At 39.8% G+C, this 115,343-nt stretch carries 99 protein-coding genes and 1 other RNA gene (2 of these 100 running past the window's edge); 46 read left to right on the top strand and 54 right to left on the bottom strand.

Going from position 1 to position 115,343, the window contains the following annotated elements; translation table 11 throughout:
* The 4 genes from AAH582_RS03965 to AAH582_RS03950 all read right to left on the bottom strand — a co-directional run.
* Positions 1-2,178, bottom strand: partial view of an outer membrane beta-barrel protein gene (locus tag AAH582_RS03965; protein WP_343321264.1) — the 5' portion only. 546 nt of this gene lie to the left of the window's left edge; only the first 2,178 of its 2,724 coding nucleotides appear in the window; it begins with the start codon at positions 2,176-2,178; its stop codon lies off the left edge, out of view.
* A gap of 188 nt (positions 2,179-2,366) precedes the next feature.
* Complete coding sequence (locus AAH582_RS03960; protein WP_046674061.1) at positions 2,367-2,720, bottom strand: hypothetical protein; 354 nt, start codon at positions 2,718-2,720, stop codon at positions 2,367-2,369.
* On the bottom strand, positions 2,713-3,264 hold the full coding sequence (locus tag AAH582_RS03955) for an RNA polymerase sigma factor (protein WP_046674062.1): 552 nt from the start codon (positions 3,262-3,264) through the stop codon (positions 2,713-2,715). The genes AAH582_RS03960 and AAH582_RS03955 overlap by 8 nt, the downstream gene beginning before the upstream one ends.
* Before the next feature lie 7 nt (positions 3,265-3,271).
* On the bottom strand, positions 3,272-3,586 hold the full coding sequence (locus tag AAH582_RS03950) for a hypothetical protein (RefSeq protein WP_156167638.1): 315 nt from the start codon (positions 3,584-3,586) through the stop codon (positions 3,272-3,274).
* A 107-nt stretch (positions 3,587-3,693) separates the two neighbouring features.
* Here AAH582_RS03950 and AAH582_RS03945 point away from each other — a divergent pair, with 107 nt between their 5' ends.
* The 16 genes from AAH582_RS03945 to AAH582_RS03870 all read left to right on the top strand — a co-directional run bounded on the left by AAH582_RS03945 (position 3,694) and on the right by AAH582_RS03870 (position 21,595).
* A complete protein-coding gene (locus tag AAH582_RS03945) occupies positions 3,694-5,064 on the top strand; it encodes a dipeptidase (RefSeq protein WP_046674064.1) in 1,371 nt (456 codons plus the stop codon).
* Between the two features lie 61 nt (positions 5,065-5,125).
* Positions 5,126-6,028, top strand: coding sequence for a LysR family transcriptional regulator (locus AAH582_RS03940; protein ID WP_070562282.1), 903 nt, complete (start codon positions 5,126-5,128; stop codon positions 6,026-6,028).
* An 80-nt stretch (positions 6,029-6,108) separates the two neighbouring features.
* Positions 6,109-7,089: a c-type cytochrome gene (locus AAH582_RS03935; RefSeq protein ID WP_070562279.1), complete on the top strand. Its 981-nt coding sequence runs from the start codon at positions 6,109-6,111 to the stop codon at positions 7,087-7,089.
* A 31-nt stretch (positions 7,090-7,120) separates the two neighbouring features.
* Entirely contained in the window at positions 7,121-7,591 is a 471-nt protein-coding gene (locus AAH582_RS03930) for a DsrE family protein (protein WP_070562276.1), read from the top strand.
* Positions 7,592-7,595: 4 nt separating this feature from the next.
* The gene (locus tag AAH582_RS03925) at positions 7,596-8,510 is read left to right on the top strand and encodes a molybdate ABC transporter substrate-binding protein (RefSeq protein ID WP_343321263.1); all 915 of its coding nucleotides are present in this window, start codon (positions 7,596-7,598) and stop codon (positions 8,508-8,510) included.
* 66 nt (positions 8,511-8,576) lie between these two features.
* Complete coding sequence (locus tag AAH582_RS03920; protein WP_286710145.1) at positions 8,577-9,368, top strand: lysophospholipid acyltransferase family protein; 792 nt, start codon at positions 8,577-8,579, stop codon at positions 9,366-9,368.
* The gene (locus AAH582_RS03915; RefSeq protein ID WP_070562268.1) at positions 9,350-10,108 is read left to right on the top strand and encodes an ABC transporter ATP-binding protein; all 759 of its coding nucleotides are present in this window, start codon (positions 9,350-9,352) and stop codon (positions 10,106-10,108) included. Before AAH582_RS03920 ends, AAH582_RS03915 begins: the two co-directional genes overlap by 19 nt.
* A gap of 122 nt (positions 10,109-10,230) precedes the next feature.
* Positions 10,231-10,452: a DUF2795 domain-containing protein gene (locus AAH582_RS03910; protein WP_028072584.1), complete on the top strand. Its 222-nt coding sequence runs from the start codon at positions 10,231-10,233 to the stop codon at positions 10,450-10,452.
* A gap of 151 nt (positions 10,453-10,603) precedes the next feature.
* Positions 10,604-11,071 carry a hypothetical protein gene (locus tag AAH582_RS03905; RefSeq protein ID WP_146752998.1) on the top strand — a complete coding sequence of 156 codons (468 nt, stop codon included), beginning with the start codon at positions 10,604-10,606 and terminating at the stop codon, positions 11,069-11,071.
* 361 nt (positions 11,072-11,432) lie between these two features.
* Positions 11,433-12,422, top strand: coding sequence for an anthranilate phosphoribosyltransferase (trpD, locus tag AAH582_RS03900; RefSeq protein WP_070562080.1), 990 nt, complete (start codon positions 11,433-11,435; stop codon positions 12,420-12,422).
* 1 nt (position 12,423) lies between these two features.
* Positions 12,424-13,050, top strand: a complete 627-nt coding sequence (locus AAH582_RS03895) for a phosphoribosylanthranilate isomerase (protein ID WP_112373782.1) — start codon at positions 12,424-12,426, stop codon at positions 13,048-13,050.
* A complete protein-coding gene (trpB, locus tag AAH582_RS03890; RefSeq protein ID WP_070562076.1) occupies positions 13,047-14,231 on the top strand; it encodes a tryptophan synthase subunit beta in 1,185 nt (394 codons plus the stop codon). The genes AAH582_RS03895 and trpB overlap by 4 nt, the downstream gene beginning before the upstream one ends.
* A gap of 3 nt (positions 14,232-14,234) precedes the next feature.
* Complete coding sequence (gene trpA / locus AAH582_RS03885) at positions 14,235-14,996, top strand: tryptophan synthase subunit alpha (RefSeq protein ID WP_343321262.1); 762 nt, start codon at positions 14,235-14,237, stop codon at positions 14,994-14,996.
* Positions 14,997-15,180: 184 nt separating this feature from the next.
* Entirely contained in the window at positions 15,181-17,646 is a 2,466-nt protein-coding gene (locus AAH582_RS03880) for a phosphocholine-specific phospholipase C (RefSeq protein WP_343321261.1), read from the top strand.
* Positions 17,647-18,147: 501 nt separating this feature from the next.
* A complete protein-coding gene (locus tag AAH582_RS03875; RefSeq protein ID WP_343321260.1) occupies positions 18,148-18,747 on the top strand; it encodes an HYC_CC_PP family protein in 600 nt (199 codons plus the stop codon).
* A 262-nt stretch (positions 18,748-19,009) separates the two neighbouring features.
* Positions 19,010-21,595: a TonB-dependent receptor domain-containing protein gene (locus AAH582_RS03870; protein WP_343321259.1), complete on the top strand. Its 2,586-nt coding sequence runs from the start codon at positions 19,010-19,012 to the stop codon at positions 21,593-21,595.
* A gap of 54 nt (positions 21,596-21,649) precedes the next feature.
* On the opposite strand, the gene AAH582_RS03865 is transcribed toward AAH582_RS03870, so the two are convergent.
* Both AAH582_RS03865 and AAH582_RS03860 read right to left on the bottom strand, forming a co-directional pair.
* Positions 21,650-22,228 carry a Maf family protein gene (locus tag AAH582_RS03865; protein WP_046674078.1) on the bottom strand — a complete coding sequence of 193 codons (579 nt, stop codon included), beginning with the start codon at positions 22,226-22,228 and terminating at the stop codon, positions 21,650-21,652.
* A gap of 2 nt (positions 22,229-22,230) precedes the next feature.
* A complete protein-coding gene (locus tag AAH582_RS03860; RefSeq protein WP_343321258.1) occupies positions 22,231-22,749 on the bottom strand; it encodes a KdsC family phosphatase in 519 nt (172 codons plus the stop codon).
* Positions 22,750-23,677: 928 nt separating this feature from the next.
* Here AAH582_RS03860 and AAH582_RS03855 point away from each other — a divergent pair.
* The 7 genes from AAH582_RS03855 to AAH582_RS03825 all read left to right on the top strand — a co-directional run bounded on the left by AAH582_RS03855 (position 23,678) and on the right by AAH582_RS03825 (position 32,923).
* Complete coding sequence (locus AAH582_RS03855) at positions 23,678-27,103, top strand: response regulator (RefSeq protein ID WP_343321257.1); 3,426 nt, start codon at positions 23,678-23,680, stop codon at positions 27,101-27,103.
* Positions 27,091-27,930, top strand: coding sequence for a CheR family methyltransferase (locus AAH582_RS03850; RefSeq protein WP_231585263.1), 840 nt, complete (start codon positions 27,091-27,093; stop codon positions 27,928-27,930). The genes AAH582_RS03855 and AAH582_RS03850 overlap by 13 nt, the downstream gene beginning before the upstream one ends.
* 2 nt (positions 27,931-27,932) lie before the next feature.
* The gene (locus AAH582_RS03845) at positions 27,933-28,493 is read left to right on the top strand and encodes a chemotaxis protein CheB (RefSeq protein ID WP_343321256.1); all 561 of its coding nucleotides are present in this window, start codon (positions 27,933-27,935) and stop codon (positions 28,491-28,493) included.
* 22 nt (positions 28,494-28,515) lie between these two features.
* Entirely contained in the window at positions 28,516-30,117 is a 1,602-nt protein-coding gene (locus AAH582_RS03840; protein ID WP_046674082.1) for a response regulator, read from the top strand.
* A 177-nt stretch (positions 30,118-30,294) separates the two neighbouring features.
* A complete protein-coding gene (locus tag AAH582_RS03835) occupies positions 30,295-30,828 on the top strand; it encodes a plastocyanin/azurin family copper-binding protein (RefSeq protein ID WP_046674083.1) in 534 nt (177 codons plus the stop codon).
* A gap of 216 nt (positions 30,829-31,044) precedes the next feature.
* The gene (gene lpdA / locus AAH582_RS03830; RefSeq protein WP_046674084.1) at positions 31,045-32,451 is read left to right on the top strand and encodes a dihydrolipoyl dehydrogenase; all 1,407 of its coding nucleotides are present in this window, start codon (positions 31,045-31,047) and stop codon (positions 32,449-32,451) included.
* 67 nt (positions 32,452-32,518) lie between these two features.
* Complete coding sequence (locus AAH582_RS03825) at positions 32,519-32,923, top strand: acyl-CoA thioesterase (protein ID WP_046674085.1); 405 nt, start codon at positions 32,519-32,521, stop codon at positions 32,921-32,923.
* Between the two features lie 168 nt (positions 32,924-33,091).
* Here AAH582_RS03825 and AAH582_RS03820 read toward each other — a convergent pair whose 3' ends face one another.
* Positions 33,092-33,391 (bottom strand): DUF3817 domain-containing protein, encoded by a 300-nt coding sequence (locus tag AAH582_RS03820; RefSeq protein ID WP_046674086.1) that lies wholly within the window; start codon positions 33,389-33,391, stop codon positions 33,092-33,094.
* Positions 33,392-33,636: 245 nt separating this feature from the next.
* Here AAH582_RS03820 and lpdA (AAH582_RS03815) point away from each other — a divergent pair, with 245 nt between their 5' ends.
* Positions 33,637-35,025: a dihydrolipoyl dehydrogenase gene (gene lpdA, locus AAH582_RS03815; protein WP_343321255.1), complete on the top strand. Its 1,389-nt coding sequence runs from the start codon at positions 33,637-33,639 to the stop codon at positions 35,023-35,025.
* 82 nt (positions 35,026-35,107) lie between these two features.
* Here the strand turns inward: lpdA (AAH582_RS03815) and AAH582_RS03810 are convergent, their stop codons facing one another.
* The 4 genes from AAH582_RS03810 to AAH582_RS03795 form a co-directional block, all read right to left on the bottom strand.
* Positions 35,108-36,112: a LacI family DNA-binding transcriptional regulator gene (locus tag AAH582_RS03810; RefSeq protein WP_053003671.1), complete on the bottom strand. Its 1,005-nt coding sequence runs from the start codon at positions 36,110-36,112 to the stop codon at positions 35,108-35,110.
* 127 nt (positions 36,113-36,239) lie between these two features.
* Positions 36,240-36,770: an HAD family hydrolase gene (locus AAH582_RS03805; RefSeq protein WP_343321254.1), complete on the bottom strand. Its 531-nt coding sequence runs from the start codon at positions 36,768-36,770 to the stop codon at positions 36,240-36,242.
* A gap of 77 nt (positions 36,771-36,847) precedes the next feature.
* Positions 36,848-37,327 carry a hypothetical protein gene (locus AAH582_RS03800; RefSeq protein ID WP_343321253.1) on the bottom strand — a complete coding sequence of 160 codons (480 nt, stop codon included), beginning with the start codon at positions 37,325-37,327 and terminating at the stop codon, positions 36,848-36,850.
* A 65-nt stretch (positions 37,328-37,392) separates the two neighbouring features.
* On the bottom strand, positions 37,393-38,043 hold the full coding sequence (locus AAH582_RS03795; RefSeq protein WP_197084035.1) for an ABC transporter ATP-binding protein: 651 nt from the start codon (positions 38,041-38,043) through the stop codon (positions 37,393-37,395).
* A 172-nt stretch (positions 38,044-38,215) separates the two neighbouring features.
* Here AAH582_RS03795 and sucC point away from each other — a divergent pair, with 172 nt between their 5' ends.
* The 3 genes from sucC to AAH582_RS03780 all read left to right on the top strand — a co-directional run bounded on the left by sucC (position 38,216) and on the right by AAH582_RS03780 (position 41,945).
* Positions 38,216-39,409, top strand: a complete 1,194-nt coding sequence (gene sucC / locus AAH582_RS03790) for an ADP-forming succinate--CoA ligase subunit beta (RefSeq protein WP_046674091.1) — start codon at positions 38,216-38,218, stop codon at positions 39,407-39,409.
* A 321-nt stretch (positions 39,410-39,730) separates the two neighbouring features.
* A complete protein-coding gene (gene asnS / locus AAH582_RS03785) occupies positions 39,731-41,176 on the top strand; it encodes an asparagine--tRNA ligase (RefSeq protein ID WP_343321252.1) in 1,446 nt (481 codons plus the stop codon).
* Between the two features lie 148 nt (positions 41,177-41,324).
* Positions 41,325-41,945 (top strand): L-threonylcarbamoyladenylate synthase, encoded by a 621-nt coding sequence (locus AAH582_RS03780; protein WP_046674093.1) that lies wholly within the window; start codon positions 41,325-41,327, stop codon positions 41,943-41,945.
* Positions 41,946-42,651: 706 nt separating this feature from the next.
* On the opposite strand, the gene AAH582_RS03775 is transcribed toward AAH582_RS03780, so the two are convergent.
* The 5 genes from AAH582_RS03775 to tilS form a co-directional block, all read right to left on the bottom strand.
* Positions 42,652-42,978, bottom strand: coding sequence for a DUF721 domain-containing protein (locus tag AAH582_RS03775; RefSeq protein WP_310082546.1), 327 nt, complete (start codon positions 42,976-42,978; stop codon positions 42,652-42,654).
* Positions 42,971-44,074, bottom strand: coding sequence for a DNA replication/repair protein RecF (recF, locus tag AAH582_RS03770; protein ID WP_046674095.1), 1,104 nt, complete (start codon positions 44,072-44,074; stop codon positions 42,971-42,973). The genes AAH582_RS03775 and recF overlap by 8 nt, the downstream gene beginning before the upstream one ends.
* A gap of 33 nt (positions 44,075-44,107) precedes the next feature.
* On the bottom strand, positions 44,108-44,428 hold the full coding sequence (locus AAH582_RS03765; protein WP_046674096.1) for a DUF4834 family protein: 321 nt from the start codon (positions 44,426-44,428) through the stop codon (positions 44,108-44,110).
* 89 nt (positions 44,429-44,517) lie between these two features.
* Positions 44,518-45,012 carry a hypothetical protein gene (locus AAH582_RS03760; RefSeq protein ID WP_046674097.1) on the bottom strand — a complete coding sequence of 165 codons (495 nt, stop codon included), beginning with the start codon at positions 45,010-45,012 and terminating at the stop codon, positions 44,518-44,520.
* Between the two features lie 189 nt (positions 45,013-45,201).
* A complete protein-coding gene (tilS, locus tag AAH582_RS03755) occupies positions 45,202-46,533 on the bottom strand; it encodes a tRNA lysidine(34) synthetase TilS (protein ID WP_343321251.1) in 1,332 nt (443 codons plus the stop codon).
* A gap of 99 nt (positions 46,534-46,632) precedes the next feature.
* On the opposite strand from tilS, the gene AAH582_RS03750 reads away from it, so the two are divergent.
* Positions 46,633-49,161: an OstA-like protein gene (locus AAH582_RS03750; RefSeq protein WP_343321250.1), complete on the top strand. Its 2,529-nt coding sequence runs from the start codon at positions 46,633-46,635 to the stop codon at positions 49,159-49,161.
* 158 nt (positions 49,162-49,319) lie between these two features.
* On the opposite strand, the gene AAH582_RS03745 is transcribed toward AAH582_RS03750, so the two are convergent.
* The 7 genes from AAH582_RS03745 to AAH582_RS03715 all read right to left on the bottom strand — a co-directional run bounded on the left by AAH582_RS03745 (position 49,320) and on the right by AAH582_RS03715 (position 55,825).
* Positions 49,320-49,895, bottom strand: a complete 576-nt coding sequence (locus tag AAH582_RS03745) for a non-canonical purine NTP diphosphatase (protein WP_343321249.1) — start codon at positions 49,893-49,895, stop codon at positions 49,320-49,322.
* 148 nt (positions 49,896-50,043) lie between these two features.
* Positions 50,044-50,706, bottom strand: a complete 663-nt coding sequence (locus AAH582_RS03740; protein ID WP_046674100.1) for a hypothetical protein — start codon at positions 50,704-50,706, stop codon at positions 50,044-50,046.
* Positions 50,707-50,895: 189 nt separating this feature from the next.
* Positions 50,896-51,876 (bottom strand): deoxyhypusine synthase family protein, encoded by a 981-nt coding sequence (locus tag AAH582_RS03735; protein ID WP_046674101.1) that lies wholly within the window; start codon positions 51,874-51,876, stop codon positions 50,896-50,898.
* 140 nt (positions 51,877-52,016) lie between these two features.
* The gene (locus tag AAH582_RS03730; RefSeq protein ID WP_343321248.1) at positions 52,017-53,102 is read right to left on the bottom strand and encodes an outer membrane beta-barrel family protein; all 1,086 of its coding nucleotides are present in this window, start codon (positions 53,100-53,102) and stop codon (positions 52,017-52,019) included.
* Positions 53,003-54,142, bottom strand: a complete 1,140-nt coding sequence (locus tag AAH582_RS03725) for a hypothetical protein (protein ID WP_343321247.1) — start codon at positions 54,140-54,142, stop codon at positions 53,003-53,005. Before AAH582_RS03725 ends, AAH582_RS03730 begins: the two co-directional genes overlap by 100 nt.
* 120 nt (positions 54,143-54,262) lie before the next feature.
* Positions 54,263-54,571: a hypothetical protein gene (locus AAH582_RS03720; RefSeq protein WP_046674104.1), complete on the bottom strand. Its 309-nt coding sequence runs from the start codon at positions 54,569-54,571 to the stop codon at positions 54,263-54,265.
* A 156-nt stretch (positions 54,572-54,727) separates the two neighbouring features.
* Positions 54,728-55,825 carry a mandelate racemase/muconate lactonizing enzyme family protein gene (locus tag AAH582_RS03715; RefSeq protein ID WP_343321246.1) on the bottom strand — a complete coding sequence of 366 codons (1,098 nt, stop codon included), beginning with the start codon at positions 55,823-55,825 and terminating at the stop codon, positions 54,728-54,730.
* Positions 55,826-56,128: 303 nt separating this feature from the next.
* On the opposite strand from AAH582_RS03715, the gene gltB reads away from it, so the two are divergent.
* Positions 56,129-60,643: a glutamate synthase large subunit gene (gene gltB, locus AAH582_RS03710; protein WP_046674106.1), complete on the top strand. Its 4,515-nt coding sequence runs from the start codon at positions 56,129-56,131 to the stop codon at positions 60,641-60,643.
* Between the two features lie 17 nt (positions 60,644-60,660).
* Positions 60,661-62,121, top strand: a complete 1,461-nt coding sequence (locus AAH582_RS03705) for a glutamate synthase subunit beta (protein ID WP_046674107.1) — start codon at positions 60,661-60,663, stop codon at positions 62,119-62,121.
* A 148-nt stretch (positions 62,122-62,269) separates the two neighbouring features.
* Here the strand turns inward: AAH582_RS03705 and AAH582_RS03700 are convergent, their stop codons facing one another.
* Positions 62,270-63,559 carry an esterase-like activity of phytase family protein gene (locus AAH582_RS03700; protein WP_343321245.1) on the bottom strand — a complete coding sequence of 430 codons (1,290 nt, stop codon included), beginning with the start codon at positions 63,557-63,559 and terminating at the stop codon, positions 62,270-62,272.
* Between the two features lie 347 nt (positions 63,560-63,906).
* Between AAH582_RS03700 and AAH582_RS03695 the strand changes: the two genes are divergently transcribed.
* Positions 63,907-66,948 (top strand): VIT domain-containing protein, encoded by a 3,042-nt coding sequence (locus tag AAH582_RS03695; protein WP_343321244.1) that lies wholly within the window; start codon positions 63,907-63,909, stop codon positions 66,946-66,948.
* A gap of 140 nt (positions 66,949-67,088) precedes the next feature.
* Here AAH582_RS03695 and AAH582_RS03690 read toward each other — a convergent pair whose 3' ends face one another.
* From AAH582_RS03690 to tgt, 3 genes are all read right to left on the bottom strand, one after another.
* Positions 67,089-68,000: a DMT family transporter gene (locus AAH582_RS03690; RefSeq protein ID WP_046674109.1), complete on the bottom strand. Its 912-nt coding sequence runs from the start codon at positions 67,998-68,000 to the stop codon at positions 67,089-67,091.
* Between the two features lie 96 nt (positions 68,001-68,096).
* Positions 68,097-69,173 carry an LptF/LptG family permease gene (locus tag AAH582_RS03685; protein ID WP_046674188.1) on the bottom strand — a complete coding sequence of 359 codons (1,077 nt, stop codon included), beginning with the start codon at positions 69,171-69,173 and terminating at the stop codon, positions 68,097-68,099.
* A 26-nt stretch (positions 69,174-69,199) separates the two neighbouring features.
* Positions 69,200-70,330, bottom strand: coding sequence for a tRNA guanosine(34) transglycosylase Tgt (gene tgt / locus AAH582_RS03680; protein WP_343321243.1), 1,131 nt, complete (start codon positions 70,328-70,330; stop codon positions 69,200-69,202).
* Positions 70,331-70,606: 276 nt separating this feature from the next.
* On the opposite strand from tgt, the gene AAH582_RS03675 reads away from it, so the two are divergent.
* Together AAH582_RS03675 and rsmG are read left to right on the top strand one after the other, a co-directional pair.
* Positions 70,607-71,749 carry a glycosyltransferase gene (locus tag AAH582_RS03675; RefSeq protein WP_343321242.1) on the top strand — a complete coding sequence of 381 codons (1,143 nt, stop codon included), beginning with the start codon at positions 70,607-70,609 and terminating at the stop codon, positions 71,747-71,749.
* A 22-nt stretch (positions 71,750-71,771) separates the two neighbouring features.
* Positions 71,772-72,407, top strand: a complete 636-nt coding sequence (gene rsmG / locus AAH582_RS03670) for a 16S rRNA (guanine(527)-N(7))-methyltransferase RsmG (protein WP_046674112.1) — start codon at positions 71,772-71,774, stop codon at positions 72,405-72,407.
* Here the strand turns inward: rsmG and AAH582_RS03665 are convergent, their stop codons facing one another.
* Complete coding sequence (locus tag AAH582_RS03665) at positions 72,408-72,815, bottom strand: hypothetical protein (RefSeq protein WP_343321241.1); 408 nt, start codon at positions 72,813-72,815, stop codon at positions 72,408-72,410.
* 257 nt (positions 72,816-73,072) lie between these two features.
* Positions 73,073-73,306 (bottom strand): hypothetical protein, encoded by a 234-nt coding sequence (locus tag AAH582_RS03660; protein WP_343321240.1) that lies wholly within the window; start codon positions 73,304-73,306, stop codon positions 73,073-73,075.
* 260 nt (positions 73,307-73,566) lie between these two features.
* On the opposite strand from AAH582_RS03660, the gene dprA reads away from it, so the two are divergent.
* The 5 genes from dprA (at position 73,567) to accD (ending at position 77,970) form a co-directional block, all read left to right on the top strand.
* On the top strand, positions 73,567-74,685 hold the full coding sequence (gene dprA, locus AAH582_RS03655) for a DNA-processing protein DprA (RefSeq protein ID WP_046674115.1): 1,119 nt from the start codon (positions 73,567-73,569) through the stop codon (positions 74,683-74,685).
* A 92-nt stretch (positions 74,686-74,777) separates the two neighbouring features.
* Complete coding sequence (locus AAH582_RS03650) at positions 74,778-76,280, top strand: MFS transporter (protein ID WP_343321239.1); 1,503 nt, start codon at positions 74,778-74,780, stop codon at positions 76,278-76,280.
* Entirely contained in the window at positions 76,273-76,500 is a 228-nt protein-coding gene (locus AAH582_RS03645) for a DUF6814 family protein (protein WP_046674117.1), read from the top strand. The genes AAH582_RS03650 and AAH582_RS03645 overlap by 8 nt, the downstream gene beginning before the upstream one ends.
* Before the next feature lie 307 nt (positions 76,501-76,807).
* An RNA gene (gene ffs / locus AAH582_RS03640) (signal recognition particle sRNA small type) lies at positions 76,808-76,905 on the top strand.
* Between the two features lie 222 nt (positions 76,906-77,127).
* Positions 77,128-77,970: an acetyl-CoA carboxylase, carboxyltransferase subunit beta gene (gene accD / locus AAH582_RS03635; protein ID WP_046674118.1), complete on the top strand. Its 843-nt coding sequence runs from the start codon at positions 77,128-77,130 to the stop codon at positions 77,968-77,970.
* 128 nt (positions 77,971-78,098) lie between these two features.
* On the opposite strand, the gene AAH582_RS03630 is transcribed toward accD, so the two are convergent.
* Entirely contained in the window at positions 78,099-78,434 is a 336-nt protein-coding gene (locus tag AAH582_RS03630) for a hypothetical protein (RefSeq protein ID WP_046674119.1), read from the bottom strand.
* A 189-nt stretch (positions 78,435-78,623) separates the two neighbouring features.
* Here AAH582_RS03630 and AAH582_RS03625 point away from each other — a divergent pair, with 189 nt between their 5' ends.
* Positions 78,624-78,959 carry a MerR family transcriptional regulator gene (locus tag AAH582_RS03625; protein ID WP_046674120.1) on the top strand — a complete coding sequence of 112 codons (336 nt, stop codon included), beginning with the start codon at positions 78,624-78,626 and terminating at the stop codon, positions 78,957-78,959.
* 220 nt (positions 78,960-79,179) lie between these two features.
* On the opposite strand, the gene AAH582_RS03620 is transcribed toward AAH582_RS03625, so the two are convergent.
* A complete protein-coding gene (locus tag AAH582_RS03620) occupies positions 79,180-79,674 on the bottom strand; it encodes a metallophosphoesterase family protein (protein ID WP_046674189.1) in 495 nt (164 codons plus the stop codon).
* 3 nt (positions 79,675-79,677) lie between these two features.
* On the bottom strand, positions 79,678-80,385 hold the full coding sequence (locus AAH582_RS03615; RefSeq protein ID WP_046674121.1) for a tRNA1(Val) (adenine(37)-N6)-methyltransferase: 708 nt from the start codon (positions 80,383-80,385) through the stop codon (positions 79,678-79,680).
* A gap of 97 nt (positions 80,386-80,482) precedes the next feature.
* Here AAH582_RS03615 and AAH582_RS03610 point away from each other — a divergent pair, with 97 nt between their 5' ends.
* Entirely contained in the window at positions 80,483-81,640 is a 1,158-nt protein-coding gene (locus AAH582_RS03610) for a hypothetical protein (protein WP_343321238.1), read from the top strand.
* 207 nt (positions 81,641-81,847) lie between these two features.
* Here AAH582_RS03610 and mutS read toward each other — a convergent pair whose 3' ends face one another.
* Positions 81,848-84,454 (bottom strand): DNA mismatch repair protein MutS, encoded by a 2,607-nt coding sequence (gene mutS, locus AAH582_RS03605; RefSeq protein ID WP_046674190.1) that lies wholly within the window; start codon positions 84,452-84,454, stop codon positions 81,848-81,850.
* Positions 84,455-84,590: 136 nt separating this feature from the next.
* Between mutS and mtgA the strand changes: the two genes are divergently transcribed.
* Entirely contained in the window at positions 84,591-85,355 is a 765-nt protein-coding gene (mtgA, locus tag AAH582_RS03600) for a monofunctional biosynthetic peptidoglycan transglycosylase (protein ID WP_343321237.1), read from the top strand.
* A 112-nt stretch (positions 85,356-85,467) separates the two neighbouring features.
* On the opposite strand, the gene AAH582_RS03595 is transcribed toward mtgA, so the two are convergent.
* The 16 genes from AAH582_RS03595 to AAH582_RS03520 all read right to left on the bottom strand — a co-directional run bounded on the left by AAH582_RS03595 (position 85,468) and on the right by AAH582_RS03520 (position 102,789).
* Positions 85,468-85,923: a hypothetical protein gene (locus AAH582_RS03595; protein WP_046674124.1), complete on the bottom strand. Its 456-nt coding sequence runs from the start codon at positions 85,921-85,923 to the stop codon at positions 85,468-85,470.
* Between the two features lie 208 nt (positions 85,924-86,131).
* Positions 86,132-86,677, bottom strand: coding sequence for a DUF420 domain-containing protein (locus tag AAH582_RS03590; RefSeq protein ID WP_343321236.1), 546 nt, complete (start codon positions 86,675-86,677; stop codon positions 86,132-86,134).
* Positions 86,678-86,687: 10 nt separating this feature from the next.
* On the bottom strand, positions 86,688-87,416 hold the full coding sequence (locus tag AAH582_RS03585; RefSeq protein WP_343321235.1) for an SCO family protein: 729 nt from the start codon (positions 87,414-87,416) through the stop codon (positions 86,688-86,690).
* A 12-nt stretch (positions 87,417-87,428) separates the two neighbouring features.
* Positions 87,429-87,806, bottom strand: coding sequence for a cytochrome C oxidase subunit IV family protein (locus AAH582_RS03580; RefSeq protein WP_046674127.1), 378 nt, complete (start codon positions 87,804-87,806; stop codon positions 87,429-87,431).
* 27 nt (positions 87,807-87,833) lie between these two features.
* Entirely contained in the window at positions 87,834-88,568 is a 735-nt protein-coding gene (locus AAH582_RS03575) for a cytochrome c oxidase subunit 3 (protein ID WP_046674128.1), read from the bottom strand.
* Between the two features lie 9 nt (positions 88,569-88,577).
* Positions 88,578-89,159, bottom strand: coding sequence for a cytochrome c oxidase subunit 3 (locus AAH582_RS03570; RefSeq protein WP_046674129.1), 582 nt, complete (start codon positions 89,157-89,159; stop codon positions 88,578-88,580).
* Entirely contained in the window at positions 89,159-90,064 is a 906-nt protein-coding gene (cyoE, locus tag AAH582_RS03565; protein ID WP_046674130.1) for a heme o synthase, read from the bottom strand. Before cyoE ends, AAH582_RS03570 begins: the two co-directional genes overlap by 1 nt.
* 73 nt (positions 90,065-90,137) lie before the next feature.
* Entirely contained in the window at positions 90,138-91,181 is a 1,044-nt protein-coding gene (locus AAH582_RS03560) for a COX15/CtaA family protein (protein ID WP_343321234.1), read from the bottom strand.
* Between the two features lie 78 nt (positions 91,182-91,259).
* A complete protein-coding gene (locus tag AAH582_RS03555) occupies positions 91,260-93,131 on the bottom strand; it encodes a cytochrome c oxidase subunit I (protein WP_172462307.1) in 1,872 nt (623 codons plus the stop codon).
* A 28-nt stretch (positions 93,132-93,159) separates the two neighbouring features.
* Positions 93,160-94,497, bottom strand: a complete 1,338-nt coding sequence (locus AAH582_RS03550; RefSeq protein ID WP_046674133.1) for a cytochrome c oxidase subunit II — start codon at positions 94,495-94,497, stop codon at positions 93,160-93,162.
* Between the two features lie 43 nt (positions 94,498-94,540).
* Positions 94,541-95,776 carry a hypothetical protein gene (locus AAH582_RS03545; protein ID WP_046674134.1) on the bottom strand — a complete coding sequence of 412 codons (1,236 nt, stop codon included), beginning with the start codon at positions 95,774-95,776 and terminating at the stop codon, positions 94,541-94,543.
* Positions 95,777-95,795: 19 nt separating this feature from the next.
* Positions 95,796-96,434, bottom strand: coding sequence for a c-type cytochrome (locus AAH582_RS03540; protein ID WP_430459042.1), 639 nt, complete (start codon positions 96,432-96,434; stop codon positions 95,796-95,798).
* Positions 96,418-96,954: a DUF3341 domain-containing protein gene (locus AAH582_RS03535; RefSeq protein WP_046674136.1), complete on the bottom strand. Its 537-nt coding sequence runs from the start codon at positions 96,952-96,954 to the stop codon at positions 96,418-96,420. Before AAH582_RS03535 ends, AAH582_RS03540 begins: the two co-directional genes overlap by 17 nt.
* Positions 96,955-96,960: 6 nt before the next feature.
* On the bottom strand, positions 96,961-98,445 hold the full coding sequence (gene nrfD / locus AAH582_RS03530) for an NrfD/PsrC family molybdoenzyme membrane anchor subunit (RefSeq protein ID WP_046674137.1): 1,485 nt from the start codon (positions 98,443-98,445) through the stop codon (positions 96,961-96,963).
* 29 nt (positions 98,446-98,474) lie between these two features.
* Entirely contained in the window at positions 98,475-101,489 is a 3,015-nt protein-coding gene (locus AAH582_RS03525) for a TAT-variant-translocated molybdopterin oxidoreductase (RefSeq protein WP_046674138.1), read from the bottom strand.
* 37 nt (positions 101,490-101,526) lie between these two features.
* Complete coding sequence (locus AAH582_RS03520; RefSeq protein WP_046674139.1) at positions 101,527-102,789, bottom strand: cytochrome c3 family protein; 1,263 nt, start codon at positions 102,787-102,789, stop codon at positions 101,527-101,529.
* A 491-nt stretch (positions 102,790-103,280) separates the two neighbouring features.
* On the opposite strand from AAH582_RS03520, the gene AAH582_RS03515 reads away from it, so the two are divergent.
* Positions 103,281-103,661: a methionine-R-sulfoxide reductase gene (locus tag AAH582_RS03515; protein ID WP_046674140.1), complete on the top strand. Its 381-nt coding sequence runs from the start codon at positions 103,281-103,283 to the stop codon at positions 103,659-103,661.
* Here the strand turns inward: AAH582_RS03515 and AAH582_RS03510 are convergent.
* A complete protein-coding gene (locus AAH582_RS03510) occupies positions 103,651-104,661 on the bottom strand; it encodes a LacI family DNA-binding transcriptional regulator (RefSeq protein ID WP_112373823.1) in 1,011 nt (336 codons plus the stop codon). The genes AAH582_RS03515 and AAH582_RS03510 overlap by 11 nt on opposite strands.
* Positions 104,662-104,808: 147 nt before the next feature.
* On the opposite strand from AAH582_RS03510, the gene AAH582_RS03505 reads away from it, so the two are divergent.
* Both AAH582_RS03505 and AAH582_RS03500 read left to right on the top strand, forming a co-directional pair.
* On the top strand, positions 104,809-107,091 hold the full coding sequence (locus tag AAH582_RS03505; protein WP_343321232.1) for a GH92 family glycosyl hydrolase: 2,283 nt from the start codon (positions 104,809-104,811) through the stop codon (positions 107,089-107,091).
* A gap of 77 nt (positions 107,092-107,168) precedes the next feature.
* Entirely contained in the window at positions 107,169-107,495 is a 327-nt protein-coding gene (locus AAH582_RS03500) for a DUF493 domain-containing protein (RefSeq protein ID WP_046674143.1), read from the top strand.
* 64 nt (positions 107,496-107,559) lie between these two features.
* On the opposite strand, the gene AAH582_RS03495 is transcribed toward AAH582_RS03500, so the two are convergent.
* The 4 genes from AAH582_RS03495 to AAH582_RS03480 form a co-directional block, all read right to left on the bottom strand.
* Positions 107,560-107,748, bottom strand: coding sequence for a hypothetical protein (locus AAH582_RS03495; RefSeq protein ID WP_343321231.1), 189 nt, complete (start codon positions 107,746-107,748; stop codon positions 107,560-107,562).
* A gap of 82 nt (positions 107,749-107,830) precedes the next feature.
* The gene (gene pnp / locus AAH582_RS03490) at positions 107,831-110,014 is read right to left on the bottom strand and encodes a polyribonucleotide nucleotidyltransferase (RefSeq protein ID WP_046674144.1); all 2,184 of its coding nucleotides are present in this window, start codon (positions 110,012-110,014) and stop codon (positions 107,831-107,833) included.
* A 590-nt stretch (positions 110,015-110,604) separates the two neighbouring features.
* Complete coding sequence (gene rpsO, locus AAH582_RS03485; protein WP_046674145.1) at positions 110,605-110,883, bottom strand: 30S ribosomal protein S15; 279 nt, start codon at positions 110,881-110,883, stop codon at positions 110,605-110,607.
* Positions 110,884-110,987: 104 nt separating this feature from the next.
* A complete protein-coding gene (locus tag AAH582_RS03480) occupies positions 110,988-112,199 on the bottom strand; it encodes an acyltransferase family protein (RefSeq protein ID WP_343321230.1) in 1,212 nt (403 codons plus the stop codon).
* Between the two features lie 227 nt (positions 112,200-112,426).
* Here AAH582_RS03480 and AAH582_RS03475 point away from each other — a divergent pair, with 227 nt between their 5' ends.
* On the top strand, positions 112,427-113,593 hold the full coding sequence (locus AAH582_RS03475; RefSeq protein ID WP_046674147.1) for an ROK family protein: 1,167 nt from the start codon (positions 112,427-112,429) through the stop codon (positions 113,591-113,593).
* Positions 113,594-113,642: 49 nt separating this feature from the next.
* A protein-coding gene (locus AAH582_RS03470) for a SusC/RagA family TonB-linked outer membrane protein (RefSeq protein WP_286752303.1) crosses the window boundary here: on the top strand, positions 113,643-115,343 show its 5' portion. It continues 1,524 nt past the right edge of the window; 1,701 of the gene's 3,225 nt are visible here — the first part of the coding sequence; the start codon lies at positions 113,643-113,645; the stop codon falls past the right edge of the window.

The raw sequence follows: 115,343 nt of genomic DNA, 5'->3' as shown, positions 1-115,343 counted from the left end.
CAACTTGAAATAAACTCCAGACCATACGTTTAAAGACGTATTTGTCTTACCATCCACATTATTCCACGTATACGTATTGATTCCTTTTAGTGTATCGATATTCTGCGTAATCGGGTTCTTTTCCGTAGAAATATTACCGCCAACATAGACATAATTTCCGGTCAACACACGGAATGAGTTATAATTCAGATTTAATGAGTTTCTAAACGATGGTTTTAAATTTTCATTTCCCAAATAACGATTAATCTGGTCTGAATTATCCAAGATTGGCTGGATCTGGCTCAATGAAGGCAATTGATTTTTACCGGTATAGTTCATCCATAACCCCTTAGTTTTCGTAAAGGAATAACCAGCACTCACATTTGGATTATAGGTAAAATAACTTCTTGTAATCCCCTCACTTGTATAGTTATTGAACTGTTTCAATTTGTCATTATTGAAATTATTGGCTACTGTGAACTTCAATTTTTCAGTTGTATGAACTATAGCCAATTTGTATCTACTGCTGCTTCTATCAAAATCATAGTTATTACTAAAACCACGGTCCAATTGCGTATAATTCCCCTCTCCATCCCTATTGAAAGACTCCACGATGGAACTGCTATTACTTTGCTCAATTCCTGTTCCCACAACAACATTCCAAATTTTGGATAAGGGCTCGGTATAGGAGATTGAAGCACTTAGCACATCACTTGTATTGTTACGTACCTTACTTTGATCCGTGGTTGAATCTGTTTTTAAGCTATAATTTCTCAGGTCAGAATTTAAATGTCCAGTACCCTTCATCTCATTTCTTTTCCATTGACCATCAAATGTAAAAGAACGTCCTTTTTTCTTGAATTTATGGGTAAAATAGGTACTAAAGTTGAACTCATTGATGCTATTTTTCACCAATTCCCGTGTATTCTCGGCAATGGTTGTATCTGCGTTTTGGCCAAACTGATAAGCTTCACGCTTGTTATCTGACCAAAGATTCTTTCTTGATGCCCCGCCTCGTATGGTTAAGAGATTTAACGAATCTAATTTCAGATCATATTTCAGATTGGCACGATGCTGGTCATTTTCGGAATCTATATTCTTCACCGATTTGTTATTGATCAAACCAGTAGTAATTGTTTCATCATTTCCATCACTGCTCAGTCTTCCATATTTATAGTTAATGTTGACTGTATGTTTATCTTTATCAAATTTATCCGAGAAATTAACGCCCGAATTTATGGCTTTAGGTACACCAATAACTCCTTGTCCAGAAAAAGGATCCGTAAAATTCGACCAGCTCATCGATCCGTCATCACCATAGGACACACCTGAATCACCACCATACTTTTGCGCATCTTGCCAGTTCATGCTGGTGGTACCATTATTACCGAAAAGCCCATAAACTGATATTTTCTGTGATCCCTTAAACTTGTTCAACATCAATTGCCCCATATAATAGTCGTCGGTTCCACCGCCAAGAAGCGCTTTTCCGAACATGCCGTTTTTAGAGCCCTCCTTCAGCTTGACATTGATGGTTTGCTCACGCTGGCCGTCATCCACACCTGTACGTTCTGCCTGTTCGGATTTTTTCTCGTAAACCTGAACTTTATCCACCATATCCGAACGGATATTGCGTGTCACCAGCGTCGGATCGTCGCCAAAAAATTCCTCGCCGTCTACCAATACTTTTTTGACTGTTTTACCTTGTGCAGTAATCTTTCCAGATGCATCAACCGTGATGCCGGGCAAAGCTTTCAACAGGTCTTCAACTTTGGCATTCTTCTCAACTTTAAAACTGCCGGCGTCATATTCTGTCGTATCACCTTTAATGGTGATCGGAATACGGCCCGTAACAATGACTTCTTGTAATAATGTAGCTGTATTTGTGAGGCCAATAGCCAATTTAGAATAATCCACACCAGGCTGAATCTCCGTATAAAAGTCGCCATACTTGGGATAACTCACAATCAGCACATAGGCTCCGGTATCGGGCTTGACTAAAGAAAACAGACCATTTTCATCAGATCTCGTAAAGCCTGTTAATATAGAATCTTTAGCAGTCAACAGCATGACTGTTGCGTCTGATAACTTTAGTTGGTCCTTTACATCACTTATTTTTCCAGCAATCTTGGATTGACCTGAAGCCAGACCAGGAATAGCAAAAATGAAAAATAAGAGCATTTGTAAAACTCTTTTCATAAAATTGTTGGATAGTAAATTAATATCAATATAACATTAGTAGGTAAAACCAATGTTTTGTTACAGTAAATTTAATTTTATTTCTAAAAAAACTAATTTTGTCCCAGAGCTCCGCTATTTGCACGAAATAGGAAGCCCATTTTACAAAAACTCAGCCCCTATACATTTATTCATAAAAAAGACTTTTGCTACACTTGATAATGATTCTTCTGTTGCATATTGATCAACCGCCACAACTGAAGACAAAAGAAACATATCAACAGGGCAAATGATATTTGACAAGCTATTGCACTATAATTTTTAAGATCCGGGGTTATGTCTGCAACTTCAATTTTGGCCATCAGATAATTATTTAACAGAATTCCACAAACAGTCCCAAGGAGAAAAAATGTAATCGCATACTTTTTATTTGACAGGGCTCTTTCTTTATCTTTCTCAAGCGCTGCGATGCTGCCCATGACCCGTTGTTCAAAATCGTCGAATGGCATTTCTATTTTGCTCATTTGCATAACCTTTCTGAATTTTTCCTGCTGCTTATCCATAATACTCTGCTTTTTTAATTAACTGACTCAAGATGATCTGCATATTTTTGCGGGCCCGGTGCAAGATCACTTTTGTATTTGCCAATGTCCAACCCATAATTTCCTGAATTTCATCCATCGACTGTTCTTCTAAATAGAATAAACGTAACGCTACAGACTCCCGGGCGGGCAGAATAGTGAGTGCGTCGTTGATCATTTCTTTTCTTTCATGCGCGATTATTTCATCCAATACCGAATCCTCATGCGACGTGTCGTGATGGGATAGATCAAAATTGACCAGGTCCAGTTTCTTATGCCGAACGGTATTAAAAGCCACATGTACCACAATCCGATAAAACCAGGTACTAAATTTAGATTTCCCTTTAAAGGAAGACAGCGATTGATAGCACTTTATAAATGCATCCTGAACGGCATCTTCTGCCAAATGCTCTTCCTTTACAATAGAAAGAGCGACAGAAAATGCCATATCCTTATACGTTTTTATAAAATAACGATAAGATTCCACATCGCCTGACAGAACTTTTCGAATATAGATTTCATCCATTGGCGGGTTAAATATCGCGTTTTTTATCCAATCGGTTAGCAATTATCATCGCAACACCTGCAGAAATAATCAAAATTGCTACGGCGAGTGAATCGGGTAAATCAGTCTTGATGTAATTGTCCAATATACCGACAATGAAGAGGCCCACTCCGATACCAAGCACCAAAATCCCGGGCTTTTGCCAATCCAAAGACTCCTTTTTCCTACTTTCGCTAGGTAGGTGTACTGTGGCACTTCGATAACGCATAATAAAATAAACACACAGGGTAATACACGTAAATAATCCGACGCCCAAAATGGCTGCTACTGATTGCTTTTCCATAATTATTTGAATTAGTTTTTACATTAGTCACCACCATTCCCGAAAAGGTTACAACAAATTGAGTTAAATGTGTCGATTTGTGTAAATTTGTTTCAAACACAAACAATATGCAAAACATTAAAGAATATGTAGAAGCAAACAAGCAACGTTTTTTAGATGAGTTGTTTGATTTATTGCGTTTACCATCAGTTAGTGCCGATCCTAAATTTAAAGGAGATGTCGAAAAAACTGCTGAATTTGTTGCTCAGAAATTACGTGAAGCCGGAGCCGACAATGTAGAAGTTTGTCCTACTGCTGGTAATCCAATCGTTTATGGAGAAAAAATTATTGATCCGGCACTACCTACTGTATTGACTTATGGTCATTACGACGTACAACCTGCCGACCCATATGAGTTGTGGGATACCCCTCCTTTCGAACCAACCGTCCGTGATGGCAAAATATACGCACGCGGTTCTGCCGATGATAAAGGTCAGTTTTATATGCATGTAAAGGCCTTCGAATACATGATTAAAAATGACGCCTTGGCATGCAATATCAAATTTATGATCGAAGGTGAAGAGGAAGTTGGTTCGGTCAATTTAGGCACATTTGTAAAAGAAAATACAGAGAGACTGAAAGCTGATGTTATTGTTATTTCTGACACCTCCATGATCAGCATGGAGCAACCTTCTTTAGAAACTGGCTTACGCGGTCTTTCTTATGTTGAAGTAGAGGTTACTGGCCCGAACAGAGATTTACACTCGGGTGTCTATGGTGGAGCAGTAGCCAATCCAGCAACGATATTAGCAAAACTGATTGCATCCTTGCATGATGAAAACAATCATATCGCTATCCCAGGATTTTATGATGATGTTGTCGAATTGACTGCCGAAGAACGCAAAGCATTAAATGAAGCACCTTTTGACATTGAAGAATATAAAACAGACCTAGGTATCCAAAATATTTGGGGAGAAAAAGGCTTCACAACATTAGAACGCACCGGTATTCGTCCAACCTTGGAGGTAAATGGTATCTGGGGTGGTTATATCGGTGAAGGCGCCAAAACAGTACTTCCATCAAAAGCGAATGCGAAAATCTCCATGCGTCTTGTGCCAAACCAAAACTCTCACCGTATTACGGAGCTTTTCAAAAAACATTTTGAATCTATTGCACCAGATTATGTGAAAGTAGAGGTAAAACCTCATCATGGTGGTGAGCCTGTCGTGACACCGACCGACAGCATTGCATACAAAGCAGCAGAAAAAGCGCTACATGAAACATTTGGTGTTCAACCGATCCCAACACGGGGTGGCGGATCTATTCCTATCGTTGCTCTTTTTGAGGAAGTATTGGGTTTAAAAACAGTACTTCTAGGCTTCGGTTTGGATAGTGACAACCTGCACTCGCCAAATGAAAAATATGGTATTGAGAATTACCTAATGGGAATTTCAACAATACCTTTATTTCATAAATATTACGCGGAACTAAGCAAATAATTTAGTTTTTCATTAGATAAAGGGTTATTTTTAAATTTTAGAAATAACCCTTTATCGTTTTATGGATTTTGACTTCCGCTTAATTGTATTTTACACTGCTGCTCAGCACCTTAACTTCACCAAAACGGCCGCTGCCCTTTTTATCTCGCAACCAGCAGTAAGCAAAAACATCCAAGAACTAGAAAAGAAACTTGGCGTACCACTCTTCGAAAGAAAGGGTAACAATCTTAATTTAACCGATTCAGGTCAAATTCTTTATAAATATGCCCAACAGATTATCAATCTATACAATCAGGCGGGCCAAGAAATACAGGAATTGCAAGAAGGACGAAAAGGAAATCTGGTGTTGGGAGCCAGCACAACCATCTCCCAATATGTTTTACCCGCTCTACTTGCTGATTTTCTATCCCAATACCCCAACAACCGTATTCAGTCTTTTCAATCCAATAGCCGCAGTATTGAGGAACAGCTTATTGATAAAACATTGGATTTAGGTATCACGGAGGGGTCTACCGACAACCGGGCCCTGAAATACATTCCTTTTATGAAGGATGAACTGGTTCTTGTCACCAATAGCCAAAACCCACTATTAGATCAATTAAAAAATCCAGTATTATCCGATATCACACGCTTACCTTTGGTACTACGCGAGCAGGGCTCGGGTACACGAACAATTATTGAGAACGCACTAAAAGATAACCGCATCAATCTATCCGAAGTACAGATAGAAATGATCTTACCTTCAACAGAGAGTATCAAAGGCTACCTTGCCCGTCGCAACAGCTTTGCTTTTTTGTCAATTCATACGGTGCAAAAAGAAGTGTTAAATAATCTATTGACCATTGTCGATATTCCACAATTGACAATAGAACGTTACTTCTATTTTACCCATTTATATGGAGGACTTGCCGGTACGCCCAACCAGTTTCTGCAATTCTGTCTACGGCAAAACTTCAAGTTATAACCAAATGTTATGTCTCATAAACAAACTTCGTTTTAATTCCAGGTTGGAGCCGCATAGATTTGTACAAATGAATTAGCGGAATGGATTATAAAAAACTTACAAATTACTTAAAGGCACTCAGCTGGATCATCGTCGCATTGGTCATTACTTGTACAACTTTATGTGTGTTTCCACTCAAACATGAGAATCGGAAAAACCGAGCAGATGCTATTGATATACACAACGACTCCCTTATTACACACGTTTCCCAATTTAAGGAAATCTCCTTCAAAGATAGCCCCGAAGGTGAAATGGCCAGTTATGGTGAAAAGCTAATTAAAAACACATACGATTATTTTTATGATGGTGAAGTCAAGATTGGAAACAAGCTGGCCTGTAGCAGCTGCCATCTTAATGGCGGCACAAAGGCTTTTGCTGCTCCTTACGTCGGGCTCACCAATGTCTTTCCAACCTATATTGGACGAGAAAATAAGATTGAATCACTTGAAGAGCGCATCAATGGTTGTTTTGAGCGGAGTATGAATGGTCGAGCTATTCCCGAAAACAGCAAGGAAATGAGGGCTATCGTCACCTATATCAAGAACATCAGCGTGAATACAGTTAATAAAGGTCGGTTGGCAGGCCAAGGATTTATAAAAATGGATATTCCCAACCGTGCGGCGGACCTGAAACATGGTCAAGTGGTCTTTGAGAACAAATGTGCCAGTTGTCATGGACGAGATGGACAGGGGCTGCCTCAAACAGCTGGCAAAGGATATCAATATCCACCCTTATGGGGTAAAGACAGCTACAATGATGGCGCGGGGATGGCACGATTGCTTACCGCGGCCCGTTTTATCAAAGCGAATATGCCTTTAGGCGCAACTTATGATGCACCTCAGTTGAAAGACGACGAAGCCTATGATGTGGCGGCATATATCAATTCTTTCGATAGACCTCAAAAAACAGACAAGCAATTGGACTATCCCAATCTAAGCAAAAAACCCAAAGATAGCCCCTATCCACCTTATGCCGATAACATTAGTATAGAACAACATAAACTCGGACCTTTTAATTTTTAAACATACATACCCCTTTAAATCAATAATAAATATGAAAAAACAATTTACAATCGCTTGTATTTTATTAGCGATAATGACTATTCAAGCGAAAGCACAGGACAATAAATTGTTGCTCGATAACCATCAATACAGCGGTGCCGTTGCGAAGAAAAAAGCGTATAAAGCTATCTATCAACTGGACAGCAATGATCCAAAAACAATTGAAAAAGCAATTCGCAATATTAACAATGTCTTGAAGGACCCGCGATTAAAAGGACGTTTACAAATTGAACTGGTTGCATTTTCTGGCGGTACCGAAGCCTACCTAAAAAAGAACAGCCAATACGAGAAACCCTTGAAAGATCTCGTCGAGAAAGGCGTTATCGTAGCGCAATGCCTGAATACGTTGGAAGAGAAACATATTGCCAAAGAAGAGCTATTTGATTTTATAGGTTATGTTCCTAGCGGAAATGGTGAATTAATCTTACGCGCAAATGAAGGTTGGGTTATCGTTAAACCATAGTATAATGAGAAATTTTCTACTGCTTGGTCTAACAATAGCATTATTGGGTGTCCAGGAAATTAAGGCACAAGAACATCGTTTTGATCCGCCCTGGAATACTCCACCAGAATCGGCGCTAAATTTTACGGTACCCGGAATAGACAATATTCCAGATTTATATGGTGATATCGAGAATCCGCAGCTTACCGTTTTTTTCGCTGGCAATCAATTTATGGTCGTCGATGATCTACTCGCATCATTCAAACAAGAATACCCACAATACGAACGTATTTTTGTTGAAACACTGCCACCAGGCATTTTAGCCAAGCAGATTAAAGGCGGTTCAATTACGATAGGCAATCTACGCATTACGCATAAACCCGATATTTACACGGCGAGTAAACGGGCGATCAACGAAATGGCAGATTATTTTAGCCATACGCAGGTGTATTGCTATAACAATATCTGTTTGATGGTTCCAAAAGGAAATCCCGCTAATATCAGCACATTGAATGATCTGGGGAATGACAAAGTTCGTATCAGCATGCCTAATCCCCAATGGGAAGGAATTGGGGAGCAGATCAAAGCATCCTATAGAAAAGCCGGGGGCGAACAACTCGTCAAAAAAATCATGGAAGATAAGGTCAATGACGGCAGCACTTATCTGACTAAGATCCACCATCGCGAAAGCCCTATGCGTGTGTTGTACGGACAAGCAGACGCTGCTCCGGTATGGTCATCTGAAGTCGTTTACCAAAAACTAATTGGTCATCCTGTCGAAGGAATCATCATTCCTGATGCCCAAAATACGACTGCAACTTACGTTGCCGCAAAGCTTAAAACTGCGCCGCATGCTCAGGCAGCAGATGACTTCTTAAAATTCATGGACTCTGCAACAGCCAAGGATATTTACAAGAAATATGGGTTTACAGTAGACTAAAAAAGAAAATGGATAATTAATTATCCATTTTCTTTCTTTACTTTAGGTCAAAATTAGTCGACTTGTATGATCTTATTGCTCAAAAAACTCCATCGGTATTGGTATTTTATCAGCGTCCTACTTGTTTTTCTTCTGTTTTTCCCTTATATCTATTTCCTGGCACGCCGCCCTGAAAAAAATTATGCTCGGATCGCCCGTATGCGACGCTGGGTATCAGTTGGTGGTTCGGCCTTAGCTGGTGTATTTTTTAAGGTGAGCTATGAATCAAAAATTGATTGGAACCGTTCCATGGTATTGTGTCCCAATCATACTTCGGTCTTGGATATAACAGCCCTCACCTACTTGTGCCCCGCTCCTTTTTCATTTATTGGAAAAGCTTCCCTGCTTAAAAACCCGGTTACACGCATTTTTTTCAAAACAATAGATATCCCGGTCACAAGAAGAAGTAAAGTATCTTCTTTCAAGGCTTTTCAACGTGCCAATGAACTCGTCCGAAGCGGAAGAAGTGTGGTTATCTTCCCAGAAGGAAAAATCGACGATGGTTTCCCCCCACAGATTCACGCATTTAAATCCGGAGCCTTTCGAATTGCTATTCAGAATGACGTTCCCACAGTACCAATTATTATTGAAAATGCCTGGGATATCTTTTTCGATGACGGCTCGAAAAGAGGATCTCGGCCGGGAATAGTTAAAATACATGTATTCAAGCCGATAGAGACTAAAGATTTTAACGATGATAATGCATCGGAACTAGAAAAAGTTGTATATGACAAAATGCATTCCTATTGGATTATGAAGAATAAATCGTATTTTCATAACCTAGAGAACCTCCAAAAAATATGTCAGGAAAGATCTTAATCGAAATCAAGGATATTGCCAGAGAGTACCAAATTGGTGCAGAAACAATTCATGCCTTAAGCTCCGTTACACTCAACATCCATAAAGGAGAATTTGTTGCCTTAATGGGGCCTTCAGGATCAGGCAAGTCCACGTTAATGAACATTCTCGGTTGTTTGGATACCCCTAGCCGGGGAGAATATATCCTCAACGGGATTAATGTGAGTGACATGACTGACGATGAACTCGCCGAAGTAAGAAACAAAGAAATTGGTTTTGTCTTTCAAACGTTTAACCTATTACCAAAGAATACAGCACTTGAAAATGTTGCACTTCCCCTAATTTATGCGGGCTATAATAAAGTTAAACGTGAGGAAAAAGCTACTGCAGCATTGGAAAGTGTCGGCTTAGGACATCGTATGGATCATAGGCCGAACGAGCTCTCAGGAGGACAACGACAACGTGTGGCTGTTGCAAGAGCGTTGATCAACGATCCATCCATTATACTTGCCGATGAGCCAACAGGAAACCTTGATACCAAAACGTCTATTGAAATTATGGGTCTACTGGAAGAAATTCACTCCAAGGGCAATACCATTATCCTAGTGACTCATGAAGAGGATATCGCATTACATGCACACCGTATTGTACGCATGCGAGATGGCTTGATCGAAAATGATTATCCAAATCCTGATATTAAATCCGTGTCCCCAAGACTTAATGCGTTAAACGAAAAGGGAAGTGATTTTGAGAATATCTAAAAATATTATAACGTTAAAAATCAACTACTTACATTAAAACCACAAAAATAACACGTGATTTACTTGCTTAAGTTAAATTAAATCATAGTTTTGCGAAAATAGAGAACTTAAATTGTTTTTATATGTATTGGACATTAGAATTAGCTTCGCATCTAGAAGATGCACCATGGCCAGCAACAAAAGATGAATTAATCGATTACGCTATTCGTTCGGGTGCACCTGTTGAGGTGATTGAAAACTTACAATCTCTTGAGGACGATGGTGAGCCATATGAAAATATCGAAGAAATTTGGCCCGACTATCCAACAAAAGACGATTTCTTCTTCAATGAAGATGAATACTAAAAAATAAAAAACGCCTTTTTAATAAAGGCGTTTTTTATTGAAAACATCCCCCTCTTTTCGGAGACACCTCACTATGGTGTATACCGATTAGCTCCCGAGTTTTTTTATTCCCTAGTTTTAATCCATTTAGATGAAGCTAAGTCTTACAGATATGAAGATAAAATTAAAGCTATTGTTGTTCCTATTGATTAGCTGTATGGTCAGCCAAAGCTTATTTGCTCAGGAACAACAAACATCTAATGAATATATTGTTGTTTTAAAAAGGTTTGTCCAACGTTTACATGATCCTAGTCTAGCTACTGATATTATACTAAGTCAAGATCTAATCACATCAAAAAAACTAAACGAAGACCTGCAAGAATACTTATTGGCAAGCATCGATGAAATCAGGATAAATGTACAGAGCAAGAATATCAACCAACTGGAATATCTTAGCTTTGCTCAAGCGGGAAGAAAAGAAACAAGTGATATCGATCTCGAAGGTATTGATCCACAACAAGTCTACTTTGTCAAATACCTCAAGCGTTTTGTATTTGCTGCCGTTATTCGTGATAGAAAAATAGCTTCTTTTACATTAGTCTCTAAAGGTAACAATAAGGCCCATTTTGTATTCTATTAATTTTCATCTTGTTTTCATCGCCCCCATTTTATCAGATACCTGCTCTTATAACCCTTAAATATCACGCTCAGGCTTACATAAACGCGCGCTTATCAGGTTTTATTTTACAGCATATTTGTGAGCAATATTAAGCCAATGATGCTTTCTTAAAAATTTTTCAATAAAAACACTTGCATTTTATAATTCTATCAACCATATTTGTATTAATAAAAACAACAATGATAACAACTGTCTCAAATAAAGCTTGGTGGTGGCACAACGAATAACGTTGTGGCAAATTCCTATTGCATTATTTGATTAATACGTCAAGATATGATGGGCTTGCCTAAATAAGGTAAGCCCTTTTTTTATTTAAATTACCATGAAAGAAATTTTAGCGCATTTATTTGAATACAAGACATTTTCTCGGCAAGAGGCCTACGAGATTCTAACCAACATTGCCATGGGCAAATATGACAGCCACCAAATTGCTGCATTTATGACCGCTTATGGTATGCGCAGCATTCGCGTTGAAGAGCTTGGAGGGTTTAGGGATGCGATGTATGATTTATGTCTCAAACTGGATTTTGATGGTTATGATTTAATTGACCTTTGCGGTACAGGTGGGGATGGTAAAAATACCTTTAATATCTCGACAATAGCATCTTTTATCACAGCTGGGGCTGGTTACCATGTCGCAAAACACGGTAATATCGGGGTATCTTCGAGCTGTGGTTCTTCCAATGTCATGGAATATTTAGGCTATCAATTCAGCAACGATAAGGCTGAACTACAACGCCAGCTTGATGAAGCCAACATCTGTTTTCTCCATGCACCATTGTTTCACCCTGCAATGAAAACTGTTGCCCCGATACGTCGTGCATTGGGTGTTAAGACTTTCTTTAACATGCTAGGGCCATTGACAAATCCTTCCAATCCTAGATTTCAGTCTGTTGGTGTATTTAGTTTAGAATTAGCAAGACTATATGGTTATTTATACCAAAACACCAACAAACAATATTCCATTATTCATGCTTTGGACGGTTATGACGAGATATCCATGACCGGTGATTTTAAGTTAATCAACAACCAAGGGGAAAATTACTACAACATGGAAGAGCTTGGTTTCACCCCTGTCTCAGCCCAGGAGCTGACAGGAGGTGAAACGATAGCGGATGCCGCCCACACATTCTTATCGATATTGAACAATCAGGGTACAGATGTGCAGAACAATGTTGTTTTGACCAATGCCGCATTTGCGATCAAGACCTTTAACCCCGAAAAATCTTTTGGCGACTGTTTTTATGAAGCAGAAGGTTCATTGATGGGAGGTAAAGCTTTACGAAGTTTCCAAAAACTAATCAAAAAATAAAATGGCGGTCAAAGTAAAAGTTTGTGGTATGAAATATCCCGACAATATAACCGCTGTAGCTTCCTTGGGCATCGATTATATGGGATTTATATTTTATGATCAATCCAAACGTTATGTTGGTCAAAGCTCCTCCGCATACATTAAGGAGCTTGACGGCCTAAGCAAAGTCGGCGTTTTCGTCAATGCTAGCCTCTCAGCAATTCTAGATAAAATAACTGAATTCCAACTAAATGTAATTCAATTGCATGGCGATGAATCTGTCGAATTCTGTCTTGAATTGAAAGAAAAATCAGGGGTTATCATCTTGAAAGCCTTCGGAGTTGATCAAAACTTTGACTGGATACAGCTTGATCCTTACGCTAAAGTTGTGGACTACTTTTTATTTGATACCAAAAGTAGTTCCTATGGTGGTACAGGAGTACAATTTGACTGGTCCCTATTGGACCAATACAAACTTACTACCCCCTATTTTCTCAGCGGTGGTTTAGATCCCGAAAATATCAAAACAGCGCTAGAAAGAAATGATCCACGACTATATGCCCTGGATTTAAATTCAAAATTTGAAGTAGAACCCGGCTTAAAAGATATTGCGCTATTAAGCCACAGTATAAATACAATTAAAAAATGAGTATATATCAAGTCAATGAAAAAGGATATTATGGTCCCTTTGGAGGAGCCTATATCCCTGAGATGCTCTATCCAAATGTGAAAGAGCTACGTGAAGAATATCTCAAAATTATCGAAGAAGAGAGCTTTCAGGAGGAATTTAACCAACTGCTCAGCGATTATGTCGGACGTCCTTCTCCATTATATCATGCCAAGCGTCTATCTGAAAAATATGGAACTACGATTTACTTAAAACGGGAGGATCTTAACCATACCGGAGCGCATAAAATCAACAATACCATTGGCCAAATTCTATTAGCGGAACGCCTGGGCAAAAAGCGCATCATTGCGGAGACAGGCGCAGGACAGCATGGCGTAGCCACAGCGACCGTCTGTGCGCTCAAAGGTATACAATGTGCAGTGTACATGGGAGAAGTTGATATTCAACGTCAAGCTCCAAATGTAGCACGGATGAAAATGATGGGTGCTGAAGTTATTCCGGCAACTTCAGGCTCCAAAACATTAAAGGATGCTACCAATGAGGCTTTGCGAGATTGGATCAACAATCCCGTTGACACCCATTATATCATTGGCTCTGTTGTGGGCCCGCACCCTTATCCCGATATGGTTGCCCGGTTTCAGTCTATTATTTCTGCCGAAACGAAAAAACAGCTCTTGACAAAAACAGGAAGAGAAAATCCAGATATTGTATTGGCCTGTGTCGGTGGAGGCTCCAATGCGGCAGGTATGTTCTATCATTACCTCGATGAAGAATCGGTTCAATTGTATGCCGTAGAGGCCGCTGGCCACGGTGTTGATTCAGGCGAATCCGCTGCTACAACAGCATTAGGAAAAGAGGGAGTTTTACATGGAAGCCGATCTATACTTATGCAAACAGCGGATGGCCAGGTCATCGAACCTTACTCCATATCGGCGGGACTCGATTATCCTGGTATTGGCCCCCAACACGCTTGGTTATTCAAATCCGGTAGAGGTAACTATGTCAGCGTAACTGACGACGAAGCGATGCGTGCAGGTCTTGAGCTTACGCGATTAGAAGGTATCATACCGGCTATTGAGAGTTCTCATGCGCTGGCTTATCTGGAAAAAATACCTTTTAAAGGCGATGAGACTGTCGTTGTCTGTCTTTCTGGACGTGGTGACAAGGATCTAGATAATTATATGAAATACTTTGATTTTTAAGGCATGAATACAATTGAGAAAAAAGAAGGTACCCCCCTTTTATCGATATATTTTACAGCTGGGTATCCAACATTGGACAGCACAATCCATATTGCAAAGAAATTGGAAGATGCCGGCGCGGACTTTCTGGAAATCGGTTTCCCTTATTCCGATCCAGTGGCAGATGGACCTGTCATTCAGCACAGTTCTGAAATTGCCTTGGCAAATGGTATGACTGTAGAAAAGTTATTTAATCAGTTGAATGACCTGCGTAAGCATGTCAGTATCCCCGTATTTTTGATGGGCTACTTTAATCCTGTACTTCAATTTGGTGTGGAAAGATTCTGTGAAGCATGTAAAAATGTAGGCGTTAATGGTGTCATTATACCCGACCTACCCATGGATGAATACGAAGAACTTTACAAAGAGACGTTCGAGAAAAATGGGACCGCCAATATATTCATCGTAACACCGCAGACTTCTGAAGAACGCGTCAGAAAAATAGACAGCCTTTCTAGGAGCTTTATTTATTTACTTTCTTCCAATGCAACGACGGGTAAAACACTTGATGTTGGAGACGATACAGCAGCTTACTTTAAGCGGATACATGATCTCCAATTAAAAAATCCATTGATCGTTGGCTTCGGTATCTCCGATAAACCGACCTTTCAAAAAGCAAGCAAGCATACGGCGGGTGCCATTATAGGTACTGCATTTGTAAAACGGTTAAAAGAACCGGATTATCTCGACCAAATCCCAGCATTTATCTCGTCTATTAAAGCTTAATCTACAAGTTAAAATTTAGCATAGCATTAATTTTTTAATAAGAGTTCGATCTAAAGTCTTTTTTCTTGGATCGAACTCTTATTTTTAAGACGGTTTTTGAAAATGTATTTTTTCAAAGAGAATATCTATGCTGCCTTGATTCACCAAGCAATAGGCGGCCAGTCAAATCTATACTGATATAACCATGGATACGCGAAGAGATTTTTTAAAGAAAGCGGCTATGCTTGCCGGGGGAGCATCTCTCTCCCATGTTATTCCATCCGCTATTGCGAAGGCGATGGCTATTAATCCAGCATTGGGCAGCACCTTTTATGATGCCGAGCACGTCGTTTTATTAATGCAGGAAAACCGTTCATTTGATCATGCCTTTGGAACACTACGTGGTGTAAGAGGCTTCAATGACCCAAGAGCTATCCGTCAACCCAATCGAAATAAAGTATGGTTTCAGACGCAAAAATCCGGAGAAACATTTGCCCCCTTCCGATTGGATATCAAAGATTCAAAAGTTACCTGGATGGGCTGTCTTCCGCACAACTGGACCGATCAAACTGACGCAAGGAATAAGGGTAAAATGAACAGATGGTTGGATGTAAAACATTCTGGATTTAAAGAATTTGCCGATCTACCGTTGACTATGGGACATTATACCCGTGAAGACATTCCTTTTTACTATTCTCTAGCGGACTCTTTCACTATTTGCGATCAGCACTTTTGTTCGAGCATCACCGGCACGAATCCAAACCGGCTTTATTTCTGGACGGCCAATATCCGGGAAAATCTGACAGGAAAAGCCTTAGTTTGGAATGGAGACTCCGAGTTTAGTGGGAAAGCAACATGGACCACTTTTCCCGAACGCCTTTCGGAATTAGGCGTAGACTGGAAAATCTATCAAAATGAAATTTCTTCAAGCAGTGCTGGTTATAGTGGAGAGGCAAACAGCTGGCTCGCCAATTTTGGTTGTAATCCGATGGAGTACTTCCCCCAATATCAGGTCAAATATCATCCCCGCTATCGCCAGCTCCTGACACTAAAAAAAGAAGATCTCGAGCGTAAAATTAGCGAAACACCAGCTGCCGAAGCACTTGAAGATTTAAAGAAAAATCTCAAGCATATTCAAGAAGAATTACAGCGATATACAGCCGAGAACTTTGAAAAGCTCGACGAGCGGACAAAAGATATTCATCGCCGTGCCTTTGTTAACAACAGTGCGCAGCCAGATTATATGGAATTGGAAACAATGCATTATCAAGAAGGGGGGCAACAGCGCGAGTTACAGATCCCTAAAGGAGATGTCCTGTATCAATTCCGAAAAGATGTTGAGGAGGGTAAACTTCCAACCGTATCTTGGTTAGCTCCGCCCCAGCTTTTTTCTGACCACCCCGATTCTCCTTGGTTCGGCGCATGGTATGTCAGCGAAATTATGGACATTCTCACCCAAAATCCAGAAGTTTGGAAAAAGACAATTTTTATACTTACCTATGATGAGAATGATGGGTATTTCGATCACTTTGCACCCTTTACAGCACCAAACCCTGATGATACAGAAAGTGGAAAAGTATCCGAGGGAATAAACCCTGCGTTGGAATTTGTACGCCGCGATGAGCAATATTATCCTGAAAGCGGAAGAGAAAGCAATATCGGTCTTGGCTATCGTGTGCCGATGATTATTGCTTCTCCGTGGACCAGAGGCGGTTGGGTCAATTCACAAGTGTTTGACCATACCTCCAGTTTACAATTCCTGGAGAAGTTTATTAATCACAAAATCAATAAAAATATAAAAGAAACCAACATCAGCAGTTGGCGACGTACCGTATGTGGAGACTTAACTTCAGCATTTAGACCCTATCATGGAGAAACCATGAACAAACCTATTGTGCTGGAACGAGAGCCTTTTATCCAGGAGATTCATCAAGCCAAGTTCAAAGGCCTTCCTATGGGCTTCAAAGCACTTAGCGCAATGGAGATCAAACAAATTGAGCAAGACCCCGGCAGTTCACCCTATTTCCCAAAACAGGAAAAAGGGCTTCGGGATTCATGTATCCTTCCTTATGAACTTTATGTACATGGCGAATACGAACCCAAGGGGGATTACTTGATCACATTTGAGGCGTCAAATAAAATTTTTGGCAAGCATGCTGCGGGCTCACCATTTACAGTTTACCATGCTGCTAGCTACAAAGGAGAAGTTGGAACCTCCAGAAATTATGCGGTTTCTCCAGGAGATTATGTAACAGACCATTGGTCGCTAGATGCCTTCGACAAAAGAATATACCATTTTGAAATCCATGGGCCAAACGGATTTTATCGGGAATTTAAAGGCGACGCGGATAATCCATATGTAAAGATCCGCTGTATGTATGAAAAAAATAAAAATGAATCAGCATTTACTGGCCGTTTGTCTTTCTCCTGTACAAACAATGGGAAGACAACCGAGCAACTTGTTTTTGAGGATATCAGCTATGGAAAAGAAAAAAGGAGTCTGCAACTTAAAGGTGGACAATCTATCACGATACATTTTGATTTGGCTAAGCAAAACTTTTGGTATGATTTTCGCCTCATCTGCACTGGCTTTCTAAATTTTGAAGAACGATATGCGGGTCGTATAGAGGTTGGAAATTCGGGAAAAAGTGACCCCTTATTAAGCCGATAAACAAAGTGAATGGGCTGTCCAAATAGATTGGGCAGCCCCGTGCAATTGTATCCTTGTCCTCATCAGTCAGATAGGCCACACGCTAGGAGCTTGCTTTCAGTTTTCGAATCTTCATTCTACTGATAATGATTTCCACGAAGATTCAAGATTCACCTTGAATGACAAGCAGTTGTTCCCCATAGCAGCAGCAAAGCACATGCAGGTTACTAAAAGGACACTACAAGAAGACTGATTATCCTTTTATTCCTGTATACGACGAGCGAGATGAACAACTAGAACGCGTTACACCTTCAATAGTAGCAAAGCACATGCAGGCTACTAAAACGACACTACAAGAAGACTGATTATCCTTTTATTCCTGTATACGACGAGCGAGATGAACGACTAGAACGCGTTACACCTTCAATAGCAGCAAAGCACATGCAGGCTACTAAAACGAAACTACAAGAAGACTGACTATCCTTTTATTCCTGTATACGACGAGCGAGATGGTAGAATCCCTTGTACAATAATATTGCCCCAATAATCAAAAAGATAGCTAATAGGTACGAGCTGACCGGATTGATAAATAATACATACATAACTCTGGTAATTTTTGGTTTTTCATTTGTTACTACAAGTTATAACATTTATCCAAAATATTACAAAAAAAAATTACATATTTTCTCTATTTTTGCTTCGATGAAGAAAATTGCACTATTAATCGGCCTATTTTTCTATTTGCTCGCAGCAAGTGGTGCCTCAGTGCATCTTCATTTTTGCCAAGGGGAAACACAAAGTGTCTCGTTATCGGAAAGCCATAATATGGCCTGCCCTCTGTGTGCCAAGTCTGCAAAAAAACAGCAGAAACACTGTCATGAAACAGGAAGCTGTAAAGATGTTAAGATCGAAGCACAAAAGGTTGATCATTTTAACCGGGTGACACAAAATATTGATTTTAATACTTTTTCTCCCGCAATAATTACGCTTCATTGGATACTTAATTATTATGATTTCTCTGGGGAGGAAGACGATTTTTCTAAACTAAAGTATGCCGATTTTGCGAGTTACAATAGACAGAGCCCTCCTGTTTTTATTCTCAATCAAAATTTTCGAATTTAATATTACCTCTTTCCACTGAACGCAGTTCATTTTCTTGAATTGATCGAAGTCCACTATAGTTATTATATTTCGCGAGAATAGCAGACTGTTATTCCCAACATGGATCTTTCCGTCGCTTGACACGGAACAAAAACAGTGGGTTTTAAATTATTCAGTAATAGAACTTTAGAACTAAAAAAACATCCGTACCCCTTGCATGTGGTTGCGCGATATCATGAAGGTAAAAATTAAATGCTAGTTGAAGCGAATACTCTTAATTAAAATGATGAATCAAATTTTCAAAAAAATATATATAACGACCATTCTATCCTTATTTTTTCTGGCATTCGTACAGGCACAGACCGACAGTACGCGCACACTTACAGTGGCCGGAAATTGCGCTATGTGTAAAAAACGTATTGAAACCGCAGCGAAAATGCATGGTGTAGAAACGGCCGTTTGGAATGCAGGCGACAACCTATTGCAAATCAAATATAACCCCCAAAAAGTTCAGTTAGAGGCAATCAAGAAAAATATTGCTCAGGTTGGTCATGATGTCGACAACCTGGTGGCCACTGATGAATCCTATGCTAAACTTCATGAGTGTTGTATGTATCCGCGACTGGAAAATGGCAAAGTACCCGAAAAGAAAACGGTGACGACCGATAACCATGATCATCCACATACTGTTACCGGTGTTGTTGTTGAAGAAAATGAAAAGGGAGATCTTAAACCCATCATTGGCGCCAATTTACACTGGGCCAACCTTCCGACCAAAAACACAAGGACAAACGAAAATGGTGTTTTTAAATTGGACCATAAAGAAGGATTCAACAAATTGGTTGTAAGCTATGTTGGAATGAAATCTGACACCATCACCATCAAAGATCTTCATGAAGTCATTATGATCACAGCAAAGGGAAATGTATTGATGGAAGTCGAGGTTAAAGGTACACGACGCTCAAATTACATTGACCGTATGACACCTGCACGGCTTGAAGTTCTTACCGGAAAAGAGTTATTCAAAGCGGCGTGCTGCGATTTAAGCGAGAGCTTCGAAACCAATGCCTCCGTCGATGTCGTCAGTGCTGATGCAGTAACAGGCAGTAAACAGATTCAAATGCTAGGCCTTAGCGGTATTTATACCCAATTAACCGTTGAAAATTTACCTGGGCCACGTGGGCTCGCTTCTCCTTTAGGTTTAAATTCTATTGCAGGGACATGGATTGAATCAATTCAAATCGCAAAGGGTATAGGTTCCGTAGCCAACGGTTTCGAAAACATGGCCGGACAGATCAACGTCGAATTGAAGAAACCTCAAAATTCAGAAAGATTGTTTTTTAATGCCTATGCGAACAACATGGGACGTACAGATGTCAACTTAAATCTTTCACAAAAAATCGGTCAGCATTGGTCCACTGCAGTGCTCCTGCACGACAATTTCATGTACAATAAATCCATGAACTTTAGTCACAATGGATTTAGAGATGTACCCGTTGGCAATCTATTCTCCGGTGTCAACCGTTGGTTTTATGAAAATGGAAAAGGACTTATGGTACAATTTGGGGTAAAATATCTTAATGATGACCGTACAGGCGGGCAGATTGATTTTAACGAAAAGACAGATAAAGGGACGACGAATCGCTATGGTTTAGGGTTTGATATTGAACGCGTAGAAGGCTTTGCCAAAATTGGTTATGTGTTCCCCGAAAATAAGCACCGCAGCATAGGTCTCCAGCTTGCAGGATCAAACTACAATCAAAAAAGCTATTTTGGGCTCAATAACTACGATTCGGAGCAACAAAATGGATATGCTAACCTTTTATTTCAAGATATTATCGGGACAGTCGCTCACAAGTATCGCGTTGGTGCCTCCATTAATTATGACAATTACAATGAGTGGTATTTAAAAGATCAAAACTTCAAAAGGAAAGAAGTGGTTTCGGGAGCATTTGCAGAATATACCTATAGTCCATCAGAAAAATTTGATGCCATTATTGGTCTTCGCCAAGACTACAACTCCCTGTATGGATGGTTTACAACACCACGCATCCATTTACGTTATGCCCCGCTTTCGGGAACAACAGTTCGAGCGAGCTCAGGAAGAGGTCAACGTACTGCAAATATATTTGCGGAGAACACGGCAGTGTTGGCTAGTAGCAGAAAATTGGTTATCCAATCGCCTAATATATACGATAAGGCTTATGGCCTACAACCCGAAGTCTCCTGGAATAGCGGAATAGCGATAGACCAAAGTATGCGGATCTTTGGACGTGAGGCTTCGGCATCAGTTGAATTTTTCCATAACAGCTTCTCTAATCAGGTGGTGGTCGATTACGAAAATCCCCGAGAGATCAATTTTTATAATTTGAGTGGAAAATCTTTCTCCAATAGTTTGCAAACAGAATTTCGCTTGATGCCAGCACCACATTTTGAAACTAGGTTGGCCTATCGCTTACTTGATGTTCAAACTGATTTTGAAAGTGGCAGAAAGACCAAACCGCTATTGGCCAAGCACCGTGGTTTTGTCAACCTAGCTTATAATCACCATTCTGGTTGGAGTGTAGATTATACATTAAATGTCGTTGGACAAAAACGCATTCCATCAACAGCAGAGAATCCCGTTGAATATCAAATGCCTATAGCATCAAAGGCTTATGCGACAATGAATGCGCAGATTAGCAAAACTTTTGGGAAAGAGAAAAACTTCACCGTGTATGTGGGCGGAGAAAATCTGTCTAATTATTTCCAAAATATGCCAATCCTTGCCGCGGATCAACCCTTCGGAAATTATTTTGATACGTCGATGCTATGGGGGCCTTTAACAGGACGCATGTTCTATACCGGTGTTCGTTATTTCATCAAATAACAACTAAGCTAAAAAAATCAAAGAGTAATAAAAAAGCGGCAAAAGCCGCTTTTTTTACATTAATTTTTTCAATTCTTGATAAAGCTTTGCCGTGGGTAATCCGACCACATTATTGTATTCCCCTTCTATCTTTTTTATGGCGATTAAGCCGATCCATTCCTGTATTCCATAAGAACCTGCTTTATCTAGTGGCGAAAACTGAGTAACATAATGATCGATTTCATCCAGCTCTAGTTCGTAAAAATAAACAGTTGTCGTCTCGACAAAAGTGCTCATCTTACCCTCCCATGAGATCGCTACAGCAGTCAGCACCACATGTTTCTGACCAGACAAGTTTGTTAGCGTTTCTCTGGCTTCCTGTTCATCTTTGGGCTTACCTAAGATTTCGCCCTTATCCGATACCACAATAGTATCGGCACAGATAACCAAACAATCTTTTTTATCCGCAAATGCTTCCGCTTTACAAATAGCAATTTGACGAACGACCTCAGCTGCAGACAAATTCGGATCCACATATTCTGCCGTTTCCCGTACGTCGACTTCAAATGTCAGCCCAAGTCCTGCTAACAGTTGTTTTCTTCGTGGAGATTGTGATCCTAATATAATTGTTCTATTTTCTAAATTTTTCAACATCCCTATACACTTTTTACTGTTTCATCCACATGCCAATTGCCTTGTACTTTCATGACCTTTTCGATCAATTCACGTACAACTCCCTTTCCGCCACAAAAACCAGACACATAATGTGAAATTTTCTTGATCTCTTCTACGGCATCTGCCGGAGAAACAGCTATCCCAACGGATTTCATGCAGCTAAGATCAGGGATATCGTCACCGATGTACATCAACTGATTTAATTCAAGCTTGTACTCGCAAGCAAGTTCTTTCATTTTAGATAGCTTGTCAGTGACTTTTGAATACACTTCTTTGATCCCTAAACCTTTCATTCGCTGCTCGACCCCCTTCGAACCTCCACCTGTGATAATAAAAATCGGATAGCCTTTCTTGATCGCCAACTGCATAGCATAGCCATCTTTTATATGAAAGGTACGTAACTGATGACCTTCTTCATTAACTTGCACAGTACCATCAGTCAACACACCATCTACATCCAATACAAATGCTTTTATCGATTTAAATTCAGTCAATACCATAAAAATATTTTTTTGTAAAAGTAAGGGATTTCGAGTAATAATTCGCGTAGCGATACTAATCTAATTGACAAGACTGTCAGATAATTATTCAGATAAGCCAAAATATCATTTGTGTGTCACAACATAGTTGTATTAGCAACTTATTCTCAAAAATATTTGGATGCTACTGTATATTTACCGTATCTTTGTAGAAGATAATTAAAGGTTATCTCGCTATGAAACACTAACAGCAAGCAGTCAGAAGAGTTATTTACTTGAAGCTTGCATAAGATTTAAAAAACAATCATTTTTAGTTTTCACGGCACAACACGGCAACTAATTTAGTTTAGAAGCCCTTAAAGAGTCTTTTCATAATTTAGGTTTATAATTGGTTAGTAACGAACCCTGGTGCCCATCATCAGGGTTTTGTTTTTATAAGTATTTTTTCTTCTTCTATTTTATAGATTCTACTATTTGATGATTGTTACGATATCCGATTATCAATAATCGGAATAACGTTCAGCCTGACGGATCTTCATATCACCTTAAAGCTTTTTACAGTTTTCCATCTATTATTAGACAGTGATTAGTCACTTAATATTCAGTTCATACTGAGTGATCACTGAACAAGCACTGAACAATCACTGAACGAGCACTGAACAAGTACTGTTAGAAAACCAAACTTGATTACTATTTGATTTCAATTTGCCGCAACTAGGAATTAAAAGACAAAAAATGACCTAAGTTACGCTTACGCAACAAAAATTCGATGTTGTGCGCAAATAGATCGTACTGGGGGATTCTTAACTGGTGTATAGGTTTGTTTCTATACTGACTTTTGATTATTTTAGGAATAGCAAGTTTTTTTGTTATTTTACATATATCTTTTTCCCCAGGTAGCATCAAAACACAATACCTACAGAAAAGTAAACGATAAACTCATTCTCACATGGATCGAAAAAATTATAGAAAGCAAATTACCATAGGAGTGATCATTTCTTTTTCGCTTATCTTCCTTTCAGCCCTATATTTTTTCATATCGCTGCATCATAATTTAAATAACGAACGAAGTATTGTTCGAGTTGCCGAAAATAGATTCAATATTATTAATGAAATTAAATCAAGTGTTGATGAAGTAAACGACACCAAACTTGATTATCTGAATAAAAGAGATGCTTCGTTATTTATTCCCTACAAATTGGAATTAAGAAAAACGGATGAACTCCTACGTTCTTTAAGTTTGAGAGATGATTTCTACCATGTACCGCCTAACAGCATCGAAACTATCCGCAAAGACGTTGCGACGTTTTATGATTTTGATCAAGATATTGCGAATACACAAGAAACGCTTTCTAAATCCCATCGTATTCATGAACGAAAGGCCGCTATATTAGCTGAGATCGATCTACTTTCAAGAGATTTATTGGATCAGCGTGCAAGACTCTTAGAAAAATCCAGAAATGATCTGCAACTGGCCCAGTACATTACTTACCTTTTCATCGCCATTGGCTTAAGCGGATTCTTCTATATTCTCGCCAAAATTTCCTCGATCTCTAGATTTCTGAGGTCTACTGTAAGAAGCCAGCAGGAGTCTAATGATCAACTCCAGCTTTTGCAAGACCAAACCAACAATGACAACTGGATTCTGAATGCTATCAATCATATCGACGAACAGTTACGCGGTGATTATACAGACAAGAAAATTGCCGAAATAAGCTTACATGCTATTGCGTCCACGACAAAAGCGTTAGGTGGGACTGTTTATATTTTTGATGATAACTATCAGGAGTATCAGCTTTGCCACAAAATTGGTATTTCCTCAACACAGTATATCAAACGAACGTTTAAGGAAAATGATGGTATTTTAGGCGAAGTGGCAAACAACCATAAGGTTGTTAAAATTAAGGATATTGACCACAAGCACCTTATCTTAGAAACCTCGTTATCAGATCGATTAGAAGCTGAAATTTATATCGTTCCCTTCTCTTATGAAAATCATTGTGTCGGCATCATGGAGATCTGTTGCCCCATAATCAATGCGAAGGACGAGCAGCTGCGATTTAACTTCTTGGATAAAGCAAAAGATAACATTGCCGTTATCATCAAAGTAGCCCAAACGCATGGAAAGCTTGCCGATCTTTATGAGGAACTTCAACAGCAAACCGAGGAATTAGAGGCTCAACAGGAAGAATTGAGAACAACCAATGAGGAATTAATCCATAAAACACATTTGTTGGAGGCTTCTGAGGAAGAGCTTAGAGTACAGCAGGAAGAGCTTATCCAAACCAATAATGAACTGGACGAGAAGGCAAAATTGCTCTTTGCACAAAATGAAGATCTAGAAAAAGCCCGTCAGGCCATCGCTCAAAAAATAGAGGAAGTAGAACTGTCCAGTAAATATAAATCTGAATTTATGGCCAATATGAGCCATGAATTGCGGACTCCACTTAATAGTATTCTCATTCTTGCCAAATTACTTCAGGACAACAAAAAGAAAAACCTCAGTGAGGACCAAATAAAATATGCATCTGTTATCCATAGCGCCGGATCTGATCTCCTCCATTTAATTAACGAATTGTTGGATCTGGCAAAAATTGAATCCGGAAAGGTGGAGGTACAAAAAGAACGTATTAACACGAATTACCTCGTCAATTATATTAAAGATTTTTTTAGTGATACCGCAGCTTCGAAAAATATCCACTTCTTGCTCGATGTCAATGTAAATGCACCGGAGGAATTTATTGGTGATGAACATCGGATACAACAAGTCCTCAAGAATTTATTATCGAATGCGTTCAAATTTACAGGTGAAAAGGGCGAAGTTTCTTTAGGAATAATAGTTGAAGCAGGAAATCTTCACTTTACGGTCAAAGATAATGGGATCGGGATCGCTCCTGAAAAACAGGAGCTTATCTTCGATGCCTTTAAACAGGAAGACGGCTCAACGAGCCGTAAATATGGTGGCACTGGTTTAGGCTTATCGATATGTCGCGAAATTGCCGGATTACTAAAAGGAAAAATAACCTTATCCAGTAAGGTTGGTGAAGGTAGTATCTTCACCTTCAGTATTCCGCTAGAACAGGAAATTCAAATTCCGGAAATGACATCGACCAAAAAAGAAAGTGACCTACCGCTGCAAGTTCCGAATGAATCTCCTATAGTAGAAAAAACGAAGTCGATCGACACCGACGGAAAACACAATAAACTGCTGATTATTGAGGACGATTTTATTTTTGCAGATATTCTCAAAGACTACGCCGAACAAAATGGCTATGACGTATATATCAGCTATGATGGGCAAGATGGTTTACAAAAAGCACAAAATTTACGACCTGCCGCAATTATCTTAGATATTATGTTGCCTAAAATGGATGGGTGGGAAGTGCTTCGTAACCTCAAAAAAATTGATAACACCAAGGAAATTCCCGTGCACATGATGTCGGCAGGAACATTTTTACATGATGAACCAATTTCTGCCGGAGCCATCGGGTTTATGGCTAAACCTGTGTCAGAAGAATCTTTGGCTGAAACATTCTTACAGATAAAAGCATCGACCAGTCATCCATTGAAAAGAATCCTGCTGGTAGAAGATCAGGAAATTCAAAGCGATTTTATCAAACAATCTTTAGAAGAACAGCATATTCAGATATTTCAGGCTTTTAATGCAAAACAGGCCCTCGATCTCTTGGATCAGGAAAAATTATTTGACTGCATCATTATGGACCTGAACCTTCCTGACAAATCAGGCATTGAACTCTTGAATGAAATCAAATCAAATCATCAATTTAAGGATTTACCCATTATCATCAATACGGCAATGGAACTTACTACAGAGCAGACTTCCGAAATTTTGCATCACAGCCAAGCGATGGTCCTTAAGTCTGCTAAATCAAATAATCGTCTGATTGATGAAGTGAATTTATTCTTAAATAAAATTCGCAGCAATAAGCGCGAATACAATATGTTTAATCACTCAGGAGCTTCTGTCATTGCTGAAAACAATTTAGCCTCCAAAACAGTACTGCTAGCAGATGACGATATGCGGAATATTTTTGCGCTTAGCACGGCGTTTGAAAGCTATGACATGAACATTGAAATTGCCAACAATGGTCAGGAAGCATTAGATATTCTGGAAAGAAATGAACAGATTGACCTTGTTTTAATGGATATCATGATGCCTGTGATGGATGGTTATGAAGCAATTGAAAAAATAAGGGCAAATAAGAAATTTGCAAATCTCCCTATTATTGCTGTGACAGCGAAAGCAATGAAAGGGGATCGGGAAAAAACAATTGCTGTTGGAGCAAACGATTATATTAGTAAACCGATTGATGTTGATAAATTGATATCCCTAATGCGCGTATGGCTGAGTTAACCGATAAAACAGTAGCAATGATCAATTTTGAAGAGTTGGAAGAAGTTGTTGATATAGTCAAAAATCTCCATGGTTATGATGTGTCGGGCTATACAAGAGCTTCGCTAAAAAGACGTGTGAATAGGATAATGGAACTTAATAAGCTCAATCTGCAGGAGTTAAAGTCCAATTTGATCAATCAGCCCGGATTCAGCACCTATTTTCTACAGGAAATCACTGTCAATGTGACAGAAATGTTTAGGGATCCGGATTTCTATAAAGCTGTAAAAATCGATGTATTTCCCTACCTCGCAACTTATCCACATATTAAACTTTGGAGTGCAGGTTGTTCTACAGGCGAAGAAGTCTATTCGTTAGCCATCTTATTAGAAGAAGCTAATCTATATCAACGTGCGTTTATTTATGGTACCGATATTAACAGCAAAGTGTTAGAAAAGGCAAAACGCGGCATTTATGCGCTTGCAAAAGTCAAAGAATACTCGGAGAATTTTATTAAAACAGAACCAAAAAACTCCTTGTCGGATTATTATACAGCGATGTACAATGCCGCTACCATTAATAATAGCCTTAAGAAAAATGTTCTTTTCTCCATGCATAGCTTGGTGTCCGATGGCGTTTTTAATGAATTTCAACTGATTACCTGCCGTAATGTATTGATTTATTTTGATACTGAATTGCAAAATAAAGTCCTGGATTTATTCTATCATTCACTATGCCATCTCGGCTTCTTATGTTTGGGGGCGAAAGAATCTTTAATCAACTATAAAGACTCAGCTAAATTTAAGATCGTAAACAAAAAACAGAATATTTACCAAAAAATTGGGTAGTGATGGAAAGAAAAATTCTTTTGTTAGCGGGGTCCGCAGGTGGCTTTAGTGTGATTCTAAATATCTTAAAGTCATTGGAACGACCAATACACATACCCGTTATTGTCATTGTACACAGAAACCCTAAATATGCTTCTAGTATTGAGGACACGCTTTCCAAAGCACTTGTTCAAAAAATAAAAACTGCAGATGATAAGGAAGCGATAGAAAATGGGACAATCTACTTTGCCCCTGCGGGCTATCATCTTCTGGTTGAGCCAGATTACAGCTTTTCTTTGGATATCTCGGAACCTGTTCAGTACTCAAGGCCATCAATTGATGTGACTTTTGAATCCGTAGCCGAAATATATAAAGAAAACTGTACAGCTATTTTGTTCTCTGGAGCGAATCAGGATGGTGCACAAGGATTATTAATGATAAAACGATACGGTGGGAAGACATTTGTACAAGACCCTGCGACTGCTGAAGTTCCCATCATGCCCGAAGCAGCTATTCAGCTCGATGCACAGGAACGCATTTTGAGTATTCAAGAAATAAAAGATTACATCAAGCAGTTGACTTAAAATTGTATTTAGATTTGCTATAATGAAGAAGGTAAATATATTGATTGTCGATGATAAAATTGAAAATATTATCAGTCTAACAGCATTGCTGGAAGATATCGAAAATATAAATATAGTAACGAGCACAGATCCCAACGAAGCCTTAAAAATCTGTTGGAAAGAGGATATCGATTTAGCGCTCGTAGATGTACAAATGCCCGAAATCAACGGTTTTGAATTTGTTTCCTTTCTAAAGAAGAATCCGAAAACAAATCATATTATCCCCATTATGGTGACAGCGATTTCAAAAGAAGACAAATACCTCATTCAGGGACTTAATAGCGGAGCTGTGGATTATTTATATAAACCACTCAACCCCGAAGCAACCATCGCGAAAGTCAAATCTTTTGTTCAGCAATTACTGATACAGCAAGAAATTAAAGAGAAAAACATTGCTTTAGAAGAGTCAAAACAAGCTATTCTTAAAGCAAAGGAAGAGGCCGATCTTGCACGAAAATCCAAGGAAACCTTTTTAGCCAACATGAGCCATGAGATCCGTACTCCAATTAACGGCATTATGGGCATTACACAGATGCTAAAAAACTCTCAGCTCACGCTAGAGCAAGAAAATTGGATCAATAAATTGGATTCTGCCTCTCAAAATCTGTTGACTATTATCAACGACATACTCGACTTATCGAAAGTTGACTCGGGCATGATGAAACTTAATATGGAATCTACCTCTGTACATGATATTACGGATGATCTAAACAATCTCTTCATTGATAAAGCGATCTACAAAGGCCTAGATTTTTCAATTGATGTCGATGAGCGGATCACAAGCTATTTTCTAACAGATCCACTTCGATTAAAACAAATATTGACCAATTTTATATCCAATAGTTTTAAATTCACTGCAGAAGGGTCCGTTGTTTTAAAAATTCAGCTTCTGACAGAAGACAACCATAGTATCTGTTTACGGTTTCAGGTGATAGACACAGGAATTGGCATCGTAGAAGATGCCCTGGAAAAAATATTTATTGCGTTTGAACAGGGAGAGGATAGCATTACCAAAAAATTTGGTGGTACAGGATTGGGATTGGCGATTGTAAAACGTATTGCTGCCCTGCTCAACGGTCGGGTTTTTGCTTCAAGCGAATACGGTAAAGGAAGTATATTTTCCTTTGAATGTACTTTCGACAAAATCAAAGACAAACCCGTCGAGAAAGAAACGCAGATACTTTATACAGAGTTACCCAAGTTCAACTTCCCGATGATTCTGATTGCTGAAGACAATGAATTAAACAGTTTTATGTTGGCAAATATCCTCAAAAGCTGGAACTGTGAGATCACTTTAGCAACCAATGGCCTCATTGCCTTAGAAGAGATCAACAAGAAAAAAATTGATTTGGTATTTATGGATGCACACATGCCACTGATGAGTGGTTTTGAAGCGATTAAGGAAATACGTCGAAATACAAATCCGACAATCGCCAACATGCCAATTATTTCCATTTCAGCGTCGGTGTTACAGGCCGAACAACAGGAAGCACTCGATGCCGGAGCCAATGAAGTTGTCGGCAAGCCATTCGATCCTATCAAATTATATAAAACAATTGATACTTTATTGTCAAAATTGAAATGATAGTTTCAATTTATCAATGAAATCATTAATTTTAAAACATTAACAATATGTTTTGATGTTATTTCTCCTGAACGCGTATCCAAAAAGGAATCAAATTCATAATAACTTCATCACTAAACCGCTGAGGGCAGCGGAAATGCCTCCAGTAAAATAAAAGATAAACAAACAATCATTCAAATGAAAAAACTTTTTATGATACCAGCAGTAGCAGTTGCTTTATCAATTGCTTCTTGTGGTGGAAACAGTGACAAGTCTGAAAAATCAACTAGTACAGAAGCAGCAACTTCAACAGAAAGCCAAGCGACAGAAACAGTGCCTGGTATTGAAAACGTAGCTATTTCCAACAGCTTATCTTTAGAAGGTAACGATCAAATGAAATACGATAAGGATTTATTTCGTGTAAAAGCGGGTGAGCCTGTCGAGTTATCTTTCAAAAATGCAGGTACTATGCCAAAAGAGTCCATGGGACACAACGTCGTTATCCTAAAACCAGGTGTTGACCTTCCAACTTTTGGTGCTGAGGCTGCCGCAGCTGCTGCCGACGAATATATTCCAAAATCAGCGTTATCTTCAATTGTTTCCCATACCAAATTATTGGGACCTGGAGAAACGGATAAAATCACTTTTACACTTGAAAAAGGGGTTTACACGTTTATTTGTAGCTTCCCTGGCCATTATGGTGTCATGCAAGGAAAAATTGTTGCAGAATAACAAATAAGTAAAAAAGGATATTCAAAATATGAATATCCTTTTTTTAGATTTATTTCCCCCCACAAACACCTACTCATTCCTCCAAAAGGTGCACAATTTCGATTCTTTTATCAAAAAAATGTAAAGTAAGGGTCTTTGGTCACAAATCGTAAGTTTTGATTTCCTATCCCATTAATAATCATTAAATTTGTGGTACAAAAAAATAAAACGTAATCAATGCAATACGACGTAATTGTAATCGGAAGTGGTCCAGGCGGATATGTAGGAGCTATCCGTTGTGCCCAATTAGGATTAAAAACAGCTGTTATTGAAAAATATAGCACATTTGGTGGTACTTGTCTTAACGTTGGATGTATTCCTTCAAAAGCGCTTTTGGATTCTTCGGAGCATTACCACAATGCTGCGCACAATTTTGATGCATTCGGCATCAGCTTGAAAGACCTGAAAGTAGACATGGCAAAGATGATTGCTCGTAAAGACGATGTCATTGCCCAAAATACTGCCGGTATCACCTTCTTATTCAAAAAGAATAAAATTGACAGTTTTCAAGGTGTGGGTTCATTTGTGGACAAAAACACCATCAAAATAACGAAAGCAGATGGCTCCACAGAGCAGATCACGGCTAAGAATGTCATTATTGCAACGGGATCGAAACCTACTGCATTGCCTTTCTTACCTGTTGATAAAAAAAGAATCATTACCTCTACCGAAGCACTTAACCTAAAAGAGATACCAAAACACCTTATCGTCATTGGTGGTGGTGTTATCGGTTTGGAATTAGGCTCAGTTTACGCGCGCTTGGGTTCAAAAGTTTCTGTTGTGGAATTTGCAAAATCGATCATCGGTACAATGGATGGTGGCTTAGGAAAAGAACTACAACGTGTTTTGAAAAAATCATTGGGCATGGAGTTCTATTTAGGTCATAAAGTAACTGGAGCTTCTGCGAAAGGTAAAGTTGTAAAAGTAACTGCAGAAGATCCAAAAGGACAAGAAGTAACGCTAGAAGGTGATTATTGTATCGTAGCCGTTGGTCGTACCGCTTATTCTGAAGGGTTAGGATTAGAAAATATCGGCATTACGGTCGAAGAAAGAGGCAAGAAAATCCCCGTTAATGCACATTTGGAAACGGCTGTACAAGGTGTATTTGCCATTGGCGATGTGATCACTGGAGCAATGTTGGCACACAAAGCGGAAGACGAAGGTGTATATGTTGCAGAATATATCGCAGGTCAAAAACCACATATTGATTATAATTTGATCCCAGGTGTTGTGTATACTTGGCCTGAAGTTGCTTCTGTTGGCAAGACGGAAGAACAACTTAAAGAGGCTGGTGTAAAATACAAAGCTGGATCATTCTCTTTCAAAGCTTCTGGTCGTGCAAAAGCATCGGGTGACACCGACGGTTTTGTAAAAGTACTGGCTGACGCCACAACTGATGAAGTATTGGGTGTACATATGATCGGTCCGCGTGCAGCAGATATGATCGGTGAGGCAACCGTAGCTATGGAATACCGTGCATCTGCAGAAGATATCGCACGTATTTGCCACGCACACCCAACCTATACGGAAGCAATCAAAGAGGCGGCGCTAGCAGCGACAGCAAATAGAGCAATACACGCTTAGGCGATAAATATCGAATACATGAGGGGAAAAGGAAACTTTTCCCCTTTGTCTTAACTACCTAAACACAATGAATTTTTACACAAGAAAGTGGGTCAAACCCGAAGACCTAAATCCCAATGGAACATTATTTGGTGGAACATTATTACGATGGATTGATGAAGAGGCAGTCATCTATGCTATCGTTCAATTGGGAAATCCAAAGGTGGTTACGAAATTTATTTCAGAAATAAACTTCGTAAGCTCAGCCAAACAAGGTGACATTCTCGAATTGGGTATTGAAGCGATTAACTTTGGAACGACATCGCTAACGATGCGCTGCGAGGTCCGCAATAAAATATCCAGAAAAACAATTCTATCAATCGATAAATTGGTCTTTGTAAACCTGGATGAAGAAGGTAATCCTGCTCCCCACGGAAGGGATAGCATTACCTATGCGTATATGGGTATTGAGAAGACAGGTAGAGAGGATTAAACATCTCTCTCCTGTTCTTATTAATTGATATCTCCCGCAAAGGAGATGGACACACGTATTCGTCCATTGAATACAAGCGATTCCTCTGATCTATTCGCAATCCAATTCCTTCTCTTACCTCTTCCTGACCCTTTATAAAAATCATGCATTTGAACTTTTATACAAACACTATGACTTCTGTCTTTTTCCTTCGATTTCTTTTTTAAGGTCCAATTCCACCCAAAAGCCAAAAATAGGGATCAAGGATGCCAAGAAATATTTTACCGCCTTTAATATAGGCCACTTGTATTCTACTGTTGACATAATCAGCATAACCACAAAAATAACAACAAAGAAGCCATGAATGGAACCGGCTATTTTGACAGCTTCGGGGATTCCCGCAAAATACTTCAAAGGCATAGCAATAAAAAACAAGCAAATGGTGGAGATTGCTTCCCACAGGGCGATCTGTCTGAATATTCTTAACATAATGATAAACTGTGTATTGTGAACTTCAAAAATAAGACTCTAGAAACGCTTTATTCATTATTTTTCTCCCTTTGACCAGGATGTGACATTAACCCAAGAGCAAGGTCAGTGTTTTATCAGAAACCGCCAATTTTACAATAAATAGTTCAGATTCATCAGAAAAAATGCGTACTTTTGAATGAATATATGCTTCGTATATTTTGGTATTTGAAGCTATAACACTCAACTACAGAATATTTATTTATATGAATTACGACATCATTGTAATCGGTAGTGGTCCAGGCGGGTATGTTGCTGCCATTAGAGCCGCTCAGTTAGGGTTCAAAACAGCGATTATTGAACGCGAATCATTAGGCGGAATCTGTCTAAACTGGGGCTGTATCCCTACAAAAGCATTATTGAAAAGTGCTCAGGTATTTGAATATTTAAACCATGCCGCTGATTACGGCATCAATGTTCAAGGTGGTGAGGCCGATTTTGACGCTATTGTCAAAAGAAGTCGCGGGGTTGCTGAAGGAATGAGTAAAGGTATTCAGTTCTTGATGAAAAAGAATAAAATCGATGTTATCAATGGAACTGCAAAAATTAAAAAAGGTGGTAAAATCGATGTGAAAGGAGCAGACGGTTCTACGAAAGAATATTCGGCAAAACATACCATCCTAGCGACTGGTGCACGTTCACGTGAATTGCCTAATTTACCGCAAGATGGTAAAAAAATCATCGGCTACCGTCAAGCAATGACACTTCCTAAACAACCAAAATCTTTAGTTGTTGTAGGTTCTGGTGCCATCGGTGTTGAATTCGCTTATTTCTACAACGCAATCGGAACAAAAGTAACGATCGTGGAATTTATGGATAGAATTGTTCCTGTTGAAGATGAAGAAATTTCAAAACAATTAGAGAAAAGTTTAAAGAAACAAGGTATTAACATCTTAACGAAATCTGAAGTTCAATCGGTTGACACAACAGGTGAGTTGAGTAAAGTTTCGATCAAAACAGAAAAAGGCATTGAAGTTATCGAAGCAGAGGTTGTATTATCTGCGGTTGGTATCGCTCCAAATATCGAAAATATCGGCTTGGAAGAGGTTGGTGTAAAAACCGATCGCGGCCGTGTTGTTGTGGATGATTTCTACAAAACAAACATCGAAGGTGTATATGCTATCGGTGACATCGTTAAAGGCCAAGCCTTGGCTCACGTTGCATCAGCAGAAGGGATCACTTGTGTTGAAAAAATCAAAGGGCTACATGTTGAACCTATTGACTACAATAATATCCCAGGCTGTACCTATTGCTCCCCAGAAATTGCTTCTGTAGGCTATACCGAAAAAGCGGCAAAAGAAGCCGGCTATGAAATTAAAGTTGGTAAATTCCCATTCTCAGCTTCAGGAAAAGCTTCAGCTGCTGGTGCCAAAGATGGCTTTGTTAAAGTTATCTTTGACGCTAAATATGGTGAGTTTCTAGGCGCACACCTGATCGGAGCCAATGTGACCGAGATGATTGCAGAAGTTGTTGTTGCCCGTAAATTGGAAACAACGGGGCATGAAATGATTAAAACGATCCATCCTCACCCAACAATGAGTGAAGCAATTATGGAAGCTTGTGCTGATGCTTACGGTGAAGTTATTCACTTATAGTATTGAAACAATATAAAACTAAAAAGGGGAAAATCTAACGATTCTCCCCTTTTTAGTTTTATTATCGAATGAGCAACAGCGTTTACATAACCAATCTCGACTTAAAGACAATCTGTTGATCGACAATTTCGGTATTGTCAATGCGATCAAATAAAATTTCAGCCGCTTTACGTGCCTGCATTCCAGGAAATTGTTCAATGCGCCCCATTGGTGGATTTTCCATATATTGCCATAAAGGATAATTTGCATAGCTGATAAAGAAGATATCCTGGTTTAAGACAAGGCCTTTTTGTCTGGCTGCCTTCATCAAATCAAGTGTAACAAAGTCATTAAAAGATATAATGGCAGAAGGTCGCTCCGACATTGCGAATATATGATCCATGGCTTTCTCATTTCCCTCCGTACTTAAATCCGTTTCGATGATATTCTTTTCCAGGATGTCCATTCCATTCCTTTTCATAGCCGATAGATAGGCTACCTTTCTATCTTCACTTGCTGGTAATGTTTTCGGTCCATTCACAAGTGCAATCACTTTATGACCACGTGCGACGAAAGCATCCACAGCTTCATTCATACCCGTAGAAAGATCGCTTTGTACTTTATTGATATTTGGTAAACTTGGCACACAATCAAAGAAAACAATAGGGATACCGGACGCTTCCAATTTTTCAATAAACTCCAAATTGGTCGTTTTTTTACCTATAGACATCAAAATACCATCGACGCGATGGTTTTTAAATGTCTTTAAGATCTGTTCTTCACGATCAGGGTCATCCAATGATTGTCCCATCAGCACAGTATATCGATGCTCGGATGCGACATTTTCAATTTCACTGATAGCGAAAGAAAAAAATGGTTCAGACAAACTCGGTAAGATGACGGCAATCGTAAATGTTTTACGCTGCTTGAAGAATATCGCCGTTTGATTGGGTTCGTAATTCAATTCTTCGGCCATTTTTTTAACCCGCATTGTTGTTACCAATCCAATACTTGGATGATCATTCAATGCTCTAGAAACTGTCGAAGGACTGATTTTGAGCTTCTTGGCAATTTCTTTAATCGTGGCGGGCTTGTTCACTTTATTCATAAATCCAAGGGCTTTACATAAAAATAGGGCTTTTATATCCCTAATCATAATTTTTTCTCAACAATATTGACGATGACTTTAATGACAACTATTGTTGGTAGATTAAACAAAGATACTTACTGTAAGCTTAGTCTACAAATTGAATTGCGGTAGCTTCTACTGCAAACTCATCCGCAAGGAACTCCAAAGGTTCGATCCCCTTAAAAACGAGTTCATCCAAGAAGTAAATTTTTAACGCATTCCCATACTCGCCCCAGTCTACAAATTTCACTTTATTAAGTTGTTCTAGCGGATTTCCTTTCGTTAAGATACAAACCTGTTTATCCGCGGCTTTCAACTGCTTAAACAGCGTATTAATATGATCAAATAAATTTAAGCGTAGCGGCAAAATTGCATTCACATGGAGCCGCTCGAAGTTCTCTTTATACTTCGGATCAAACCCAAAAGCCTGCTGTGCATGTTCGAATAATAAATGTTCACCTTGATGTTCGAGGTGATTTTTCATAAATTGCACCAAATCAGCTTGGGCCGGAACAGTCTCTGTAAATTCTATAAAATTAGCAAAAAGATAATATACTTGAAGTAAGTAATCTTTTTTAGGAAAGATTACATCATCTAATTCAAAGACATAGACCTTTTTATCTTCTGGAAACATCATGATAAGTAAAAGCTTAAAATTAAGGGTTGTGTCGACATCGTTAAAACCTTAATAACACTGGCCACAACAATAAGATTCTATTTGGACACACAGATTAGCGCTAAGTCTTCGCCTGAATCCGAGGCGACAAACAATCCATCCAACGGTCTCTCAAATCTCGTCGAATCCAATAAATTCGTACCCTTTGAAAGGAGTCTATATGGCAAGTCAGCGGGTGGGTTTTCTAGAACGGGAATAGTTTCAAGCAGCTGTTTATCTGGGACAAGAACGGATATCTGATATTCCTCAAATAAAACTTTCGCCGTAGACAATGGTTCCAGCTCAAAACCACCCAAAGGCAACACATAATCAACCTCTTGGTCTAAACTTAATTTGAGTATCTCATGAGCAAAAGTAGGAAGAAGACCTTTTGGAATTTTGGTGTATTTTCCGGATGCTAAAAGCAATTCGGGAATGTCTTCTGAACTGGCATATAATATTTCGAAATCAGCTCCAAGTCTTTTAGCGATACGCATCGCCAAAGGCCTGGTTCCGAAAGTTATGAGTATTTTCTTCATTAAAAATATAGTTATAGCCTAAATTATTTAAGGACAATTTGATATTTTAAGGTATTTTGGATCTGCTAAATGACTAGCCCGTCGCGCATATGGATTGTTCGGTCGGAAATTCGAGCGAGTTCCTCATTATGAGTAACGATAATAAATGTCTGTTGAAATTTATGCCTAAGATCAAAAAACAATTGATGTAAAGCTGCTGCATTCTCTGAGTCAAGATTACCTGAGGGTTCATCTGCTAAAATAATGGAGGGATCATTGATTAAAGCACGCGCCACAGAAACGCGTTGCTGTTCGCCGCCGGACATTTCCGCAGGTTTGTGGTCAATTCGATGCGAAACGCCCAATAATTCAAGTAATTCCTTTGCTTTAGCCTCTGCCTCGGACCGCCCCTTTCCTTGAATAAAAGCCGGAATACATACATTTTCCAAGGCCGTAAATTCAGGCAATAGATGGTGAAATTGAAAAACAAAGCCTATATGCTCATTACGGAACGCACTCAGCTTTTTAGCATTCAATTTTTGAACATCAATTCCATTTATAGACACCGAGCCTTGATCAGGTTTATCCAAGGTGCCAATGATGTGCAATAGTGTACTTTTACCAGCTCCTGAAGCACCGACAATACTGACGATTTCCCCCTTTTCAACGGCGATATCAACACCTTTCAAAATAGGTAGTGATCCATAAGCTTTGTGAATTCCTTTGGCATGTAACATCATAGGGCAAAGATAAATAAATTTACGATACCACGAGTTTGAATAAATAAGCTGTTATTTCTCTATTCCGGCCATTTTATTTTGTCTAAATGTCAAAAAATAGATAAAAGAGCAATTTATCCCTTGTCTTATCCCCCAAAAAATTATATTTTTACGCCAAATATTTTTGCAAATGAACATTCACGAATATCAAGGAAAACAAATACTAAAGAGCTTTGGTGTGCGCGTACAGGAAGGTATCGTAGCAGATACTCCAGAGCAAGCTGTGGAAGCGGCTAAAAAAATGAAAGAAGACTACAATTCGGATTGGGTTGTTGTCAAAGCTCAAATTCACGCTGGTGGCCGTGGTAAAGGTGGTGGTGTCAAGTTAGCTAAGAACTTAGATGAAGTCAAACAAAGAGCAACTGACATCATTGGTATGCAATTAGTAACGCCTCAAACTGGACCTGAAGGTAAAAAAGTAAACAAAGTTTTGGTAGCCCAAGACGTTTACTATCCAGGCGAGAGCGAAACAAAAGAATTCTACATGTCTGTATTATTGGACCGTGCTAAGGGACGTAACATCGTTATGTACTCTACAGAAGGTGGTATGGACATCGAAGAAGTTGCAGAAAAAACACCGCACTTGATTTTCAAAGAAGAAATCGATCCAAAAGTAGGCTTACAAGGATTCCAAGCACGTAAAATTGCTTTCAATCTTGGTCTTTCTGGTGCAGCACACAAAGAAATGGTAAAATTTGTTGCCGCTCTTTACAAAGCATACGATTCTACAGACTCTTCCATGTTTGAGATCAATCCGGTATTGAAAACTTCAGACGACAAGATCTTAGCAGTTGATGCGAAAGTAAATCTTGATGAGAACGCATTGTACCGTCACCCAGATTACGCTGCTATGCGTGACGTAACTGAGGAAGATCCAACGGAAGTTGAAGCTGGTGAATCAAACCTAAACTACGTTAAATTAGATGGTAACGTAGGTTGTATGGTAAATGGTGCTGGTTTAGCAATGGCTACAATGGATATCATCAAATTAGCTGGTGGTGAGCCTGCAAATTTCTTGGACGTAGGTGGTACTGCAAATGCTGAGACGGTAAAAGCTGGTTTCAACATTATTTTAAAAGACCCTAACGTAAAAGCGATCTTAATTAATATCTTCGGTGGTATTGTTCGTTGTGACCGCGTTGCCCAAGGTGTAATTGACGCTTACAGCGAAATCGGTAACATTCCTGTTCCAATCATCGTTCGCCTTCAAGGTACGAATGCTGAAGAAGCGAAAAAATTAATTGATGAGTCCGGTTTACAAGTTTATTCTGCAATCTTATTGAAAGAAGCTGCCGAATTGGTAACGAAAGTATTGAAAGGTTAATTCCTTTAATCATCATAACGAAAACGCGGATTAATGATAGTCCGCGTTTTTTATTTTTCCCTGCTGTTTCCGTTGGCCACAACAATAAAAAGGACGCCTCTTACCGATCCTGATACGCCTTATCAAAGTGAGCTATGCGTCGTTTCCCCTGCTTTCCATTTTCATCCATCTTCATTTCAAAATATATTCCTTTTGCATATTAGTGAACCATCTTCAAGCGAATTAAATCAACATTTATAACCAATAAACCAACAGAATAGCTTATTTTTGTATTGCTTTTCTAACAAAGCATCTTTTACAAGTCAATCTCCAAAAATTAAGATGGAACACACAAGAATAAAGGAACTATTGAATGCCACAGAATTTGGCAAAGAGGTCGTTGTTAAAGGTTGGGTAAGAACTTTCCGTAACAATCAGTTTATAGCAATCAATGACGGTTCGTCAATCAATAATATTCAAGCAGTTGTCGATTTTGAAAATACACCTGAAGATATCTTAAAACGGATCACCACTGGAGCAGCAGTTCGCGTAAAAGGTCAATTGATAGAATCACTCGGTAAAGGGCAAAAAGTTGAGGTTAAAGCTACTGAAGTAAGTATTATTGGCGACTCTGACCCCGAAAAATATCCATTACAACCCAAAAAGCATAGCTTAGAATTTTTACGTGAAATTGCGCATTTACGTTTCCGTACCGGCACATTCAATGCGGTATTCAAAGTACGCAATGCATTGGCATTTGCGGTACACAAGTTTTTTCAGGAAAATGACTTTGTCTATATGCATACACCGATCATCACAGGTTCGGATGCGGAAGGCGCTGGAGAAATGTTTCAGGTTACAACCTTGGATTTAAAAAAACCGCCACGCAAAGAAAATGGAGATATCGATTTCAAAGAAGACTTCTTTGGAAAATCGACGAACCTAACTGTATCGGGCCAATTGGAAGGGGAACTTGGCGCTATGGCCTTTGGAAACATCTATACGTTCGGCCCAACATTTAGAGCGGAAAACTCAAATACAACACGTCACTTAGCCGAATTTTGGATGATCGAACCAGAAATGGCTTTCTATGAATTGGAAGACAATATGGATCTGGCCGAAGCTTTGCTGAAATATGTCATCAAATACGCTTTGGAAACCTGTCCGGAAGAAATCGAGTTCCTAAAAAATCGTTTGCTGGAAGAAGAGAAATCTAAACCAGCTACAGAACGCTCAGAATTAAATCTTGTTGAGAAATTAAACTTCGTATTAACAAACGATTTTGAGCGCGTTACTTATACAGATGCTGTTGAAATATTAAAGCGTAGCAAACCAAACCAAAAGAAACAATTCAAATATTTAATTGATGATTGGGGAGCTGATTTACAATCGGAACACGAACGCTATTTGGTGGAAAAACACTTCAAGAAACCTGTTATCTTAACAGACTATCCACGCGAAATCAAGTCCTTCTATATGAAGCAAAATGAGCCAGATGCGCAAGGAAGAAACACCGTCCGTGCCATGGATATTCTTTTCCCAGGTATTGGTGAAATGGTCGGTGGTTCACAGCGTGAAGAAAATCTTGACCGTTTACTCGATCGCATGGCCGAAGTTGGTATTCCTGCAGAAGAAATGGAGTGGTTCTTGGATACACGACGCTTTGGTTCAGTACCACATTCAGGATTTGGTGTAGGTTTCGAACGCCTCGTTTTGTTCACAACGGGAATGACCAATATTCGCGACGTCATTCCATTCCCACGTACGCCGAAAAACGCAGAATTTTAATATAAAGAACAACAGCCAAAACAAAATATTTTGGCTGTTGTTCTTTTATATATAACGTATCTGAATGCAGATAATAACCATTGCCCTATTGACATCCTACAATAGGGCCTGAGATTAGACCTAATTCAGGTGCTTAACAAAAATAAAAATGCTCATTAAGATATATAACGATAACCCCAATCCCAGGGCAATAGAACAGGCGGTTGATATTCTTCGCCGTGGTGGTGTAATTATCTACCCTACCGATACCGTATACGGTATTGGCTGTGATATCACGCAACAAAAAGCCATAGAACGCGTATGTGAAATTAGGGGGCTAAAACCAGAAAAGGCGAACCTATCATTTATCTGCTATGATTTAACAGATATTTCGCAGTACACAAAGTCCTTCGATACCTCCGTATTCCGTGTATTGAAAAAAGCATTGCCAGGACCTTTTACTTTTATTTTTAACGCAACAACTAAAGTCCCTAAGCTCCTAAGTTCCAAAAAGAAGACCGTGGGTATCCGTGTTCCAGACAATAATATTGTTCGTGAAATTGTCAGACAATTAGGCAACCCTATTGTGACAGCCTCCATTCACGATGAAGATGAAATTATTGAATATTCTACTGATCCAGAATTAATTCACGAAAAATACGAAGATCTAGTTGATGCTGTTATAGATGGCGGTTATGGCGATAATGTCGCATCTACCGTGGTTGACCTTACAGAAGGAACTTTTGATGTTATTCGTGAAGGAAAAGGTGACTTGGAGCAATTCCTATAAAAACCAATTTTCTGGGAATTCCCCATATGAACTAAGTTTCTTAACTAAGTTTCTTAACTAAGTTTCAAAATCTCCTTCAACAACATTGTTGGTAATTTGTGCATAAACTACTCCCGTCAATATACTTATTAACAAAATAAGCTACTTATTAACACAGAAAATGTTAATAAGTAGCTTAATGGCCTATGCACATTAACATAAAATGTGTACAAGTAACCACTTATCAACATGAAACTGTTAATAACACAAAGTGTAAGGTTTCTAAAAAATGACAAAATGTGCAAAACTAAGGGGTTATACACATAAAAATGTGTATAAATAAGCGGTTATCGACAAATTTGTTAAATAGCGTGTTTATAAAAATACTATATTAACAGATCCCTGTGGAAAGTTAAGAACTATATGCTATCCGTCTTTTTATCGCTATGTTGAAAAGGCCATATCTGCGCTTTGTTTCTATAAGTAGTTTTCCTAGAAAAGGAAAAAACAATCCAAAACAATTCACCTTGGACAAATCTAACCTATGCATTTCCGACCGGTTGCTTTTCAAACTGTTTGATAGTTGGGCTCCATACCTCTTCTGCTGTCGCGTCAATGAGAATACTCTTTTAATCCAATACGCTCGAAGTTTGAGAAAAGTTTTAAGGCACTAGCCCAGATGTAGGAAAAAAATCTTAAAAGAGTTGCTCTAACGTGAAAGGAGGTTTTATAAAATCACAACTTCCTCAATAATGACGTGACCCACATATTCATTTACCCGCCCTAGGATTTGTCTGCGCATCAGCGCCAATTCATTCTTAATAACGGCAGACTCCACACGTACAAACAGTTTTTTATCGCGGACATAGAGCTGTTGCGTGCGATTAGCAATAGCTTTCCCGATCAACTGGGGCCACACCGATGCGATCGAGGTCTCATCAAATTTCCTTCGCAGTTTGTATGCCTCCAAAAGACGTTCAACCCCTTCCTTAATTGTCATATCGTCGCTTGAACGAATAAATTCCAGGCTCTTTTTAACTTGCTTCTTATACATTGACTTGTCCTCCTTCAATATCAAATATACGAACGGGACGGTTGATTTCATCAAAGATTCTTTGAATTCGTGTCGAATCCGTATCGGTCAGAAAAATTTGGCCAAAGTCATCTTCCGAAACCATCTGCATCAATTTATGTGTTCGGCGATCGTCAAGCTTATCAAAGATATCATCCAAAAGAAGTAAAGGTTTAAACCCCTTTTTCTGCTGCAAATAAGAATACTGTGCAAGTTTTAGCGCAATTAGAAAAGATTTTTGCTGGCCCTGAGAACCAAACTTCTTTAAAGGCATTCCACCATGGATCGTAAAGATCAGATCATCCTTATGTATTCCCTGAGTCGTACGTTCCAGGATACGGTCACGTTCCAAATTCTTCTCCAAAATAGTAAGAAAAGACTCAGTCATTAAAGGGGACTCATAGTGTAATTGTACCGATTCTGCATCCTCGGTAAGGAACTGATAGTGTCGGTCAAACTCGGGCTGAAACTCTTCCATAAAAGACCTCCTTTTATGGAAAATAATATTTCCTACTTCTTCAAGTTGAAAATTGAGAATTTCGATTAGGCCAAGATCTAATACACTGGTTTGACGCGCTTGTTTAAGGAGGCTATTACGTTGAGCTAAAAACTTATTATAGATAATTAGGGTATCTAGATATTTATTGTCTGTTTGGGAAATCACGTTATCCACAAACTTTCTCCGCTCCTCACTCCCATCTGTTACAATGATACTATCATTTGGGGATATCATGACCAAAGGAAATAATCCGATATGATCAGCCAATCGGGGATAATCCTTCTTATTTTTTTTAAATTGTTTTTTCTGATTTTTTTTTAGGCTGCAAGAAATGAAATCACTAATTGATTCTTTATCAAATTCGCCCTGTACCATAAACCAGTCATTGCCTGATTTAATATGCTGCGAATCAATTGGATTAAAATAACTTTTGCAGAGTGATAAATAGTGAATTGCATCCAAAAGATTGGTTTTACCAACACCATTATTACCTGTAAACGCATTTACCTCGGGAAGAAATTCCAAAGATGATTCCGAGTAATTCTTGAAATTTAGAACAGAAAGTTGCTTCAGCCACATAGCACAAAGATACGCTATTTGGATTGCTAAAAATTATTTTATTTCCTCAAAATCCACAAACTCACCAGCGGTTTCGGTCCCTTTGCGGTCAGGGCTTTCTTTCGGTGGAATATAATCGACATGTACCTTTCCTTCGGGCTGAGATTTTTTACTTTCCTGTTGTCCCTGACCATTAAATTCATAATAAAATGTACCGCCTGATCCTTGACTACCGTATGTTCCACCCTGCTGCTGCGCTTTCTTCATCAACTTCTCAGCCGCTTTACGCATTGCAAATGGTAAAAATAATCTAAATAAGAATCTTATTACAAAGTAAACAGCGAATGTAATAAGTATAAATTTTAAAAATGCCATAGTTAATTCGTTGCTATTTTCTCAAATTTAACCAATAACTCGATAAACTGTTGTCTTTAAAATGTCAGATAAGAATTTATTAACAAATTTTAAGACTTTCCTAATCGCCCTTTTGCTTCCATAATAATTCGGTAGAGCTCTTCCTGGCGCTGTGTTCCCAACACATAGGTTAAACCATCTTTATCCGTTAAAAAAACAGCATTTTTACCACCAGCAAAGAATTTGATCTTTCCTTTTGTGTGCAGATTGTAAACTGGATTATTGAAAAAGAAGGTACTATAAGGTGCCTTTTCAATCTTAGTAATAGAGGCAAGATCAATTTTGACGACCCGGGTAGACCAAAGTCCACTGATGAGAACATGATCTTGAAATACTTCCGTACGAAATAATACCATATACATCATGACGATGGACGTGATGATAATGCCTACTCCTACAATAAAGAACAACTGACTGGATATCAGGTGATCCAAATTCAGATAAAATGCCGTAAAGCAAAAAAGCACGAGCACCAAACGCACGCTTATCCAAACCCGATCACGACCTAAATATTGATTTTCCGAATAGAGTACACCTTGTTTCATTTATTTAAGATTTAGCTATGCATGTGGAGCCTCGCACCATTGTTTTCTAATAGTTGAGCTCCTCAATAACTTCGTTTTTACTGCTATAGATTTTATCACCTCCAGGCCCCATCGTATGAACTATCAACCATATGGCATGCTTCTCTAAACAGAGACCCTTCGCGCTGATTAGCATCAGTCATTTTCCTGCTAATCAATTCCACAAACTAAAGTAAGGACTTTTTTTGTATTGGCGGTAATTTTATAACGATTGTCCATGCGATAATTGGCCACCCAAAGGATATCTCCGTTTCCATTGACAAGGATCGGAATATTTTCCTTTTCGAATAAGCTGATCTTTTTATTGATAAAAAAATCACTGAGCTTCTTACGTCCTTCCATACCTAAAGGATAAAAGCAATCTCCAACTTTCCATGATCGGATCGTGAGTGGAAAAACCAATAAATCATAGTCCAACTTCGCGACATCACGCGATTTAACAATAGCTATATCCGTAGAAATATGGGCATGAAAACAGTATTGTTTCCACTCCACAGTCGACGTTTCGGAGGTGATTAAAGCTTCATCGGGAGATATAAATTCCTTTTCCCGAATAAAAAGTTCGTTTCTATCCAAAAGCATATGGTAACAATCGGATTGGAAAATTCGTCCCGATTCCCTCACCCATGCATATTGGAGATCACTTAGCACCGCCTTTGAAAAATTAAAAGCCGAAAACAACTCATAGAGCAAAGGTAAATTATCCATATAGGGTTCCAGATCTTCTTTCCGAACTCCCCAACCCTCGTCTATAGGGTAAAACAGTTTTTTCCGAATAGGCTCCACAAATTGTTGCAGCAGCTGGTAGGACTCTTTAAAATGATTGATATTCTGCTCGAAAACCGTTTCAAAATCTGGCTGAAGTTTTTTAAAATGTGGGATGATATCAATCCTAATCTTATTACGCGCATATTTTGTTGAAAAGTTGGATTGATCGTCTCGATAGGCAATCCCATACATCTTAACAAAATGTTCAATTTCGCTTGCCTTCAGAAAAAGTAGCGGCCGAATGATGCGTTCCCGGATAGGGAAAATACCCTGGAGACCTTGGAGACCAGTTCCACGTGAAAGGTTCAGGAGTACCGTTTCGATATGATCGTTCAGATGCTGAGCTACTGCAATTCGATCGAACTGCAGTTCATGGCGCAATTTCTCAAACCAAGCATAACGAAGTTCCCTGGCCGCCATCTGAATCGAAATCTGATGCTCCTTAGCGTAAGCTTTCGTATCAAAGTGCTTCACATATATTGGAACACTATTTTCCACTGCAAATTTCCGAACTAAAGCTTCATCCTCCTCAGATTCAGTCCCTCTCAATTGAAAATTGCAATGTGCAATGGCCACGGTATACCCCGCTTTTGTAAATAAATGTGCCATTAACATTGAGTCCTTTCCCCCACTTACCGTAAGCAATATTTTATCATGAGGCATCAACAAATGCTCCTTTTCAATATAGCCCATTAGTCTTTCCAACACATTCATAGAACAAAGTTACGGTATATTTTGTCCGAATGATAAATTCAACTCTTAAAATTTGTGAAATCCAGTAAAGTAGCAATTAAAATCCATATTTTTGCCCTTGTGAAACAATACATTTATACGCTTATTGTATTTATTTTAACTGGCTTGTCGGTACAAGCTCAGAAACAGGATGAACTAAAGCTTCTTTCTTCATCCCATATTATTACTGGGAAAGACGGCAATATTTTGTTTTACCGTCCAGTCTATGAACACGTGGGTTCCACACTATCATCAGATAGTGGCTATTTACATAAAGACAACATTGGCCGACAATTTTTTGAAGCTTTTGGGAATGTAATCATCACGCAGCCCGACGGTACACAGATATTTTCCAATAAATTACATTACGAAGCAGCAATGCAGCTCGCTACGCTTACGGGAGCAGTTCGCATGGTCAGTACCAGCGGGTCTGTACTGACAACCGATCATCTTGTCTATAATATGCGAAGTAAAATCGGCAATTATTACAGCGGCGGGCGCATTCTATCAGGAAGCGATACAATTACCAGCCAGCGCGCTACCTATTTCGAAAATACAGGAGAATCCTATTTCAACCAAAAAGTTGTAGTCCGGTCAACCAATGTAAAAGTCTACACAGATTCCATGAAATATAATGGTAATACGCGCATTACCGATTTCTACGGTCCCACAAATATCAAAGGAAATAAAGGGGAAAACCTATATACTGAAAAAGGCCGATACCATATGGCAACGGGTCAGGCTTATTTCTCTAAGAACAACCTCTATACAGAAGGGACAAAGTTTCTTAAGGGAGACAGCCTTTTCTACGATAGACAAGTAGGCATCGGTAAAGCCGTAAAAAATGTGGTCTTCGTTGACACCCTGGACAAATTTTATGCCTATGGGGGATTTGGTCTGTACAATGGCAGGAACGAATCCATTACAATGACAGACAAACCCCTGATCATTTCAGTTGTCAAAAAAGATTCAACACAACAAGATTCTGCATCTTCTTTGTCTCCTGCCCAACAAAAATCGGAGAAAGAGCTAAAAAAAGAAGCTAAAGAAGTGAGGAAGATTGTAAAAGAACAACACCAAGATGAGCTCAAACCAAAGAAAGGCACATCGGAAGTTGTGCTGGAAGAAAAGGAAAATCCGGGTAAAAACATTAAAGACAACAAAAATCAACCGCTCAAGTCTGATTCACAGGTAGATTCTGTTTTTATGACAGCCGACACCCTCTTCTCGCAAATGATATTTCGCAGAGATTATGTTGCAAGAGATTTTAAACTGAATCGCGAAGGTGGGGCTATTGAGGATGATAACGAGGTCGATTATGGCGATAAAGATTCAACCTCATTACAGATTGACTCTACAGGCACTTCAAAAACCGCAGCGGACGGTCTTCAAAAAAGCATCGATAGCTTGCATAAAAAGGATACTGGCAAACCGGTTATTGAAAAGGGTATAAAGAAAGCACAAGATAGCCTGACAAATAAGAAGCCGAATGTGCCAAAGAAAACAACAGCTATTGTCGGTGACCAAAACAAGATAGAAATTGAAAAAAACCTCAAGGCTGATAGTGTATTGCGTAAAAAAGCGATCATCCCAAAAGGTGGTGAATCCGATAAACTGATGGGAGCAGCGTTAAAAAATGCCCAACAGGGTAAACGGGATTCCCTCGCCCAGGATACAGCTAAAACACGGATTATAAAGGCCTACTATAATGCCCGATTATTTAAATCAGACCTGCAAGCTGTAGCAGATTCTATGTATTATGGCATGCAAGACTCCATGTTCAGACTGATGGGAAAACCAATGATGTGGGCCGAAAACTCACAAATCTCCGGAGACACCATATTCCTACAGGTTAAGAATCAGAAATTGGACAATTCGCTACTCGTCGGTAACGCTTTCATGGTAAACGCAACAAGCGACTCCTTGAAATTTAACCAGATTAAAGGTCGTAAAATTACCAGCTTTTTCACCAATAACCGCATGGAACGCCTATTTGTCGATGGCAACGCAGAAAATATCTTCTACAATATTGATGAAAAGACCAACGTAACCACGGAACTTATCCATGATCGAAGCAGTCGTTTCAAGATCTTGATGGAAGATAATAAGTTGAAGGAATATGTTTCCATTCGGAAGGTAGATGGAAAAGTCTATCCTATTGCTGAAGTCACTGCCGACAAGGAGTTTCTTCCGAATTTCACCTGGCGTCCCGAAGACAGACCTAAATCGAAAAATGATTTATTGAATCGCAAAAGGGATCTATCAAAAACATCCTTTACTGTACCAGCTACACCGGAAAGTGAAGAATCAGGAACAATGAAATCTATCAAAAAAGGCGATAAAACCGCTACCCCGAAAAAAGGGGCCGACAAGAAAGCCGGTGCTAACGAAACGCCCGAGAAAGAAAATGAGGTGGACGCTGCAAACAATAAGACAAGCGCTGTCACCCAAATGGCTAAGCCATCCGAAACAACAGATAAAGTTAACGCTAAAAAAACAAATGTAAAGACCGCAACCGACAAGCTAGCTGCGAAGTCCGACTCGACAAGTCGTAAGTCAACGATAATACCTGCTCAAGATAGTATTCAAACAAAAGTAAAAGCTAAATAACCGCCAATACTGATTCGCACAAAAAAGCAGCGCAAAACAAATTGTTTTGCGCTGCTTTTTTAATTTAAGACTATCTCCTGATCGTATCAGACGCACTCATCCCTTAGCTCAGAGAAATGAAAATTTCTATTTATAACTCAAATGAGGTAGTTATTAACCTATTTCGTTTTTAAATATGTAGCAAGTTTACCAACAGCAATCGCTCGATGGCTAATGCTATTTTTTTCTGCCGCTGTCATTTCTGCAAACGTCCTATCATAGCCATTCGGAATAAAAATGGGATCATAACCAAAGCCATCAATACCTCTACGTTCTTCAATAATTTTCCCCTCGATACTGCCTTCAAAAAAGTGCTGCTGCTCATTCAAATACAATGAAATAACTGTTTTGAATCGCGCTATACGATTGGGGTTATCGCCTAATTTTTGTAGGACAAGATCAATATTCTTTTCCATATCCCTTGATCCCGAATAACGTGCTGAATAGACTCCCGGTTCGCCATTCAATGCGTCTATCTCTAAACCTGAGTCATCACCAAAACAATAAAGACCATACTTATTAACCAAATAGTCTGTTTTCTGTTGTGCATTTTCCTCAAAGGTTACTCCTGTTTCTGGAATATCATCCTGACAGTCAATATCGTTTAAACTCTTAATGATAAAAGCATTTCCTACGATCGCTTGGACTTCTTCCAGCTTATGGGCATTATTGGTTGCAAATACAAGTTCTAGCATCTTCTTCAAATTTAGCTTTTTGTTTGTTCTTTCTCTTTGTTGACAGTGCTCCTCACCTTGTAGTATGTTACTATCTTTCCATGAAGTCACGCCCCCAAAAATAAGCATTAAACCCCAATTTTTATTCAGAACAAGTATCTGATAAAAATCAGGCAACAATAAAGGTCTTAAATTCGTTCCAGAACAGCTTCTTTTTATTCACATCGACAAACATCTCTTCAAAACTGAACGTATTAAAAACCGTTGCAATACGGCCTTTCATATAGGAATTATGTTCAATAAAAGGTAATTTCAGCGAGGCCGGTTCGACACCCAACAAAATAATCTTAGTCGGTTGAAAAAACTGCATAATACGCTTAAAATCATTCGGATTATGGGGATTTGCCAAATTGAGTACCGCAACGGTCTCTTTAGTCAATTTCAAGGCACCAATTGTTTTTTCAAAAGCGTCCAATGCTGCGGGAGAAAAGTAGGGATATTGCTCGTAGCGCAAAATAAAAAGTATCCCCTTTTCTTTATTCCCCTGATAGATAAATTCGCCACCGCGCACTTCAAGATCGTTAACAGCATCAGGAAGCCCCCTTTCAGGTTCAATACCTACAGCTTTTTGTTCTGCTCCTAATCCTACCGCTACATAGGAGGTATCTTGCCTCGCAGATGAGGTGGGTCCAGCAGACTGCACTGGAGTACCGTTCTCCTCCGGCATTGGATGTACAGACAGATCGGCTTGAAAGTCAAAACCGTTTCCAAAGATGGTTTCATCCATTAAGGCCTGAAGTGCAACGGGATTATCTGTTATAAGATTGCTCATCTAGAAAAGAAATATTAGCCAGTAAAGATAAAGAAGAAAAGGGAAAAGAAAAAAAAAGCCGTCTAATAAGTCAAGCCAAACCTTTCGCGAACGGAACATTAGAAACGATAGTGCCAGGTAACAAATATAAAATCTCATAAAAAAGGGGCTATCCAACCTTTGGATAGCCCCTGCTGTATGTCAAAAAGATTAATGACCTAAGATATACGAGAAAATTAATGGCGCAACGATCGTCGCGTCAGATTCTACGATAAATTTAGGTGTATCAATATCTAATTTACCCCAAGTGATTTTCTCGTTTGGAACAGCGCCTGAGTAAGAACCATACGAAGTTGTTGAATCAGAGATCTGACAGAAATAAGCCCAAAAAGGTACTTCTTCCCATTCAAGATCTTGATACATCATCGGAACAACACAAATTGGGAAGTCACCAGAAATACCACCTGCGATTTGGAAAAATCCAACACCTTTACCTGCGGAGTTGTTACGGTACCACTCTGTCAAGTAAATCATGTACTCAATACCAGATTTAACCGTACTCGCTTTCAATTTACCTTTGATCACATTGGAAGCGAAGATATTACCCGTCGTTGAATCTTCCCATCCCGGACATACAATTGGTAAATTTTTCTCAGCAGCAGCAACAATCCAAGAATCTTTTGGGTCGATTTCATAATATTGCTCCAACACACCAGAGTTAACAACCTGATAAAGAAACTCATGTGGTAAGTAACGCTCACCTTTAGCCTCAGCAGCATGCCAAACATCTTCAAGATGTTTCTGCAAACGACGAAAAGCTTCCTCTTCTGGAATACAAGTATCTGTAACACGATTATAGTGATTATCCAATAGCTCTCTTTCTTGCTCAGCTGTCAAATCTCTATAATTCGGAATTCTTTTGTAGTGTGAGTGTGCGACAAGGTTCATCACGTCCTCTTCCAAATTGGCACCAGTACAAGAAATAAAGTGTACTTTATCTTGACGGATCATTTCTGCTAAAGAAACACCCAATTCGGCAGTAGACATTGCACCTCCCAAAGAGATCAACATTTTTCCACCATCCAACAGATGCTCCTCGTAACCTTTTGCAGCGTCTACTAATGCAGCTGCGTTAAAGTGACGGTAATTATGCTCAATAAATTGAGAAATAGGTCCTTTTTGAGTACTCATGATATTTTCTAACTTTTATAAAATAATAAGTACCGCAAAGGTACTGAATATAATCTATTTTCGTCCCAATAGAGATTCAAAACACGTATAGACCAAATTTTTTTAACAAATGTAAAAGGAATGGTATTCCTAAGTTGTGCTTATAAACGTGACACTTCTCCTTCAATCGACGTCTGTTTGATCTTTTGCTTTTTGTAAAGGCCAAATGTATAGTTAAAATTTAGGCCAATAGTTCTTGAATCAACCACTGTTTTAGAATAAATGTTGAATCCCTGTCCCAAAATCTCTCGTTTCAAAACCCGGCTATGGAACAGATCTCGTGCTGTCAGCGCAAGACTGAACGCATTCGAAAATTGCTTGTTGGCCGCCAGATGCATTTCATATAAAGGTTTTATAACGGTCTGCGCATAAAGCACATTAGTCCTGTATGAGTTTGTCCAATTTACAGTCAGCTGATAAGGTAACTTTAACTGCATCATTAAATTAGTCTGAAAGGACCAAATTCCCCGATCGATCAGAAGATCATTCAACGCTGTTGGGAAATTTTTATAATGTATATATTGAAGCTGACCGAAACTATAAAGCATCATATTTTTAGCAATGGCTTTTCCTCCCATATTCATCGAGATAGCAGAACTCTTAACATCGGCAATATTCTGATAGGTTTGCATATAATTTTGCGCACTAAGCTGATGGACCATGGAGATATAATTGTGGTGATTGATCAAAGAAATCCCAATATTCCATTTTTGACCATGACCATATTTAAGATCCATATTATCTGACAATTGAGCGGAAAGCTGCGCATTCCCCTGATAGCTTGTGCTTGGATCGAAAAAGAAAATCGAAGGGTTTAAATCTTGATAATTAGGTCTTGATATTCTTCGTCCATACCCTAGCTGTACCGCTTGATCCATATTTTTAGCCATTCGATAAATTCCAAATACAGTCGGGAATAGATTGAATATTTGATTTCTTCCATGTACATTTTGATTTATGTAGTCAATTTTCGTCTGAAATTGTGTGTATTCAGCACATACACCTAATTTAATCTCCCATTGCGCAAGTTTTAGCTGAAAATCCGTATAAACAGCTTCCAGGTATTCGGTTTGTTTAACCGTATTTTCTAGGCTATCATCGTCGGCCAGTGCGTACTCTTTTTCTCCTTTTTGATAATGCCCATGCGATTGACGTTGAGAACGATTCGCCTGAAAACCTGCCTCCATAGAGAAGGGCCCATCAAGTTTCCGTTGAACGTCCCCCGGAAGCCAAAGAGGTCAACAGAGAAGGGGTTATTTGAGCGCAAAAATTGCTGCTGCTCTTGTTGGTCAGAAAAAAAAGGTATGGTCTTTGTCTTCAAGTCCTGTTTCCGAATACTGCTGTACCGCAAATAATCAACATCGAACTGCAGCACTTTACCCTTATTTTCCCCAGCAAAATCATAGTGAAGATTTATACTATTTCTATGCAGCGGATTTCCCAGGTTACTAGTTGAAGCAGTGGATTGCTCCAATGTTCCATCGGCTGAAAAATCATTTTGATAGACGCCTATCTCCTCATAATTATTGCGAAGATAATTCCAGTTCAATTCAATAGACGAATGCTTGTCGATTCGATAATTCATGCCCAAACGACCATTTAATTCCTGCGTGCTATTCGTCTCTTTATTCAGCTGTCCGATCATATAATGAACATGTTCACGATACGCAAGTTCACGCCTACGGTCAACATCAAAATAATTCGAAGAGCGTGCAACGGAAAAACTGGAGTTTAAGGTCCATTTCTTCATTCCATACTGCAGCCCCACGCCATTATTATACTTCCAAAGCCTTCCTTTTGATGCTCCTAAAAAAACATTTCCTGTTAGACCTTTCAGGACATCCTTTTTGATACGAATATCAATTACTCCACCAGCCCCTTCCGCACTCCATTTTGCTGGTGGAATGGTCATGAGATCAATGCTCTCTAAAGAGCTTGCCGGGATAGATTTTAAATAGGCGATCAAAGAGGTTCCGGTGAGATAGGTCTCCTTGCCGTTGACGGTAATCAACACGCCCGTTTTTCCCTGTAAAGAAAAATTGCCCAATTCGTCTACCTGTATACTCGGAATGGCATTTAAAACAGCCAACGTATTTCCATTCAATAAAACGGGATTGCTGCCCGTTCGAATACGGACCCGATCCAAAAGTTGCTGTTCGAGAGGCCCTGATCCCTCAACAAGCACTGTATCTATCCTCCTTGAATCGGATCCAGTATTTCGCAGCATCGTGCTGTCGGTTAATTGCTGTTTAGTTTTGGGGACTATTTGCGCCGATAACAGACATGGCAATGCCATGGATAACCCTATAAGCATCCTAAACTTCATGATATCTACTAAAATTAGCGCTTAGTCTTCAAAGCTTTGGTCTATAGCCTGGGCTAGTTTATGGATAAATTCAGGTTTTACGTTTTTATCAATGGCATTGATGTTATCCAGCTCAAGGAGAAGCGCCGGTATTTTAGCACCGCGTAAAATTGCAAGCTTTGTATTTATCGCTGGAGTACCTGCAGCCAGTCCATTCTGTTGCAACATTTGGCCCAAACTAAACGCAAATTTGCGATTAAGCTCTTCTAGCATCGTATGACTAACCCCCGACTGATATAATATTCGTATAGGAAGAGATTGTTTGCTCTTTACACTGAAAAATAAGTTCATAGAAGGAACTCAATCAAAAAAAGGTCATTAAAACCTACTTTTTCAGCAACTTAGAGAAAAACAGATATGCCGCTACCAAAAAAATAACGATAATAATTAGGACAACAATCTCTTGCATCCCTATTCCCCAATTCATACTATTCATATTTTTTCAATTTAAATGATCCATTTCTCGCATTGATCTAAAAATGTCTGTTCCATATCTGCTCCGATTCCAATTTGGTCTGAGATATGTATTTTGTATCCGTCATATTGAATCCCCCCAATAACAGGGTCCTCCCGATGGCCAACCATACAAGTGTCCAGATCAAAAAACTTGACATTCGGTGCGGCATAAGCGAAATGTACTTTAGCAGCCAAAGCCAAGCGAGATTCCAACATGCCACCAATCATACAAGTAATACCATATTCCTTTGCGATCTGATTAATTTTCAAAGCTTCCTGTATGCCTCCTGATTTCGAGAATTTAATATTGATATAATCGCAAGCATCCGCTTTGCAGAGACGCTCTGCGTCATGGTGAGAATAAACGGATTCATCCGCCATCACGGGAACAATTGTTTCTGCACGCAATTGCGGTAAATATTCGTCGTCCCATGTACGCATCGGTTGCTCGCAAAATTGTATCTTATAAGGTTCCAACCCCTGTAATGCTTCTAATGCCTCCTCATAAGACCAGCCTTGGTTTGCATCAACACGAATAGGCATTTCGAATCCAACAGCCTTACGTATTTCACGTATACGCGCAATATCTGTTTTTGGATCCTTTCCCAACTTAACTTTCAACATGACCGCACCTTCGCTCTGTAAACGTTTTGCTTTCAACGCCATCTCTTCTGGAGATGCAATTCCCAAGGTGATATCTGTCGTAATCTCTCGCTTCGCTCCCTTTAGAAATTGATAAAGTGGCAGACCAGCATGTTTGGCCGCCAGATCATGCAAGGCCATATCAAAAGCTGATTTGATCGTCTTGTTACCGGCGATATATAAGTCCAGTTCTGCCAAACGCTCTTCGATGGCCAAAGGATCGCGCCCCTTCCAAATCTTTGCAAAATCCCGTGCCAGAATTAAACAAGTATCTTGTGTTTCTCCTACGATCATCGGAAAGGCAGAACATTCGCCCACACCATATACATTAGCATCTGTATATATACGTATAAAAGTATTTTGCGCATAATCCATCGTCCCTGTTGCGATAACAAAAGGTTCCATAGGAATGCTTAGTCGATAAATTTCAATTTCAGTTATTTTCATCTCACTCTTTAGTTAAGCCATGTCGATACAGCATAAAGGATATGCAATACTTTGCCTAATTTATATATATTCTTGCAATCTTGGGATGATTTTTCCAAATCCCACAAAAAATATTGCCAAATGTTGCATTATTCAGCGATGCATCAAACTGAATTGACTGCGGCGAACATCAAATACAATATCGGCAACAAAACATATCAAAAGAAATGATAAAATCAAACTAAATACATTTTCATTAGAATATTTACAATATTTCCGTTTTTTATTCCTATATTAGCAATGTATAATATTTGAAAAGGAAAGATGATTCAACAAAGACCGAAAACGGAGGGCCTCTACGACCCTAATTTTGAGCATGACGCCTGTGGGGTAGGCTTTGTCGCCCATATCAAAGGGAATAAATCACACGCACAAGTAAAAGATGCATTAACCATGTTGGAGAATATGGAGCACCGTGGTGCTTGTGGCTGTGACCCAGAAAGCGGTGATGGAGCGGGTATCATGATCCAGCTTCCCCATGAATTTTTATGGGAAGAATGTATCAACTTGGGTATACAATTGGAAGAGCCAGGTTATTATGGCACAGGTATGGTCTTTCTTCCAAAAGAAGAAGACATGAACAAAATATGTCGGGATTTGATTGAGGAAGCGGCAGCAGAAAGGGGTATGAAATTCCTTGGCTACCGTCCAGTACCAGTCAATCGTGAAGGTATTGGACCAACAGCGCTCAGTGCAGAACCTGAAATAGTCCAATTTTTTGTCAGCAGACCGGACGGCGTTTCAAACACTGAAGAATTTGAACGCAAACTTTTTGTACTACGTCGCCTGATCATTCAAAAAGTTAAACAACAACAAGAATACCCTCTCCCTCTTTACTTTGCATCGCTTTCTTGCAAAACAATTATTTACAAAGGTCAATTAACAACATACCAGGTCGGAACTTATTATCTTGATTTACGCGATCCTCGTGTGGTATCTGCTTTTGGCTTAGTTCACTCGCGCTTTTCCACCAATACTTTTCCTTCATGGTCCCTCGCTCAGCCATTCCGTATGCTGGCACACAATGGCGAGATCAATACATTGACAGGTAACCTGAATTGGTTTTACGCCGGTATGCGCGCTTTATCATCGCCGTATTTCACGGAAGAAGAGATGGAAATCTTACTTCCTATTGTTGACCGTGGTCAGTCAGATTCAGCCTGCCTTGACAATGTAGCCGAGCTGCTTTTACATAGCGGACGTAGTCTCACCCATGTGATGTTGATGTTGGTCCCTGAGGCTTGGGATGGCAATACGCAAATGGATCCTTTAAAACGTGCTTTCTACGAATATCACGCAACCTTGATGGAGCCTTGGGATGGTCCTGCAGCACTCTGCTTCACCGATGGCAAGCATATTGGTGCTACATTAGACCGCAACGGCTTACGCCCGCTACGTTATGCCGTAACCTCAGACGACCGCGTCGTTGTTGCTTCTGAAGCAGGGGCACTTCCGATCGAGGAGTCTACCATCATCAAAAAAGGCCGTCAACAAGCAGGCAAGATTTTCCTTGTCGACATGGAACAAGGCCGTATCCTCACCGATAACGAAGTAAAAGATCAATTGATCAACCAACAGCCTTATAGTGATTGGTTGGACAACTATAAAATTAAGCTAGAAGAACTGGAAGAACCTCGTGTAACCTACACCTATCTTTCCAAAGATTCTGTTTTCAAATATCAAAAGACATTTGGTTTCTCCCGCGAGGATCTAGAAACCATCCTGACCCCAATGGCATTGACAGGATACGAACCAACAGGCTCCATGGGGTCCGATGTTCCGCTAGCCATTCTTTCCGATCAACCACAACATATTTCAAGTTATTTTAAGCAATTTTTTGCCCAAGTAACCAACCCACCGATCGATCCGATTCGCGAACGCTTGGTCATGAGTTTAGCAACATTTATCGGTAACGCAGGCAATATCCTAATCGAAGACAAGAAATTCTGTCACTGTGTAACCTTACCGCATCCGATCCTGACCTCCAAAGAACTGGAGAAATTGCGTTCGATCGATACAGGATTGTTCCAAGCAAAAACCATCCAGTCTTACTTCCGCTCAGATGGTAAACCTGGATCATTGGAAGCCGGTCTGGAACGCTTGTGCCGCTATGCGGATGATGCTGTACGTGATGGTTTTGAAGTACTCATTCTTTCGGATCGTGCGATTGACTCCAAACATGCAGCTATACCTTCATTACTTGCTGTTTCGGCAGTCCATCACCACTTGATCAAAACAGGTAATCGTGGTGCTGTAGGCCTAGTGGTCGAAGCCGGTGATGCTTGGGAAGTACACCATTTTGCCTGCCTATTGGCATTCGGTGCCACAGCGATCAATCCTTATATGGCCTTGGCAAGTATCCGTACCATGAAGGAACAAAACACCTTGGATACCGAACTGACTTGGCCTGAACTATCCAAAAATTACGTCAAAGCCGTTAACAATGGTTTGTTGAAAATTTTCTCCAAAATGGGGATCTCCACATTGCAATCCTACCACGGTGCACAGATCTTTGAGGTACTTGGTATTGACAAGTCTGTTGTCGATAAATTCTTTTGCGGAGCTGTCTCACGTATCGGCGGTATGACCTTGGATGATCTGGCTAAAGAAGCTCTTTCAAAACATTGGCGCGGATTTGAAAAAAGCCGTACTCCACAAAATCTGTTGCCAGAAGGCGGTATTTATCAATGGAAACGTCGTGGTGAAGGCCACCTTTGGAATCCAGACACGATTCACCTATTGCAACAGGCATGTCGCACTGGAGACTATGCGACCTATAAAAAATACGCGCAGAAAATCAATGAGCAGAAAGAACACATGTTTACCCTTCGTGGATTGTTGGACTTTGCAAAACATCGTAACTCCATTCCATTGGAGCAAGTAGAACCTGCTAGTGAAATTCTAAAACGTTTCGCAACCGGCGCGATGTCTTTTGGATCAATTTCTCACGAAGCGCATAGCACCCTTGCCATCGCCATGAACCGCATCGGCGCAAAATCGAACACCGGTGAAGGCGGCGAAGATGAATTGCGTTATCAACCGCTTCCAAATGGAGATTCTATGCGCTCGGCAATAAAACAGGTTGCCTCGGCTCGTTTTGGTGTTACTTCCAACTATCTGACACAAGCAGACGAACTACAAATCAAAATGGCGCAAGGTGCCAAACCGGGAGAAGGAGGTCAATTACCCGGCCCCAAAGTGGATGCCTGGATTGCAAAAACCAGACACTCTACACCGGGTGTCGGTCTAATTTCACCACCACCCCATCACGATATTTACTCCATCGAAGATTTAGCGCAGCTGATCTTTGACCTAAAGAATGCTAACCGTCAAGCAAGAATCAACGTAAAGTTGGTCTCTAAAGCGGGTGTTGGTACCATTGCTGCCGGAGTGGCGAAGGCCCATGCCGACGTGATTCTTATCGCAGGTTTTGATGGTGGTACAGGTGCATCCCCGATCAGTTCAATCAAACACGCTGGATTGCCTTGGGAATTAGGGCTTGCAGAAGCGCATCAGACACTTGTTAAAAACAAATTGCGCAGTCGCGTTGTGTTGCAGGCGGACGGTCAGGTAAAAACAGGTCGTGACATCATCATCGCCACACTATTGGGCGCTGAGGAATGGGGCGTATCTACAGCAGCATTGGTTGCCGGTGGCTGTATCATGATGCGTAAATGCCACTTGAATACATGCCCTGTGGGTGTTGCAACGCAAGATCCAGAACTGCGTAAATTATTCTCTGGAAAACCAGAAGATATTGTCAACTTATTTACCTTCCTAGCAGAGGAAGTCCGTGAAACGATGGCTTATCTTGGTTTCCGCACCATCAACGAGATGGTCGGACGGGCTCAGTTCTTAAAGAAACGGGAAAATATAGACCATTGGAAAGCTAAGAAAATTGATTTCACAGACATTCTACATGTGGAACGTAACGAGCCTGGACAATCGTTATACAACACCGAAGAGCAGGATCACGGTATGGCCATGATTTTGGATTGGGGCTTATTAAAACAATCCAAGTTGGCTTTAGAAAGCAAAACGCCTGTATTTGGCACGTTTAAAGTAAAAAACACGGACCGTACCATCGGAACCATGCTGTCCAATGAAATTTCAAAACTTTATGGTTCAGAAGGTCTTCCAGACAATACCATCAATTTCAAATTTGAAGGTTCTGCCGGACAGAGTTTTGGTGCATTTTCAACGAAAGGTCTTTCATTTGAATTACAAGGTGAAGCCAATGACTATGTCGGAAAAGGACTATCAGGAGCTCAGTTAGCCATCTATCCAGTTGCAGAAAGTGCGCTAGTGCCGGAAGATAATATCATTATTGGCAACGTTGCACTATTTGGAGCCACATCTGGGCATCTATTCGTCAACGGACAGGCCGGTGAACGCTTCGCCGTACGTAACTCTGGGGCAACAGCTGTAGTTGAAGGTGTCGGTGACCATGGCTGTGAGTACATGACAGGGGGGCGTGCGCTGATCTTGGGTGCAACCGGTCGTAACTTTGCTGCCGGAATGAGCGGTGGTATTGCGTGGATCTACGACATTAATGAAGATTTCCGCGAAAACTGTAATCAGGAAATGGTCGACCTGGATCCATTGGAAAGTGAAGACGAAACCGCAATTATCGCCTTACTGAAACGTCATATCTTGCTCACCAATAGCCGTAGAGCAGATTTCATTCTACAAAATTGGTCAAGAGAAAAAAATAAATTCATTAAGGTATTCCCGAGAGAATACAAAAATGTCATTCGTCAAAAATTAGTTGAAGCATAATATAGGAAGCACAGATCATGGGAAAAATTACAGGTTTTAAAGAATTTGAGCGCGTGCTTCCGACAAAAGAAGCTGTGGAAAGCCGCGTACAGCACTTTAAAGAATTCAATAAAGGGTATTCGGAGAACGAGCTCAATAAGCAGGCTGCGCGCTGCATGGACTGCGGTATTCCATTTTGTCATTCAGGCTGTCCACTGGGCAATGTCATCCCTGAATTTAACGATGCCGTATACGATGGAAAATGGGAAGAGGCCTATCAGATTTTGTCCTCCACCAATAACTTCCCTGAATTTACAGGTAGAATATGTCCAGCACCATGCGAATCAGCCTGTGTACTCGGTATACATAGTACTCCGATCACTATTGAGGAGATCGAAAAACATATTATCGAGATTGCTTTTAAAAAGGGTTATGTCAAAGCACATAAAAGTTATTTAAAAACAGGCAAACGCGTCGCCGTCGTGGGCTCCGGTCCGGCAGGACTAGCGGCTGCTGCTCAGCTCAATAAAGCAGGACACGATGTTGTTGTTTTCGAACGTGATGATCAGGTTGGAGGATTACTCCGCTACGGTATTCCGGATTTTAAATTAGAAAAATCGGTGATCGATCGCCGTGTCAATCTCCTGAAAGAATCGGGAATAGAATTCAAGGTGAATACAGAAGTTGGCAAAGACATCAGTTTTTATGAATTAAAAGCTTATGATGCTGTTATATTGGCAACAGGCTCTACCGTTCCATGGCACATGCAATTACCAGGGCATGAAGCTAAAGGCATACATTTTGCCATGGACTTTCTGACCCAGCAAAATAAAGAAGTAAGTGGAATTAATATCGAACAAGACCGCATACTGGCAACAGACAAACATGTTGTTGTCATCGGTGATGGTGATACCGGATCAGACTGTATTGGTACATCCAATCGTCATCGTGCAAAAAGTATCACACAGATTGCCCGCAAACCTACACCTTCTAAACAACGTCTAAAGAACAATCCTTGGCCCATGGACAAGCTCACATTCGGAACTTCCTCTTCTCAGGAAGAAGGCTGTGAAAGACTTTGGGCTACAGAAACGCAAGAATTTGTTAAAGATGAAGATGGCCATATCAAAGCTATAAAAATCAAAGAGGTTCAATACGAAGTTGATGAATTTGGAAAAAGAACCCGCTTAGGAGAATCCGAGATCCGTGAAATACCAGCAGACCTCGTCTTATTGGCTATTGGTTATCAACATACTGAACATACGCTCCTAGAACAATTGGGTGTACGTGTAGATGAAAAAGGAAATATCCTTGCAAATGACAAAGACTACCAAACGACAATTGATAATATCTTCACTGCCGGAGATTGCCGTAAAGGCCAGTCGCTTGTTGTTTGGGCCATCTCTGAAGGACGCGAATGTGCTCGAAAAGTAGACGAATACTTAATGGGGTATTCAGAGCTTGAAAGCAAGGACTTCCTGGCAACAATAAATGCTTAAAAGAAGGAAGTTCTCAATAGAGAGATCATACCAGTGATATGCTAAGCTACGTTTAGACTTCGTAACAAGGATAAAAGCTTGGACAGCACAAAATATAAAAAGGTCCGTTGAGAATTCAACGGACCTTTTTATGATCAGTAATCGGTCACTATTTCAATGGATCTTTAAGTTTAACAAAATAAATGCTGTTTTTGTCTACAGTCTTTATGTAAGGTAATATCTTTGACTCGTAAAAACCTTTTCCTGTTACCCCAAAATCGTCATCATTACATACCGCGATAAGGGATGGATTAATGACAGCCAGGCCCTCAGCTTTATCATGCGGATACAATTCCTTGATATCCGTCATTAAATCGGCGACCAATGTCTTAGTGACTGGTTTAATATTATATTTTGCCAATGTAGCCGCATCTTTGAGTTCCTCCACAGTTTTACCATCAAATAATTTCCCCGTTGCCGTATTATTCGCATCTGAGATATCTGTTGCGCCAGAAAGATCGATTTTGTAAATTTTCTTAAATACAGTGGAACGGGTTGCTTCCGTCGCATATTCCCCATCACGTTCCAAGACAATAAATGTGGAATTGCTCACGGCAGCAATTTCACTTACAGCCTGCAAATCGGTACGCTCCATCATATAGACATATTGTTTCGTGACGCCGCTCGCAATATCCAGCGTGACAATACGGATTGCCAATGAATTTTTAATCGCCTCTTTAGATGGATTATAAAGTGGAAACTGCATAATTCCGACCAGTGTTTTACCATCTGGTGTAAGCGTCAATCCTTCCATTCCACGATTAGGACGACGTTTGGCAAATACCAAAGGCAACTTTTTACCCGTAGACCACGGATTGATCCGCTCTATTTCTTTTCCCGAAGCGTCAAAATGAACGATATGTGGTCCGTATTCGTCACTGACCCACCAAGAACCATCCGCCGCTCTCGCTAGTCCCTCTGAATCGATTCCATCCTCACTTTTCCCTAGGTCTTTACCATCAACTCCCAATGCTTTTTCCCCAGAACCACCCTTCCCTTCTGGATTTGGCAGACCATTCAATTTCACACCATCTTTATTTTTCAATTCGATAACAGATTCCAATGTTAGCGTATTATCTTTTAATCTGAATTTACCGATCTGCGGTGTAAATGTTGGCGAAGCAAATACTTTACTATCATTTTCCGTCCCATCAATATTTGGTCCCCTATCCGTTAAAAGATAAAATATAGATTTATCAGTAGGATCTTGAGCCATCGATGATCCATAACCCCCATTATACACTTTTACTCCATTAACATCAATCAATACTTTGGGATCTGTTGCTATGGCCTTTTCGGGATAGGTCAGTTCAATCGGATCAGTAATCTGCGATACGTCATCTTTACTACATGAAGCACATAATAGGGCCAACGCCAATACACTGTATATTTTTTTCATCTGTCTAAATTTTTCAAATAATGCTTACTGTTATCCATATTCCGGACACGTTCAACTAGTTAAATTTCATTCTTATCGTCTTGCTTAGGCTATAACACAGCAGGTTTTGTCTACACAATCCATGCGCAGTGGGCAACCCAACGGTATTGCAAACATAAAAGCCAAATATTAGGCAATCATTAACATAAGTTTAAATAAACTGCATCAGCAGTAAAAAACACGGTATAAAAATTAATTATCCTCGATTATGGAATTTTGAATTTCCCGGCATCACTACAAGAATAAATAGCTAATTGTGCAGCGAATCGACAGGATATTCTCTGCCCTCACCTACTAAAAATAGAAAGATGAAAAAGATTATAGTTGCCCTTTGCATAATTTTGGTATTTTCCAATGTGGATACGAAATCTCAGATCAGAACTACACGCGAAATACCAAGCTTAAAAATTAAAAATGGCGATGGCCAGCAAAACAAAGTGATATTGGCAGACCTAAAAATAGCTGTTGTCATATTCGGAAATATAGCCAAAACGACGATGACAATGGTCTTTGATAACAAGACCAACCGCGATCTCGAGGGCGAACTGACATTCCCTATGCCCGAAGGTGTCTCCGTGAGCGGCTACGCCTTAGATATCAACGGCAAATTACGCCAAGCAGTTCCAGTCGATAAGCATAAAGGAACCGAAGTATTTGAAAGTATAGAAACACGCCGGGTCGATCCGGGTCTATTGGAAAAAGTCGAAGGAAATAATTTCCGAACTCGAATTTATCCTTTACCAGCGAATGGGAAACGCACCGTTCAGATTAGCTATTCAGAAAATCTAACCACAGCATCCGATCAGGCTCGTTACTACCATCTACCCTTAAACTATAGTTCCCCCATTGAAAACTTCGCATTGGATATTCATGTCTTTCAAAATACCGATAAGCCAGATTTCACCGAGAAACCAGACGGTTCTTTGGCTTTCTCACAGCATAACAGCAATTACACAGCTTCTTTACATAAACAACAGTTTAAATCCCAGCGAAATTTAGTTGTTCAACTGCCGACAGGCAACAAGGAAGCATCTGGCCTATTTCAGGAAAATGGTGATAAAAGCTTCTACTTTCTTGCCAATGCAACGGTAAACGCTATAAAACCTACTCAAAAAAAATGGGGGCACAGTATTGGAATTATATGGGACCGCTCGCTCAGCAGTAAAAATAGAGATATAGAAAAGGAACTCGCCCTATTAGATCTCTTTTTTAAAGAAAACCCCAATATGACTGTCGATCTGGGCTTATTGGATATCCGCTTTGTAAAAGGTCATACGTTTCAGGTACGACAAGGTAATTGGAATGAGCTCAAAAACTACATCAAAGGAATTAACTACGATGGTGGCACAGACTATAGTCAAATAAAGACCGGTATAATACAAGCCAACAATTACCTGCTGTTTAGCGACGGCCTTTCTACATTTGGTCAAAGTAAAATCAACCTTGACAATCCAGTCTATTGCATTACTTCGTCCAATGGATCGGACTACGGTGTCCTAGAACAAATTTCCCAGACACATCTTGGAAAGATGATCAATTTAGCCAATACCCCAACAACTGAAGCGTACCATAAGCTAAATACGATAGACCTTATTTACCTGGGGATAAAAGAAAAAAATGATTTTGAGGAAGTTTATCCTCAAAAAGGCACGCCAGTACAAGCCAATTTTTCTCTCGCAGGCGTAGGGAAACGCCCGGGATTGAAACAGATCACCGTACTTGTAGGAGATGGGCAACAAGCACCGCAAGAGATTAGTATAGCGCTGCAGCCTGACCATGGTGAAATTGACCTACAGCAGATCTGGGCACAAAAGAAAATTGAAGCGTTGGATCTTCAATACGAAGACAATCGTGAAGAAATTGAAACGCTTGGCAAACAGTTCGGTATTGTTACCCGAAATACCAGCCTGATTGTACTGGAAACTGTAGAAGATTACGTACGTTATGCAATAACTCCGCCAGCCGAATTGCTTTCCGAATTCAATCGGCTCATCAAAGAAGAACATATAGAAAAGGAAGAACGTGTAGCAGACTTGTTGGATCAGGCTCAAGACATTACCAAACAGCTTCAGTCCTGGTGGAATACCGATTTTCAGCAAAAAAAGAAATACCCAACGCGTAAAAGATTGATTTCCATCCCTGAACTTGCTGTTACCGAAGAAATGGCTACCGGAGTTGCTCCTGTTACACCTATACCGTCGCGTCCTTCAGCTAGCCCTGCCGCGACAGCACGAGCCGAAGAATTCAGGTCATCAGATGCCGCTAGTGAAAAAAGAGTGTCCGCCGAAGGCAATTCAAATACCGCCAAAGCTGTTACCAATGAATTGGCGATGGCGGCCGCATCTGATGATGTTCTTCAGGAATTCGCTGTTGTTCAATCCTTAGAAGAACGCGTAGCTGGCATGCAAATGACAAGCAGCATCAACAGCATACATGGAAAAATAAGCATCCCTGAAATTAAAGAAGACCAAGCCTATTTACAGGACCTTAATCAATCCAAAGATCCTTACAAAAGCTATCTCCAACTTCGGAATCAGTATATGGGAACGCCAACTTTCTATTTTGATGTCGCAAACTTCTTTTTCAAAAGAGGAGATCACAACAAAGCCTTACTCATCTTAAGCGCACTTGCAGACTTACAAATTGAAAATGCAGATCTCTACAAAACCATTTCCTATAAGTTACGGGAATGGGGAGATTACGACAATGCACTGTTCATTACTGCTAAGGTATTAAAATGGCGTCCCATGGATCCACAAAGCCACCGCGATTATGCCCTCGTTTTACAAGACAAAGGTATGTTCAAGGAGGCACTAGAACAATTATATGGGATTTTGACCCAGAGCTACTCCCCAGAAGCTGCCGATCGCGATGATGGTATTGAAGAAACATTGGTCATGGAAATCAATAATCTCATTAAAGCAAACAAAGCTGCAAGCTCCAAAGTTGCGGTGAACAAAAAATTGATTGCTGACCTACCCGTCGACATGCGTGTTGTCATCAATTGGAATTCACGAAACACTGATATCGACCTTTGGGTAACTGATCCAAATCAAGAAAAATGCTTCTATAGTAATCCTGCCACAGCCATTGGGGGCCGACTTAGCAATGACTTTACTGGTGGTTATGGCCCTGAGCAATTTTTATTAAAAAAAGCTTTAAAAGGAAAATACAAAATTGAAGTTGACTTCTATAACGATGATTCGCTTACTTTAGCAGGACCTGCAGCGGTCATGGCCGAAATTTATACCTACTATAGCAGTGGCAAGCAAGAACGAAAAATCGTTACGATCTATCTTGACCGCAATAAAGAGCGCAATATTGGGATTGGCGAATTTTCATTCCAGTAGATGAGCAGAGACAGAAGATGTTCAAAAAAACAAATCAAACCCTTTGAAAATTGGCTCTATGAAATGATGCTTTAGGGGGACTGGCATAAAACCACATGAAATCGGGGCTATCCAAAAAGATTGGATAGCCCCGACTTCAATTAATGCAATTTACGGATAACCAGATCCTTTTGCCTATGTTCTAATTTTGTTTTTACATAGGGGTAAGTGAACACTGCTCCCAAAACGATACAAGCGCCAAGATAAAACCCGCCGCTCATGGTCTCCTTTTGTCCAAATATCAACATCGCCAACAGAATACCATAAACAGGTTCCAGATTGGTTGTCAGCGCAACAGTAAAAGCAGATAATTCCTTCATGACAGCAACTCCCATAACATAGGCCACCGCCGTACAAACCACACCTAACAACAGCAGATAAATTAAATCTTGCTGCCCCAATTTCATTTCAGCATTGAAATCTCCTGTAAACAGCATCAATACGCTGATCCAGAAGCATGCCCCCATCATCTCATAAAACGTAATCAGGGTCGGGCTCGATTTTTTAACCATGCGCGCATTGGCGATAGAAAATATACTCGCGCAAAACGCACAGCCAAGCCCCGCCAATAGACCAACGAGGTAATGTGTTTCAAAAGAAAAGATTGTATAAATACCGATGATAATAACCAAACCAACTACAATATCCAACAGCGCAATACGCTTTTTATTCACAATAGGCTCCAATATTGCCGTAAATAAAGTCACCGAGGATAGCGTAACCAATGTTACCGATACAGTGGATACTTTAATTGAATAAAAAAATAATACCCAATGCAGCCCAACAACGGCCCCCACCATAAAAAACTGGAGAAATTGTTTCCTCGAAACTACAATAGACTGTTTGGTTACCAAGAAATAGATCAACAGCGCGATAGACGCTATTGCAACACGATACCACACTAAATGTAGGGCAGATACGGAAATCAGACTACCCAAAATTCCGGTAAATCCCCAAATGAGTATTGTTAAATGCAGAATTAGAATATTCCGATTTAATTGAATTTTAGTCATATTCTCTAGAATACATTTGTATAGAAATGATGAGCAATACCTATTATTTCCCTTTATAAGGCAGGCTCACTGAAGTTATTGAAAACTAACAAAAAATTACTTTGGCGCTTTTATCGCCAGGTATAGTGCTACCAAAAAGAAGGTAACATTCGGAATTAATACGGCTATCAACGGTGGCAGTCCCCCTTTCAAAGAAAACATAGTTGCAAACTGTATAAATACGATATACGTAAAACTTAGCGCGATACCAATACCAAGACTCAATCCTATCCCCCCACGCACTTTCTTGGATGACAGTGCCACACCCATCAAGGTCAATACAAAAGCTGAAAATGGATATACATAACGCTTGTATTTCTCCAGTAATAAATCGTTCATGACTCCGGTTCCCCTGATCTCCTCCTTATGTATACGAATATTTAATTCGCGTGTATCCATGGCGGTAAACATATTATCACGTACCTCAAAATCAGAAGGTTTCATATCCAAGGTTGTGTCTTTAACAGCTCCTTTGTCCATGCGTTCATGTAGCCCATTGATAATACGATTGGTATACCCTTCAATCTTCCATTTTGTCGCCACCGAGTCCCACGTAATACGGTCAGCCATCATTTTCTCCTTAAGGGTATCCCCTTTGAAAATTTCAAGTACAAATCCGTAGCCTGTTTTGGTAGAATTATCAAAGTTGTCTATATAAACATAGCTGTTTTTGTCCAGTTGCATATGGGTAGAAACCCTCGAGTTATCCTTAGGTGGCTTTACATAGATATTTTCAAAATCAACCTTCATCTTATTGGTCTTCGGAATAATAAAGATGTTAAATACCAAAGAAATGGCAAAGATTAGGGTTGCAGCGATCATGTAGGGACGAAGCAAACGGTTAAAGCTATATCCGGCACTGAGAATCGGGACAATTTCTGTTTGATCCGCCATCTTGGAGGTAAAGAAAATAACTGCAATAAAGTTGATCAGCGGACAAAGAAAATTTAGGTAAAAAGGAATAAATCCTGCATAATACTCAAAAATAATCTTATCGAGGGGAGCATGATATTTTAAAAAATCATCCAATCGTTCGGACACGTCAAAAACCACCATGACAACAGTAAATATTGCCATAGTGAATAAAAAAGTACTTAGATACTTTTTGATGATGTAACGATCGATTAACGACAGCATTTTTTAACTTGAGCTATTTAGTTTTACAAACGTTGATCCAATATTTTCACCATTTTGTTTTTCCAATCGTAGAAAGTTCCATCAATGATTCGCTCCCTAGCCTGATTCACCAACCAAAGGTAAAAATGTAAATTATGTAAAGAAGCAATTTGTGCTCCAAGAATTTCTTGCGATTTAATCAAATGCCTTAGATAGGCTTTCGAATAAAATTGATCTGCATGTAGATCACTCTCCACTTCTATCGGTGAAAAATCATCTTTCCACTTTTCATTTTTGATATTGATAATACCATTTTGCGTGAAAAGCATACCATTTCTAGCATTACGGGTTGGCATAACGCAATCGAACATATCCACCCCTAAAGCAATATTTTCAAGGATATTTACCGGTGTTCCCACCCCCATAAGATAACGTGGCTTGTCATACGGTAAGATATCACAGACAACTTCGGTCATCGCATACATTTCTTCCGCAGGTTCACCTACCGACAATCCACCAATCGCATTTCCTTTGCGGTTAAACGAAGCAATAGTTTCCGCAGATTTTATTCTTAAATCTTTGTAAACAGATCCTTGAACAATTGGAAACAACGTTTGATCATATCCATAAAGCGGATCTGTACTATCAAAACGATCCACACAGCGTTTCAGCCAACGATGGGTCATATCCAAAGAACGACGTGCATACCCATAATCACATGGATAAGGCGTACACTCGTCAAATGCCATAATGATATCCGCACCGATAATACGTTGTGTGTCCATGACATTCTCTGGTGTAAATAGATGTTTTGATCCATCAATATGGGAACGAAAGGTAACCCCCTCTTCTTTGATTTTACGTACTTCCGTCAATGAATACACCTGATAACCACCGGAATCCGTTAAAATAGGTCGATCCCAACCATTAAATTTATGCAGCCCGCCCGCCTTATTCAACACATTCAATCCGGGACGTAAATAGAGGTGGTACGTATTACCCAGAATAATCTGCGCTTCAATATCGTTCTTCAATTCATGTTGATGAATTGCTTTCACTGTACCTGCCGTACCAACAGGCATAAAAATAGGTGTTTGAATGGGACCGTGTGCAGTTTCGACAACACCTGCACGTGCTTTTGACAACTTATCTTGTGCTTGTAGCGTAAATTTCATTAATATTTTTCCTCTGAGACTATTTCTATTTTAAAGGATGATTTGCCATGGACATGGCGATATCGGCACTTGGAGTAAAAAAAATAAAAACTCATTTTCAATCAGTTGCAACTTAAAAAGTCGCTATAGCTTTCCTAATTTCCACCCAAGCTCGGATTCATCCCTAGAATACGTTGCAAAAATACTATAAAAAGATTTGCAAACAGGATGTTTCAAAAATAAATTATCATTTTTCCCCTATAAAAAAGTTGCGGAAAGCACTTATCTTTGTGAGCTATGCTTGACCTTCACGTATTTTTGGCCAATCTTCCATATATTGCTTTCGGAGTATTGGGCCTTTTCCTATTGATACAATTGTACTACATCTTATTTGTATATCGTAAATTGAGTAGTTATCAAATTGAACCTATACAAGAAGGAACTGAATTTCCACCGCTATCCGTTATTATTTGTGCACACAATGAACAGGATAATATTACGGAATTCCTCCCGAGTATACTGAATCAAGACTATCCCAATTTTGAAGTCATTGTGGTCAATGACTTCTCGACTGACAATACGCCCTGGATATTGCATGATTTCGAAGCAAAATACCCCCATTTAAAGATTGTGGATATCAAAGAACATATTCGCTTGAAACATGGTAAAAAGTTTGCCGTTAGTATGGGTATCAAAGCGTCAAAGCATCAGACACTGGTATTTACCGATGCAGATTGTGCGCCACAGTCCGATCAATGGCTCAAAGAAATTGCGGCAGCTTTCAGACCAGAAACAGAAATTGTACTGGGCTATTCTCCTTATTTTAAGAAAAAAAGTTTGCTAAATCTATTGATTCGATTTGAAACCAGCCATACCGCCATGAGTTATCTCGCCTATGCACTAAAGGGAGATGCCTATATGGGAGTAGGACGCAATATGGCTTACAAAAAAGACCTTTTCTTTCGTAACAAAGGTTTTGCGGCACATATGCATATTAAATCTGGCGATGATGATCTTTTTGTCAACCAAAATGCAAATCCGACCAACGTTAACATTGCACTGGCAGCCGAATCCATTGTCTATTCTGAACCCAAAGCGACCTGGAGGAGCTATTACAAGCAAAAAGCAAGACACTCAGGAGCCTCTACCATTTACAAAAAGCGTCATCAGCGCATGCTGGGCACGCAGCTGGTATCGGCCGTCCTTTTTTATGTCGCCCTTATCGCAACAGCAATTGCCTTTCCAATGTACTGGTATGTTCCTGTTACAGCTTACCTCCTAAGGCTGATTGCACAATGGATAATATTTGCCAACATCTATAAAAAACTAGAAGTAAAGGAACTCATTTGGTGGCTACCTTTGGTAGACTTCATCTACTATTTCTATATTTGCATCAATGGCATGTTCAGCAGAAAAAAGAAAAAAATAAGCTGGAAATAATTCACTTTTAAAACATTAAGCTTTGAATCCAACAGTTGATATCATCTATAACTATTTTCCAAAATTAACGGCTATTCAAAAAGAACAGTTTGCAAAACTTGCCGACCTATACACATTTTGGAATAGCCAAATCAATGTCATTTCACGTAAGGACATTGATAGCCTCTACCTGCACCACGTGCTGCACTCGCTAGGCATTGCAAAATTTGTCCAAGAGCTCACGCCAGGAACACAAATTTTGGACGTGGGAACCGGCGGGGGCTTTCCAGGTATCCCAATGGCCATTATGTTTCCTGAAGTCAAATTCCATTTGGTCGATTCTATCGGCAAAAAAATCAAAGTCGTACGCGAAGTTGCTGCTGGACTGGGTCTCCAAAATGTTGAAGCAGATCATATCCGCGCAGAACAACTCGACGACAAGTACGATTTTGTGATATCACGAGCTGTGACAAGACTTGCAGAATTTACGCCTTGGATACAGAATAAATTCGCGAAAAAAGATAAAAACGGTATTCCTAATGGAATTCTTTACTTGAAAGGCGGAGATCTCACCGAAGAGATCAAAGAATCTAAGCTCAAAGCAGAATTACACCCACTTTCCGGTTACTTTAAAGAAGATTTCTTTGACACAAAATACCTGGTATACGTACCTATGTAGTTAAAGTTTGGCATTACCCATAGGAAACTGAAGTCGCCTATGGATAATGTCTACAGAGTCCAGGTAGTTCGTTAAACACTGATGGATATAAGCAATCTTCTCATAACGATCATTCTCACGAAGCCACTTTAAGGAAGGCTCATAGTATATTCTAAATTTGCGCAGAGAATCTCCCGACAACTTACTGTATTCCTGAGTCAGCGGATACCATTCCTCGCGAATCAGATCCTGTTGATATTCTTTTTCAAACTGACGTTGAAGCTTCCGCGAATTTCGTCCCTTTCGACTGAATTTATTGTAAAGTTTGTTCAGATTGACCGCAATTCCTCCCTGGTGAGGCAAAGTCACCATATTCTTCGTATCACCCCAGAAGAAGATAGATTGATACCCCTCTTTTTTTCTTCCCATTTATCCGCTGCTGATTTACGCTTGATCGAAACAGTATCCAAACGTAAAGTATCTTTTTGACTGCCTTTTTTCGCAATGGTATCCTGATGATAAAATTCCGCTGGATAGGCAAAAAGCCCCTCCCGATAAAATGAGAAATAGACACAGAAAAACAATAAAGATAGAAACCCAATACGAACCATATTTATAACTGATAAACTAAAATAACCAACTATAAATAAAATTAAAAAGCATTTAACTATCTTTAACTTGAAAAACTAAACACCTCCTTGTTTTTTAATTTCTAGGCCAATTAGATTGATTTCTTCATCCATTCCGAACATAGGAAGCTCCGTTTCTGGATTCAGTTTCAACCAGTTTGTATCATTGTCTTTAATAATTTTTACGTATTCCACACCCTCTTTAAAAATAACATACGTATCTTCTTCCTCAGGGAAAACAGAATAAACTACATCCCCCAATTCGATATCAAAAGGTTCTTTCATTTCCATAGTTAAATATCATTAATCGTCCAAAGGTACCAATTCCTCTTCTTTCTTTCCAAAAGTGCCCAATATTTCATTCCTTGATATCTCAAATAAGCTTATGAAAAGCGCATTTATGTCATACAATCCAAGGGCTTTTCAGCAGACACGCGATCGCCTCCGACTAAGAACTCTGTCATTGCATTAAAAACATAATATGCCTAAGCAATTCTAACAAAAAGTACAACAGCTCGTTATATTTTTCCTATATTTAGATAAACCCAATTATGAAACTAATTTATCCCATAGCTTTGACGAAAATCAAGGGCATTGGCCCTAGAACAGCGCGTAACATCATTGACCAAGGTCACGAGTTGGCAGACTTATTTGCTTACTCAAAAAAAGATTTGATGCAAATTCTTGGGATACGGGAATCGATCGCAGAAGCCATATACAATAAAAGCTATATGTCTGCCTGTGAAAAAGAACTCGCTTTTATCGAAAAACACCAGATACAAGCATTATGGCTGGAAGACGAAAATTACCCCCATAGGCTGCGCCAATGTGAAGACGCTCCGCTTGTTGTCTATTACAAAGGGAACCAGCCACTCAACAGCACCAAAGTTATCAGTATCGTCGGTACTAGACATGCAACTTATTACGGTCAGAAAATATGCGAAGATTTGCTAGAGGCGATGAATGGTACCAAAGACACCTTAATCGTAAGCGGTCTTGCTTATGGTATTGACGCTTTAGCACATCGCAACGCACTAAAAAATAATATTCCTACCGTTGCTGTATTAGGGCATGGTCTCGATCGAATTTACCCGGCATCCCATCGTGAACTTGCCACAAAAATGCTAGACCAAGGAGGTTTATTGACAGAATTTACATCCAACACATTACCTGAGCGCAGTAACTTCCCTATGCGCAACCGCATCATAGCCGGTATGGCGGATGTCACCATTGTTGTAGAAGCTGCAATTAAAGGAGGTGCTTTGATTACCGCCGAAATAGCCAACAGCTACAATCGCGATGTATGTGCCTTTCCAGGAGCCGTTTACGAAAAAAGTTCTGAAGGCACCAATTACCTCATCAAAACCAACCGTGCGCATATGATTAGAGGTCTTCACGATCTCGAATACCTCATGAATTGGGAAATCAGTACAAAAGCTGTTGGTCAACAGCTTAGCCTTCCTTTGACATTGACAAAAGATCAACAACTCCTTTTTACGCTCATTCAGCAAAAGGGACAATTAGAAATAGACCATATGATTGACCTCACAAAATGGCCACAAAGTAAATTGGCCTTAATCCTATTGGAACTTGAAATGCAGTCACTCATTCACGCCTTACCCGGAAAACGCTATAAAATAGTCGGACTTACCGAAATTCAAAAGAATTAGCTCACTTTCTGTCATGCACCAACTACCCTCAGGAATATAGTTTAGAGCGCAATTAAAATGTACATTTATACTCAACCAAAAACCAAGAATTAATGAACGAAAACAATACAAAAAGTATCTGGAAAGTCATCGGGGCCTCTTCGATGGGAACGCTTATCGAATGGTATGACTTTTTCATTTTTGGCAGCCTATCCATTGTAATTTCCACTAAATTCTTTCCGGCAGAAAATCCAACAGCCGCTTTTCTTTCCACCCTAGCCACATTTGCGGCAGGATTTGTCGTCCGGCCATTTGGCGCTCTATTTTTTGGCCGACTAGGCGATATTATCGGTCGAAAATATACGTTTATGGTAACTTTAATGCTCATGGGCGGCGCAACATTTCTCATCGGTTGCATCCCCAGTTATGAAAGTATCGGTTTTTGGGCACCACTGCTCGTATTGATCCTTCGTCTCTTGCAAGGTCTTGCCCTAGGCGGCGAATATGGCGGTGCAGCAACTTATGTGGCTGAGCATGCCCCATTGGGTCAACGGGGCTATTGGACATCCTGGATACAAACAACGGCTACTTTTGGCCTTTTCATATCACTCGTTGTCATCCTCCTTACCAAAGGCTTTCTCAGCGAATCACAATTTGATTCCTGGGGATGGCGGGTTCCTTTCCTCCTCTCTTTAGTCATGGTATACGTTTCCTATCTTATTCGTAAGAAAATGAAGGAATCACCCGAATTTAGCAAGGCCAAAGCGGAAGGGAAAACGAGCACAAATCCGCTAAAAGAAAGTTTTGGCAACCGCTACAACCTCAAATTTGTGCTGCTCGCCCTTTTTGGTGCAGCCATGGGACAGGGCGTTGTTTGGTACACCGGGCAGTTCTACTCCATGAGTTTCATGAAAACGGTCATGCACCTTCAATCTGACCAGGCCGATACCATCCTCGGCATCGCCTTACTCTTGGGAACTCCATTTTTTGTCGTATTTGGGTGGCTTAGTGACAAAATTGGACGAAAATGGATCATGCTCGGTGGGATGTTACTTGCCGTATTGACTTATCGTCCGATTTACGAAGCCATGTACCAACTTTCCAATACCGAACAGAAGGTCAAAGTGAATGAAACAGTCAATACCGCGACTGTTCCACAAGCAGAAATTAAGTCAGTTATCAAAACGCAATATGAGGATGGAACGGAAATCACGAACGCTAAAATAGTACATCAATCCGGAAAACTAAAAGGGCAGCAAACAACCAAAACCACGGTCCATATTGCAGGCAAAAACTATATGCTGCTCGTCCTGCTGATCTTTATACAAGTGATTTATATTACCATGGTGTACGGGCCCATTGCAGCATTCCTTGTTGAACTGTTCCCCGTAAAAATCCGCTACACATCCATGTCCTTACCCTATCATGTTGGCAATGGAATATTCGGCGGACTCCTTCCGGCTGTATCGACATATTTAACGACAAATGCCGAAGCTTCCAATACCCCGCAATTCTATCTTGCAGGTTTATGGTACCCTATTATCATTGCCATTGTATGTTTTATCATAGGCAGTATTTATATCAACAACAAATCAACTTCAGCACCCCATGAATAACCTCAAAAAATTCCTCGGCGTCTTATGGATCATTTTAGCTCTATTTACAGCCTACTTCTCCATTTTTGAACTGGCGCTGCCAAAGATTTCAACGGGACATCAAGAAGATCTGGTATTTGGGATCATTATCCTGTGCATCTTGACCCCCATAATCTCCATTGGACTTGGCTTATTTGGCTATTATTCCCTATTGGGTGAATACAACCAAGAGAAAATGTAGTTCCAAAAATGAGATCGACGTTGAATAGGCAAAATTAGCCGATTATGCTTATTCAACGTCGATCTCCTAATACGCCAGGTTATGCTACTTTCCGACATTTTGAAAAGAACATTTACGGCAAATAGACTTCGTCAAGCGCTTTTTTCATGCCATTTTTAGCTGTTTTACTCAAATACCTGATCTATTCCGCCATAAATTAGTGCTATGAAAAGATATCAAATGCAATTTATTGCCATGATAATCAACAGAATAAGATAAAAAGGTGTTTTTTCTTTCCTAAAACTGTTTTTTTTTCTACTTTTGTGGCGGGTAAGTCTTCTACGACCAGCTCCCATTGACTCCCCCAGGTTGGGAACAAAGCAAGGGTATTTGGTTGAGCGGTGCGATAGGAGTAGCTTACCCTTTTTTTATGCCCATTTTTTTGACCAATCCGCTGGTCTGAAATTCAATTCTAACCTAAAAATCAACCAAATATCTTATATATCCCAATTGTTACCCCTAATTCCCCTATTTATAGAAGCCCTGTTACACAAGGCGTTTTAATCGCTTGGCATGTACATTCAACACAATTATAATTGTATATAAAAGCAAATTTATATAAGTTTGTAATCGAATAAGAACTATCGTATGAGTTGGTTTAAAAGAGAAAAAGCTGGTATTAGCACAGCTACCGCTAATAAAAAAGAAGCACCTGATGGCATGTGGAACAAATGTCCGACATGTAAAAAGCCATTGTTGCATCTTGAACAAGTAGAAAACGACTATGTTTGTCAATATTGTGGCCACCACTTAAGAATTGGCTCCAAAGAATATTTTTCAATTTTATTTGACAATAACGAATTTACAGAACTATTTCCTAATCTAAATTCTGGTGATCCATTAGAATTCTTCGATTCAAAGCCATATCCTGAACGTTTAAAGGAAAGTCAAGCCAAAACAGGCCTTAAAGATGCTTTACGTTCTGCCCATGGGAAAATGAATGGTCAAGATATCGTGATTGCTTGTATGGACTTTAGTTTCATCGGCGGATCCATGGGATCTGTCGTTGGTGAAAAAATCGCGCGTTCGATAGATTACTGTATTGAGCATAAAATTCCATTTATGTTAATATCCAAATCAGGTGGTGCACGGATGATGGAAGCCGCATTTTCATTAATGCAAATGGCCAAAACTTCGGCTAAATTAGCGTTATTGGCAAAAGCAGAACTCCCTTACGTTTGTTTATTGACAGACCCTACTACAGGAGGAGTTACAGCATCTTACGCGATGTTGGGTGATATAAATATCGCAGAACCTGGTGCGTTAATCGGATTTGCCGGCCCCCGTGTCATTAAAGAAACAATTAAAAAGGATCTTCCTAAAGGATTCCAGACTTCGGAATTCGTGCTCGAGCATGGATTTTTGGATTTCATTGTCGACCGTAGACAGTTAAAAAACCAAGTGGCTACCTACCTTAAATTAGTGGGATAATCATTGCCAGGATATAAAAGAAAGCGGTGCCAAGAATATGCTTGGTACCGCTTTCTTTTTTCGCCCCATAACTGTTGTGCCTGCGACCTCTTGTCGGATATATAGAACGGATAAATCAACCGTCTTTTTTAAAGATATCGCCAAAAAGCCCATATTTTTCTTTTGGACAAATAGTCCGGTTCCACTTCCTTGTCATACGCTTCCCGCTCAAACGAAATACGCCGGTACGCTTTATCAAAATCCCGAAATTGAATAAAATGAACGGCAAATTCAAAGAGATACCAAACATAGAAGAAGAGAATACCTAATTCAAGAGCCTGCCGCAAATGTATACGCTCGTGGCGAATCAAATCGTCTTTCTGTTTAAAAAAGGTACTTTTCAGAAAGATAAAGGGATAAATAGTAATTGCATTAGCTTTTCCAAAAGAGAAGAAATTTGTCCAAAATTTGCTAACTATGATCATATAGGATGTCTAAGACCGTTTTCAAACGACTCAAACTTAGAAAAATTTACCTTTATACACAATTATTATTGGCTTCTTATGAATTGTACTATATACCTATCGTTCAGTCCTTGATCAGACAAGAGATCGCAAAAATTTCTTTTTGAATAGGAATTTTTATTAAGTTTGCTATAGATTAATTGTGAAGATATGCCGTACAAAGAGCGTGAAATAAATAAATTGTATTATACAATGGGAGAAGTTACAGAAATGTTTGATGTAAATGCATCCCAGATACGTTTTTATGAGCGTGAATTTGATATTCTACAGCCTAAGAAAAATAAAAAGGGTAATCGCTTATTTACGCAAGAAGATATTGCCAATTTAAAGATCATCTTCAATTTGGTTAAAGATAAAGGTTATACATTACAGGGGGCACGTGACTACCTGCGTGACAACAAATCTGAAGCAAAAGAAAATCAACGTGTTGTAGATTCGTTGGAGCGTTTGAAGAACTTTCTTCTGGAAGTTCGTGATTCACTATAGCATTGAGAAAACTCTTATAAAACTCCCGAAACGGAATCATTACATCATATTCGCAGTGTTCATCGGATCCATTTTAGTAACGAAATCCACTCGACTATACAGAAGTAGCGCAAATTTCTGGACCCATTACATGGGAACCAAATGTATCCACGATCGCTTTGCCATCACACCATATATCATCCAGCTTTCAAAGCTCAAAAAAGAGTAAAGAGAGCCCCATCTAACGCTCGTTCAGTTCTATAACCTCAAGATTTTCAATTCTATCTTTGTTGATATCAAATCGCATCAATGTCCTCACTTTATGCCAACCATGCTTACCCGCTGCACCTGGATTGAGGTGAAGGCATTGAATCTTAGGATCGAAGATAACCTTTAGAATATGGGAATGTCCTGTAATAAATAATTTCGGCGGATTTTTCATCAATTCCCCCTTAATACGCGGAGCATATTTCCCGGGATAACCACCAATATGTGTCATAAAAACGTCCACCTCCTCACATTTAAACCTCAAATCTTCTGGAAATTGCGAACGAATTTCTTGACCATCAATATTCCCATAAACTCCACGCAGTGGTTTAAAAGCTGCCAACCGATCTGCAACATCCGCATCACCAAAATCGCCCACATGCCAAATCTCGTCGCACGCAGCAAAATGGGTAAATACAGCTTCATCCAAAAAGGAATGTGTATCTGAGAGTAATCCGATCTTTGTCATCATTTAAAAAGCTAAAAAATAAGGGGCCAAGGCCGTGCGATAAGCGTCTGAATAAATACCTTTAGCAGCATAAATAATAAACTCACGTACAGCAACCGACTCAACAGGCATGCGCTCAAAGGTAATGATCTTACGCAGCACAGATTCTCCTTCAAAGGAACTTATCCGAACTTCAGTAGAACAATATAAACCTCTTTCTGTAGAAATTTTGACTAAGGTATCTGCTAACGGCGTCGGAACGATCAAGATTAATTTACCCTGATCTGATAAACGCAAAGAGGCAAAATCCAACAGTTCAGCGAAAAAATCCAGATCCGTATGTTTAGCCAGTTTCCTGCGTTCATCAGGGTTATGCAACGAATCCGTATAAAAAGGTGGATTTGAAACAATTAAATCATAATACCCCGCTGTCCTCAATTGCTGAAAGGAACTCGCATGTAATGTTAGGCGTTCACGAAAAATGGAATTCCGAAAATTCTTATCTGCCATCAAAGCAGCCAAAGCGTCTACTTCGACAGCTTCTATCTGGCTTTCCCCAAGACGCTGAGCCAACATCAAGGCAATGACTCCAGTGCCTGTACCCACATCCAAGACACGTTCCACAGGTTCTATCTCCAACAGTGAAGCCAACAAAACACCATCTGTATTGATCTTCATCGCACAATCAGACTGATCAACCTCAAATTGTTTAAACCGAAATATCGACGCCATACGCCAAAGATAAAACTTTTAGGACCTTTGGCGCAAACAAACCCATACATCCTGCAATTTATTTGCTAATTTAGTCAGCAACAAATCTATATAAGCCATGAATATCCGTCAGCTTGCTCTTATGATATTGATTATGAGCTGTGTCATTCCAACAAAGCTACTGTATGGGCAGGAAAATTGTGAACGATATACGGTTGAGACACTTCCCCTATTGACACAAGCCTTAAACAACAATGACTTTGACAAAATTGACCCTTTACTTAATAGTATACAGACAAGCTGTGGCATCAATGAATATGTACAACGGTTACGCATCCTTATGCAAATCATTGAAAAGAAAAATAGTGCTGCAGCGATTGACCTCTATTGGAGCAGTCAATTCGATAAAAGCTTTCTACAAAGACTGGATGCGGCAGACCAGGACGATTTTGCAACACAATACGAACGGCATAAGGAAAAATACAATTTCTATCCATTGCGGCACCCCCTGGATGGCCTCATCAAAGTGAGGGCACAAGCACTCCTTGTTTCTGACAGTTACACGTTAACCGATCAGGAGAGAAATATACTGCAACTCTTTTCCGATACAGCAGCGCCTGAGAATAAACAAAACAGTCCGAATAACGACCAAGATGAGCAACAGCGAGTTCCAAATTACAAGATATACAAAGACAGGCATAAAGCTAAATTAGGGTATGTACCTTCTATCGGTGTAATGAGCTCACTCGGCGGGGCGAACAAGGTTTTCGGCACAAACCTGAACCTTGGATTTATGCTGATGAGCTCACTGGAAAGAAAATTTATCTTTGAAGGTGGATTCAAGATACGCATCAACTCGAACGACCGCAATATTGACTATAACTATGAAGGATCCACTGTTTCGGTCAATTCTTCCGCTACCGCATTTATGGGGGGCGCTGTAGGTTACAAAGTTTTTGACAACGACAAATGTATCCTGATTCCAAAAGGTATCCTTGGTATTGACATCACAGATACAGGTATCACAGAGAGTGCATATTCTTCTGGTTATTATGATCCGAACGGTTATTACTACGACGGCGGATATACAGACCGCATGGTGACGATCAATAATGTTCACCTGGGACTTGCTTTCGCATCTTTATTTCGCATGAAAAACCAAAAGTATATCGGCTTTGAACTCGGCTATCATTACGCGCCATATGATGCCAGCAGTAAGGTATTGATCCCAATACAGGCAAATTACGGAAGTTTTGAACTATTCTTCAGGTTTTAAGCAATAGCCCTTCAAAAACCTTCATGACTTCGCAGACACCAATAACAACGAAAGCGAGCTGAAGGTTCTTTCTGGCCAATAAGAGCAGGCAATTTCAGAAAAAAAATACGCCAGATGATGTCTGCCTTAACAAAACATGATCTGGCGTATGTAAATCGAAGAAAACAAGTCCCACTTGAGATCAGGTGTCCAAGTCCAAAAGAAGATTTAATTCTTTAGCAGCCGTTGTATTTCATCCAATTTCATTAATGCTTCAACCGGAGTAAGCGAATTAACATCCAAATTATTGAGCATATCCCTGATCTTATTCAAAACAGGGTCATCAATCGAAAACATCTGCAATTGATAAGCCTGCTTCTGAATCTTACGCATACTATCCTTAATTTGTTCCCCACCTGTTCGCTCCTGCTCCAATCTTTTCAAGATCTGATTGGCACGATTCAGCAACTTTTGCGGCATACCCGCAAGCTTTGCCACATGGATACCAAAACTATGCTCTGAACCTCCTGGAACGAGCTTCCGTAAGAAAATAACTTTATTATTGACTTCTTTTACGGTCACGTTAAAGTTTTTAATACGATCCAATGAAGTTGTCAGCTCATTTAATTCATGGTAATGCGTTGCAAATAATGTTTTTGCTTTAGCTGCGGGATGGTTATGTAAAAACTCCGCAATGGCCCAAGCAATAGAGATGCCGTCATATGTACTTGTACCACGACCAATTTCATCCAAAAGAATAAGACTACGATCGGACAAATTATTCATGATGCTCGCCGTCTCATTCATCTCTACCATAAACGTGGATTCTCCAGAAGAAAGATTATCTGACGCGCCCACACGGGTAAAAATTTTGTCAACCAAACCGATCTTAGCCTCTTTTGCCGGTACAAAACAACCTATTTGTGCCATTAACACGATCAGTCCGGTCTGACGGAGTAACGCCGATTTACCGGCCATATTCGGCCCCGTAATAATAATAATCTGTTGCGTCTTTGGATCCAAGAACGTATCATTGGTAATATAGTCCTCGCCTATTGGCAGGTTTCTTTCAATGACCGGGTGTCTCCCGCCTTTAATATCCAAAATCTTGCTCTCGCTGATTTCAGGCTTTACATAATAATTTTTCTCTGCTACAACAGCAAAGTTAAGTAACACATCCAGCTTGGCAATCAACTGTGCATCGAGCTGAATAGGTTTGATATATTCGGCAATGGCAAGCAATAACTCAGCGTATAGTCTATTCTCCAGTGCCTGGATCTTCTCCTCAGCACCGAGAATCTGTTCTTCATATTCTTTCAGTTCCTCCGTAATGTAACGCTCAGCATTCACCAGCGTCTGTTTACGTATCCATGTTGTAGGAACCTTATCCTTATGTGTATTGGTAACCTCCAGGTAATAACCAAAGACATTATTGAATGCAATTTTTAAAGAGGGAATCCCAGTGAGTTCCGCTTCCCTTTTTTGAATCTCAAGCAAATAATCCTTACCGCCAAAGGCAATTTTACGCAATCGGTCCAATTCCGGATCAACCCCATCAGCAATTACGCTACCCTTATTGATTGCCACTGGGGGCTCGGCCTGAACCTGCAGCTCTATTCTTTCGCGGATAACTGTACAAGCATCCAGTTGCTCCGATATGGTCTGTAGCGCATTAGCATCTTTACGATCTGTAAGTTCCTTCAACTTTTCTATCGCATATAAAGCCCGTTTTAATTGCACGATTTCCCGTGGATTGGCTTTCTGAAGTCCAATCTTGGAAATTAAGCGTTCAAGATCACCCACCTGCTTGATCTGACCTATCAATTCATCCCTTAAATTGCGGTCGGTGAAAAAGAAATCCACCACATTCAATCGTTCCTGAATACTTTTCTTGTCTTTTAAGGGCATCACAATCCAACGCTTGAGCAAGCGCGCTCCCATTGGACTGGATGTATGATCCAATACATCGGACAGTGTGACCGCATTTTCATTCAACGAACCGACTAGTTCCAGATTGCGGATCGTAAAACGATCCAGCCACATAAAACGGTCTTCTTCGATACGGGAAAGTGTAGAGATGTGTTGTAGGTTGCGATGCTCGGTCTCATTGAGGTAATGTAAAGCTACACCAGCAGCAACAATTCCTGCAGGCATCCGATCAACACCAAATCCTTTCATCGACGAAACCTCAAAATGCTTCAATAATGTTTCTGTGGCATAGTCTCCCGTATAGGGCCATTCGTCAAGAAAATAAGTATAATAATGCGACCCAAACTGCTCCACAAAATCCTTGCTCTGTTTTTTGGAAAGAATGACTTCCGTTGGTTTAAAACCTTGGAGCAATTTATCAATATAGGTAACACTTCCCTGAGCAACCAAAAATTCGCCTGTTGAAATATCAAGAAAAGAAATACCGATCCGCTCTTTTTCGATAAAGATTGATGCTAAATAATTATTCGATTTCTGCTGAACAATATTGTCATTGTAGGAAACGCCAGGTGTGACCAACTCTGTCACACCACGCTTAACGATTGTCTTTGTCGTCTTCGGGTCCTCCAACTGATCACAGATCGCCACCCGTTGGCCAGCACGCACCAGTTTTGGAAGATATGTCTCCAACGAATGATGAGGAAAACCAGCCAATGCGGTTTCTGATTCCGAGCCATTACCACGCTTCGTCAAAACAATGCCCAAAATCTGGGCTGCTTTGATTGCATCCTCACCAAATGTCTCGTAAAAATCGCCAACACGGAACAACAACAACGCTCCAGGATACTTAATCTTGATCGCATTGTACTGTTGCATCAATGGGGTTACTTTCTTTTCTTTTGCCAACTTGTAAATCAATTTTTATGAAGCGTAAAAATAGGATAATATCGTCGCTTTGGCAAACGATACACTCAACTTCTCGACAAAATCATTTCCATTAAACAAGAATATAAGCTAAGTTTGTATCCGAAAAAAATTAGTCATGGCCATCAAAAGATCTGGTAAACAAAATACGTCCAGCAAACAACAAAATACCTTCAAAAAAAAATCCTTCAACCCATTGAAGTCCATAAAATCTCCGATCCTGCGCATAGTGACACGGGTGTTACTCTATTTTATTGGTATTTCACTCTTTTGGGTCATTAGCTTAAGGTTCGTCAATCCTCCCATCACCTGGTTGATGATTCAGCGTGGGTTTGAGCTAAAAGAACAGGGAAAGGGTTTTAAACTGGAAAAAAACTGGCTGGATTACGATGAACTTTCGGACAACCTAAAGTTAGCGGCCATTGCAGGAGAAGATGCTCACTTTATGACACACTGGGGATTCGACCTACAAGGGATTCAGAATGCCATTAAAAAAAATGCACAGGGAAAAAAATTACGTGGCGGAAGTACGATCAGTCAGCAGGTCGCCAAAAATGTCTTTCTATGGCCAGGGCGCTCCTGGTTAAGAAAAGGCTTCGAGACCTATTTTACAATTCTAATTGAGACCTTTTGGAGTAAGAAAAGAATTCTTGAAGTTTATCTTAATGTGATTGAAATGGGACAGGGTGTCTATGGCGCCGATGCGGCAGCTTCATATTATTTCAGCAAAACAGGTAGTAACCTTTCGAAAAAGCAAGCCGCATTGATTATAGCCATACTGCCAAATCCAAGAGAATGGGATGCGCGTAACCCTTCGGCCTATGTCAATAGACGTGCAAATGCGATTGCAAAATACATGCACCATTATAGCATTCCGGAATAAGCGAAGCTATCGCCATTTGACGGATCAATCAGAAAGAGAAGCAATACAGATCTATAGATCAAAAAGAAAGGCCATAATTACATATGGCCTTTCTTTTATACTTGTTTACAACTTATTTAAAAAGTCGTTTATGCCAGCTTTGATGGAAGGGCACTGCCCAAGCATTCTCCATTTGATGTTCATGGGTAATGGTATTATCAAATACTAAGGTATTATCATTGATGGTACCGTCTGCCAATAACTTTTCAAATCTGTCGCGATTAACAACAGCAATTCCTTGTTCATCTTTATAAGCAAATCGCATCCGATCAAATAGCTGAATCCCGTATTTCGCTTCAATGCCTTTTAAAAACCGAACCGAACTATCGATTGAGCAGCCCGATGCAGCTGCGACTTCTTCGTCCACTTTAAGGATAATAAAAAGATTATCGCGTAATTCTGCCGTAGCCGAAAGTGGTTTTCCATGCACTTTCCACTGCTCAGCAAAAGCTTCCAATTCCGTAACAATATCGTGTGACTCCATCGCCGATAATAGACGATCTGCCTGATAAATCCAAATACGCTTCATATGTAACTAATTTTTATAGTCCCCGTCGTCTGCTTTCAGTGAGACTGGTCCTGTACTATTTATATCGTCCTATACTATCTATATGCAGCCGGCTATCAAATATACCTTCCAAGAAAGTTGTTCAGTTTTCAAACTAACCTTTTTCAGCCTTTTACGGTACTAACAACGCAACATTTACGACGCAATTTTTTACCCTTTCCCTTTGAACCTAACCGATATAGTAAGGCGAGATCATTAAATAAACAATCACGCCGGTAACCGCCACATAAAGCCACATCGGATAAGTAATACGAGCAAGCTTTTTATGACGCTCATAAGAACCGGATATACCCCTAACAAAAGTAAAGAGTACAAAAGGAATGATAATAATGGAAAGCAGGATATGGGTGATCAGAATAAAGAAATAGATCGGTCTCAAAATGCCCTCACCGCCATATTTCGTTTCGATGGAAGTCATGTGATAGGCAACATACATCGCCAGAAAAGCTAAAGAACAAGCTATGCACAATTTTATTAAACGTTCGTGCAATGACTTATTACCCTTTTTTATCGCTGCCACTGCCCAAAACAGCAATATAGCCGTAACGCCATTGATAGCCGCGTAGATCGGCGGCAAAAAGGTTAGTGGTTTCACATCATAACCCAATTTTTGCAAATTCACCGTAAAAAGGATAGCGACCACTATCGGTATGACGATCGATAGCAACCAAATCCATTTGCTGTACTTTTTTTCCTTATTAAGACTCTCTTCCATGATAATATAATTACCTCTTTTGTTCTATTGTAGCTGGATGGTTTCGGATTTCCTCCACCAATAATAATTTAATTTCATCCTCAAGACGATCGACATCTGTCTTTACGTTGATATCATATATACCTCTTATACGTCCTTTTGTATCAAGTAAAAGATAATTAGACCCAATAATGAATGGTTTACTACCATCATTATTGACAAGTGCATCCTGCAATAAACTTTCCTTGGCAAATTTAAAGATATCAACAGAAGGATCTGTCACAAAAAACCAAGATTTGGTCCAGGGTTTGTAAACTTTCGCGTATTTCGCTAACACATCAGGTGTATCATAGGCTGTATCAACCGTGATAGAATACAACTTAACTTTCTGATTCTGAATAAACCGATTAGCAACTTGATCTAATCGCTTAATCATTGTCCTTGATAAGGAAGCGTCCCTAGAATACATCAAGTGGACTACAGAAAGTGTCGTGTCATTGTCCAACAAATGCACTTTCTTACCATCGTAATTCACAAAATCAACAGGTGTCACCGTATGGTAGATGGTATCGGGAATATCACGTCCCCATTTTCGGTGTGTTGTCCCCGGTACCTCCTTTTTTCCAAAAATCGGTAAGGAAGCGTAGCTATTCGAGCCGCTTTTATTTAGTATAAAATATAAAAATCCTGGCAATAAAAGAATTACTGCCAGGATCAATATAGTTTTAATACCTTTCTTTTGTCCAGTATTATTATTCATTATCCACTTTATCTATTTATTTGGAAACAATTGATGTTCCTGGAAAGCAGAAGCTAAATGCGCCCCTTCAACAAGCATCAAAACAATAAAATAAATAATAAAGATAAAGACAATTGCAACGGTAACAATAAAGCTTGACTTCTCGAACTTTAAGTGCATAAAGAATGCAACGATATAATAAGCTTTAACTAAAGTAAGCGCGATATAAATCGTGTTTACTAAAGCACCCTTCGCTAAAATTTGCCAATGGTGCACAAAGCCCAATGCAATTAAGAACTCCAGACAAGTAAGGGCCAAAAGTACGCCAAATACTCTCCAGATGGCTTTCTTATCCATCCCACCTTCGTGAGCGTGCTCGCCATGAGCGATATTATCTTGATATTGTGACATAGCTATCTAAAATTATTTATTCCGTAATTAGATTAAGTAGAAGAATGTAAATACGAATACCCACACCAAATCCACAAAGTGCCAATATAAACCTACTTTTTCGATCATCAGGTAAGAACCACGGTTTTCGAATGTATTATTCAATGTCATGCACAAAATAATGATATTTAAAATAATACCCACTGTAACGTGGAATCCGTGAAAACCCGTAATGGTAAAGAACAAGTTAGCAAATTGCAATGCTGAAGTATAGGAAATGTCATGTGTGAAATAAGGCATCAACGCTGTTTTGATGGCATCACCTTCCAAACCTGTCGCCGGATTTTTACCAAACCAAAAACCCATGTGGTGTAAGTGAGTCCACTCGATAGCCTGACAACCCACGAAACAGATACCGCCCAAAATTGTCCACAACATCCATTTGACTACTTCATTCTTTTGGTTACGATGACCTGCCTCCACAGCCAAAACCATCGTTACTGAAGACATAATCAAAATAAATGTCATCAAACCGACAAATACCAACGGCTGACCATGCTCCGCAATTCCAGGGATGGATTGGAAGATCTTATCAGGATCTGGCCAAGTTGGATGGGAAAAGCGTTGTGCGCCATAATAAACCAAAAATGCAGAAAATGTGAAGGCATCCCCTACCAAGAAAAACCACATCATGATTTTTCCATACTCTAAGTTCCAAGGTGATTTTCCACCATTCCATGGACCAGTTTTTACCTTATCCAATTGCGATACTGTTGTACTCATTGTTTACTATTATTGATTCAAAAGTAAGAAAACATATATATAAATCCATAAAAGATCGAGAAAATGCCAAAAAATACTGGCAAGATCCATGCGGAAAAGATTGCCGTCTTTAGGAAGTTTGTTAATTCCTATAATCGCGCCAATCAAAACGATCAAACCCGCAATAATATGTGCCAAGTGCATCCATATAAAAACATATATAAACGATTGCGAAGCATTGTTATTCACAAAATAAACACCCCGATCGATCAATACATTCCAAGCATGAACTTGCAAGGCAAAAAATACAACTCCCAAAATAAAAGTTGCTATCAAAAACAATCTTTGTTTGGAAGACTCCCCATTTTTAGCCGCTCTATGTGCTAAAAACATCGTCAGACTACTCACCACAATCACCAAAGTACTGTATAAAAGTGCATTTGGCAATAGGGTCTTAATCCCCTTGTCCACACCGCTCGCCGTATATACAATGAAACCACTGGATAACGCCGCAAACATCATGAACATACCCAACATGCCCAACCATAAGTTGAACTTCTGGGCCTTTCTCTGTACTAACTTCTCGTCAGTTTGTGCTTGTACATCTAACATTATTTCAACGGAATAAAGTTAAGCAATAATACGAGTTGTGTCACAGGCAAATAGATAAATGAGGTAAACATCACTTTCTTTGCTGAAGGAATATCACAATTCTTAAACAACAAATAACCGTAGTAACCAAACATCACTCCACCAATCACGGATACAACCGTAAACCAAATCCCACCAAAGCCAAAATGATACGGAATAAATCCCGCAGGTATCATAAACAAACCTGAAATGAATACCATAAAAGCGGATATCTTATCCCGTTTTGTCGTCGGCAACAAGCGAAAGCCTGCCAATTTATAGTCGTCGTCCACAACCCAGGCAATAGCCCAGAAATGCGGAAACTGCCATAAAAACTGAATAGCAAACAACACAAAGGGAATAATAATAATTGCCGCTTCATTATGTCCACTATAGTAGGCCAGGTCATCTTGCGAAAAAGCTGCATAGTAACCAATTAATGGTGGAAATGCACCTGGAAACGCGCCGACAAACACGGCTATTGGTGATTTTCTTTTTAAAGGGGTATAGATAAAGGCATAAAGAAGGATACAGAAAACCGATAACAAACCAGCGACAAAATTTAACCGAACAAGTACCAAAGTACCTAAGATGCCCATAAAGACACTCAAGACCAAAGCTTGTCCAGTTGTCATACGGCCAGACGGTAAAGGCCTATCCGCTGTACGTTTCATCAACTTATCCAAATCTTTCTCAATGATCTCGTTGAATCCGTTTGCGGAACCTGTAACCAGAAATCCGCCGACAGTCAACAATAACCAGTTGAACCAAAATATATCACCCTGTTGTTTTGATCCTATCAGAAAAGCAATTGACGCCGAAAATACGACCGTCAACGTAAGTCTCAACTTAACTAGCTTTTTAAAATCTGAAATAAATTCTTTCATAACTAAAAGAGACCTCCTACTACCAGTGTAATTAAACACGTACTTTTTAACATAAACATCCCGAATTCCAAGATTAATGCCTTTGCTTATTTAACAATAACATCAGGTAGAACTGCGCGCCAAATAAGAGCGTCGCCACCACCAAATGCGTCGTCTGTGCAAAAGCAGGTATTGCAAATCGGGCTAAGATAATTCCTGATAGCATTTGGATACCCACGAGGATCAATGCGATTAAAGCAAATTTATATTGCTTAGAAACCGTATTAAAACCTGTGCGGACCAAAAAGAATAATATAATAACTAAAATCAAAGAACAATATGCCAACCAGCGATGCAATTCAAACTGTTGGCCAATAGTTGTTATAAAATCAGTACGAGCTACCGATGAACCGGTTAATAAATCAACCTCTTCCCGAACACCCGTCCCGACAATTACTTGCGTTAGCATCAGCAAAATAGACACAATAGCAAGTCCTTTTAATATACCCGAAGAACGATTGACCAATAAGGTCTTGTTTCGCAACGTAACAGCTTTGAAATAAGTATAGATACTAATACAAACAATTACAATCGCTAAGAGCATATGTACTGTAATAATCCAGGGCATCAAATTGGTCGATACAACAATCGACCCCAACCACGCCTGAAGTACGACAACAAAAAGATTAATCACTGACCAAACAACGATCGAACTTTTTGATTTCAAATAGGTGAAAGAATAAATAGCCGTAAACAATAAACAAAATCCGGAAACAACGCCTACTAGTCGATTGATATACTCTGTCCAAGTCTTCGCAACATTAAATTCTTCATGTTGTAAGATACTCTTATCGGTACGGAGCTTATAAGCCATTTCCTTATCGCCGAAAAATTCTACTATCCGTGCGAAACGTTCATTCTTTTTTGCTCTTCCTTCACTATAATGTTGTTCATATCCTGGAGGTAATTGGGAAATATCTGTCGGAGGAATAATACGGTTAAAACATCTTGGCCAATCTGGACATCCCATTCCTGACCCTGTACTCCGAACAACTCCTCCAGCAATAATGACCAAAAACAATACGATGATCGTTATAAAATTGGTCTTTACAAATCGCTTTTCAGCTGCTGGAAACATAATACTACCCCTACCTCTTAAAATATAAACTTATATAAAGTAGCGTCGAAATTCCCGACGCTACTTTATAAGATTTTATTAGTCTTTTCTACCATTTTGCGCATTCCATTCTGCCTGGATACGCTCAGCTTCCTCATCTCCTTCGAAATCATGAGGCAAATTAGAGCTCATTGTTTCAGAGAAAGGAACACTTTGAGGAATAAAATCCTCACCGTGACCTGGCTTACTGTAGTCATATGGCCAACGGTGTACTGTCGGGATCTCTCCTGGCCAGTTACCGTGGATATGTTCTACCGGAGTAGTCCATTCCAAGGTATTGGATTGCCAAGGGTTTTGTGGGGCTTTTTTACCGAAGAAAATCGATGTAAAGAAGTTCCACAAGAAAGCTACCTGACCTAAAGCAGCGATAATCGCAGCCCAAGTGACCAATTTGTTTACAGAAACCCACTTCGCCATGAAAGCAAACTCTGTAAATGCATAGTAACGGCGAGGCACACCATCAATACCCATAAAGTGCATTGGGAAGAATACCATGTAAGCACCAATGAAAGTCAACCAGAAGTGTAAGTAACCCAATTTGGTGTTCATCATGCGACCGAACATCTTAGGATACCAGTGGTAAACACCACAAAGCATACCGAAGATTGAAGCAGAACCCATGACCAAGTGGAAGTGGGCAACAACAAAATAGGTATCGTGTAAGTTGATATCTAATGCCGCATTACCTAAGAACAATCCTGTCAAACCACCAGAGATAAAGAACGATACCAAACCGATAGCAAACATCATCGCCGGAGTGAAACGGATATTACCTTTCCACAAGGTTGCAAGATAGTTAAACGCTTTTACAGCTGAAGGAACAGCGATAATCAACGTTGTAATCATAAATACACCACCCAAGAACGGATTCATACCCGTTACAAACATGTGGTGACCCCATACGATAAACGATAATACGGTGATACCGATCAACGAGTAAACCATCGCATGGTAACCAAAGATTGGTTTACGAGAGTTGGTTGCAATAACCTCAGAAGTTAAACCTAAAGCAGGCATAACAACGATATATACCTCAGGGTGACCTAAGAACCAGAACAAGTGTTGGAACAAAATTGGTGAACCACCTTCGTTCGGCAAGATTTGCCCTTGAACAACAAGATCCGACAAATAGAATGACGTACCAGCAGCACGGTCAAAAATCAAAAGAACAACCGCAGAAACCAATACTGGGAATGACAACATACCGACGATAGCCGTTAAGAAGAACGCCCAGATTGTCAAAGGCATTTTCCATAAGTCCATTCCTTTTGTACGCATGTTCAAAATGGTACTTACATAGTTGATACCACCGATCAACTGTGAAGCCACAAATAGAACCATACTCACCAACCACAAGGTCATACCAGTCGCCGATCCAGCGATTGCAGTAGGAACAGCCGATAGTGGTGGGTAGATTGTCCAACCAGCAGAAGCAGGTCCACTTTCTACGAAGAACGATGCAACCATAATTACCGATGCTACAAAGAACAACCAGTAAGACAACATGTTCATAAAAGGAGATGCCATATCGCGTGCTCCGATTTGATATGGAATCAATAAGTTACTAAAAGTACCTGATAGACCTGCAGTTAACACGAAGAATACCATGACGGTACCGTGAATGGTTACCAAGGAAAGGAAAAACTCCGGTTTTATACGACCACCTTCAGCCCATTTACCCAAGAATACTTCTAATATAGGGAATTCTTTATCCGGCCATGCTAATTGGATACGGAATAATACTGATAAAAGCATCGCAAAAACTGCCATGATGATACCAGTGATCAAGAATTGCTTAGCAATCATCTTGTGGTCACCCGAAAAGATATACTTTCTGATGAACGACTCCTCGTGATGATGGCCGTGCGAATCGTGATGTTCAGCGCTATGCGATATTACTGTACTTGACATATTCGATTTTATATTCAAAAATTCTTAATTAGTTCAAAGATGCTGTAACTTGTACGCTATCCTTTTTCACGTTAGCCGTTTTACCGCTGAACTCTTTTTGCAAATCCTCAGTAAAATACTTGTTCTGTTTAGCTAACCACTCTTTATATTTTTCCTCAGTTACGACAACAACTTTCTTTTGCATGTTGTAGTGACCAGATCCACAGATCTTGTTACACAACATCACGAAGTCATAGTTATAGTCTCCCAAACGATCACGCATTTCTTCTGTTGTTACAGTAGGTGTGAATTGGAAGTAGTTAGTCATTCCCGGTACCGCATTGATCTGAACACGGAAATCAGGGATGTAAAAAGAGTGAATAATATCTTTTGAAACGATATGGAAACGTACTGGTTTATTTACAGGCAACCAGATTTCAGATCCTTGAATATCATCCCAAGAATTTTTATCATTAAAGTCGATACCGTACGGATTCGTTGGTGTCGTCATTTTATAATTACGTTTACCAATAATCCCATCAGAACCAGCATAACGGACATTCCATTGGAACTGCTCCCCAAGAACTTCAACTTGCAAAGCTGATTTTTGAAGGTCCTCAGGAATATTTGTAATTGATCTCCACGTAAAGAAACCAAACAATACCAATACGGTCAACACAACAGCAGGAACAATTGTCCACAATTTTTCGATCGCATTGTTATGTGGGTAATAATAAGCCTGACGTTTTGCACGCATGCGGTACAAGAATGTAAATGTCATCAACAAGATGTGTGTGATAACCAATACAAATGTTGTAATCGCTGTCGTAATGATAAACATGGTATCAATACGCTCACCGTGCTCCGTTACTGCTGATCTCCAATAAGCTGCTCCCCAATGTACATATGACCAATATACACCGTAAAGGAATACAACCAAGAAAATAAATAACAATGCCGATTGAAACGTGTTATTCGCAAACGGATTATATTTACCGTTCATCTTTCTTGTCAATTCATAGATCGAAAGTACTTTACCAATAACGGCAACAACAGTACATATAACCAAGAATAACAAGACATAATATGTGAAGTTTTTATAAACCTGAGGGTCTATTTGCTTCACTTCTTCAACAGCAGGAGCAGCCGCACTAGCCTCTTTGGAAGAACTAGCAGATGCAACAGCAGCAGTACCTGCTGCCGCTGTTGTATCTTTTGCAACCGAATCCGTCGCTGCAGGGGCAGCTACTGCTGTAGTCGCCGCTTTAGCAGAATCAGATGCTACTGTATCTTGTTGACTTGCAAGGATAGGAGTCGCAAAAAGCAATCCTAGTGCAAGCACAAAACCCGAGATGGATTTGAATCTATTATTTAATTTAAAGCTCATTTCTTTTATAACGTTTTTACGTAACCTTCCTTTAAAAGTGAAACTATATCTGGTGATGCAAACTCTCATCCAAGAAAGGATGATTTTTAGGCACCAATGCTTGTTTACTCAATTTACTCATCACTAAGAAGATGAACAAACCTAAGAAACCAAGTGCAGTTCCGATTTCAATGATACCAAATCCTCTGTGCTCAGCTACAGTTCCTGGCATAATCATGATATAATAATCAAGCCAGTGACCCGCTAACAATAGAATACCGACAAACAACATCACGTTTTGTTTACGTTTCGCATCGCGGTCTACCAATAATAACAATGGTGCCACAAAGTTAATGATAATACTCAACCAAAACCAAGGTTTGTATTCCGGTTCCCAACGTTTGTAGAAATAAACTGTCTCTTCTGGAATGTTTGAATACCAAATCAACATGAATTGTGCAAACCATACATAAGTCCAGAAGATCGAGAAACCGAACATCAATTTACCTAAATCGTGTAAATGATTTTCGTTTACCCAGTTCATATAACCAGCTTTCTTCAATACAACAACGATGATCGTGATGCATGAAATACCACTCACCCACATTGCTGCAAAGTTATACCAACCAAACATTGTCGAAAACCAGTGTGCCTCTAAAGACATTACTGTATCGAAAGACCAAATAGGTGTAGTAAAACCAAAAATAACTAAGAAGATTGCTGACAATTTGAATGACTTTTTATAAGAAGTCAATCCACCTTCCAAATCCTCTTTATAAGAAAGTTTCGCAAAAATAACAGCAAAAATGCTATATGTACCCATAAATACAACCTGACGGATCAAGAAGAATGGAACATTTAAATAAGCAGATTTACCTGCGATAATAGGGTCAAAATTTGTACTATGCGGATCAGTGATACCGTCTGCATTCCAGTGATGATATAAGTTATGTGTGGTTAAACCTAAACCGACGATAACCAATAAAATCAACGATGCAATTGGTAAAACACTCGCCATAGCCTGAGGTATACGTACCAAACCTGCAGACCATGCAGATTGTGTTACATATTGCAAGGCAACGAAGAATGTTCCAGCTGCGCATACACATGTAAAGTAATAACCCATCAATAACAAGTTGGCATAAGTACGCTCTACAGTAACGTGATCGCCCGAAAGCAACCCGAAAGCTACAGCAGCTACGCCTAGTACAACAGCGACAATACTGAACATTTTAGCTTTGCCAGCAAACTCGTATCGCTCGTTGAAATTATAATCGTGATGATGACTGTGAGTTCCCATTTATATATCTGATGTTAGATTATTTCTTTTGTAATTCGTGAACATACATAACAACTTTCCATCGCTCCTCTGGAGACAATTGAGATGCATGTGATCCCATCGAGTTGTGTCCGTAATAAATTGTATGGTAAATTTTACCATCAGTCAAGTCAGCCATCAAACCACCCCGTGAAGAGCTCGCCGCATCTGTTCTGTGATAAGATGGTGGCGGAGGAAAGTTCTCTAATTGACGAGTGCCTCTTGAGTCAGTCACGCTACGATCTTTTGTGATAGGACCATCACCTTTACCTTCTACTCCATGGCATATAGAGCAATAAGTTGTGAACAACGCTTTCCCTTTTTCAAGATTTTCGGCATTTACGACCAAAGGACTTTTTACTTCTCTTCCTGCGCGTTCATAATCCTCTAATGTATTGGCATACTGAAAACGAGTAAAACCAATTGGATCTGTACCTTTAGGAGGTGTTTGTGCTGTTTTTCCATCAGCAAAATTCGCATTAGGTTGATCCGGATTGAAAGCAAGCGGATCGTACATGTTACGAGAAAACTCTAAACCTGTACTACGAGTTGTTTTGTCACCACAAGAAGAAACAAGTGCTGTCAATGCCACAGCTGCGCATAGCGTTCCAAGTAAATTCTTCTTATTCATAGCTAACATATTTTCTATCATTGTACTTAACTTCAACAGCACCAGCTTCTTTCAATAAAGAATCGATCAAAGCGTGATCTGTATTTTCATTGGCATCTACTGCAAGGATGAAACGATCATCTGTTGCTCTCAAGTCCATTACACGAGGTGCACGTCCCGGAAATAAGTGGTTACGGAAGAAAAACGTAGCAACCATACCCAAAGCACACAATAAGATGGTAACCTCAAATGTAACCGGAACAAAGTTTGGCATACCAAATGATGGTTTACCACCGATATTCATCGGCCAATCGTATGCCATTGTATAATACAACAAACTAAAACCTAATGTCGTTCCTAATGCTCCAAAGCAAAATGCTGCGATAGGCAAGCGAGAAGGTCTTACGCCTAACTTCGCTTCGATGCCGTGGATAGGCATCGGAGTAAAGCAGTCGTAAATACTAATATTGTTTGCTTGCAATTTGTCGATCCCATGCATCATTTCATCGGGATCCGCAAAACTACCTAATATATATTTTGTATTGCTCATTGCTGATTATTTTCTAACTGATAATTCTTTAATCTCTTCTTCTGTCACTGAATCATATTTCTCTAATGACTCTTGGAAGTACTTCACTTGTTCCTCAGGGAATGCGCCTTCTTGAGCCAATTTAGTTTTATGTTGTAATGAAGATGATTTCAACAACAATTTCACTTCGGCGATAGCGATACCTGGTAAGAACCGTAAGAACAACAAGAATAATGTAAAGAATAATCCGATTGAACCTACAAAGATACCTACGTCTGTCCAAGTTGGGTAGAACATTGCCCAAGATGAAGGCAAGTAATCACGGTGCAATGAAGTCACGATAATTACAAAACGCTCAAACCACATACCGATGTTTACAACAATCGATAAGATCCAGGAGATTGGAATACTTGTACGGATTTTTTTGAACCAGAATAACTGCGGAGAAATTACGTTACAAGTCATCATTGACCAGTAAGCCCAAGCGTATGGACCCAACATACGGTTCTCGAACGCATACATTTCGTATTCTGAACGAGAGTACATAGCGATAAACAACTCAGTCAAATAAGCCACACCTACGATAGAACCTGTTGTCATGATAATGATATTCATGGACTCAATGTGGAACATCGTGATGTAGTTCTCAAAGTTCATTACTTTACGTAAGATCAACAATAAAGTCTGTACCATCGCGAAACCAGAGAAGATCGCACCCGCCACGAAATACGGAGGGAAGATCGTTGTATGCCATCCAGGGATAACCGAAGTTGCAAAGTCCATGGATACGATCGTGTGTACAGAAAGTACCAGCGGAGTAGAAATACCGGCCAAGATCAATGACACGATTTCAAAACGTTGCCAAGTCTTAACTGAACCATTCCATCCGAATGATAATACAGAATAGATTTTTTGTTTTAATCCAGTAGCACGGTCACGAATTGTCGCGATATCCGGCAACAAACCACAGTACCAGAATACCAAGGATACTGTAAAGTAAGTCGAGATCGCAAACGCATCCCATACCAAAGGAGAGTTGAAGTTTACCCAAAGTGATCCAAACTGATTTGGAAGTGGGAAAATCCAATAGGCCAACCAAGGACGACCCATGTGAGCTACAACGTATGTAGCCGCACAGATTACCGCAAAGATCGTCATCGCCTCTGCAGAACGGTTGATTGAATTACGCCAATTTTGGCGGAAGATTAATAATACAGCTGAAATCAACGTACCCGCGTGACCGATACCTACCCACCATACGAAGTCGGTGATATCCCAAGCCCAGCCTACAGTTTTATTCAGACCCCAAGCGCCGATACCTGTCCAAAAGGTATAACTAACGCTAACTACCCATAATAAAGCACCTAATACAGCAACGGTAAAACCAATCCACCATGCTTTATTCGGTTTATTTTCAACCGGTAGTAAGATATCATCCGTAATTTTTGCATACGTAATGTCCTTACCGGTCATTAATGGTTCTCTTAATATTGATTCGTTATGCGATGACATAGTATTTTTATTTCAAATATTGTACAAGATTACGCCTCAAAAGTGTTTCTAACTTTTGTCATATAACCGATACCCGGTTGAACATTGATTTCCTCAAGTACGTAATAAACACGCTCGTTGCGTAATGCTTTAGATACTTCTGATTCTGGATCATTTGCATCTCCAAAGATGATCGCATTTGCAGAACATGCTTGTTGACAAGCCATTTGGATATCGCCATCTTTAACTTTACGATTTTGAATCTTAGCTTGTAATTTACCTGCTTGGATACGTTGGATACACATTGAACATTTTTCCATTACCCCACGTGAACGAGTAACAACATCTGGATTCAATACCAATTGTGTGAACTCATTGTTCAAGTAGTTGTCAAAACGTGAATCATTCCAGTATGCAAACCAGTTGAAACGACGAACTTTGAACGGACAGTTGTTCGCACAGTAACGTGTACCAAAACAACGGTTATATGCCATGTGGTTCAAACCTTCTGAAGAGTGTACTGTTGCCAATACTGGACAAACCGTTTCACAAGGTGCGTGACCACAGTGTTGACACAACATCGGTTGGTGAACAACAGTGATATCTTCGAAATCTAAATCAGCCGAAGCTCTCGCAATTTCTTTCTCTTTTGTAAGATCTTGATCTTTTCCTTCGATCGTATAGTAACGGTCAATACGTAACCAGTGCATTTCACGACGACGACGAACCTCATCACGACCTACAACAGGAATATTATTTTCAACGTTACAAGCAACGATACAAGCACCACAACCCGTACATGCGTTCAAGTCGATTGCCATCACCCATTTGTGACCAGGTTGCTCATATTTGTTCCACAAATCGTATGTTTTGTGATTATCTGTAAAGCGTCCTGCCTCAGAGTTAGGATCTTTCAGATATTTCGCAAATGTCGTCTCACGGATCACGTTACGACCTTCGATCGTGTGGTGTGTTTGTGTTTGTGCCAATTGGTAAGTTCCAGACGCTTTCGCTACAGTTGCTTTAGCAACACCTTGTACTGTACCATTGATGATAGAAGCAAAAGGGAATGCGTTTTTACCAACTTCATTACCTGCTTTACCCACTTTTGTACGGCCGTAACCTACAGCAACTGAAACTGTTCCTTGTGCTTGACCAGGTTGTTGTACAACTGGCAATTCCAATTCAACACCATTTGCTTTTACAGTCACTTTACCATCTTCACCCAATCCTAATTTCTCAGCATCTTTCGGGTTAAGAGCAGCGTAGTTATCCCAAGTTACTTTAGAAACAGGGTCAGGCAATTCTTGTAAGTAAGCGTTGTTCGCGTAACGACCGTCACGAAGACCAGCAGGCTCATAAAGTTTCAATTCAAACTCACCTGTAATCGCTTTGCTTGATGCCTCAATTGCTGAAGCTGCCGCTGCAGCATTTCCTGTAAATGCAGGAGCTGTTGCCGCTTTAGCACCTTTATATTCAAAACCAGTTTGCAATACAGCATCCCAAGTTTTCGTAGAACCTGCTAAGATTTGTGTCGACCACAAGTTCTTAACAAAGTTGTACATATCGGTATCATTTCCTGCCCAAGTCAATAAGCTTTGCTCAGCTTGACGTGTTTTGAAAACAGGATTGATTGTTGGTTGAACGATCGAGAACAAACCTTCTTTTGGATTCGCATCACCCCAAGACTCCAAGAATGTACTTGCTGGAGCAATCGCTGTCAATTCAGAAGCTGTTTCATCCGCACGTTGCGAAAACGATAAGGTGAAAGGAACTTGTTTCAACGCCGCTTTTACATCATCTGCTTTGAAGTAGTCATACACCGGGTTGCTATTCAAGAAGAACGCAACACCAACTTGACCTGATTTCGCTGCTGCTAAGAAAGCTTGGAACGAAGAATCCGAACCTTGATATTGTTTAGAATAGTTATCCAAATCGATGATTGTACCGTAAGCACCTAATGCAACGTTGATTGCATTGACCAATACCTGTACATTGACATCGTTAGAACCAGCAACAACAACTGCTGCGCCTTTGCTGTTCACCAATTCTTTCGCCGCTAGAGCGACACCTTTTTGTGCTTTTTTGTTTGCAGTAGCGCCAGCCAAAGATTGACCAGTGATTGCATTATATAAAGCGATCAAGGTCGCACCTTCTTCTGAAGGTTTGATGGCGATACGTGCATCCGCATTTGTACCAGTCATCGAAAGACCAGACTCAAATTGCACGTGACGTGACATTTTTCCGTTTTTCAACGATTTATAATCACGGTTTTTAGCGTATTGTTGTGTATGCTCTTCACCTGCTAACCAAGTTCCTAAGAAATCAGCTGCAACGGAAACAATCACATTTGCTTTTTCAAAATTGTATGAAGGCACAACAGCTTTACCAAATGAAGCTTTATTCGCCTCAATAATACCGCTGTAAGAAACAGCATCGTATTGTACATGGTTAACTGTTGGGAATTTCGTTGCGAAAGCAGCGATAGCCGCCAACGTTGAAGGACTGTTTACCGTGTTAGAAACGATCGTAATTTGTTTACCAGAAGATGCCGCTGCATTCAAAGCTTTAACAACTTCCCCATCCAATTTAGACCACTCTACATCTTGACCTTTCAATTGTGCCTGTTTCAATTTGGACTCATCGTATAAATCCAATACGGAAGCAGCAGTCGTTGAATCCAAACCTTGGTTCAAACCAATTGCATTCGGGTTAGGCTCAACATTGATCGGACGACCTTCGCGCGTTTTAACCAAGATACTTTGACCGTTGAACGTCGAAGCATAATAGTTAGGGATACCTGGAGTCACCTCTTCAGGTTTAATCAAATAAGGAACTGCCTTATGCACAGGAGTACGGTTACAAGCCGCTAAAGAAACAGCACCCAAACCAAATCCTAATGCTTTCAAGAAGTCACGGCGAGGAGTTTTAGTACTCAAGCCAGCTTCGTTTAATACATCTTCTACAGGAATAGATTCGGCAAACTCACCCTTGCTTCCTTCAACGAAAGCAGGAGTTTGATTTAACTCTTCCAAACCTTTCCAATATTTTTTATTGCTATCCATTTAAGCTGTATATAAGATTGCGTATTTCAAATAATTATTAATAGTGACACTTACCACACTCAAGACCACCGATCATGGCTGCAGTCATTTTCTCACCTTTCTTAATTCTTTCGTGTGCTTTGATCAAATCTTCATAGTATTTGTTATCCGATTTGATATCTGTCTTTTTGTGACAATCAACACACCATTTCATCGTCAATGGAGAGTATTGGTATACTTCTTCCATATTTTGGATCGGACCGTGACAAGTTTGACACTCAACACCAGCTACCACAACGTGTTGTGAGTGGTTGAAGTAAGCAAAGTCAGGTAAGTTGTGGATACGAACCCATTGAATTGGTTTTGGATTGTTACCGTAAGTACGCGTATCAGGATTCCAATCCAATGCACGATAGATCTTAGCAATTTCAGGAGAAATCTCACCATCATAATGCTCTGAAGCAGTGATTGTATTGTGACAGTTCATACATACGTTGGCCGATGGAATAGACGCATTTTTAGATTTAAATGCTCCACCGTGACAGTATTGACACTCAATTTTGTTAACACCAGCGTGGATTTGGTGCGAGAACTTAATGGGTTGAACCGGCTGATAGCCTTGGTGAACACCAACGTTCCACATGGTCTTCCAACCACCGACAGCTAATAATGCAACCAACATCAAGACTGTAAAGCCAACCAACTTTTTGTTTTTAACGAATGCTTTCGCAAACTTCACAAAACGTTGGCTATCCTCTGGCTCTTGTTGCGCAGCAATAGCTTCTTGGTTTTTAGCAATAACATTTTCTAAGGTACGGATCACACGATTCAACACCACGATAACCACAACAGCCAAAACAACAACTGCGATCAAGCCCAAAATCATGAACATAGACGCGTTATCATCTTTAGCAGCAGCTCCATCTTTGTTTGGATCTTTCGGTTTCTCCTTAGAAGCATCGGTGATATACGCTAATACCGACTTGATCTGATCGTCAGATAAATCAGTAAAAGAAGTCATCACAAGCTTGTTGTTCTCTTCGAAGATTTTAACAGCATCAGCATCGCCAGACGCAATTAAAGCCTGAGAGTTCTTGATCCACTTGATTAACCAAGCTTCGTCTTTCGTCTCTGGAATCCCCTTCAAAGCAGGACCGACCACTTTTCTGTCAATGGCGTGACAGGATGTACACTTAGATTTGAAGATTTTTTCACCTTCCTTGACATCTTGCGCATGCAACGTCGTAACGGCAAATAATAGCATCAAACTCGTTGACACCACCCTCGCAAGGCTTCCCAAAACGGATGAGATAGTTCTCATATTTAGCACTTTATACTATTTATTTGTGAATGTAAAAAATTAACTCCCATGGTTAAAGGAGCCACTACCCCCCTAACAATGCCACAAAAGTATGATTTATTAACAAATCGCTGACAATTTTGTGACCTTTAATATCAATTTATAATCATTCTAAACAAATGCGTTTAAACAAGGATAAAAACAGCATTAAGCTATTAAAGTAGTTCCATCGCTACAACTTTTCATTTGGATAGCCACTCAAATATAAGACAATTCCATGACAATTTAAAATACCCAAAATTGACGAACACGAGGAACACAAAAAGTTTTTTTTCGTCTTTATTTCCGTAACTTTATCAAGATGAATGGAGACCGGGCCAGGATCAATTCCCAGACTGAAAAGGAAAGAATCTGGATGATACTACTTTTATAGAGATGCTCTTTTATATAAAGGAATAGATTGATCCCAGTCGACCGCTCCTGTCAAAATCAACGACTAACATACGACAGCCATGGAAACAAACAAAAAATACAACCCGCTAAGTAAAGAAGAGGAATACATTATTATACACAAGGGAACTGAACGTCCTTTTACGGGTGAACTTTTAGACAATAAGCTCAAAGGAACGTATATCTGCCGCCGTTGTGACAGCCCGCTATACCGTTCGGAGTCGAAATTTGAATCTGGCTGTGGCTGGCCAAGTTTTGATGATGAGATTCCTGGGGCAATTACAAGGATCACCGATGCCGATGGTCGCCGCACTGAAATCCTTTGTAGCACATGTGGTGCGCATTTAGGCCATGTATTCCTCGGAGAAGGCTTTACGACAAAAAACACACGTCACTGCGTTAATTCTATTTCAATGAAATTTGTAGCCGATACTACGAAGTAACTTTCACTTTAGTCGACTCACGAACTTTCAGTTCACAAGGCAACACCATTCTACGTGTTGCTTTTATTTTACCCTGAAGACGAAGCAACAAAATATTGATCAGGTTCTCAGCAATGTCCTTGATCGGCTGCGAAACAACGGTGATAGCAGGTTCTACCAGCTTAAAAACTGTATGGTCGTCAAAAGCAATGACTGCTGGCATCGTAAAGTTGAACTTTTTAGCGGCCTTCAAGCCCGAAATCGCCAAATAGTTAGTGGAGAACAAAACAGCATCCAGCCTGTTTTCACAGATGAACTCCCGCAAAGATTCCATCGCCTCCTCATCCGAAGCATCCATCTGGATCTTCTGGATAAAACTTTGCTGCTTATTATTATCCATAGCTTTCATATAGCCATCTGAACGCTCTTTCATTTGAGTTTGATCCGAGTAGAGCGATACAAATCCGATACGTCTATAACCTTGTTGACACAAATGGTTACTGGCATCAAAGGCCCCCTGAAAATTGTCGGCCCCAACATAGTCTGTTTCAAGCCCCGGAAAATAACGGTCGAAGAGCACAACCGGGATATTATTCTGCTGTAACTGCTTTACGGTATCTTCCAAACCATCGGAAGGTGTAATAATAAAACCATCCACCTGCCGATCGTAAAACATCTGGATCAACTCCTTCGCTTTTTCTACATCATTGTTGGTACTACAATAAATAATACGATAGCCCTGCTCATAGACCTTACTTTCGATCAGACGTGCAATATTCCCAAAAAAAGGATTGGAAATATCCTCGATAATCAAACCCAAAATCTTTGTCTTTCCGGTACGGAGACTTTTTGCCAATTCATTCGGCTTATACCCTACCTTTTTGACATAATCCAGCACACGCTTTGTCAAAGCCTCACTAATACGCTTCTCTTTTGCCTTGTCATTCAAAATAAAGGACACAGTAGTTACAGAAATCCCCAAGGCCTTTGCGATATCACTGATCAGAATACGTTTCTTCATGTAGTAGTAGTAGGTTTGTTAAGTTTTTTATTACGAAGATTACTAAAGTAAAAAATTTAACGACAATTTACTAAAATAATAATAAAATTGCGCTAAAAGGTTTTATTTACTAATTTTAAGCAGTTTTCAAATACCCGAACAAAACCTATGACAGGAAATAAACTACTCAAAACAGTGTTGGGCACACTAATTTTACCATTTTGTGCGCAAGCCCAGCAAAATCTTACACAATATGTCAACCCCTTTATTGGGTCCGCGGATCATGGCCACGTCTTTGTTGGCGCCAATGTACCTTTAGGTGCGGTGCAATTGGGGCCTACTCAAATTCCACAGATTTGGGACAAGTTCAACGGATGGGATTGGTGCAGTGGATACAATTACAAAAGCCAGGAAATTTTGGGTTTTACACATACCCACCTGAGTGGAACAGGTATCGGTGACCTCAACGACCTTATGATCGTTCCAGCCAACGGAAAATTACAATTAACGCCCGCAGAATTCAACAAAATGAATACAGGTTATGGCTCTTCCTTCAAAAAAGAAAATGAGGTAGCAAAACCGGGATTCTATAGCGCTTATTTAGATGATTACCAAGTACAAGCCAACTTGACGGCAACCGAACGTGTTGGTTATCATCAATATCGCTATGAAAAAACAGACAATGCACATATTTTGGTCGACTTAGGTTACCATATCAACTGGGATAAACCGACAGACACTTACATCAAACAGGTGAACGACTCGACCTTTGTTGGTTACCGCTTTTCAACAGGATGGGCAACTGACCAAAAATTGTATTTTGCCATCAGAACTTCCCAACCGATACAAAAAGTAAGATTTTTCGACGGTAAAGAAGAAAAATTAGGCCAAACAACATTCAAAGGACAGGCAATCAAAGCGGCTTTATTCTTTGATGCTGTTAAAAACAAAAACATTGAACTTAAAGTCGGTATTTCTCCGGTAAGCTCGACCAATGCGCTGAACAACATCAACACCGAGATTCCAGGCTGGAATTTTGAAAAAGTAAAGCAAGACGCCGATCAACGTTGGAACAAAACCTTAAATAAGATTCAATTTGAAGCCGACAAGGATACAAAGACAATCTTCTATACTGCATTATACCATACCTACTTCGCCCCTACCATCTTTAACGATGCCAACGGCGATTACTTAGGGACCGACAAACAAGTCTACGAGAAACAGGATTTTGTCAACCATACGGTATTTTCGCTTTGGGATACTTACCGGGGCCTACACCCCTTGATGACCATCTTGGAAGACCGTAAAATCAATCAGGACTTTATCAAAACCATGTTGGCTATCTATCAACAACAAGGTAAATTACCCATGTGGCACTTACAAGGCAATGAAACCAACACCATGGTGGGGCTGCCTGCAATTCCAGTGATTGCTGACGCTTTCTTAAAAGGAATTATTGACGAGAAAGATTATCCTTTGATGTGGGAAGCTGTTAAGACCACGGCTATGGGTAATGATCACGGTCTAAAATATGCGCGTGAACTGACCTACATTCCGATCGACAGCATGCCTAATGAGTCTGTAGCATGGGCATTGGAGTATGCTATTGCTGACTTCGGTGCGTATAAAATTGCCGAAAAACTGGGTAAAACAGAAGACGCTGCCTATTTCAAAAAACGCTATAAACTATACGAGCAATATTTTGACAAAGAGGTAGGTCATTTCGTCGGTAAAAAAGCCAATGGTGCGTTCCGCAGACCTTTCGACCCATTGATGGCCAAACACCGCGAGAATGACTATTGCGAAGGTAATGCTTGGCAATACACCTGGTTAGTACCCCAAGATGTCAAAGGTCTGATCAATCTTTTCGGTGGCGAGGAGAAATTTTTGAAAAAACTGGATTATTTTACGACCATGTCATCGGATCTTGGTGGTGAAGCTTCACCGGATATTTCAGGACTAATCGGCCAATATGCGCAAGGTAACGAACCAAATCACCATATCCCTTACTTGTATGCTTACGCGGGACAACCTTGGAAAGGTGCAGCCTTAGTCCGTAAAGCGATGACTGAGTTTTACACAAACAGTCCAGCTGGTCTATGTGGAAATGATGACGTCGGACAAATGAGCGCATGGTATGTATTCTCGGCAATGGGCTTTTATCCATTGAATGCAATGAGTGGTGTTTATGTCTTCGGTTCTCCGATGATGCAACATGCGAATATCAATCTACCGAATGGCAAAACTTTAGCGATCGATGTTAAAAACCAAGGCAAAGCCAATCAATATATCAAATCGATCAAGTTAAATGGCAAGCCTTACGCCAAAACGTTCATTACACATGCGCAACTTTTAGCAGGTGGACAGATGGAAATCGAGATGAGTGCTACGCCAAACAAAAACTTTGGTAAAAACAAAGCCGATTGGCCTTCAAGCATTGACAATAATTAACTGAAAAATTGTCAGTAAAACATTACTGGATTAATATTTGTTAATACCTTAATAACATATTTAAGGAGAAACAAAACATGGCAGATTACAAAAACATCAATATACAAGATATCCCTGACGGAGGTGATAATCCAAAAGACTTCTATGAAACTTTTAAAGAGCGCTTAGAAGACTTAGAAACATTTCCAAAGGACTATACGTATAAATTTATCTTACCAAAAGATCAGGACCACTTCAATCAGATTCAGAGCGTATTTGATGACACAGGTGCTCAGTTTGATTTTAAGGATTCCAAAACAGGTAAATATACTTCAATTACGGTAAACTTGAACGTTAAAGACGCCGACCAGGTGATCTACTACTACAAAGAAGTAGCGAAGATAAAAGGTGTTATCATGTTATAAAAAGCAACTGAGGCTGTCGAATTGACAGCCTCAGTTGTTTCATCGTTATTGTAATCGCGCCTCCCTATTTCAACACCACAACATCCAGCCAATAATCGCCACTAAATCTTTTACTATCATGATGTAGTTTCAATAGATTAACAGCAGTCTCCTCCTTTAAAAAATCCAAAATTCGTTTGACATCCCGCCGGGCAGCAAACTGTTCCAGAATCTGACTGGATTTCAACAGAAGCAAGCGAAGTATACCTTTCATGGGATAAAGATGTTGCTAAGTTTTATTTTCCATAAAAAAAGCCCGCGTAAAGCGAGCTTTTCATATCATTTAAAGAATAAACTTATTCTTGGCCGGCACCAGCTACAGGAGCTTCGCCAGGTTTATCCTGCTTTGGTTTGTCTTCTTTCGGAGGACGAGGCAATAACGCTTTACGCGAAAGCTTCATTTTACCTTGTTTGTCGATATCCAACAATTTAACTGTTACTTTATCACCTTCTTTGAAGATACCGTCCATTGTTTCAAGACGTTTCCAGTCAATTTCAGAGATGTGCAATAAACCATCTTTACCAGGCATGATTTCAACGAAAGCACCGAATGGCATAATTGATTTCACTTTACCTTCATAAGTTTCACCAATCTCTGGTTTAGAAGCAATCGCTTTGATACGACCTACTGCATCATCAATAGCCGCTTTATTATCTGCGAATACTTGAACAACACCTTTGTTATCAACTTCTTCGATCGAAATTGTAGCACCGGTCTCACGTTGCATTTCTTGGATAATTTTACCACCTGGTCCGATTACAGCGCCAATAAATTCTTTATCGATCAATAATTGAACGATACGTGGTGCATGTGGTTTGTAATCTTCGCGAGGAGCAGAAATTGTTTTCTTCATCTCACCCAAGATGTGTAAACGCGCTTCTTTTGCTTGATCCAAAGCTTGCGTCAACACTTCCCATTTCAAACCATTGATTTTTAAGTCCATTTGACAAGCAACGATACCTTTTTCTGTACCCGTTACTTTAAAGTCCATATCACCTAAATGATCTTCATCACCTAAGATATCCGATAAGATCGCATATTTACCTGTTTTCTCATCAGAAATCAATCCCATGGCAATACCTGAAACTGGCGCTTTCAATTTCACACCGGCATCCAAAAGTGCTAATGTACCAGCACATACAGTTGCCATAGAAGAAGAACCATTTGACTCCAGAATATCAGAAACAACACGGATCGTATATGGATTTTCACTGTCTGCAGGAAGTACCTGTTTCAATGAACGCATTGCTAAGTTACCGTGACCAACTTCACGACGACCTGGACCTCTATTAGGTCTTACCTCACCTGTAGAGAATGCAGGGAAGTTGTAGTGAAGAATAAACTTGTTATAACCGTTGATAAAAGCACCATCGATCATTTGCTCATCGTCTTTAGCACCTAAAGTAACCGAAGTCAATGATTGTGTTTCACCACGTGTGAATACAGCCGAACCATGTGCAGCAGGCAAGTAATCTATTTCTGACCAGATTGGGCGGACTGTACGTACGTTACGGCCATCTAGACGAATTCCCTCATCCAGGACAAGGTTACGAACAGCATCATACTGAACATCGTGGAAATATTTTTTGAACAAGAAAGCTGTATCATCATCCAATTCCTCGGGCATTGTTGCTCTGAACTCTTCCGCGATTTTTGCGAAGTTTTCAGAACGGTCATGTTTTGCAGAAGCAGATTTTGCAATAGCGTAAACCTTATCGTAAGTAGCTGCAAAAATAGCATCTCTCAATTCAAGGTTTTCAGGCTCATGGTTATACTCACGTTTAACCGTTTTACCAACTAAGTTAGCCAGTTCTACTTGAGCAGCAACTTGTTTTTTGATCGCTTCATGAGCAAAAGCAATTGCTTCTACCATTTCAGCTTCAGAAATTTCTTTCGCTTCACCTTCAACCATACCAATATCTTGTGCAGAACCAGCAACGATAAATTCTAGCGTTGCTTTTTCAAGTTCAGATAATTTTGGGTTGATCACCAATTGACCGTCAATTTTCGCAACGCGAACTTCAGAAATTGGTCCATTAAAAGGAATATCAGAAACAGCAATAGCTGCAGAAGCAGCCAAACCTGCTAAAGCGTCAGGCATAATATCTTTATCTGCAGAAATCAAGCTAATTGCCACTTGTGTATCTGCGTGATAGTTTTCAGGGAACAAGGGACGTAATGCACGGTCTACCAAACGTGAGATCAATACCTCATAATCCGATAGTCTAGCTTCACGACGTAAGAAACCTCCTGGAATACGGCCTGTTGCCGCATATTTTTCTTGGTAATCTACCGAAAGAGGTAAAAAATCAACCCCAGATTTAGCTTCTTTAGCTGAAACGACTGTTGCAAGTAACATCGTATCACCTTGTTTTAATACTACAGCACCATCAGCTTGTTTTGCCAATTTACCTGTAGACAATTCGATCTGGGTGCCATTACCCATATCGATGGTTGTTTTAATTTCGTTGTAATTCATTTAATCTTGTTTGCGACATGCTTTTCATCTTGTTGGCAGCATGCCAATATTTTAAATACATTAGATTTCAGCACAAAGGTAAATTAAAATATTAAGATTAATGCAATTAACGGCAGGCTAAATCATCAAACCATCGGAATAACTGTGCCAAAAAGTCCAGCGACTCATTCAACAACATAGCTCAGAGCAAAAAGTTCAGCAGTAAACCTGGAAAACATTGGTAAGTTTAGGCGCCAACAGTACGAAAACAGACTGGGAAAATTTTATGTTCATTTTCGCCCTTTGTTCGGTACTTCTTCGGTACTTGTTCGGTACTCGTTCGGTGCTTCTTCGGTTGTAAGCGAATAAAGACCGAAGAAGTTCCGAGGAAAAAACGATTAAATAATGACTAAATGGCGAAATTGAAGTAAGAAAGAACCTATACCATCCCCTCCTTTTCCCAAGGGTATCCCAAGCAATTGCGAAAGCCGTTATAAATAGAATAATCCCTTTGAGACGCGCAAAGTTCACTAATAAATCTGTCTAGATATACACAATAAAAAAAGCCATCCAAAATTTGGATGGCTTTCTTAACACCTTTGTATAAAAGCTTATTTGATGATATCACGTAAACCTAGACCTTTAATGATCGCACGGTAACGGTTGATATCTTTTTTATAAAGATAAGCTAATAATGAACGACGTTTACCTACTAACATTTGTAGGGCACGTTGTGTACCGAAATCTTTTCTGTTTTTTTTCAAGTGCTCAGTTAAGTGAGCAATTCTCTTAGTGAATAAAGCAACTTGACCTTCAGTAGATCCTGTGTTTGTAGCTGATCCAGCAAATTCTGCGAAGATATCAGCTTTGTACTCTTTACTTAAATACATTTCCTGAATAATATTAAAGCGTTAAAAATTTTATTAATTGGCTGCAAAGATAACAAAAATCTTGGAGTGCCAAAATAATTTAACAAGCAAAGATCTCCCTGATGTTACACCTTTACATAAATTTTCTTCTTGTCCAGCCAATAGCAAATTACCCACATTAAGGTCAGGAAGCATAACGAATAAACAAAAGATCCAACTTCTGGTATCCCGGGGATTTTCGCACAAACGTATTTATAGAACCAGCCAAAAGCGTCGAGGTATTTTTGTGTGCCATCTTCTTTTAGGCCATCAGGAATTCGGAATAATCCCAAAAAGCGCGGCAAGATCCCACTCAACACAAAGATGAACAATGGATTTTTACCAAAAACATCAAAAAACTGTGTCAATTTATTTTTTACGCCCTGTACTTCAATAAACCAGATCATGCCACCCAGCGTCATGGTTGCCAAACCTGTGGTATAAAGTACGTAGGAACTTGTCCATATTTTTTTATTGATCGGAAAACCCAAAGCCCATATCCAAGCCAAAACGACCAAAATAAATCCGGTCACAAACATCCCCGCCAACAATTTAAAATGCGGCTCATGAGACGTCGGCACTTTGGTCCATAACCAATCCACCTGACCCTGCTTTTTTATAAAAACGCCAACTAAATATCCAAAGACGACCTGTACAATTGCCGGTAATGTGCTCATCAGTCCTTCGGGATCAAAGGGTACCCCCTCCCCTTTGTAAACATGCGGTAAACCTAAAATGGCGATATCATACTTTGTTCCGAACCAGCCTTCCAAACTATAGGGATCTGCCCCGCCAGCGATTGCACAAATCGCCCAGTATAACAATAAAATGATTGTTGAAATCCAAATAATGGTTTTCTCTTTAAAATAATAGGCGAGAATAGACGCAAAACAGTAGGCGACAGCAATGCGCTGCAATACGCCAAAAATACGAATCCCCCGGCTCGGGTCAGTTCCGTCTACCCATTGCTTAAAAACCAGCTCTGCACCATCCCATTTCACAAAAGGCCACCAATTGATGAAAAGTCCAATTGCAAAAATTAAGACCGTCCGTTTAATGACTTTTTGCCAAAATACGGCCGGGCCAGCCTCCTGTAAACGAGGTATCACAAAAGACATGGCGTTACCAACAGCAAATAGAAAAAAGGGGAAAACCAGGTCTGTAGGCGAGCAACCATGCCATTCTGCATGTTTTAGCGGCGCAAACATATGAGCCCATGTCCCCGGATTATTCACCATAATCATCAGTGCCACAGTAGCCCCACGAAAGACATCCAAGGAGTAATAGCGTTGTTTCATAATCAGATTGTATAATTAAAAGGTAAATATAAGCTATTTGATATTCATTTTTATGCCTAATCTATGATTTAATGGCACAAACAGGAATGTAGATTGTTACACAAAAACAAAAAAAACGCCGCGCAGCAACAACTTCTTAAAGTTTTTTAAAAAGTATTTTGATCTTACATGCGATTTAACATATCTTTAACAAAAGTTTAATCAACTTTTAGAAACCACACGAACTAATGGAAAAAGAAATATTGAAAAACCTTTATTTTGATTCTGCGCTTTCTATTGCAGAGTTGGTCAAAAAGCTCTCCAAGAGTACACCTTCCATTACAAAAATAATCAATCGTTTACTTGAAGAAAAAATAATTGTTGAATGTGGTTTTGCAGAATCTACCGGCGGAAGACGTCCTTTACAGTTCGCTATTAATCCAGCGCTGAATTTTTATATCCTGACAATTTCAGCCGATCAGCATTTCTCTACATTTACCTTAACAGATCTCAATCAGCAGAAGATTATCGAACACCGCGATGTTCCCTTAGAATTGAAGTCCAGTAATTCTGCTAATTTACTATTGGACGAAATTGAATCGATTTTGGAACTATCGGGAATCCAAAGGGACAAAATAATTGGAATTGGCCTTAGTATACCGGGATTCGTCAATTCAGAATTGGGTGTCAATGAATCTTACCCGCACAACCATCCTTTATACCGTATTAAAAGTAGCATAGAAGCAAAATACCAAATATCAACTGTGATAGAGAATGACTCCAGATGCATTGCTATAGCAGAAAAAGAGTTTGGAGCAGCAAAAGATATTGATCATTCACTCATTATCAATTTAAATTGGGGTGTTGGATTGGGCATTATTATCAATGGCTCTGTTTTCAAAGGCGAATCAGGTTTTGCGGGAGAATTTAGTCATATCCCGCTCTCGGATGACAACACCTTGTGTTCTTGCGGGAAAAGGGGATGCCTAGAGGTAGAAGCTTCATTAGACGCAGCCATTCGAAGTACGGAAACTGACATCCAAAACAATGAATATTCCATTTACAGTACTTTTGTAAAAAGTAAGCTCAACAAAATCGATGCTTTAATTGAAGCTTCGAACGTGGGCGATCAAATTGCTATCAATAATTTAGGAAAAATAGGTTATATGTTGGGTAAAGGCATATCAACGCTTATCCATATTCTGAATCCAAAACAGATCATCGTCAGCGGAAGAGGTGCAGAACTGGGCCGAATTTTGAATCCCCAAATACAGATTGCCATCAATGAATTTTGTATTCCTGAAATTGCAAAAACGACAAATGTGCAAATGTCATCTTTAAACAAACATGCACAAATCAAAGGTACTGCAGCGATTGTAGTCGAAAATCACATTAATAAAATTTTAACAAAATAATAACCACACTAATCATTTACTTATTGTAATTCATACTAATCATTAAAAAATGAGTCTATTTTACAAAAAAGCAGCGGGTATAGCATTGTGTACGCTATTTAGCGCCACTTCGCTTTACGCACAACAAACCATTACTGGTACAGTAACTGACGCCAAAGGTCCAGTTTCAGGAGCGACAGTTTCTGTTAAGGGCACTGCCAAAGGAACCCAAACAAATGCAAGCGGAGCTTTTACCATTCAAGCATCCCCAGGAGAAGTATTACGTATTTCTATTGTGGGTTACCAAACCCAAGAAGTTACGGTTACTTCCGCTAAATCGATTAAAGTATCCTTAAATCAGGACGCTTCGGCTTTAGATGAAGTTGTTGTCACAGCGATGGGCATCAAGCGCGAATCTAAGGCGCTAGGATATGCAGTTAGCAATATCAAAGCTGAGGAAATCACTAAAGCGGGTAACACCAACTTTGGATCAGCACTATACGGTAAAGCACCAGGTGTGAAAATCACCACTGCTCCGGGTGGTTCTGCCAGTGCGGTTAACGTTCAAATCCGTGGTATCAATTCATTAAACTATCAACGTCAGCCCCTCTATGTTGTTGATGGTATCATCATCCGTAACGATCAACAAGGTGGTGCGACTGGTGCAAACAATAATAATTATTGGGACGATCAACGTATTAGGGGTAATGGTATGCTGGACATCAACCCCGCTGATATCGACAATATTTCCATCTTAAAAGGTGCTGCAGCCAGTGCACTATACGGCTCGGACGCTGCAAGTGGGGTAATTGTTATTACAACAAAGAAAGGCACAAAAGGAAGAGGTCTAGGAATTGACTTCAACTATAATGGATCAATCGAAAGAGCAGCCTTTTTACCGAAGTTCCAAAATATTTATGGACCCGGTTACGACGCAGCGACAAACATCGCTAACGGCGCGTCTGCCGAAGGTTGGTTTACAGATGCTAATTCTCCTTCGGGAAGAAGGCCATACTATAGATCCTACGGAAGTTTTGGTCCAAAATTCACTGGCGAAGATGTTATGTGGTGGGACGGACAGGTACGTCAATACAAAGCACGTGAAAATAACTACTACGACGTATTTGACAAAGGCTACAATTCCAATATTAACGTTGGTATCTCAAACCAAACAGAGAAAATTAACTACCGTTTGAGTGCGACCAGAATGGACTATAAAAGTACGAGCCCTGGTAGTAAACAAAACAGAAATACCTTCAACCTTAATAGCACGCTAAAACTTAGCGACAAATTGTCGACCGATATCGTCGCTAACTTTATCAATACCAATACCCACAACAGAACCTATCTGTTGGGTCAGGTACTTGGAAGTTTCGACGGGTTTTTCAGCAGAACAGAAGATATGTCTGCCATGAAAAATGCGTATCAAACCACTGACGGCTACAAATATTCCAAATTTGGAACAGGACGTCCTGAAGACTTCAAATACACGATGAGGGCTTCTAACCTCTTAGATTATTTTTGGAATCAGTACAAAAACAGTTATGATGAGACCGAAAATAGGATTTTAACAAGTGCCACATTAAACTGGGATGTTGTAAATCACTTGAAACTCCGCGGAAGAATTGGTAATGACTTAACTTCTGCAACGAGCATCAACAAGCAATACAACGAATATGCAACGGCTTACAATTCAACTACCAGCAGTTCTGGAGGCTTCGCAACTTCAAAAGGAGTCTATTCGATCCTGTATGGTGATGTAATGGCAACC

The organism is Sphingobacterium multivorum (assembly GCF_039511225.1).
Lineage (GTDB): Bacteria > Bacteroidota > Bacteroidia > Sphingobacteriales > Sphingobacteriaceae > Sphingobacterium.
This window is presented reverse-complemented; position numbering and strand designations above follow the sequence as displayed.

Coding starts and splice junctions, on each gene's coding strand:
- AAH582_RS03735 (WP_046674101.1), bottom strand. CDS start 51,876: ATGAGTACTCAAAAAGGACCTATTTCTCAATTTATTGAGCATAATTAC.
- AAH582_RS03660 (WP_343321240.1), bottom strand. CDS start 73,306: ATGGAAATGAAAGAACCTTTTGATATCGAATTGGGGGATGTAGTTTAT.
- AAH582_RS03845 (WP_343321256.1), top strand. CDS start 27,933: ATGGAAAGAAAAATTCTTTTGTTAGCGGGGTCCGCAGGTGGCTTTAGT.
- AAH582_RS03860 (WP_343321258.1), bottom strand. CDS start 22,749: ATGGTATTGACTGAATTTAAATCGATAAAAGCATTTGTATTGGATGTA.
- AAH582_RS03880 (WP_343321261.1), top strand. CDS start 15,181: ATGGATACGCGAAGAGATTTTTTAAAGAAAGCGGCTATGCTTGCCGGG.
- AAH582_RS03705 (WP_046674107.1), top strand. CDS start 60,661: ATGGGAAAAATTACAGGTTTTAAAGAATTTGAGCGCGTGCTTCCGACA.
- AAH582_RS03855 (WP_343321257.1), top strand. CDS start 23,678: ATGGATCGAAAAAATTATAGAAAGCAAATTACCATAGGAGTGATCATT.
- AAH582_RS03940 (WP_070562282.1), top strand. CDS start 5,126: ATGGATTTTGACTTCCGCTTAATTGTATTTTACACTGCTGCTCAGCAC.
- AAH582_RS03915 (WP_070562268.1), top strand. CDS start 9,350: ATGTCAGGAAAGATCTTAATCGAAATCAAGGATATTGCCAGAGAGTAC.
- AAH582_RS03895 (WP_112373782.1), top strand. CDS start 12,424: ATGGCGGTCAAAGTAAAAGTTTGTGGTATGAAATATCCCGACAATATA.
- AAH582_RS03835 (WP_046674083.1), top strand. CDS start 30,295: ATGAAAAAACTTTTTATGATACCAGCAGTAGCAGTTGCTTTATCAATT.
- AAH582_RS03540 (WP_430459042.1), bottom strand. CDS start 96,434: ATGTTAGCTATGAATAAGAAGAATTTACTTGGAACGCTATGCGCAGCT.
- asnS (WP_343321252.1), top strand. CDS start 39,731: ATGGAACACACAAGAATAAAGGAACTATTGAATGCCACAGAATTTGGC.
- lpdA (WP_046674084.1), top strand. CDS start 31,045: ATGCAATACGACGTAATTGTAATCGGAAGTGGTCCAGGCGGATATGTA.
- accD (WP_046674118.1), top strand. CDS start 77,128: ATGAGTTGGTTTAAAAGAGAAAAAGCTGGTATTAGCACAGCTACCGCT.
- AAH582_RS03480 (WP_343321230.1), bottom strand. CDS start 112,199: ATGAAACAACGCTATTACTCCTTGGATGTCTTTCGTGGGGCTACTGTG.
- AAH582_RS03500 (WP_046674143.1), top strand. CDS start 107,169: ATGGCAGATTACAAAAACATCAATATACAAGATATCCCTGACGGAGGT.
- AAH582_RS03795 (WP_197084035.1), bottom strand. CDS start 38,043: ATGTTACATGCCAAAGGAATTCACAAAGCTTATGGATCACTACCTATT.
- AAH582_RS03850 (WP_231585263.1), top strand. CDS start 27,091: ATGGCTGAGTTAACCGATAAAACAGTAGCAATGATCAATTTTGAAGAG.
- AAH582_RS03865 (WP_046674078.1), bottom strand. CDS start 22,228: ATGTTGAAAAATTTAGAAAATAGAACAATTATATTAGGATCACAATCT.
- AAH582_RS03715 (WP_343321246.1), bottom strand. CDS start 55,825: ATGAAAATAACTGAAATTGAAATTTATCGACTAAGCATTCCTATGGAA.
- AAH582_RS03555 (WP_172462307.1), bottom strand. CDS start 93,131: ATGTCAAGTACAGTAATATCGCATAGCGCTGAACATCACGATTCGCAC.
- pnp (WP_046674144.1), bottom strand. CDS start 110,014: ATGAATTACAACGAAATTAAAACAACCATCGATATGGGTAATGGCACC.
- recF (WP_046674095.1), bottom strand. CDS start 44,074: ATGTGGCTGAAGCAACTTTCTGTTCTAAATTTCAAGAATTACTCGGAA.
- AAH582_RS03955 (WP_046674062.1), bottom strand. CDS start 3,264: ATGGATGAAATCTATATTCGAAAAGTTCTGTCAGGCGATGTGGAATCT.
- AAH582_RS03805 (WP_343321254.1), bottom strand. CDS start 36,770: ATGATGTTTCCAGAAGATAAAAAGGTCTATGTCTTTGAATTAGATGAT.
- AAH582_RS03650 (WP_343321239.1), top strand. CDS start 74,778: ATGAACGAAAACAATACAAAAAGTATCTGGAAAGTCATCGGGGCCTCT.
- rpsO (WP_046674145.1), bottom strand. CDS start 110,883: ATGTATTTAAGTAAAGAGTACAAAGCTGATATCTTCGCAGAATTTGCT.
- AAH582_RS03510 (WP_112373823.1), bottom strand. CDS start 104,661: ATGAAGAAACGTATTCTGATCAGTGATATCGCAAAGGCCTTGGGGATT.
- nrfD (WP_046674137.1), bottom strand. CDS start 98,445: ATGTCATCGCATAACGAATCAATATTAAGAGAACCATTAATGACCGGT.
- AAH582_RS03630 (WP_046674119.1), bottom strand. CDS start 78,434: ATGATCATAGTTAGCAAATTTTGGACAAATTTCTTCTCTTTTGGAAAA.
- AAH582_RS03945 (WP_046674064.1), top strand. CDS start 3,694: ATGCAAAACATTAAAGAATATGTAGAAGCAAACAAGCAACGTTTTTTA.
- AAH582_RS03820 (WP_046674086.1), bottom strand. CDS start 33,391: ATGTTAAGAATATTCAGACAGATCGCCCTGTGGGAAGCAATCTCCACC.
- AAH582_RS03935 (WP_070562279.1), top strand. CDS start 6,109: ATGGATTATAAAAAACTTACAAATTACTTAAAGGCACTCAGCTGGATC.
- AAH582_RS03665 (WP_343321241.1), bottom strand. CDS start 72,815: ATGGGAAGAAAAAAAGAGGGGTATCAATCTATCTTCTTCTGGGGTGAT.
- AAH582_RS03525 (WP_046674138.1), bottom strand. CDS start 101,489: ATGGATAGCAATAAAAAATATTGGAAAGGTTTGGAAGAGTTAAATCAA.
- trpB (WP_070562076.1), top strand. CDS start 13,047: ATGAGTATATATCAAGTCAATGAAAAAGGATATTATGGTCCCTTTGGA.
- AAH582_RS03825 (WP_046674085.1), top strand. CDS start 32,519: ATGAATTTTTACACAAGAAAGTGGGTCAAACCCGAAGACCTAAATCCC.
- trpD (WP_070562080.1), top strand. CDS start 11,433: ATGAAAGAAATTTTAGCGCATTTATTTGAATACAAGACATTTTCTCGG.
- AAH582_RS03610 (WP_343321238.1), top strand. CDS start 80,483: ATGAATATCCGTCAGCTTGCTCTTATGATATTGATTATGAGCTGTGTC.
- AAH582_RS03775 (WP_310082546.1), bottom strand. CDS start 42,978: ATGTATAAGAAGCAAGTTAAAAAGAGCCTGGAATTTATTCGTTCAAGC.
- AAH582_RS03505 (WP_343321232.1), top strand. CDS start 104,809: ATGACAGGAAATAAACTACTCAAAACAGTGTTGGGCACACTAATTTTA.
- AAH582_RS03515 (WP_046674140.1), top strand. CDS start 103,281: ATGGAAACAAACAAAAAATACAACCCGCTAAGTAAAGAAGAGGAATAC.
- AAH582_RS03545 (WP_046674134.1), bottom strand. CDS start 95,776: ATGGGAACTCACAGTCATCATCACGATTATAATTTCAACGAGCGATAC.
- AAH582_RS03550 (WP_046674133.1), bottom strand. CDS start 94,497: ATGAGCTTTAAATTAAATAATAGATTCAAATCCATCTCGGGTTTTGTG.
- cyoE (WP_046674130.1), bottom strand. CDS start 90,064: ATGAAAGAATTTATTTCAGATTTTAAAAAGCTAGTTAAGTTGAGACTT.
- AAH582_RS03950 (WP_156167638.1), bottom strand. CDS start 3,586: ATGGAAAAGCAATCAGTAGCAGCCATTTTGGGCGTCGGATTATTTACG.
- AAH582_RS03765 (WP_046674096.1), bottom strand. CDS start 44,428: ATGGCATTTTTAAAATTTATACTTATTACATTCGCTGTTTACTTTGTA.
- AAH582_RS03700 (WP_343321245.1), bottom strand. CDS start 63,559: ATGAAAAAAATATACAGTGTATTGGCGTTGGCCCTATTATGTGCTTCA.
- dprA (WP_046674115.1), top strand. CDS start 73,567: ATGAAACTAATTTATCCCATAGCTTTGACGAAAATCAAGGGCATTGGC.
- AAH582_RS03910 (WP_028072584.1), top strand. CDS start 10,231: ATGTATTGGACATTAGAATTAGCTTCGCATCTAGAAGATGCACCATGG.
- tgt (WP_343321243.1), bottom strand. CDS start 70,330: ATGAAATTTACGCTACAAGCACAAGATAAGTTGTCAAAAGCACGTGCA.
- AAH582_RS03575 (WP_046674128.1), bottom strand. CDS start 88,568: ATGAGTACAACAGTATCGCAATTGGATAAGGTAAAAACTGGTCCATGG.
- AAH582_RS03720 (WP_046674104.1), bottom strand. CDS start 54,571: ATGAACTTATTTTTCAGTGTAAAGAGCAAACAATCTCTTCCTATACGA.
- AAH582_RS03495 (WP_343321231.1), bottom strand. CDS start 107,748: ATGAAAGGTATACTTCGCTTGCTTCTGTTGAAATCCAGTCAGATTCTG.
- AAH582_RS03675 (WP_343321242.1), top strand. CDS start 70,607: ATGCTTGACCTTCACGTATTTTTGGCCAATCTTCCATATATTGCTTTC.
- AAH582_RS03625 (WP_046674120.1), top strand. CDS start 78,624: ATGCCGTACAAAGAGCGTGAAATAAATAAATTGTATTATACAATGGGA.
- AAH582_RS03920 (WP_286710145.1), top strand. CDS start 8,577: ATGATCTTATTGCTCAAAAAACTCCATCGGTATTGGTATTTTATCAGC.
- AAH582_RS03615 (WP_046674121.1), bottom strand. CDS start 80,385: ATGGCGTCGATATTTCGGTTTAAACAATTTGAGGTTGATCAGTCTGAT.
- gltB (WP_046674106.1), top strand. CDS start 56,129: ATGATTCAACAAAGACCGAAAACGGAGGGCCTCTACGACCCTAATTTT.
- AAH582_RS03745 (WP_343321249.1), bottom strand. CDS start 49,895: ATGCTAGAACTTGTATTTGCAACCAATAATGCCCATAAGCTGGAAGAA.
- AAH582_RS03620 (WP_046674189.1), bottom strand. CDS start 79,674: ATGACAAAGATCGGATTACTCTCAGATACACATTCCTTTTTGGATGAA.
- AAH582_RS03560 (WP_343321234.1), bottom strand. CDS start 91,181: ATGTTTCCAGCAGCTGAAAAGCGATTTGTAAAGACCAATTTTATAACG.
- AAH582_RS03780 (WP_046674093.1), top strand. CDS start 41,325: ATGCTCATTAAGATATATAACGATAACCCCAATCCCAGGGCAATAGAA.
- AAH582_RS03930 (WP_070562276.1), top strand. CDS start 7,121: ATGAAAAAACAATTTACAATCGCTTGTATTTTATTAGCGATAATGACT.
- AAH582_RS03800 (WP_343321253.1), bottom strand. CDS start 37,327: ATGAAGAAAATACTCATAACTTTCGGAACCAGGCCTTTGGCGATGCGT.
- AAH582_RS03645 (WP_046674117.1), top strand. CDS start 76,273: ATGAATAACCTCAAAAAATTCCTCGGCGTCTTATGGATCATTTTAGCT.
- AAH582_RS03760 (WP_046674097.1), bottom strand. CDS start 45,012: ATGAAACAAGGTGTACTCTATTCGGAAAATCAATATTTAGGTCGTGAT.
- mtgA (WP_343321237.1), top strand. CDS start 84,591: ATGGCCATCAAAAGATCTGGTAAACAAAATACGTCCAGCAAACAACAA.
- tilS (WP_343321251.1), bottom strand. CDS start 46,533: ATGAATGTGTTGGAAAGACTAATGGGCTATATTGAAAAGGAGCATTTG.
- AAH582_RS03585 (WP_343321235.1), bottom strand. CDS start 87,416: ATGAATAATAATACTGGACAAAAGAAAGGTATTAAAACTATATTGATC.
- AAH582_RS03520 (WP_046674139.1), bottom strand. CDS start 102,789: ATGAGAACTATCTCATCCGTTTTGGGAAGCCTTGCGAGGGTGGTGTCA.
- AAH582_RS03810 (WP_053003671.1), bottom strand. CDS start 36,112: ATGAATAAAGTGAACAAGCCCGCCACGATTAAAGAAATTGCCAAGAAG.
- AAH582_RS03960 (WP_046674061.1), bottom strand. CDS start 2,720: ATGGATAAGCAGCAGGAAAAATTCAGAAAGGTTATGCAAATGAGCAAA.
- sucC (WP_046674091.1), top strand. CDS start 38,216: ATGAACATTCACGAATATCAAGGAAAACAAATACTAAAGAGCTTTGGT.
- AAH582_RS03730 (WP_343321248.1), bottom strand. CDS start 53,102: ATGGAGGCAGGTTTTCAGGCGAATCGTTCTCAACGTCAATCGCATGGG.
- AAH582_RS03740 (WP_046674100.1), bottom strand. CDS start 50,706: ATGAGCAATCTTATAACAGATAATCCCGTTGCACTTCAGGCCTTAATG.
- AAH582_RS03475 (WP_046674147.1), top strand. CDS start 112,427: ATGGAAAAAGAAATATTGAAAAACCTTTATTTTGATTCTGCGCTTTCT.
- AAH582_RS03590 (WP_343321236.1), bottom strand. CDS start 86,677: ATGGAAGAGAGTCTTAATAAGGAAAAAAAGTACAGCAAATGGATTTGG.
- AAH582_RS03595 (WP_046674124.1), bottom strand. CDS start 85,923: ATGAAGCGTATTTGGATTTATCAGGCAGATCGTCTATTATCGGCGATG.
- AAH582_RS03690 (WP_046674109.1), bottom strand. CDS start 68,000: ATGACTAAAATTCAATTAAATCGGAATATTCTAATTCTGCATTTAACA.
- AAH582_RS03570 (WP_046674129.1), bottom strand. CDS start 89,159: ATGTTAGATGTACAAGCACAAACTGACGAGAAGTTAGTACAGAGAAAG.
- AAH582_RS03925 (WP_343321263.1), top strand. CDS start 7,596: ATGAGAAATTTTCTACTGCTTGGTCTAACAATAGCATTATTGGGTGTC.
- AAH582_RS03725 (WP_343321247.1), bottom strand. CDS start 54,142: ATGCTGCGAAATACTGGATCCGATTCAAGGAGGATAGATACAGTGCTT.
- AAH582_RS03840 (WP_046674082.1), top strand. CDS start 28,516: ATGAAGAAGGTAAATATATTGATTGTCGATGATAAAATTGAAAATATT.
- AAH582_RS03905 (WP_146752998.1), top strand. CDS start 10,604: ATGAAGATAAAATTAAAGCTATTGTTGTTCCTATTGATTAGCTGTATG.
- AAH582_RS03580 (WP_046674127.1), bottom strand. CDS start 87,806: ATGTCACAATATCAAGATAATATCGCTCATGGCGAGCACGCTCACGAA.
- AAH582_RS03695 (WP_343321244.1), top strand. CDS start 63,907: ATGAAAAAGATTATAGTTGCCCTTTGCATAATTTTGGTATTTTCCAAT.
- AAH582_RS03535 (WP_046674136.1), bottom strand. CDS start 96,954: ATGAGCAATACAAAATATATATTAGGTAGTTTTGCGGATCCCGATGAA.
- trpA (WP_343321262.1), top strand. CDS start 14,235: ATGAATACAATTGAGAAAAAAGAAGGTACCCCCCTTTTATCGATATAT.
- lpdA (WP_343321255.1), top strand. CDS start 33,637: ATGAATTACGACATCATTGTAATCGGTAGTGGTCCAGGCGGGTATGTT.
- AAH582_RS03870 (WP_343321259.1), top strand. CDS start 19,010: ATGATGAATCAAATTTTCAAAAAAATATATATAACGACCATTCTATCC.